This window comes from Vibrio sp. A11 (genome assembly GCF_013048705.1).
Classification (GTDB): Bacteria; Pseudomonadota; Gammaproteobacteria; order Enterobacterales; family Vibrionaceae; genus Vibrio; species Vibrio metschnikovii.
This window is the reverse complement of record NZ_VHSI01000007.1, coordinates 1-115,343: the sequence shown is the minus strand read 5'-3', so window position 1 is coordinate 115,343 and position 115,343 is coordinate 1. Positions and strand designations below refer to the sequence as shown.

97 protein-coding genes, 2 tRNA genes and 1 pseudogene (1 of these 100 running past the window's edge) are annotated in these 115,343 nt (G+C 43.9%); 49 read left to right on the top strand and 51 right to left on the bottom strand.

The genetic code is table 11. The features are described from left to right. The 4 genes from FKQ60_RS09290 to FKQ60_RS09275 form a co-directional block, all read left to right on the top strand. Nucleotides 1–1,637 carry the 3' portion of a DUF1566 domain-containing protein gene (locus FKQ60_RS09290; protein ID WP_170906344.1) on the top strand. It extends 364 nt beyond the left edge of the window, so the window shows 1,637 of its 2,001 coding nt (coding positions 365–2,001); the start codon falls outside the window, past its left edge; it ends in the stop codon at nt 1,635–1,637. A gap of 149 nt (nt 1,638–1,786) precedes the next feature. Next, nucleotides 1,787–4,357 (top strand): Ig-like domain-containing protein, encoded by a 2,571-nt coding sequence (locus tag FKQ60_RS09285; RefSeq protein WP_249374285.1) that lies wholly within the window; start codon nt 1,787–1,789, stop codon nt 4,355–4,357. Nucleotides 4,358–4,512: 155 nt separating this feature from the next. Then, a complete protein-coding gene (locus FKQ60_RS09280; RefSeq protein ID WP_170906342.1) occupies nt 4,513–5,121 on the top strand; it encodes a response regulator transcription factor in 609 nt (202 codons plus the stop codon). Next, entirely contained in the window at nt 5,118–8,705 is a 3,588-nt protein-coding gene (locus tag FKQ60_RS09275; RefSeq protein ID WP_170906341.1) for an ATP-binding protein, read from the top strand. The genes FKQ60_RS09280 and FKQ60_RS09275 overlap by 4 nt, the downstream gene beginning before the upstream one ends. Before the next feature lie 63 nt (nt 8,706–8,768). Here the strand turns inward: FKQ60_RS09275 and gdhA are convergent, their stop codons facing one another. Together gdhA and FKQ60_RS09265 are read right to left on the bottom strand one after the other, a co-directional pair. Then, nucleotides 8,769–10,121, bottom strand: coding sequence for an NADP-specific glutamate dehydrogenase (gene gdhA / locus FKQ60_RS09270; protein WP_170906340.1), 1,353 nt, complete (start codon nt 10,119–10,121; stop codon nt 8,769–8,771). A gap of 295 nt (nt 10,122–10,416) precedes the next feature. Next, the gene (locus FKQ60_RS09265) at nt 10,417–10,878 is read right to left on the bottom strand and encodes a Dps family protein (RefSeq protein ID WP_004396773.1); all 462 of its coding nucleotides are present in this window, start codon (nt 10,876–10,878) and stop codon (nt 10,417–10,419) included. 649 nt (nt 10,879–11,527) lie between these two features. On the opposite strand from FKQ60_RS09265, the gene katG reads away from it, so the two are divergent. Next, the gene (katG, locus tag FKQ60_RS09260) at nt 11,528–13,702 is read left to right on the top strand and encodes a catalase/peroxidase HPI (protein ID WP_154170782.1); all 2,175 of its coding nucleotides are present in this window, start codon (nt 11,528–11,530) and stop codon (nt 13,700–13,702) included. A gap of 86 nt (nt 13,703–13,788) precedes the next feature. Here katG and FKQ60_RS09255 read toward each other — a convergent pair whose 3' ends face one another. Together FKQ60_RS09255 and FKQ60_RS09250 are read right to left on the bottom strand one after the other, a co-directional pair. Then, on the bottom strand, nt 13,789–14,424 hold the full coding sequence (locus FKQ60_RS09255; RefSeq protein WP_154170781.1) for a DsbA family protein: 636 nt from the start codon (nt 14,422–14,424) through the stop codon (nt 13,789–13,791). After that, entirely contained in the window at nt 14,418–15,281 is an 864-nt protein-coding gene (locus FKQ60_RS09250) for an MBL fold metallo-hydrolase (protein WP_154170780.1), read from the bottom strand. The genes FKQ60_RS09255 and FKQ60_RS09250 overlap by 7 nt, the downstream gene beginning before the upstream one ends. A gap of 125 nt (nt 15,282–15,406) precedes the next feature. Here FKQ60_RS09250 and FKQ60_RS09245 point away from each other — a divergent pair, with 125 nt between their 5' ends. Further along, complete coding sequence (locus tag FKQ60_RS09245; RefSeq protein ID WP_154170779.1) at nt 15,407–16,309, top strand: LysR family transcriptional regulator; 903 nt, start codon at nt 15,407–15,409, stop codon at nt 16,307–16,309. A 109-nt stretch (nt 16,310–16,418) separates the two neighbouring features. Here FKQ60_RS09245 and FKQ60_RS09240 read toward each other — a convergent pair whose 3' ends face one another. From FKQ60_RS09240 to FKQ60_RS09220, 5 genes are all read right to left on the bottom strand, one after another. Beyond that, entirely contained in the window at nt 16,419–16,559 is a 141-nt protein-coding gene (locus tag FKQ60_RS09240) for a hypothetical protein (protein WP_004396768.1), read from the bottom strand. A gap of 139 nt (nt 16,560–16,698) precedes the next feature. Further along, on the bottom strand, nt 16,699–18,147 hold the full coding sequence (gnd, locus tag FKQ60_RS09235) for a decarboxylating NADP(+)-dependent phosphogluconate dehydrogenase (protein WP_154170778.1): 1,449 nt from the start codon (nt 18,145–18,147) through the stop codon (nt 16,699–16,701). Nucleotides 18,148–18,160: 13 nt separating this feature from the next. After that, nucleotides 18,161–18,877: a 6-phosphogluconolactonase gene (pgl, locus tag FKQ60_RS09230; protein ID WP_170906339.1), complete on the bottom strand. Its 717-nt coding sequence runs from the start codon at nt 18,875–18,877 to the stop codon at nt 18,161–18,163. Beyond that, a complete protein-coding gene (zwf, locus tag FKQ60_RS09225) occupies nt 18,874–20,376 on the bottom strand; it encodes a glucose-6-phosphate dehydrogenase (protein WP_170906338.1) in 1,503 nt (500 codons plus the stop codon). Before zwf ends, pgl begins: the two co-directional genes overlap by 4 nt. Before the next feature lie 234 nt (nt 20,377–20,610). After that, entirely contained in the window at nt 20,611–23,490 is a 2,880-nt protein-coding gene (locus FKQ60_RS09220) for an HD domain-containing phosphohydrolase (RefSeq protein WP_170906337.1), read from the bottom strand. A gap of 209 nt (nt 23,491–23,699) precedes the next feature. On the opposite strand from FKQ60_RS09220, the gene FKQ60_RS09215 reads away from it, so the two are divergent. Continuing rightward, complete coding sequence (locus FKQ60_RS09215) at nt 23,700–24,449, top strand: phosphatase (RefSeq protein ID WP_170906336.1); 750 nt, start codon at nt 23,700–23,702, stop codon at nt 24,447–24,449. Between the two features lie 163 nt (nt 24,450–24,612). Then, nucleotides 24,613–24,984 (top strand): cytochrome b562, encoded by a 372-nt coding sequence (locus FKQ60_RS09210; RefSeq protein WP_212752414.1) that lies wholly within the window; start codon nt 24,613–24,615, stop codon nt 24,982–24,984. A 50-nt stretch (nt 24,985–25,034) separates the two neighbouring features. On the opposite strand, the gene FKQ60_RS09205 is transcribed toward FKQ60_RS09210, so the two are convergent. The 3 genes and pseudogenes from FKQ60_RS09205 to FKQ60_RS09195 all read right to left on the bottom strand — a co-directional run. Next, complete coding sequence (locus FKQ60_RS09205) at nt 25,035–25,970, bottom strand: LysR family transcriptional regulator (RefSeq protein WP_170906335.1); 936 nt, start codon at nt 25,968–25,970, stop codon at nt 25,035–25,037. A 387-nt stretch (nt 25,971–26,357) separates the two neighbouring features. After that, the gene (locus tag FKQ60_RS09200; protein WP_154170773.1) at nt 26,358–26,666 is read right to left on the bottom strand and encodes a hypothetical protein; all 309 of its coding nucleotides are present in this window, start codon (nt 26,664–26,666) and stop codon (nt 26,358–26,360) included. A 223-nt stretch (nt 26,667–26,889) separates the two neighbouring features. Beyond that, nucleotides 26,890–28,557: pseudogene (locus FKQ60_RS09195) on the bottom strand (S8 family serine peptidase); the annotation flags it as partial. A gap of 561 nt (nt 28,558–29,118) precedes the next feature. On the opposite strand from FKQ60_RS09195, the gene FKQ60_RS09190 reads away from it, so the two are divergent. The 3 genes from FKQ60_RS09190 (at nt 29,119) to tdh (ending at nt 32,864) form a co-directional block, all read left to right on the top strand. Then, nucleotides 29,119–30,369 carry an SGNH/GDSL hydrolase family protein gene (locus FKQ60_RS09190; RefSeq protein ID WP_170906333.1) on the top strand — a complete coding sequence of 417 codons (1,251 nt, stop codon included), beginning with the start codon at nt 29,119–29,121 and terminating at the stop codon, nt 30,367–30,369. 267 nt (nt 30,370–30,636) lie between these two features. Next, nucleotides 30,637–31,833 carry a glycine C-acetyltransferase gene (locus tag FKQ60_RS09185; RefSeq protein ID WP_154170771.1) on the top strand — a complete coding sequence of 399 codons (1,197 nt, stop codon included), beginning with the start codon at nt 30,637–30,639 and terminating at the stop codon, nt 31,831–31,833. Next, nucleotides 31,830–32,864, top strand: a complete 1,035-nt coding sequence (gene tdh / locus FKQ60_RS09180; RefSeq protein ID WP_004396757.1) for an L-threonine 3-dehydrogenase — start codon at nt 31,830–31,832, stop codon at nt 32,862–32,864. Before FKQ60_RS09185 ends, tdh begins: the two co-directional genes overlap by 4 nt. A gap of 304 nt (nt 32,865–33,168) precedes the next feature. Here tdh and FKQ60_RS09175 read toward each other — a convergent pair whose 3' ends face one another. From FKQ60_RS09175 to FKQ60_RS09165, 3 genes are all read right to left on the bottom strand, one after another. Further along, nucleotides 33,169–33,405 (bottom strand): hypothetical protein, encoded by a 237-nt coding sequence (locus FKQ60_RS09175; RefSeq protein ID WP_004396755.1) that lies wholly within the window; start codon nt 33,403–33,405, stop codon nt 33,169–33,171. Nucleotides 33,406–33,532: 127 nt separating this feature from the next. Further along, nucleotides 33,533–35,422 carry a sigma 54-interacting transcriptional regulator gene (locus FKQ60_RS09170; RefSeq protein WP_154170770.1) on the bottom strand — a complete coding sequence of 630 codons (1,890 nt, stop codon included), beginning with the start codon at nt 35,420–35,422 and terminating at the stop codon, nt 33,533–33,535. 94 nt (nt 35,423–35,516) lie between these two features. Then, nucleotides 35,517–36,602, bottom strand: a complete 1,086-nt coding sequence (locus tag FKQ60_RS09165) for a glycerol dehydrogenase (RefSeq protein ID WP_154170769.1) — start codon at nt 36,600–36,602, stop codon at nt 35,517–35,519. A gap of 334 nt (nt 36,603–36,936) precedes the next feature. Between FKQ60_RS09165 and FKQ60_RS09160 the strand changes: the two genes are divergently transcribed. The 4 genes from FKQ60_RS09160 to FKQ60_RS09145 all read left to right on the top strand — a co-directional run bounded on the left by FKQ60_RS09160 (nt 36,937) and on the right by FKQ60_RS09145 (nt 41,428). Then, the gene (locus FKQ60_RS09160) at nt 36,937–37,935 is read left to right on the top strand and encodes a dihydroxyacetone kinase subunit DhaK (RefSeq protein ID WP_170906332.1); all 999 of its coding nucleotides are present in this window, start codon (nt 36,937–36,939) and stop codon (nt 37,933–37,935) included. 3 nt (nt 37,936–37,938) lie between these two features. Next, on the top strand, nt 37,939–38,580 hold the full coding sequence (gene dhaL, locus FKQ60_RS09155) for a dihydroxyacetone kinase subunit DhaL (RefSeq protein WP_154170766.1): 642 nt from the start codon (nt 37,939–37,941) through the stop codon (nt 38,578–38,580). Between the two features lie 373 nt (nt 38,581–38,953). After that, the gene (locus tag FKQ60_RS09150; protein ID WP_154170765.1) at nt 38,954–40,609 is read left to right on the top strand and encodes a dihydroxyacetone kinase subunit DhaK; all 1,656 of its coding nucleotides are present in this window, start codon (nt 38,954–38,956) and stop codon (nt 40,607–40,609) included. Between the two features lie 210 nt (nt 40,610–40,819). Next, complete coding sequence (locus tag FKQ60_RS09145) at nt 40,820–41,428, top strand: 2OG-Fe(II) oxygenase (protein WP_170906331.1); 609 nt, start codon at nt 40,820–40,822, stop codon at nt 41,426–41,428. Between the two features lie 104 nt (nt 41,429–41,532). On the opposite strand, the gene speG is transcribed toward FKQ60_RS09145, so the two are convergent. Further along, a complete protein-coding gene (gene speG / locus FKQ60_RS09140) occupies nt 41,533–42,060 on the bottom strand; it encodes a spermidine N1-acetyltransferase (protein WP_004396722.1) in 528 nt (175 codons plus the stop codon). Between the two features lie 99 nt (nt 42,061–42,159). Next, complete coding sequence (locus tag FKQ60_RS09135) at nt 42,160–43,578, bottom strand: PLP-dependent aminotransferase family protein (protein ID WP_154170763.1); 1,419 nt, start codon at nt 43,576–43,578, stop codon at nt 42,160–42,162. A gap of 95 nt (nt 43,579–43,673) precedes the next feature. On the opposite strand from FKQ60_RS09135, the gene FKQ60_RS09130 reads away from it, so the two are divergent. After that, complete coding sequence (locus tag FKQ60_RS09130; protein WP_004396720.1) at nt 43,674–44,576, top strand: DMT family transporter; 903 nt, start codon at nt 43,674–43,676, stop codon at nt 44,574–44,576. Between the two features lie 55 nt (nt 44,577–44,631). Here FKQ60_RS09130 and malK read toward each other — a convergent pair whose 3' ends face one another. Continuing rightward, a complete protein-coding gene (malK, locus tag FKQ60_RS09125) occupies nt 44,632–45,753 on the bottom strand; it encodes a maltose/maltodextrin ABC transporter ATP-binding protein MalK (RefSeq protein ID WP_004396719.1) in 1,122 nt (373 codons plus the stop codon). Nucleotides 45,754–46,466: 713 nt separating this feature from the next. Here malK and malE point away from each other — a divergent pair. From malE to malG, 3 genes are all read left to right on the top strand, one after another. Further along, a complete protein-coding gene (gene malE / locus FKQ60_RS09120; protein ID WP_004396718.1) occupies nt 46,467–47,648 on the top strand; it encodes a maltose/maltodextrin ABC transporter substrate-binding protein MalE in 1,182 nt (393 codons plus the stop codon). A gap of 79 nt (nt 47,649–47,727) precedes the next feature. After that, entirely contained in the window at nt 47,728–49,305 is a 1,578-nt protein-coding gene (gene malF / locus FKQ60_RS09115; protein WP_161438354.1) for a maltose ABC transporter permease MalF, read from the top strand. An 11-nt stretch (nt 49,306–49,316) separates the two neighbouring features. Then, nucleotides 49,317–50,207, top strand: a complete 891-nt coding sequence (gene malG, locus FKQ60_RS09110) for a maltose ABC transporter permease MalG (protein WP_004396716.1) — start codon at nt 49,317–49,319, stop codon at nt 50,205–50,207. A gap of 298 nt (nt 50,208–50,505) precedes the next feature. On the opposite strand, the gene FKQ60_RS09105 is transcribed toward malG, so the two are convergent. The 4 genes from FKQ60_RS09105 to FKQ60_RS09090 all read right to left on the bottom strand — a co-directional run bounded on the left by FKQ60_RS09105 (nt 50,506) and on the right by FKQ60_RS09090 (nt 52,496). Continuing rightward, nucleotides 50,506–50,757, bottom strand: a complete 252-nt coding sequence (locus tag FKQ60_RS09105) for a hypothetical protein (RefSeq protein ID WP_170906330.1) — start codon at nt 50,755–50,757, stop codon at nt 50,506–50,508. Nucleotides 50,758–51,130: 373 nt separating this feature from the next. Then, entirely contained in the window at nt 51,131–51,382 is a 252-nt protein-coding gene (locus FKQ60_RS09100) for a DUF2999 family protein (protein WP_154170759.1), read from the bottom strand. A gap of 113 nt (nt 51,383–51,495) precedes the next feature. Beyond that, nucleotides 51,496–51,744: a DUF3297 family protein gene (locus FKQ60_RS09095; protein WP_040905130.1), complete on the bottom strand. Its 249-nt coding sequence runs from the start codon at nt 51,742–51,744 to the stop codon at nt 51,496–51,498. A 257-nt stretch (nt 51,745–52,001) separates the two neighbouring features. After that, nucleotides 52,002–52,496, bottom strand: a complete 495-nt coding sequence (locus FKQ60_RS09090; RefSeq protein WP_004396713.1) for an acyl-CoA thioesterase — start codon at nt 52,494–52,496, stop codon at nt 52,002–52,004. Nucleotides 52,497–52,913: 417 nt separating this feature from the next. On the opposite strand from FKQ60_RS09090, the gene FKQ60_RS09085 reads away from it, so the two are divergent. Next, a complete protein-coding gene (locus FKQ60_RS09085; RefSeq protein WP_158145321.1) occupies nt 52,914–53,495 on the top strand; it encodes an acyl-homoserine-lactone synthase in 582 nt (193 codons plus the stop codon). Between the two features lie 2 nt (nt 53,496–53,497). Here FKQ60_RS09085 and FKQ60_RS09080 read toward each other — a convergent pair whose 3' ends face one another. The 3 genes from FKQ60_RS09080 to FKQ60_RS09070 form a co-directional block, all read right to left on the bottom strand. Continuing rightward, nucleotides 53,498–54,220, bottom strand: coding sequence for a LuxR family transcriptional regulator (locus tag FKQ60_RS09080; protein WP_154170757.1), 723 nt, complete (start codon nt 54,218–54,220; stop codon nt 53,498–53,500). Nucleotides 54,221–54,459: 239 nt separating this feature from the next. Next, nucleotides 54,460–55,224 carry a DeoR/GlpR family transcriptional regulator gene (locus FKQ60_RS09075; protein ID WP_158137219.1) on the bottom strand — a complete coding sequence of 255 codons (765 nt, stop codon included), beginning with the start codon at nt 55,222–55,224 and terminating at the stop codon, nt 54,460–54,462. 174 nt (nt 55,225–55,398) lie between these two features. Further along, nucleotides 55,399–56,301 carry a DMT family transporter gene (locus FKQ60_RS09070; RefSeq protein ID WP_158137220.1) on the bottom strand — a complete coding sequence of 301 codons (903 nt, stop codon included), beginning with the start codon at nt 56,299–56,301 and terminating at the stop codon, nt 55,399–55,401. 97 nt (nt 56,302–56,398) lie between these two features. Here FKQ60_RS09070 and FKQ60_RS09065 point away from each other — a divergent pair, with 97 nt between their 5' ends. Continuing rightward, nucleotides 56,399–57,190 carry a helix-turn-helix transcriptional regulator gene (locus FKQ60_RS09065; protein WP_004396709.1) on the top strand — a complete coding sequence of 264 codons (792 nt, stop codon included), beginning with the start codon at nt 56,399–56,401 and terminating at the stop codon, nt 57,188–57,190. Between the two features lie 124 nt (nt 57,191–57,314). Here FKQ60_RS09065 and FKQ60_RS09060 read toward each other — a convergent pair whose 3' ends face one another. Both FKQ60_RS09060 and pyrC read right to left on the bottom strand, forming a co-directional pair. After that, the gene (locus FKQ60_RS09060) at nt 57,315–58,247 is read right to left on the bottom strand and encodes a M14 family metallocarboxypeptidase (protein ID WP_158137221.1); all 933 of its coding nucleotides are present in this window, start codon (nt 58,245–58,247) and stop codon (nt 57,315–57,317) included. A gap of 74 nt (nt 58,248–58,321) precedes the next feature. Further along, a complete protein-coding gene (gene pyrC, locus FKQ60_RS09055) occupies nt 58,322–59,350 on the bottom strand; it encodes a dihydroorotase (RefSeq protein WP_004396707.1) in 1,029 nt (342 codons plus the stop codon). A 201-nt stretch (nt 59,351–59,551) separates the two neighbouring features. Here pyrC and FKQ60_RS09050 point away from each other — a divergent pair, with 201 nt between their 5' ends. Continuing rightward, entirely contained in the window at nt 59,552–61,375 is a 1,824-nt protein-coding gene (locus FKQ60_RS09050) for a hybrid-cluster NAD(P)-dependent oxidoreductase (RefSeq protein ID WP_170906329.1), read from the top strand. A 69-nt stretch (nt 61,376–61,444) separates the two neighbouring features. On the opposite strand, the gene FKQ60_RS09045 is transcribed toward FKQ60_RS09050, so the two are convergent. After that, complete coding sequence (locus tag FKQ60_RS09045; RefSeq protein WP_170906328.1) at nt 61,445–62,551, bottom strand: 1-acyl-sn-glycerol-3-phosphate acyltransferase; 1,107 nt, start codon at nt 62,549–62,551, stop codon at nt 61,445–61,447. A 178-nt stretch (nt 62,552–62,729) separates the two neighbouring features. Here FKQ60_RS09045 and FKQ60_RS09040 point away from each other — a divergent pair, with 178 nt between their 5' ends. After that, nucleotides 62,730–63,338 (top strand): AraC family transcriptional regulator, encoded by a 609-nt coding sequence (locus FKQ60_RS09040; RefSeq protein WP_170904476.1) that lies wholly within the window; start codon nt 62,730–62,732, stop codon nt 63,336–63,338. A gap of 22 nt (nt 63,339–63,360) precedes the next feature. Here FKQ60_RS09040 and FKQ60_RS09035 read toward each other — a convergent pair whose 3' ends face one another. Continuing rightward, entirely contained in the window at nt 63,361–63,960 is a 600-nt protein-coding gene (locus FKQ60_RS09035) for a hypothetical protein (protein WP_004396703.1), read from the bottom strand. A 127-nt stretch (nt 63,961–64,087) separates the two neighbouring features. Continuing rightward, the gene (locus tag FKQ60_RS09030; RefSeq protein WP_004396702.1) at nt 64,088–64,387 is read right to left on the bottom strand and encodes a YfcZ/YiiS family protein; all 300 of its coding nucleotides are present in this window, start codon (nt 64,385–64,387) and stop codon (nt 64,088–64,090) included. A 375-nt stretch (nt 64,388–64,762) separates the two neighbouring features. Between FKQ60_RS09030 and FKQ60_RS09025 the strand changes: the two genes are divergently transcribed. Continuing rightward, nucleotides 64,763–65,233 (top strand): TetR family transcriptional regulator, encoded by a 471-nt coding sequence (locus tag FKQ60_RS09025; RefSeq protein ID WP_040905120.1) that lies wholly within the window; start codon nt 64,763–64,765, stop codon nt 65,231–65,233. Here FKQ60_RS09025 and FKQ60_RS09020 read toward each other — a convergent pair. The 3 genes from FKQ60_RS09020 to FKQ60_RS09010 are packed head-to-tail and all read right to left on the bottom strand — an operon-like array spanning nt 65,230 to nt 67,900. Beyond that, nucleotides 65,230–66,009, bottom strand: coding sequence for a heme ABC transporter ATP-binding protein (locus FKQ60_RS09020; protein WP_154170751.1), 780 nt, complete (start codon nt 66,007–66,009; stop codon nt 65,230–65,232). The genes FKQ60_RS09025 and FKQ60_RS09020 overlap by 4 nt on opposite strands. After that, entirely contained in the window at nt 66,009–67,028 is a 1,020-nt protein-coding gene (locus FKQ60_RS09015; RefSeq protein WP_256593217.1) for an iron ABC transporter permease, read from the bottom strand. The genes FKQ60_RS09020 and FKQ60_RS09015 overlap by 1 nt, the downstream gene beginning before the upstream one ends. A gap of 17 nt (nt 67,029–67,045) precedes the next feature. Further along, on the bottom strand, nt 67,046–67,900 hold the full coding sequence (locus FKQ60_RS09010) for an ABC transporter substrate-binding protein (protein ID WP_040905117.1): 855 nt from the start codon (nt 67,898–67,900) through the stop codon (nt 67,046–67,048). Between the two features lie 196 nt (nt 67,901–68,096). On the opposite strand from FKQ60_RS09010, the gene hutX reads away from it, so the two are divergent. Both hutX and hutZ read left to right on the top strand, forming a co-directional pair. Continuing rightward, nucleotides 68,097–68,600 carry a heme utilization cystosolic carrier protein HutX gene (gene hutX, locus FKQ60_RS09005; protein ID WP_158137226.1) on the top strand — a complete coding sequence of 168 codons (504 nt, stop codon included), beginning with the start codon at nt 68,097–68,099 and terminating at the stop codon, nt 68,598–68,600. Between the two features lie 22 nt (nt 68,601–68,622). Then, nucleotides 68,623–69,153 (top strand): heme utilization protein HutZ, encoded by a 531-nt coding sequence (gene hutZ, locus FKQ60_RS09000; RefSeq protein ID WP_154170750.1) that lies wholly within the window; start codon nt 68,623–68,625, stop codon nt 69,151–69,153. Between the two features lie 70 nt (nt 69,154–69,223). Here hutZ and FKQ60_RS08995 read toward each other — a convergent pair whose 3' ends face one another. Beyond that, complete coding sequence (locus FKQ60_RS08995) at nt 69,224–69,799, bottom strand: mechanosensitive ion channel domain-containing protein (RefSeq protein ID WP_170906327.1); 576 nt, start codon at nt 69,797–69,799, stop codon at nt 69,224–69,226. A gap of 576 nt (nt 69,800–70,375) precedes the next feature. Here FKQ60_RS08995 and FKQ60_RS08990 point away from each other — a divergent pair. From FKQ60_RS08990 to FKQ60_RS08960, 7 genes are all read left to right on the top strand, one after another. Next, on the top strand, nt 70,376–71,200 hold the full coding sequence (locus FKQ60_RS08990; RefSeq protein ID WP_202598167.1) for a tetratricopeptide repeat protein: 825 nt from the start codon (nt 70,376–70,378) through the stop codon (nt 71,198–71,200). A 308-nt stretch (nt 71,201–71,508) separates the two neighbouring features. Next, the gene (speA, locus tag FKQ60_RS08985; RefSeq protein ID WP_170906326.1) at nt 71,509–73,419 is read left to right on the top strand and encodes an arginine decarboxylase; all 1,911 of its coding nucleotides are present in this window, start codon (nt 71,509–71,511) and stop codon (nt 73,417–73,419) included. Continuing rightward, the gene (gene speB / locus FKQ60_RS08980) at nt 73,420–74,346 is read left to right on the top strand and encodes an agmatinase (protein ID WP_154170747.1); all 927 of its coding nucleotides are present in this window, start codon (nt 73,420–73,422) and stop codon (nt 74,344–74,346) included. A 233-nt stretch (nt 74,347–74,579) separates the two neighbouring features. After that, nucleotides 74,580–75,746 (top strand): D-alanyl-D-alanine carboxypeptidase family protein, encoded by a 1,167-nt coding sequence (locus FKQ60_RS08975; RefSeq protein WP_154171212.1) that lies wholly within the window; start codon nt 74,580–74,582, stop codon nt 75,744–75,746. A gap of 552 nt (nt 75,747–76,298) precedes the next feature. After that, nucleotides 76,299–76,643: a helix-turn-helix transcriptional regulator gene (locus FKQ60_RS08970; RefSeq protein ID WP_004396691.1), complete on the top strand. Its 345-nt coding sequence runs from the start codon at nt 76,299–76,301 to the stop codon at nt 76,641–76,643. Nucleotides 76,644–76,993: 350 nt separating this feature from the next. After that, nucleotides 76,994–77,080: transfer RNA gene (locus FKQ60_RS08965), tRNA-Leu, on the top strand. Nucleotides 77,081–77,106: 26 nt separating this feature from the next. Beyond that, nucleotides 77,107–77,180 (top strand) — tRNA-Cys (locus FKQ60_RS08960). A 179-nt stretch (nt 77,181–77,359) separates the two neighbouring features. Here FKQ60_RS08960 and FKQ60_RS08955 read toward each other — a convergent pair. Beyond that, nucleotides 77,360–78,940, bottom strand: coding sequence for a BCCT family transporter (locus tag FKQ60_RS08955; RefSeq protein WP_004396690.1), 1,581 nt, complete (start codon nt 78,938–78,940; stop codon nt 77,360–77,362). 328 nt (nt 78,941–79,268) lie between these two features. Between FKQ60_RS08955 and FKQ60_RS08950 the strand changes: the two genes are divergently transcribed. Continuing rightward, entirely contained in the window at nt 79,269–79,742 is a 474-nt protein-coding gene (locus FKQ60_RS08950; protein ID WP_170906325.1) for an NYN domain-containing protein, read from the top strand. Here FKQ60_RS08950 and FKQ60_RS08945 read toward each other — a convergent pair. From FKQ60_RS08945 to trxC, 3 genes are all read right to left on the bottom strand, one after another. Next, nucleotides 79,731–79,922 (bottom strand): DUF2986 domain-containing protein, encoded by a 192-nt coding sequence (locus tag FKQ60_RS08945; protein WP_004396688.1) that lies wholly within the window; start codon nt 79,920–79,922, stop codon nt 79,731–79,733. The two genes, FKQ60_RS08950 and FKQ60_RS08945, sit on opposite strands and share 12 nt — an antisense overlap. Nucleotides 79,923–80,024: 102 nt before the next feature. Continuing rightward, complete coding sequence (locus tag FKQ60_RS08940; RefSeq protein ID WP_115152604.1) at nt 80,025–81,179, bottom strand: MFS transporter; 1,155 nt, start codon at nt 81,177–81,179, stop codon at nt 80,025–80,027. 193 nt (nt 81,180–81,372) lie between these two features. Then, nucleotides 81,373–81,807: a thioredoxin TrxC gene (trxC, locus tag FKQ60_RS08935; protein ID WP_170906324.1), complete on the bottom strand. Its 435-nt coding sequence runs from the start codon at nt 81,805–81,807 to the stop codon at nt 81,373–81,375. A gap of 186 nt (nt 81,808–81,993) precedes the next feature. On the opposite strand from trxC, the gene FKQ60_RS08930 reads away from it, so the two are divergent. Beyond that, nucleotides 81,994–83,085 carry a ketoacyl-ACP synthase III gene (locus FKQ60_RS08930; protein WP_170906323.1) on the top strand — a complete coding sequence of 364 codons (1,092 nt, stop codon included), beginning with the start codon at nt 81,994–81,996 and terminating at the stop codon, nt 83,083–83,085. Between the two features lie 91 nt (nt 83,086–83,176). Here FKQ60_RS08930 and glpC read toward each other — a convergent pair whose 3' ends face one another. The 3 genes from glpC to glpA are packed head-to-tail and all read right to left on the bottom strand — an operon-like array spanning nt 83,177 to nt 87,359. Further along, on the bottom strand, nt 83,177–84,403 hold the full coding sequence (glpC, locus tag FKQ60_RS08925) for an anaerobic glycerol-3-phosphate dehydrogenase subunit GlpC (RefSeq protein WP_170906322.1): 1,227 nt from the start codon (nt 84,401–84,403) through the stop codon (nt 83,177–83,179). Further along, entirely contained in the window at nt 84,400–85,713 is a 1,314-nt protein-coding gene (glpB, locus tag FKQ60_RS08920; protein WP_154171207.1) for a glycerol-3-phosphate dehydrogenase subunit GlpB, read from the bottom strand. Before glpB ends, glpC begins: the two co-directional genes overlap by 4 nt. Beyond that, on the bottom strand, nt 85,710–87,359 hold the full coding sequence (gene glpA, locus FKQ60_RS08915; RefSeq protein WP_158137429.1) for an anaerobic glycerol-3-phosphate dehydrogenase subunit A: 1,650 nt from the start codon (nt 87,357–87,359) through the stop codon (nt 85,710–85,712). Before glpA ends, glpB begins: the two co-directional genes overlap by 4 nt. A gap of 660 nt (nt 87,360–88,019) precedes the next feature. Between glpA and FKQ60_RS08910 the strand changes: the two genes are divergently transcribed. Together FKQ60_RS08910 and glpK are read left to right on the top strand one after the other, a co-directional pair. Continuing rightward, nucleotides 88,020–88,874: an MIP/aquaporin family protein gene (locus tag FKQ60_RS08910; RefSeq protein ID WP_004396682.1), complete on the top strand. Its 855-nt coding sequence runs from the start codon at nt 88,020–88,022 to the stop codon at nt 88,872–88,874. Between the two features lie 50 nt (nt 88,875–88,924). Next, nucleotides 88,925–90,445 carry a glycerol kinase GlpK gene (gene glpK / locus FKQ60_RS08905; protein ID WP_004396681.1) on the top strand — a complete coding sequence of 507 codons (1,521 nt, stop codon included), beginning with the start codon at nt 88,925–88,927 and terminating at the stop codon, nt 90,443–90,445. Nucleotides 90,446–90,548: 103 nt separating this feature from the next. Here the strand turns inward: glpK and FKQ60_RS08900 are convergent, their stop codons facing one another. After that, nucleotides 90,549–90,800, bottom strand: a complete 252-nt coding sequence (locus FKQ60_RS08900; RefSeq protein ID WP_170906321.1) for a YgjV family protein — start codon at nt 90,798–90,800, stop codon at nt 90,549–90,551. A 323-nt stretch (nt 90,801–91,123) separates the two neighbouring features. Further along, nucleotides 91,124–91,453 carry a DUF496 family protein gene (locus FKQ60_RS08895; RefSeq protein ID WP_004396679.1) on the bottom strand — a complete coding sequence of 110 codons (330 nt, stop codon included), beginning with the start codon at nt 91,451–91,453 and terminating at the stop codon, nt 91,124–91,126. Nucleotides 91,454–91,843: 390 nt separating this feature from the next. Here FKQ60_RS08895 and FKQ60_RS08890 point away from each other — a divergent pair, with 390 nt between their 5' ends. The 5 genes from FKQ60_RS08890 to FKQ60_RS08870 are packed head-to-tail and all read left to right on the top strand — an operon-like array spanning nt 91,844 to nt 96,737. Continuing rightward, nucleotides 91,844–92,047, top strand: a complete 204-nt coding sequence (locus tag FKQ60_RS08890) for a hypothetical protein (protein WP_040905109.1) — start codon at nt 91,844–91,846, stop codon at nt 92,045–92,047. A gap of 42 nt (nt 92,048–92,089) precedes the next feature. After that, nucleotides 92,090–92,722, top strand: a complete 633-nt coding sequence (locus tag FKQ60_RS08885; RefSeq protein WP_170906320.1) for a YceH family protein — start codon at nt 92,090–92,092, stop codon at nt 92,720–92,722. Nucleotides 92,723–92,724: 2 nt separating this feature from the next. Further along, nucleotides 92,725–93,006, top strand: coding sequence for a GIY-YIG nuclease family protein (locus tag FKQ60_RS08880; protein ID WP_158137233.1), 282 nt, complete (start codon nt 92,725–92,727; stop codon nt 93,004–93,006). Nucleotides 93,007–93,056: 50 nt separating this feature from the next. Next, nucleotides 93,057–94,148 (top strand): substrate-binding domain-containing protein, encoded by a 1,092-nt coding sequence (locus FKQ60_RS08875; RefSeq protein ID WP_170906319.1) that lies wholly within the window; start codon nt 93,057–93,059, stop codon nt 94,146–94,148. A 57-nt stretch (nt 94,149–94,205) separates the two neighbouring features. Beyond that, on the top strand, nt 94,206–96,737 hold the full coding sequence (locus FKQ60_RS08870) for a LuxQ periplasmic sensor domain-containing protein (RefSeq protein WP_170906393.1): 2,532 nt from the start codon (nt 94,206–94,208) through the stop codon (nt 96,735–96,737). A 63-nt stretch (nt 96,738–96,800) separates the two neighbouring features. On the opposite strand, the gene FKQ60_RS08865 is transcribed toward FKQ60_RS08870, so the two are convergent. Beyond that, on the bottom strand, nt 96,801–97,325 hold the full coding sequence (locus tag FKQ60_RS08865) for a hypothetical protein (RefSeq protein WP_040905104.1): 525 nt from the start codon (nt 97,323–97,325) through the stop codon (nt 96,801–96,803). A 189-nt stretch (nt 97,326–97,514) separates the two neighbouring features. Between FKQ60_RS08865 and modA the strand changes: the two genes are divergently transcribed. Genes modA through modC form a run of 3 tightly spaced genes read left to right on the top strand, consistent with a single transcriptional unit; the run spans nt 97,515 to nt 100,088 of the window. After that, nucleotides 97,515–98,297: a molybdate ABC transporter substrate-binding protein gene (gene modA / locus FKQ60_RS08860; protein ID WP_158137236.1), complete on the top strand. Its 783-nt coding sequence runs from the start codon at nt 97,515–97,517 to the stop codon at nt 98,295–98,297. Continuing rightward, nucleotides 98,278–98,976, top strand: coding sequence for a molybdate ABC transporter permease subunit (gene modB / locus FKQ60_RS08855; protein ID WP_050782752.1), 699 nt, complete (start codon nt 98,278–98,280; stop codon nt 98,974–98,976). The genes modA and modB overlap by 20 nt, the downstream gene beginning before the upstream one ends. Beyond that, nucleotides 98,976–100,088, top strand: a complete 1,113-nt coding sequence (gene modC / locus FKQ60_RS08850; protein ID WP_158137237.1) for a molybdenum ABC transporter ATP-binding protein ModC — start codon at nt 98,976–98,978, stop codon at nt 100,086–100,088. Before modB ends, modC begins: the two co-directional genes overlap by 1 nt. Nucleotides 100,089–100,148: 60 nt before the next feature. On the opposite strand, the gene FKQ60_RS08845 is transcribed toward modC, so the two are convergent. From FKQ60_RS08845 to yccS, 3 genes are all read right to left on the bottom strand, one after another. Next, complete coding sequence (locus FKQ60_RS08845; protein WP_170906318.1) at nt 100,149–101,408, bottom strand: hydroxymethylglutaryl-CoA reductase; 1,260 nt, start codon at nt 101,406–101,408, stop codon at nt 100,149–100,151. 133 nt (nt 101,409–101,541) lie between these two features. Continuing rightward, nucleotides 101,542–101,835 (bottom strand): hypothetical protein, encoded by a 294-nt coding sequence (locus FKQ60_RS08840; protein ID WP_004396670.1) that lies wholly within the window; start codon nt 101,833–101,835, stop codon nt 101,542–101,544. 92 nt (nt 101,836–101,927) lie between these two features. Next, nucleotides 101,928–104,081, bottom strand: a complete 2,154-nt coding sequence (yccS, locus tag FKQ60_RS08835) for a YccS family putative transporter (protein WP_170906317.1) — start codon at nt 104,079–104,081, stop codon at nt 101,928–101,930. A 184-nt stretch (nt 104,082–104,265) separates the two neighbouring features. On the opposite strand from yccS, the gene helD reads away from it, so the two are divergent. Both helD and pncA read left to right on the top strand, forming a co-directional pair. After that, nucleotides 104,266–106,329 (top strand): DNA helicase IV, encoded by a 2,064-nt coding sequence (gene helD, locus FKQ60_RS08830; RefSeq protein WP_158145356.1) that lies wholly within the window; start codon nt 104,266–104,268, stop codon nt 106,327–106,329. Between the two features lie 13 nt (nt 106,330–106,342). Beyond that, entirely contained in the window at nt 106,343–106,960 is a 618-nt protein-coding gene (gene pncA, locus FKQ60_RS08825) for a bifunctional nicotinamidase/pyrazinamidase (protein ID WP_004396667.1), read from the top strand. Between the two features lie 109 nt (nt 106,961–107,069). Here pncA and FKQ60_RS08820 read toward each other — a convergent pair whose 3' ends face one another. From FKQ60_RS08820 to FKQ60_RS08805, 4 genes are all read right to left on the bottom strand, one after another. After that, complete coding sequence (locus tag FKQ60_RS08820) at nt 107,070–107,525, bottom strand: methylglyoxal synthase (RefSeq protein WP_004396666.1); 456 nt, start codon at nt 107,523–107,525, stop codon at nt 107,070–107,072. A 185-nt stretch (nt 107,526–107,710) separates the two neighbouring features. After that, entirely contained in the window at nt 107,711–108,799 is a 1,089-nt protein-coding gene (locus FKQ60_RS08815) for a calcium:proton antiporter (RefSeq protein WP_004396665.1), read from the bottom strand. 300 nt (nt 108,800–109,099) lie between these two features. After that, on the bottom strand, nt 109,100–109,507 hold the full coding sequence (locus tag FKQ60_RS08810) for a hypothetical protein (protein WP_170906316.1): 408 nt from the start codon (nt 109,505–109,507) through the stop codon (nt 109,100–109,102). Nucleotides 109,508–109,706: 199 nt separating this feature from the next. After that, nucleotides 109,707–110,855 (bottom strand): iron-containing alcohol dehydrogenase, encoded by a 1,149-nt coding sequence (locus FKQ60_RS08805; protein WP_004396664.1) that lies wholly within the window; start codon nt 110,853–110,855, stop codon nt 109,707–109,709. Between the two features lie 205 nt (nt 110,856–111,060). Between FKQ60_RS08805 and FKQ60_RS08800 the strand changes: the two genes are divergently transcribed. Together FKQ60_RS08800 and FKQ60_RS08795 are read left to right on the top strand one after the other, a co-directional pair. Further along, a complete protein-coding gene (locus FKQ60_RS08800) occupies nt 111,061–111,969 on the top strand; it encodes an AraC family transcriptional regulator (RefSeq protein WP_154171199.1) in 909 nt (302 codons plus the stop codon). A 300-nt stretch (nt 111,970–112,269) separates the two neighbouring features. Next, entirely contained in the window at nt 112,270–115,146 is a 2,877-nt protein-coding gene (locus FKQ60_RS08795; RefSeq protein WP_170906315.1) for a glycosyl hydrolase family 18 protein, read from the top strand. The last annotated feature ends 197 nt before the right edge of the window (nt 115,147–115,343 follow it).

The window sequence follows — 115,343 nt, the reverse complement described above, 5'->3', positions numbered from 1 at the left end:
TACACCTTGCTAAAAGCGCATCGTTATCCGCTATAAATACTACAGGTTCGTTAAATTCTTTGAATTTTGATGCACCGAGGTTGCCTATTTATAGCTATGCTGTACAAATTCAAGATAACCCTTTATACATTGATATAAATCAACTTCATTCAGATAAAGTTAATCAAGGATTTAGTATTAGTACTGCCGCGTTATCTGGCCCATCTGGTGCGATGTTTGAATTTTTTGAAAGTGGTTTTCGTTTTGCAACAGATCAAACAACTCAACTTGGTGCCTATCGTATTTATTATGGCTTGACTAATGGTATGGAAACCTATCTAGGTCAAATAGATATCGCTGTGGGAAATAAAACGAATATGGGATTTTCTGTACAAAGCTATCGGTATAACACGTCATTAGAGGCTGACCAAACTGTGACTATTTCATTATCACAGTTATCGAGTGTGATTGATAATCCAGAAGGTGACACGCTTGAAATAGTTCAGGTTTCGACTATTAATGCGAGTGCAAGCACTGATGGTACGTCTTTAACTTTTTCTGCGTCCAGTCGAGGAGATTACAGTTTATCTTATTTGTTAACGGATAACCTCGGTGCTTTTGTAATGGGACAGGTGATGTTCTACGTTAAGGGGCCATTTGAAGATATTAAAACGCCCTTAGGAACTTTGATGGCGCCAATCACATTAGAAGATGCTTTAGAGATTGGTTTTGACTATTCTTCACCAAATGTAGACACGCAAAAAAGTGCCGAAATAGCAACGTTCACTTATGACGTTGCAGAAGCGATTTGTACCTTATATGGGGCAAAATTATTGAATAAATCACTCATTGATTCAATTTATGATTCAGCTGTTATTAGCGAAATTAAAGCAACATGGCCTATCGATAAACCATATGTCATTCAAGGGAAACAGACGGATGAGCAAGGAGTTGATATTTATACAGCGCAATCTTTTAAAACGGATATAGTAGACAGTTTGCATGTGGGAGATCATGATATTGTTCCAGAAACTAGCTATTTTACTTGTTTTAGAGAGTATCAAATACCAGTATGTGGTGGAAAAATTAATGATACGGATCCTTATAATGCATCTGGTAAATGTCTTAAAATACGTGAAGTGACTGATAATACAACGAAGTGGTATACGAGTACACCATCTGTTTCAGTTATGGATTATTTAAATTATACCTCTATTGATAAGGTTACTAATAATCCATATAAAACATATGTTCGGTCTACAGTATATTTTGAAGAATCTGAACAATCTTTTAAAAATAGTAGAGATCCTAGTAACAGTGAGTTTGCTTTGTTCTTTAATAGTAATGATTTAAATTTAAATGATTCATCTAGCCAATTAGATCATTGGTGCAGGGATCTTTCTGCTATTAATTTTTCTGGACGTTCTAATTGGCGAGCTCCAACAGTTGAAGAATTAAGAGTGCTCTTTAATTATGAAAATAGTGAAGAGTTAGGCATGTATGAACGTTTTGGTTGGCCAACCTTTTATGACTATTGGTCAAAAAGTATAGTAAATGATACATTTTATAGATTACGTTTATATGATGGTGGTTTGACTGGTTCCTTTGGTAATTCCGATGATATAAATTATGGAACTTGCGTTTCAAACTTTAAATGAAATTATTATATTTACGGTCACTCCTAAACCACTGTCTTGGGTGGTAGTGATTCCTGCTTTATTAGTATGAGCTAAAGTAAAAGGTGTTTGATTATTAAAATTGAACTTGGTTAGTTATGCTAATACGAAAATCTTTATTAGAAGGTCATATGTCTAAAAGTCAAAAAGGGTTGGTCATTTTATTTTGTTTACTTTTATTCGCTTGTAAACAAGAAGATAGTGTTTCTCCAATAACGCCACCACAACAAAAAGCGGTATCTTTGCATACTCAAGATATTACTCGAATGGTTAAACCTTATTCTCGTGCGGCGGTGATGATTGATCGCGATGTGATTGCATCCGATGTGAATGCAGCGGTGACGCTGTTAAGCGTTGAGCCGCTAACGAATCATCAAGACTGCCAAGTAACGAGTGTTAGTGATAACCAGTTTGAAATTGAAACTAATGATCCAACCACCTGTAGTTTCAAATACACAGTCAGTGCAAATCAAAGTCAAACACCAGTTACGGCAACTGGCTATTCACGTGTATTGGTGCAAGAAGAGGTATCGGTAAATACGGCAAGCTTAGCGTCTTTTACGCTACCACCAAAGTCAATTGCATTGGAAGCTCAAACTTGCTCATCCATCTCTTTGCAAGATGTCATCCCCAATGGGGCGAGCCTTCAGCCAAATATAGACGTGATTGGCTCAGGTGTGGTGAACTCCTTTGATTCCTCGATGAATACACTCAATTATTGCGTACAAGAAGCGGGTTATAACCGATTATTCTATAGTGCGTATAATAGCAATACGAGTCAATATTATATTGGTACCGTATTAGTTGGTGTGTCGGGAGAAGGCAACCAGCCGCCTGAGGTGGGGTCGTTCAGTTACTATTATGACCCAGGTAATATGATTAGAGCTGTCCCCGCTTACGAAGAGATCATCATTGATGTGAGTGATTTTATCTCTGATCCGGACGGGGATCCATTACAAATTATTGATGTGCAATCAACGAATGCATCAGTCAGCCTCCCATTTGATTCGGAAAAGCTTGATACGATAGATTTTTATAATAAAAAAATTAAATTCTTAGCTAAAGTTCCCGGTCAGTATTACATTAATTATATGATCTCTGATCATAATGGTGGATATGGTGTTGGTGTGATAAATATTCGTGTTTCCTCACCAATAAAAGACTATTACTATGATACGGGTGATGTTAGATCCAGTTTTACTCTTTCAGGTCCTCTAGTGCAATCGATAAGTGATAAATACGGTTTTAACTATCAAAGCACACAAACAATAGATGGTTTTGTTTCTGAACCACTTAATATCGCACTGTTTGATGCTAAAACAGCAGGTGCCTATTGTAAAGCTAAGGGAGGACGATTGCCTAGTGCTGAAGAAATTGAATTAATTACTCAAAAACGCTCGAATCAGTTAGCGAAATCTGCAACATGGCCTAAGAATTTAAACTATTGGCTTCAGGATGTTGGGACAGAAGAAATAAGTATCTATCAAGATAATCGCGGTAGTGTGTCTAGTGGAGAAGAAACCCAGCTTGCATCTGTAAGCTGTCTGAATCTAAATATTAGAGATTTTGAAATTCGAGATCCATTCTACATTATTACTGGAACCTATAAAGATCTAGTTGTCACTTATACTAATAGTGCTGGTGACAATACGTTCTATACTAAAGGCCTAACTTGGACAACAAGCGATCCATCAGTTTTAACTGTTAATACGATGACAGGAAGAGCAGTAGGGCGAAGTAAAGGCACAGCAACCGTTACTGTAACCAGTCGTGATGGTCAGTATACCTCTTCAAGAGTGATAGATGTCATTGATGAAATATTTATGTTTGGCATGGGTAGCTTAAATAATCAGTCTTACAGTGGATTTAATTCTGCTGTTGAAGTTGATCCTGTATCTAGACGAACAATTGCTGCAAATGCAGTGTTAAAAAGTAAGCTTAACTTTGGTCCGGAAGGTAAAGTGGGTTTGGATGCACAGTGGGTTTTTGAAACTGCACGAGATTATCAATATGCGGTGCTACGCGCTGCGTTAGATAGAGATTATCCACCAGCGATTGTTCATATAGGTTACCCTAATCGACCAGATGCGGTAACCACAAATCGATTAAGGGATTTTCTTTATGATGGCGGAGTATTGATGTACTTTTCACAAACTAACGCAGCAACTAGGGATATTATGTTTCCAGTATTTGGTGATCAAGTTAATTATGGAACTACTTCTGCCGCTGGTGGTGTTTTTCAGTTTAAGGATATCGATGATCCACTTGTTAATGGTCCTTTTGGTGACATCAGAAATAAATACTGGGGACTTGATCAATCGAGTGTTTCTTATGTTCATAACTTACCCAAAAATAGCTATGTCGCTTACAGTAATGGATTTGATGTATCAGGCAATACTCAGCCTAGAGAAGGTGATGCTGCCATTACGGCATTAAGACATAGCAAGCTAAAATTTGTATGGACTGGTGATGCTGGTTTTATTGGCTTCAGAGTTTCAGGTACTCCACCCAATGATAATAATAGAGCGTATCCATTTTATGTAAAAAACTATAAGATTAATTTTGATGATCCTGAGGCGGATTGGACGCCTGTAGATAAGCCAAATTATGGTAGAGGTACTCGTTATGATGTATCAAACTCTATCTTTTTTGCTAATGCAGTTACTTGGTTATTTGGTGCTGATCCTCATGGAGAGGATTAATTCCCCATTAATTGATCTTATTTAGAAACATAAAAAGCCCAAATCGTTGGGCTTTTTTATTGCACGTTAATCAGTAACTGCTAAACTAATAATGAACATAAAAACTTGTCATTATAAATGATAATTATTTTCCTTATTCTTTCATTAGGAGTGTTATGACAAATATTATTTTAGTTGATGATCACCCAATTGTATTGATGGCTGCAAAAGTTATATTAGAGAAAAACAATTTTACTGTTGTGGCTGAAGCTAAAAATGGTGTGGAAGCTATAAAAAAAATAAAAGAATATCAACCACATATTGTCGTTATTGATATTTCTATTCCCTTGATTGATGGGATATCTGTTATCGAACGTTGTACTGCAATGGGGATTACAACAAAGTTTTTGGTATTAACGTCACAGCCTAACTCACATTTTGTGAGTCTATGTATGCAGGCCGGTGCTTATGGTTATCTTTCAAAAGAAACAGGTTTAGAAGAACTGGTTACTGCAATGAAAGCAATTGCTGCTGGGTATAAATTTTTCCCCGACTGTGTAACTCACTTATCAACTGTACAAGATCAAAATGACTTATCTATCTTATCAGCTAGAGAAATAGTCGTGTTTAACTATCTAGTTTCGGGACTTTCTAATAACGAAATAGCAGAAAAAATGTTGATCAGCAACAAAACTGTCAGCACGTATAAAAAAAGAATTATGGATAAATTAAATGCTAAAAATATAGTTGACCTTATCTCTATAGCAAAGAGAAATAATGTATGAGATTTGTATTATCGATTCTTTCAAAATCTATTTTTATTTTCATTTTCTCTTTTAATTGTTACACATATGAAATAAGTAGTTCAGTTAATTATCAATCTTATGATTTAGATTCGATTTCAAGTTATTTTCTAAACAATTATTCAGGGTATAAACCTGAAAAGTTGAAAGTAGGTTTTGTTTTAAATGACTTTTCCCCTTATGATACTGTAAGCAGTGGTAGAAATGTTTTTTATGAGGGATTAACCGCTGATTACTTAAGAGTTATTGAATTGATAGCTGGTATTGAAGTGACTTTAATACCATATCAAAATCGAGTAGATGCTATTAATGCCATAAAAAACAGTGAAATAGATTTATTAACGACCTCTAACTTATATGAAGAATATTTTGGTCTCCAGTTAAGTCTACCTTATAAGCAAGACGTACCTTCTTTATTTACTTTAAGAGATTTATCTGAAAATGTTTTAATAAATAAAATAGGTATGGTTAATGAGTACTTGAAAAATGAAGAGATATTAAAAATATTTCCAGATTCAAAATTGGCTCTATATAAAACACCATCTGAGGTTATATCTGCTTTGATTCAAGGTGAGGTCGATTATATTATTCTTGATTTATACTCAGCCAATTATCAAATTAATCGAGAGTTTATTGGTAAAATAAAGTTTCATGATTTAATTGAAATTGATTCTAAAGGATTCGCCTTTTCAGCTAAAAAGGAAAATTATCAGTTAATAGAATTTATCGATTTTATTTTATCTAAAATAGATAGTAATTTATCTTATAGATTATCTAACTATTGGAATGGTGGTGGTATGTCTGTTCCAGAAAGAGATACATTATTATATGCAAGATCGTTAGCGAAAGAAAATTTTAAAAGCAGTACTATAAATGTTGTACTGTCTAAATATTCAGCACCTATCAGTTATTTAGATGCAAATGAAATTCCGAGAGGGATTATTATAGATGTTTTGGAGCTTTTTAGGCTTCTTAGTGGTATTGAATTTAAATATCAATTTGTTACTAATGAGCAGGAGCAATTAGATATTTTAAATTCAGGTAAAGCGGATCTTACTGTTTTACCAAAGTCTAATTTGAATGATAATAATCAAGTTTTTAATCGATTTGTTGCGAAATCAACTTTAGTTACTATTACTAAAATGGGCTTTAATGGTGATTTTGATATTGTTTTTATTCCAGAATCAGAAAGTTTGAAAAATAGTATCAATCAGTTATATCCTGATAAAAAAATTGTGATGTCAAAAAATTATTTAGAAGCTTTAACTGATTTAACAAAAACATCGAGTAAAGCCATATCAATAGCACCTCTAATAACAAGCAACTATTATTTAGATAAATATTTTAGAAATGAATTAATGATAAAAGATTTAGTAACCGAAATTAAACCAGATATTTTTAATTTTGTTATAGATAAAAATAATGAAGAGGTTATTAACATTAATTACGAATTGTTGAAATTAATTACTATTGAAGATATGAATCTTATTGCTAATCGATGGCAAAGAAATGCAGTACCTGTTTCACAAACATGGAGGGATTACCGATATACTATATATACAATGATAGTATCTGTGTTTTTTATTTTGTTAATTATTGTGTTAAGTGGTGTATTTTTATATAGGAGCTATAAGAAAACTTTACTTGTAAAAAAACAGCTTCATCAGCAATTAAACTTTATGCAAATAATAGTGGATAGTATTCCACACCCGATCTATGTGAGAAACAGTAATTTGGAATATATTCTTTATAATAAGAGCTATAGTCGATTTATAGATAAGGAAAATGTAAATCTTGTCGGAAAAAAAACTTCTAATAGCTTCATTGCTCATGAAACTAGACAAGAAATTCATAGTGATCATCTAATTTCTATTAATGAAGACTCAGCAATTTTTAAAGATAGAAAAGTTTTCAAAGATAATAAAATACTTTATTTATATCATTGGATACAGCCATTTAGACTAAAAAATGGAAATAGTGTTGACGGTGTCATTGGTGGATGGATAGATATTAGTGACCGTGCCGAACTAACTCAACAACTATTTGATGCTAAAGAGTTGGCCGATTCAGCTAATATTGCGAAAAGTCGATTTTTAGCAACGATGAGTCATGAAATTCGAACTCCGATTAATGCTATTGTTGGTTTATTAGATTTAGCCTTGAAAAAATCAAAACATCAAGAGTTTGATTTTCACTCTATTAGTATTGCTAATGAAGCTGCACAAGATTTATTAACCTTAATTGGTGATATATTAGATATTGCAAAAATTGAAGCGGGACGATTAACGTTAAAGCCTAAAAGAAATAATTTAAAGAACAGTGTTAATTCCATATATAATATATATAGTCATCTAGCTAAACAAAAAGGTATATCTTTAACTCTTCATTTTGATGATAATATTGTCGAAGATTTAACTTTCGATGAGACACGAGTAAAGCAAATACTAATTAATATTATAAGTAATGCAATAAAATTTACAGATAAAGGTGAGGTTAATGTTAGCATAACACTAATTGATAAATCAGAAGATATTCGCATTATTAAACTTGTAGTCAAAGACACTGGGATTGGCATTCCAGAATCTGAATTAGAAAATATATCTGAAGCTTTTAATCAGGCGAATAACCATCTAGGACGAGGTGGGACAGGGTTAGGTTTAATGATTGTTAAATCGATTTGTAGCTTAATGGAATCTTCGTTTAGTATTGAGAGTACAGAAAATATAGGTACAAAAATAACTATTATTACGCCATTTATGATAGCAATTGATCATAAAGACGACACATCAAAAGAAGTTAGTCATATTAATATGGAAATTAAAAGTATAGACATATTAATTGTTGATGACTATTTCCCTAATAGATTGTTACTATCTGAGCAATTGAAGTTTCTTGGTCATCAAGTTGATGGAGTTGACGGTGGGCGCAGTGCATTGGATTTAATTAAGAATAAAAATTATCAGATTATAATAACTGACTGTAATATGCCAGATATTAATGGTTATGAATTGGCAAGGAAAATAAGAGAATATGAGAATGAAAATAATAATGGTCCAGCCTATATTATAGGTTACACTGCAAATGCTCAACAAGAAGTGGTTAATGAGTGTCTTCAGTCTGGAATGAATGACTGTTTATTTAAACCAATCACAATTGATGGATTGGAAAAAGTGTTGCTCGATATTTCCATGGAAAATAATTTATATTATAGTCCAGGAAATGAAATTAATCAAAAAGATGAGTTATTAGATATTAATAAGCTTGTATCGCTCATTAATAATGAAGAAGTTGTGCTTGAGATATTAAGAGAGTTCTTAATTCAAAATGAAAAAGATATTAATATGCTAACTTCCTTTGTTTCAGATGGAAAAATAAAAGAAAGCCAGTCTTTAGCTCATAAGATGAAAAGTGGTTCTAATATAATAGGATGTATTTCGATGTCTGAAAAATGTGCAATGATTGAACAATCTCAATCTATAGAGGAAATGATATCTATAATTAATGATTTAGTTGAAATTAATAGTAGTGTAACAATTACGATCAATGAATATTTAAAAAATAGATAACAATAAGTATATTTGACTATGGTCGTAATGACGCATGAGGGGGACGACTCCCCCTCGTTTATTTTAAACCACGCCTTGCTCTATCATTGCATCGGCAACTTTACGAAAACCCGCGATATTAGCACCTAGCACTAAGTTATGCGGTTCGCCAAATTCTGCCGCCGTATCACGAGCGCTGCGGTAAATGTTTTTCATGATGACTTTGAGTTTTTCATCGACTTCATCAAAACTCCACGTTTGCATGCTCGCGTTTTGCGCCATCTCTAATTGGCTGGTTGCTACGCCGCCAGCGTTTGCGGCTTTGCCCGGGCCATAATAAATTTTAGCCGCAAGAAAGACTTCTACAGCGTCTTGAGTGGATGGCATGTTGGCTCCTTCAGAGATACCGATAATTCCATTGGCGACGAGGGCCTGTGCATCTTGTTCCGTTAGTTCATTTTGTGTCGCGCATGGGAAGACTAACTGAGCTGGAAAGCGCCAGACGGCGTGCCCATCTTGTGGATAATCACTGGCTGGGATATAGCAAGCGTCAGGATGCTCAGTGAGATACTCTTCTAAGCGCACTTTACGTACTTCTTTTAATGTTTTTAAAGTGGCTAAATCAATCCCGGTTTCATGATAAATCGTCCCGTTAGAGTCTGAGCAGGTAATCGGTTTTGCGCCCAGTTCGTAGAGTTTTTCTATGGTGTAAATAGCGACGTTGCCAGCACCGGAAACTAAGCAAGTTTTACCGCTTAGCGAGAGGCCGTTATCTTCCAACATATTTTGCGCGAAATAAACGCAGCCATAACCGGTGGCTTCCTTACGCACCAAAGATCCACCCCACAATAGGCTCTTTCCAGTAAAGACACCATCGTAACGGCCAGTTAACCGTTTGTATTGACCAAACATATAACCAATTTCACGAGCACCTACACCAATATCGCCAGCGGGTACATCGCATGTCGGTCCGATATGACGATACAACTCATTAATAAACGATTGGCAAAAGCGCATGATTTCGCCGTCGGATTTGCCTTTAGGATCGAAATTGGCTCCGCCTTTACCGCCGCCAATCGGTAAACCGGTCAACGCATTTTTGAAAATTTGCTCAAAGCCTAAGAATTTAATGATGCTGGCATTGACGCTCGGATGAAAGCGTAGCCCACCTTTGTATGGGCCTAATGCCGAGTTAAATTCAACACGATAGCCTTTATTGACCTGAACCTGTCCTTGATCGTCTACCCAAGGCACTCGGAACATGATTTGGCGTTCAGGTTCAACAATTCGTTCAATAATCGCATGCTGTTTGTATTTATCGTTGGTTTCTAGAATGGGCTGTAAAGAATCTAAAATCTCTTCTACCGCCTGATAAAATTCAGCTTGTGCAGGACTTGTTTTTTGTAATTTGACAATGGTGTTGTGAATATAAGTCACGATGTGGTCCTTGTGATGTTATCCCTTGATACTGGACGGTATTCGTTGGTCATCAGATGATGATAGCGATACCGCCTCCTCGTCATTAACAGTAACAGACTGAGCTTTGGTTATTTTTATAACTGTCACCAATGAGAAATAATGCACGGAAAGTAGTTAAAAATCTATGGAAAAACAAAGGGAAGAGGAATTTTTTGCGAGGAGGAAAATAAAAAGGGATGCGCGATTACACCCCTTTATTGATTTTTTAGACGTTTAACCTTGATAGGAAGTCAAACGAGGAGCGTTATGACGCTTATCGGTAAGTCGCGCGTAGCATCCATGCGGTTTTTTCATGGACACGCATTCGGTCAGAGACCAGTGAAGCTGTGGACTCATCGTCTGCCGCTTGAGCGAGTTTCAGTACATCACGGCAAGTGCGGATTACTTGCTCATGAGATTGAGTAAGAATATTGACCATCTCCACGCCATCAGTTAACCCTACCACTTCTTTGATTGAGCTAAGTTCAGCAAATTCTTTATAGGTTCCCGGCGCTGCTACGTCTAAAGAGCGGATACGTTCGGCGATATCATCCACTGCAACCGCGAGCTCAGTGTAGTGCTCTTCAAACATTAAATGCAGCTCACGAAATTGTGGCCCAGTAATGTTCCAATGGAAATTATGGGTTTGTAGGTACAGGGTGTACGAGTCGGCGAGTAACCGTTTTAGTCCTTGGGCAATGTTAATGCGATCAGATTCATTGATACCAATATTCATCTTTATCTCCTTTATTGACTTATACCTTTGCGACTTGAACTTACGTGGTGCTGGCTAGGTTCGCTCGCCCCAATCACATCGTTGTCTATGGGGGCTTACTCACTTAGCGTCTTTCTGTAACGCCAAATTGTTTAGGTATATAACTTTTTAGTTGAAGCTGCAGTGTTGGTTTACTTTGCTTATTTCACGCCCATGATCATCTATGTTCATAGGCTAAACTCTCTGACTACCTACCTGCAACGTCAACGGGTTTAGGTATGAGCACCGATACATACTTCACATAATGGGATAGAACTCGTGATAGATGCAATGCAGTTTGATTATGGTTAATGTTATCGAATGCTATTCGACTACTATCTACCTACCTTGCTGAATCTTCAAGTTATTTGGACGTTTACCTATCAGATTAATCGTTCGAGGCGATTAGCCGCCACTAGCGATATTGCCTATTCTATGCCTCAAGCGCTAAACGTTGAGAAGATTTTTTCTAACTCGTGAAGGTGCGCAAGTTTATTGATGGCAGAACATTCAGCTTGATCTAAAGTGTAGTAGAGCAAAAAGTAACACAATGAAAGTATAAGATTTTTAGATAGAAATCTACCCGTGAATGCGATGAATCATCGCAGCAATGTGTCGCAAGGAGAAGATAATGGAAAACAATAACACCTCGTCAGGTGGCAAGTGCCCAGTTATGCATGGTGCCGTGACATCGAATGAAATGACCAATATGGATTGGTGGCCTAAAGCGCTCAACCTTGACATTTTGCACCAACATGACACGAAAACGAACCCAATGGGTGCAGATTTTAATTACCGTGAAGAACTAAAAAAACTCGATGTTGCCGCTTTAAAAAACGACCTCAAAGCGTTAATGACCAATAGCCAAGATTGGTGGCCAGCCGACTGGGGTCATTATGGCGGTTTAATGATCCGCATGGCTTGGCACTCGGCCGGAACTTATCGTATTGCTGATGGCCGCGGCGGTGCGGGTACGGGTAACCAGCGTTTCGCTCCTCTCAACTCTTGGCCAGATAACGCCAACTTAGATAAAGCTCGCCGTTTACTGTGGCCAATCAAGCAAAAATACGGCAATAAAATCAGCTGGGCGGATTTGATGATCCTTGCCGGTAATATGGCCTATGAATCGATGGGTCTTAAGACCTTTGGTTTTGCTTTTGGGCGCGAAGATATTTGGCATCCAGAAAAAGACATTTATTGGGGTTCAGAAAAAGAGTGGTTGGCACCGAGTGGCGCTAAAAACAGCCGTTATTCGGGAGAGCGAGATCTTGAAAATCCATTAGCAGCAGTAATGATGGGCCTGATTTATGTCAACCCAGAAGGAGTCGATGGTAAGCCAGATCCACTGAAAACGGCTTATGATATGCGTGTTACTTTTGAACGCATGGCAATGAACGATGAAGAGACGGTGGCGTTAACCGCCGGTGGTCATACCGTTGGTAAATGTCATGGTAATGGCGATGCGGCGAATTTAGGCCCCGCCCCTGAAGGCGCGGAACTGGATGAGCAAGGCTTAGGCTGGATGAATCATACTAAGCGTGGCATCGGTCGTAATACGGTGACCAGTGGTATTGAAGGGGCTTGGACAACCCATCCAACCCAATGGGATAACGGCTATTTCTATTTGCTGTTTACTTATGATTGGGAATTGAAAAAGAGCCCAGCTGGCGCTTGGCAATGGGAACCGATTAATATCAAAGAAGAAGATAAGCCAGTTGATGTTGAAGATCCAAGTATTCGCTATAACCCAATCATGACTGACGCCGATATGGCGCTGAAAATGGACCCTGCTTATCGCAAGATTTCTGAGCGTTTTTATCAAGACCCAGCTTATTTCTCTGAGGTGTTTGCTCGCGCTTGGTTCAAGCTGACGCACCGTGATATGGGACCTAAAGCTCGCTATATTGGTCCTGATGTCCCTAAAGAAGAGTTGATTTGGCAAGATCCAATCCCAGCGGGACGGTGTGATTATGACGTTGATGCGGTGAAAGCGAAAATTGCCGCCAGCGGCTTAAGTATTAGTGAAATGGTCTCCACCGCTTGGGACAGTGCTCGTACTTTCCGAGGCTCCGATAAACGGGGTGGTGCGAATGGTGCGCGGATCCGTCTCGCGCCACAGAAAGATTGGCAAGGGAACGAACCACAGCGTTTGGCGAAAGTGTTAGCGGTATTAGAGAAGATTGCTGCTGAAGCAGGGATCAGTGTCGCTGATACTATCGTGCTGGCTGGTAACCTTGGGGTAGAAATGGCGGCTAAAGCGGCGGGCGTGGCTATCACCGTACCGTTTGCTCCTGGTCGTGGTGATGCAACGCTAGATCAAACGGACGTTGCTTCATTTGATGTCCTTGAGCCGGTGGCTGATGGTTTCCGCAACTGGTTGAAAAAAGATTATGTCGTCAAGCCTGAAGAGCTGCTGTTGGATCGCGCACAGTTGATGCGTTTAACCGCTCCAGAAATGACGGTACTGATCGGCGGTATGCGTGTACTGGGGACTAACTATGGCGGTACGCAGCATGGTGTATTGACCGATAACGTGGGCGTATTAAGTAACGACTTTTTCGTTAATTTAACCGACATGCGTTATACATGGAAACCGACGGGGCGTAACTCGTATGAGATTTGTGACCGCAAAACGGGTCAGGCTAAATGGACGGCAACCCGAGTCGATTTAGTCTTCGGTTCAAACTCGATTTTACGTGCTTACGCTGAGATTTATGCGCAACAAGATAACCAACAAAAGTTTGTGCATGACTTCGTTGCTGCCTGGAGCAAAGTGATGAATGCCGATCGTTTTGATCTATTATAATCATTGATTGATTTAATCTGTAAACGTCAATAGCCCCCAAATCTGGGGGCTATTTTTTTAGTAGCACTATGGCTAAGAGAATCTGGCTAGGATGAGGAAGCTACCATTGACTGCCAAAAAGCTTGCCACGCTTCAGGTTTACCATAGTAGGCACTCGGCTGTACCGAGCGCCACTGTCCATTTGCCAATTCAATCATCATCGATGGGAATCCCCGTAGTTGATACTGAGCCATCAGTTGTTTGCTATTGGCAATCGTGGCTGGTAAATCAGATTTGGCTTGCTGCATGGCGTTGTGCCATTTATCGTGCTCAATACCTAATTGGCTTGCTAACTGAGCCAATACTTCAGGTTCGGCAACGGTTAATCCTTGTTGATAATGGGCTTGCTGAATTTTTTTCAGCATCGCCAATCCTAGGCCTTGCAATTCCTCAGCGGCGATGATCGCCTGAGCGGTAAGGTAAGAATCAACGATGAGCGGCTGCTTACTGGCAATTCGTGAGCGGTACGCTTCACCAAAAACTTGTCCAGTCACCAAACTAATCTGTTGGTCTGCCTCTAATATATGCGCTCGAAACTCGGCGGCCAATTCGGAGCGTGGCAACATCCCACCCGGATGTAACTTAAGTGTGATAGTCGGCATTTCAGCCAGTGTTTCTAGTAGTGGGCTAGCACCGAAACACCAGCCACACATTGGGTCAAAAAAGTAGTGTACCTTTACCATTGCATTTCACCCATATGTACTTTCGCGCCAATCTCTAATGCCATTGGTAAACCGGCTTCAGGGTAAAGCTTAAGCATACGTTTGATTAATTGTTGGCTATCTTTACTGGTTTGTTTCGCTTTAGCAAAATCTGTTAAATAGCGCTGAGCAAAGCTAATCGCTGAGGCATCTAATGGAGTGCCGGCAATCATGTGACCAGGGATCACCACTTCTGGTTTTAAGGCTTGCATGCGCTCAAGCTGCTGTGCCCACGCTTGACGGCTCGCATCGCTTTGCGCATCGGCCATCCATAGGTGAACGTTACCGTAGACCGCCACATTGCCCAAAATGGCTTTGTTGGCTGGGATCCATAAGTAAGGGCGATGGGCTAGCTCACCTTCAGCATCGTGGATCTCAATAGTTTGTCCATCAATCGTCAGTGTTTTACCATGATAAGCGGTAGGCAATACCGGCTTCACTGGCGCGTTAGTGCCCATTTTCGGAGCCCAGAATGCTAATTTACCATCCAGCTTTTCTTCAATTGTCGCGCGAACTCCCGGAGTGGTGAGGACTTTGGCATCAGGGAATAGCTCATGCAATACTTCCGCGCCAAAATAGTAATCAGGATCCGCTTGGCTAATAAAAATCGTGGTTAGGTTTTTGCCTGAATCGATGACTTTAGCGGCAATGCGTAAGGCATCGGCTTTGGTAAAGCCAGTATCGATCACCATGGCTTCTGTTGCGCCGTAAACTAAGGTTGAGTTTACATGAAAGCTATTGCCATCGGCGTTGTAAACGTCCAGTGTTAAAGGTTGCTGCGCCGCAAATGCAGTGCTGCTGATCAGTGTAGTTGCGGTCAGTAGAGTCAGTTTTTTCATGATTATTTATCCTAAAATAGAGTATCGAAAGTGGGTTATCGGTTCGGGAGCTATCATACGAATTAGACTTGTTCGGATATATAGCTAATAATTGACATCATTGTTTCTTAATTCGAACTAATACGATGGATAAACTGACCGCGGCTCAAGTATTTCTCGACGTTGCGCTTACGCAAAGCTTCACAGCCACAGCCGATCGACTGGATATTTCGCGGCCGATGGTGACTCGGCACATTGAAACCATGGAAAGCTGGTTACAAACGCGATTACTGAATCGAACCACACGTAAGGTGTCGTTAACCACTGCTGGAGAGCAGTGTTTAGAGGCGATTAAACTCTGGGTAGAGCAAGCTCAGCAGTTAGAACATCAACTGATGGATAGTCAGTCCTTAGCGGGAAAAATTCGGATTGCGACCAGCATGTCATTTGGTTTTGCGCAGTTAATTCCGGCGGTAAAGCCGTTCCTCGCCAAGTATCCGCAAGTTGAGGTCGATATTGATGTGCAAGATAAAACGGCAGATCTGATTGCTGAGCGGATTGACTTGGCGATTCGGATTGCCGCCGATCCGGATCCCTCGCTAATTGGTCGCCCGATAGCAAAATGTGAGTCGATATTAGTGGCTGCGCCCAGTTATTTAGCTGCGCATCCGGCGATCACCCAGCCGAGCGATCTCGCTCAACACGCTTGTTTAGGATATAAAAATTTCGAGCGACATATTTGGCATCTCACGCAAGATGAGGTATTACAATCAGTGGAAGTGAGCTGCCGCTTGACCGCCAATGAGGCGACCACTTTGCTGCATGCTGCCGTGCATGGCATGGGTATCGCGTTGCAGCCAACGTATTTAACCAGTGGTGCGTTAGCAAAAGGTGAGGTGGTATCGGTTTTAGCTGACTGGCAGCCAAAAACCATGTCGATTTATGCTTTGTATCCGTCAAGGCGACATTTATCACCGGCGGTCAGGGCATTGATCGATCATTTAGCGGATTACTTTTCTAGTCATGACTGGCAGGATATTGTTTTATAGTGATATCCCCGTCCTACCTGCAACTCCAAGTGATTTGGGTATAGATAAACGTGAAGAGTAAGTAAAGAGAGGTAAGCAGAGCGAGCAATGAGCTGGCTCCGCTTATTGATTAAGCCAGTGCGCCTTGTTGTTGCGCTTGTTTTACCAATGCTTGACGTTGAGCTTCCATTGCTGATTGCACTTCACTTTCCGTATGTGCGTCTTCTTCCACTGCCTGTGGGACAAATACATAGAACTTGTTAATGGTCATCGTTGGATCTCAATGTTGATGTTGGAGTCTAAAAAATAGAGGATGTTAACTCAGTTAACATCCTCCTTGATGCTTATTTTTTAGGCGTAGATACTAAGGATGAATTTATCAGTAGTCAACCCTTTCGCTAGCCAATCGTTTAGACATCATATGTCGTGGAAGCGGTGTCACCACCAGTACCAGTCCAGTTAGTATGGAAAAACTCACCCCGTGGGCGATCAATACGCTCATAAGTGTGTGCGCCAAAGTAATCACGCTGAGCTTGCAGCAAGTTCGCTGGTAAACGAGCGGTGGTATAGCCATCGAGGAAAGTGAGTGCTGAGGTCATGCACGGCATCGGGATGCCGACTTCCATTGATTTCGCCGCGACTTTACGCCATGCGCCAAGGCAATTATCCAAAATTCCTTTGAAATAAGCATCAGAGCCTAAGAAAGCAATGTCTGGATTGGCGTCAAACGCATCACGAATATTACCGAGGAAAGCGGAACGAATAATACAGCCACCGCGCCACATCAATGCTACGTTACCGTAGTTAAGGTCCCATCCGTTTTCGTTAGAGGCTTCACGCATCAACATAAAGCCTTGCGCATAAGAGATGATCTTCGATGCCAACAAGGCTTGACGAAGCGCATCAACCCACTCTTGCTTATCACCTTCCACTGGCGTGATGGTTTTTGCAAACAGTTGTTCCGCTGCAACGCGTTGATCTTTAAGTGCGGATAAGCAGCGAGAGAATACGGACTCAGTGATGAGCGTCAGTGGAATACCCATGTCTAAGGCATTAATCCCCGTCCATTTACCCGTGCCTTTTTGACCAGCGGTATCAAGGATTTTTTCTACTAATGGTTGGCCATCTTGATCTTTATAGCCAAGAATATCGGCGGTAATTTCCACCAAATAGCTATCAAGTTCAGTTTTGTTCCACTCGGCGAAGACTTTTTGCATCTCGTCGTGGTTCATACCCAAGCCATCTTTCATAAACTGGTAAGCTTCAGTGATGAGCTGCATATCACCGTATTCGATACCGTTATGAACCATTTTCACGAAGTGACCAGCGCCATCGTTGCCTACCCAATCACAACAAGGTTCACCGGCTTCAGTTTTGGCTGAAATACCTTGGAAAATCGGTTTGACCGCTTCCCAAGCTTCTGGTGCGCCACCGGGCATAATGGATGGGCCAAAGCGCGCGCCTTCTTCACCACCCGATACGCCAGTACCAATGAAGTGAATGCCTTTTTCGCGTAGCGCGGCCACACGGCGGTTGGTGTCTGGGAAGTTGGTATTACCACCGTCGATAATGATGTCACCTTTATCGAGTAAAGGAACTAATTGATCGATAAATGCATCCACCACATCTCCAGCACGGACCATCAGCATGACTTTGCGAGGCGTGGCGAGCTTATCGACTAAGTCTTGTAGTGAGTAAGCACCGACAATCTTGGTGCCTTTGGCTGGGCCTTGTAAAAACTCATCCACTTTCGCGGTGGTACGGTTATAAGCCACCACGTTAAAGCCGTGATCGTTCATATTGAGAATTAGGTTTTGGCCCATTACTGCTAGGCCGATTACACCAATATCACCTTTCATTTATTTCTCTCCTTTACGCAATCTTTTTCGCTGCGTCTAAATCTAAAAACCACTCGGTTTCACCCGTTGTCGACTGAATTTTTGCTGCTGGATAAGGTAACTCTTCCGCAGGAGTCGTGTGAATTTCATGGACGATATCTGCTTTGCCTGCGCCAAGCACAAGATAGCTGATCCGTTTCGCCGCTTGTAAAACTTTGGCGGTTTTTGATACTCGTAACTGACCTGATTGAGGTTGAGTTGCCACCACCGATAAATGTGGGTCATGATAATCCGTCACGTCAGGGAACAGTGACGCCGTATGACCGTCGGCACCGACGCCAAGTAATATCCAATCGAAGACGGGAGTACCGTTCTCGCTGGTGATGCATTGCAGCATTTCAGCGGCAAAGCGCTCAGCTTCGGTGTGTGGATCTGCTTCACCGCGAATACGATGAATATTTTGTGCAGGGATCGCCACTTGGCTAAACAGTAACGCATTGGCTTCGCCATAGTTGCTTTCTGGGTCATCCGCTGCAACGCAGCGTTCGTCACCCCACCAAAAATGCAGGTTTTGCCAATTAATCGCTTCAGCGTAGGGCGCACTTGCGAGTCGTTGAAAGAGCATTTTTGGCGTGCTACCGCCAGAAAGGGAGATATGTACCGGTTGGTTCTGCTGGCTATAACGCAGCATCTCATCCGCCAGCGTATCCACCACCTGCTGTGGTGTTTGAAAAATTTTATGATTGATCATAGTTCGCAGTAATCCGTGTCAGTGAGATTCTTACAAGGGAAACGCCATGCGCGGCCATCTCGCGCCAGTAATTGATCGGCTTCCATCGGTCCCCAGGTGCCGCAGGCATAACCAAACAATGCTTGTGGATCTTGCTTGAAATCGAGGATTGGTTGCACAAACTTCCAGCACGCTTCCACCGCATCGGTGCGAGCAAATAAGGTCGCATCACCATTGAGCGCATCCAGTAAAAGGCGCTCATAAGCGGTGAGCATTTTGGTTTCGGCCAGTGAGGTGTAATGAAAGTTCATCGACACTTCTTTGGCTTTAAATCCAGCGCCGGGTTCTTTCAAGCCAAAGCTCATTTGAATGCCTTCATCAGGCTGAATACGGATGATCAGCTTATTGTCAGGCGCATTTTGGCCAAACACTGGATGGGGGGTACGTTTGAAGTGAATAACCACTTCGGTCACGCGGGTTGGCAGGCGTTTGCCAGAGCGCACATAAAACGGAACCCCATTCCAACGCCAGTTGTTGATGAACATTTTCAGCGCAACATAAGTTTCAGTGCGCGAATCATCGGCAACGCCCGGCTCGTCTCGATAACTGGGGAGGAACTGGCCACGAATGTCTGATTCTGTATATTGACCCAGTACGAGGTTATTGCGTAAATCCGCCTCTGAAAGAGGTTGTAAGCTTTGTAAAACCTTGTTTACTTCATTACGGATAGAGTTGGCATTGATTTCTGCAGGTGGTTCCATACTGACCATCGCCAACACTTGCAGCAAATGGTTTTGGAACATATCACGCACGGCGCCAGAGCCATCGTAATAGCCACCACGCTCTTCAACCCCTAAAAATTCCGCGCCAGTGATTTCGACGTAATCAATAAAATTACGGTTCCAAAGGGGTTCAAACATGCCATTGGCAAAACGGAATACCAGCAGGTTTTGCACCGTTTCTTTACCCAAATAATGGTCAATGCGATAAATCTGGTGTTCGGCAAAGTGACGATGAATTTCAATATCGAGCGCTTGAGCTGACTGCAAATCGTAACCAAAGGGTTTTTCGATGATCAAGCGCTTCCAGCCGTCTTGTTCGTCATTTAAGCCATGAGCCGCGAGGCAGGCAGGAATGACGCCATATAAACTCGGTGGGGTGGCGAGATAGAATAAGGTATTGCGTTGCTGTTGTTGATACTGCTCGGCGAGCTCAGTCAAACGCGTTGAGAGTTTGGCATAATCGTCCATATCGGACGTATCAAGTGCTTGATAGTGAAGATGTTCACAAAAGGCATCAAGAATAGCTGGCTCGGTTTGCTCTAATTCACGCAGTGAGCGTTTTAATTTTTCACGATAAGAATCGTCACTGTACTCTGTACGACTGACACCTAAAATAGTAAAGGATTCAGGTAGTTGCTTACTTGCATATAAATGATACAGAGCAGGCACTAACTTTCGATAAGTTAGGTCGCCCGATGCACCAAAAATTACGATGCAACTGTTTTCAGGTATTACCATCATCTTTCCCTTAAAAACGAGGTACTTAGCATGCGCCAACCCTAGCAGCGCAATACCAAAATAAAAAGTAGGTTTTGACTATTGTTGGTATCGTCAAAACCGATATACCTGACCACTTGAGGCGATACGTCCAAGTCGTGAGGTATGGCTTAATCACGCTGGCTAGCGTGATTAAGCGAGGAGGGTATTGTCTACGACAATTTGACACACATCAACTATTGATAGCGCAATCGATTAAATATTAACGCTATCTCGTAAATAGGTTTTTACGGTCGTGATGTAGGATGAGGGGTCAAAGCTAGCTAATTCTATGTTGGTTAGAAACTGTTGTGCATAATCGAGATACACGTGTTGTTCTAAAAAGAGCAGATAGAGTTTAGGATCAATATGCCCACTGGTGGCCATCGTCGTCATGATTTGCATGGCTTCTTCCAGACTCTTGCCTTTTTTATAGGGACGATCGCTAGAGGTCAGCGCTTCAAACACATCAGCAATCGCCATGATCCGCGCAGGAATCGACAGTTGCTGTTCGTTTAATCCTCGTGGATAGCCTTTACCGTCCATACGTTCATGGTGACCACCTGCAATGTCAGGCACTTGCTTGAGGTGCTCAGGATAGGGAAGCCGTTTTAGCATCACAATGGTTTGTACAATGTGATCGTTAATCATAAACCGCTCTTCTTCGGTTAAGGTGCCGCGGCGCACTCTGAGGTTATACAGCTCACCTCGGTTATAGCGCAGCGGTTTGGGCTTAAGCACAAAGCCTTCTTGTTCTATTGTGGCTAGCGGATCGCTATCCCACTGGATCTGGTGAACGATTTTATCGGCGAGCACGTTTTCCATCACCGGTAAATCGGGCTTGTTGGTGTGGCGCTGTGCTTCTAACCAAGAAATACCAATCTGATCGTCTAAGGTACGCTTCCATTGCCGTTGAGCAATCTGTTCAAGACGGGCGATATCTTGATCCGTCATTGATTCACTACCGATGTTGCACTGTGCGACAAAGGCAAAATCATCATCAAGGGCTTGCTGTTGCTCAGAGAGCGTTTTTTTAAGTAAATCAGGGTCGCCTCCGGTAGCGAGCCCTTGCCAGTAATCGGCTTCAGCCTGAACTTTAAGCAGTTCAAAGCGCATGCGTACTTCATGAATTCGATCATAAATGGTTTCCAGTTTGGTGGCTTTATCGACCACGAATTCTGGAGTGGTGACTTTACCGCAATCGTGCATCCAAGCGGCGAGCATTAATTCTTCCCACTGCTCGGCTGATAAGGTGAAATCAGGGAAATAGCGCTTATCTTTAGTGGCAGCTTTAGCGAGCATTTTGGTTAATTCAGGCACTCGTTGGCAGTGACCGCCGGTATAGGGCGATTTAGTATCAATCGCCGAAGCGATCAAAGTGATAAACGCATTAAGCATCTGCTTTTGTTGCTGCATTTTATCAATATTATCTTTGGCAATTTCAGCAAAACTGAGCACTTCACGCAGGAAGGCATGTTTATCCGCTTGAGCTTTAGTGATGGCTCGTTCGTAACCTAAATTCAACACACCAATCAATTGGCGTGATTTATTGAGCAGCGGGAAGAGATAAATGTCGCTGTTATAGAGCTGCTCTTTCAGTGGGAACAACACATTGTCGTTGCGATTCAAATGTACCGTTTGTCCTTGGCGAAGTTCAGCCAATAACCAAGGTGTATTTTGCACCAGTGAATTAATGTCAATTTTAAACGGAATGATCGCATGATTGGCCGCCGTGGTGAAATGCTGCTGCTCGTGGTTGTAGGTATAGAGCAAAATCGTTTCAGCTTTGGTGATCAAATAGCTTTGATGAGTAATCGTTTTTGCAAATACCTCAAAGTCTTGGTTAGAGGCGGTATCACGCAGCAAGCGCAGTAAATCATGTAAGGTATGTTCCATTAATTCGATGGATTTCGTTAAATCCGCTACTTCTTTAATGATGCTTTTCGGATAGCGAGTTTTTTGGAAATCAAAACGAGAGATATTATCGGTTTGGACAACTAAGTTACTGAGGGGACGAGCAAGACGCTGAGCAACAAACCAAACGATAATGAAACCTAAGCCGAGCATCATAAAAGCGGCCCCAATTTGTCGATTACGCATACTGAGCAATGCGGCAAGAAGTTCCTTTTGGGGGGTTGCTTGAGCTAACGATAATTGAACGTGTGGACTTAATGCAATAGGGATTAAGGTAACCGACCAGGTTTGCCCATTAAAAGCCACATCGCTAAAGATCGCTTGTTGGGTAACACGTTGTGCTACACCGGCAAAGACACTGGTGGATAATTTTTGATGGGTGATCAACGCATCATCGGTTAATGATAATGGACTATTATGTTCGGCTAAAAGACGAAACTGTTGATCAAATAAGGCTAATTGAGTGTTAGCCGAGTAAGCAATCGTCGCCAATTGTTGAGATAAGCTATCAAGAGTGAAGTCTGCGCCGACTACAGTGCTGTTATCCCTTGAACGACGTGAAAGAGTCACTCCAAAAGTTTGTAGAAAGTGGAAAAAATAGGGGTCCGTTAAACGAATCTGACCATCCTCATGGGCATTTTGATACCAAGGACGCTCACGCGGATCAAAGGTATTGTTACCATGTTCACGGCGATCAATGGTCTGAAAATCGTTATCTAAGAAAATAACCGTATCTTGCCCATTGGTTCTAGTTTGATTAATGAATAGCGTAGCCTGATCAGGTGCTTGAAAGCGTAATCGAGTTTGTGGGTTGAAGAGTGGACGAATCATGGTGAAATCACCCTTGTGATTACCAAAATAGAGGGCGACAAGATTATCATTGCGTTCAAACACTAAACGTAGTGAAGCTAAAAAATGAGAATTTTCCGTTGGTAGTTGCTCCATTTCAATAAAATGACTTAATGCCATAAAATCGAGAGTGGTTAAAATAGGAGTAATACTTTGTTGAAAGGCAACTTCAACCTTTGTGCTATTTTCATGGCTGATATTATCCGCGATATTACCCATCAGTTGACGTGAATGGTAATAACTGATGGAAATAAGAGTGATACCAATCAAGCTCACTAACACCATAAATAGTGTGCTGATTTGTATGCTGAGAGAGAAATAACGCTTCACCATGACGATGCCCTAAGCTATGCAATGGAGTAAGTATTGTTCACGTCGATTGACTTGCCAAGGTGGCTGATCGATTGTGTGAATCTAACCTGACTTTATTGAGTAGGAATTGGATAGAACAATAGATTCGTAGCGAACTCGTATGGCAGCCGATTGGTAAGCCGAGGGGAGGACTGGTAAACTGTAAGCTCACTAAATAAAGGGAGTTGATTATGAAACTTGCCGTCGATACTCATACCCATACCTACGCCAGTGGTCACGCTTATAGTACCTTGATTGAAAATGCCAAAGCGGCTCAGGAGAAAGGGCTGCCGATGTTTTGTACCACTGACCATGCCCATTCGATGCCGGGCGCTCCCCATTACTGGTTTTTTTCCAACCAACGTATTTTGCCGCGATTTCTTCATGATGTGGCGATATTACGTGGGGTTGAGGCGAATATACTTAATCTTCAAGGAGAGATCGATCTCCATCCTTCTGTTGATCAAAATCTCGATTGGGTGATCGCCAGCTTTCATGAGCCCGTATTTAAACCCAGAGATAAAGCAACCCATACCCAAGCGTTAATCAATACCATCAAAAGTGGTCGAGTGGATGCGCTCGGCCATTTGGGGAATCCGAATTTTGATTTTGATTTCGCAGCGGTCGTCGCTTGTGCTGCTGAGCATCATGTGGCGATAGAAATTAATAACAGTACCCTAAAAGGCCACAGTCGAGTGGGCAGTGTTGATCGTTGCTATCAGATAGCCGAAGAAGCCAAAAAGCACGGAGCATGGTTAACTACGGGCAGTGACGCCCATTTTTGTCATGATGTTGGTAACCTGACATTAGCCAGTGAGTTGTTAGACAGCTTAGCGATGGATAGCGCTAAAGTGATTACTCATACTCCTGTACAGTTTTTGGATTTTTTAGCATTAAGAGGAAGAGCCAGAATTAGCGAATATCAGGATTATTATCGTTAATGATGTGTTGGGATAAGTCGTATCGATCCATGAGTGGTTTTCGACTTTTGGAGACGTCACTTTTTTCAAGCATTGACTATAATGGTGCAGTAGAAGTCTTGGATAGCAAATAGCAAATAGCAAATAGCAAATAACTAATACGATAATAACAAGGAAGCCAGTGATGCAAAAAAGGATCATTAAATCGAGTGTGTGGTTAACAATCGGATTACTGTTGAGTAGTCAAGTATGGGCTACCGATGTTGACTTACGACAGGTGATGCGTCAAATGAGAGCTGAATTTTCTCAGGCAGCGAGCGCGCAAACCGTGCAAGAAATGCAAGTGCCAGTGACTAAGTTAACGGAGTTAGTAAATAAAGCCCAACAAGGTCAATATCCTCCTCGTCGACATGATGTTTATCAAGAAGGATTCACTAAGCTAATAGCGGTGTTGGATCGGTTGAGTGATGAACTTGACAGCGGTCAGTTAGCTCAAGCTAAGCTCACCTTGAGAGAAGTTGATCAATTACGTATGGAATACCATCGAAGACGCTAACGATTTACCTTTTGTTATCATCAAGCCCAAGCTCATTGCTTGGGCTTGATTTATTCGGGCATCGGCATGGTTAATTTGGGTTTTAAATGGGCTAAGACAAAGTCGATGAAAACTCTTAAGCGCGCTGGCATGTATTTAGTCTGAGCATATTGCATGGCAATCGCTCCGTGGTAGTTACTTTTTATCGTCCAGTTTTGCAGCAGTTGCACCACTTTTCCCTCGGCGATGGCATCTTGAACTACAAAATCGTGAAAGATACCAATCCCTAAGCCACTTTTTACCGCATTTAAGCGGATTTGGGATTGATTGACTGCGTATCGACCGGTGACAGCAACGGTATGAAATTCATCCTCTTTAAGAAAATCCCAAATATGATCGCGTTCGGTTTCAGCTAAATAGAGACAGTCGTGCTTGATGAGTTCAGTGGGATGAGCGGGTACTCCACGTTGCTGAAGATAATCTGGGCTAGCGCATAGCACCAAATTTGTTTTACAGAGTTCACGCATCACTAAATTTTCATCGGGTTTATCGGTCAGCTTAAAGGCGACGTCAATATTATGTCGAAATAAATCGATTTCACCATCGGCGGCGCGTAGTTTTAATTGGATATAAGGATATTGCTTAAGAAAAGGCAGTACAAAAGGCTGCAGCACCGAATGCAGAAAAGCTTCAGGGGCGGCGACGGTCAGTGAACCGGATGGCTCACTATGATCAGCATCAGATAAGTCAACGGCTTGTTGAGCCGCGTTAATCATCACTAAGCATTGGTCGTAAACCCGTTGCCCGGCTTGAGTGATCATTAATTTTCGCGTGGTACGCTCAAACAGTTTGACATTGAGAGCCAGCTCTAAGCGAGTGATCAGTTTACTGAGCGCTGAGGGAGTGACCCCAAGCTTATGAGCAGCAGCAGTAAAACTGCCTTCGTTGACGACCAGTATAAACGTCGCAAGATCAGGAAGTAGACTGATAAGTTTGGTGTTAAGCATAGTGCCTGTGCTTATCTAATTAAGTGTTAATAATATTAACCTCAACTCCCAACTTAGGAAGGAGGATTGGTTTTGCTTACCGCTTTTAACAACAGTACTTTTAACAATAGTGATCGGTTCATTTTTTCTCGTGGCAACACAGAGACGAAATCATCGGCAATATGGTTGTTTACTTTACAGAGTGCAATGCGGTTATTTTGAAAAAGCGCATCATTTTGGCAGATTAATAACCAAATCGTCGCTATGTATCATTATTAATATTTACTTTTGTGACTTGTGCCAGAGATTTTGTAGGGAGAATGCAGTGTGGGATATATGCCATTGATTAATTAGTCATTATTTATATGAAAGGTGATGTAATCCCCTCCCTCAATAACCCGCTAATCATTAAAAAAGGGAGCGAATAGGAACGGGTTCCGTATATTCAATCGATGGACTATCGTTGAGTAATTCGACAATCGATGATTCACCTTCGATGACGAGCACCTGTTGGTCATCGAAGCTATCAATTAAGGTCAGTTCCAAACTTTTTAGTAATTCGAGCGCCACGGCTTTTTTATCGGTATGGTATTTGACATAAAAACGTGACGTAGATTGATTTTGTTCGATGGTGCTATCCTCCGCAAGAAAATTGGTCTGAGTGGCAGTGGGGAGTGGTGATAAGCTGGTTATTATCAATAGTAAGGATGCTAACATAATGGCCTCTCTTCCTTAATCAATATCCTCTGCCTCTTTAAAGCTGCAGCGGTGTTGGTTTCTCTTTGTTCACCCTGCCTGCGACTTTTAGAGGTTTGGATAGGGTGTCGTCTTATCATCGTTTATGTTTTGAAAATAACGATCCCCAAGATAACATGGACAGTAAATCAAGGGGATCGCGCCGTTTGACGACCTGACATTTTAAGCCTAACGAGAGGAATTAACCTCGCGGACCATTACACCCCGCATCCAAATAGTTTTTCGCTGCGAGTGCATTCACTAACCCGTAGCCAGTGCGATTATCTCGACCCGGGACATCCAAATCCAGAGCGGTTTGAGTTAATGCTTGGCGGATTTGTTTTGCAGAGCACTGTGGATGATAACTCCACACTAAGCCTGCAACGCCTGAAACGTGCGGTGTTGCCATCGAAGTTCCATTATAGTACTGATAATCTTCACCGGTACGAGTGGATACGGTAATGTCTTGCCCGACTAAAGCCGCCAATTCTTGCCCTAAGTTACGATTAACACTGACAGACAATAACGGATGAGTGTCGTATTGATCGAGAACAAACGGGTTTTGGAGGCCAGGACGTTGCTGATTACTGTAGACAATCGCTGCTAACGCGCCAGCATTGTTACAGGCTGCAACAGCATTAATTTCTGGACGAACGGATGGCGTTTCATTAGCGATTCGTTCAGTGAGACAAATTTTGCCACGCATATCGCCACATTGATAGCGACCAGAGCTCGTATCACATAACGCTAAAGGTGCGGTGTATTGCCCCGCAATCGGTGCCGATTCAAAACCAAAGCCATTATTATTTAAGCGATTATGTGGCACGACACCACGGCGAAAATAATCACGATCTTCAGTGATTATTGTTGATAAAACCCCTTCACCTACACTGACGGTAGAGAGTACGGCAACTCCAGGCGCAGCGATTTCTACTTGGTTAGTGGCTTGAGAGAACGAAGCATGATCGTAATTGCTGTCGACGGCAGCGACAGACATCACTGAATCATAAGAGGCAGGATAACTGTGTGCGGTATTACCAGAGTTACCCGCAGCGGCAATCATTAATACGCCTTGTTCATACAATGCATTCATTGCATTTTGTTCGGTGCGGCTTGATTGACTACCCCCTAAGCTCATGTTGACAATTTTTGCCCCATTATCCGCACAGGTTTGAATCGCTCGCACGAGCGTCGATGAATAGCCCCAACCAGATTCATTGAATACTTTGACAATATGTAGGTTAACATTTTGATTTGGTAGTAAGCCTTTTACACCTTCGTTGTTGGCGATGGCGGCAATCGTACCCGCGACATGGGTGCCATGGGCATTGCTGCTACCCGGAATGTACCATTGCCCAGTTCCACGATCGTTCGTCCCTGTGACTCGGTTACCGCTCAAATCGTTATGGGCGAGGTCGTAACCAGAATCAATGATACAGATGGTTTGATTATCAGCTTGACTATCCTCTAACTGATCGGCTTTAACGGCAAAGTAACCCCAAGGTGTGGTTTCGCTCATTAAAAAACGCGGTGGGTCGATTTCTACATACTCGACATCGGGGCGTGAACGGAGGGCTTCAACGCGCTCTTCTGCAAGTTTCGCGCTGTATAAAGCATCATGACCAATAGGTTCAATATCACTGGCTTGTATCTGTGATAATAGAGCTTGCTGACCAATTCGTGGGCCCCAGAATGGGTTATTGGCCATCGAGAATGGCTGTTCATCTTGTTTAAATTTGACAATGTAACGAGTAGGAATACTCGCTTCATCAAATGCCAGCGTTGGGTGAGCCATCGCGGAAGTCGCACTACCGGCGACAATCGCTATTGTACCTAGTTTAACGTAACGTTTTAATTGGTTTTTTTTTATCATTTGCCCTGTCCTTTTTGAGCGATATTTTTGCAGGTTGATCATCCGATATTACCCAGTTGACTTGCAGCTACTGCGCTATTTGGTTCACTCACTCCAATCGTGTTGTTACTGATACTCATGGATAATCATGGATTTGTCAGCAACGTCAAGTCGGTTGGTCAGATCGTATAATCAACCGCGAACATTTCATATTTTAATCATGTCACTGCGCGAGATTTCATAATCAAGACTAATGACTTGATCACGTATAGCGCAAAATAATTAAACAGAAAAGAAAACAATTATAATTAGTATTTTTATTGAAATAAGATCACAAAATAAACGAATTAAGTTAATAGGTTCTGATTAACCCACTGATATTTATGTGGTTATTTTGTTTTTTCTTATCAGGATGATATCGGTATGAAAATAAATGACGATAGGAGAATCGCGAATTTGACCTTAGTGCCACAATTTTTATCAGTCACTACTTATTGTCATATAACTCAGGTTAATATGTTTTGATTCACTAATCAGATAATGATGTACCAATTATCTACCGTATACATATGGGGTATAAATATGAATATATTAACGTTTCTTTTAAGTGTAACTTTACCTATTGGTACATCGGTTATGCCTACTTTTGCTATTCCTGAAGCTGCGCAGTCAAATTATTCAGTGGCTCCTACAGGTAGACAAACTTATACCTATGTGCGTTGCTGGTATCGCACGAGTTATAGTCGTAATGATCCTGCAACCGATTGGCAGTGGGCGACAAATAATGACGGCAGTTATTTTACCTTGGAAGGTTACTGGTGGAGCTCGGTCGGGTTAAAAAATATGTTTTATACTCAGACCTCACAAAATACCATTCGTCAGCGCTGCGAACACACTTTAAGCATTAACCATGATAATGCGGATATTACCTTTTATGCGGCGGATAATCGTTTATCTTTAAATCATACGATTTGGTCGAATGATCCTGTGATGCAGGCTAATCAAATCAACAAGATTGTCGCGTTTGGTGATAGCTTATCGGATACGGGCAATATTTTTAATGCCGCTCAGTGGCGTTTTCCGAATCCAAATAGTTGGTTTTTAGGGCATTTTTCTAATGGGTTGGTATGGACAGAGTACCTTGCTCAGTCTAAAAACATGCCGGTCTATAACTGGGCGGTTGGTGGTGCAGCTGGGGCTAATCAGTACGTGGCTTTAACCGGTGTCACTGGGCAAGTAGATTCTTATTTACAGTACATGGGTAAAGCACAAAATTACCGTCCAGAAAATACCTTATATACTTTGGTCTTTGGTTTGAATGATTTTATGAATTATAACCGCGATGTTGCTGAGGTTGAGGCAGACTTTACGACAGCGTTACAACGTTTAACGCAATCGGGGGCGCAAAATATTTTAATGATGACGCTACCAGATGTGACTAAAGCACCGCAGTTTACCTATTCGACACCGGCGGAAATTGATTTAATTCGCGGTAAAATTACCGCATTGAATACCATTTTAAAGCAGCTAACCGCGCAATATATCGTACAAGGTTACGCGATTCATCTCTTTGATACTCATGCATTATTTGATTCAATGGTCGCTGAACCTGAAAAGCATGGTTTTACCAATGCCAGTGAACCCTGCTTGAATCTCACCCGTTCTTCTGCAGCAGATTATTTATATCGTCACCCGCTCACCAATACCTGTGCTCGTGATGGTTCAGATAAATTTGTATTTTGGGATGTCACCCATCCAACCACGGCGACTCATCGCTATATTTCACAAACGTTGTTAGCTCCTGGTAATGGACTGCAATATTTTAACTTTTAACCTCTTGCGTGTTTTTTAGTCATCGAGTCAGCCTGAAGATGCTTTGTGTCTTCAGGCTTTTTTATTCTTATGGCGTTCGTCGAGCGGTATCGCTTGCTCTTATGCGATGGTTGAGTACATTGGTCGCTAGTTATTAGTCAATGAAGTCTATTTGTGAATTAAGTTCATGAATGCTTTTCCGCAAAGCGAGATAATCCCATTCATAGGCTTCTATTACACTGACTATCTAATCTGCTGGAGATAACGGCAACCAATAAGGAAAATGCAATGTCTTGTGATTTTTATCAACAAATACGCCAACAGCTGGATGATGTTAAAACCGAAGGCCTCTATAAATCTGAACGCGTGATCACCTCACAGCAACAAGCGGCGGTTTCTATCTCAACCGGTCAAGAAGTACTTAACTTTTGTGCCAATAACTATCTTGGTTTGGCGAACCATCCGGCTTTGATTGAAGCGGGCCAGCAAGGCATGGCGACCCATGGTTTCGGGATGGCTTCGGTACGTTTTATCTGTGGTACGCAAGATATCCATAAGCAGCTTGAAGAGAAGCTATCAGCCTTTTTGGGTAAAGAAGACACCATTCTTTATACCTCGTGTTTTGATGCGAATACTGGGTTATTTGAAACGTTACTTGATAAAGAAGACGCCATCATCTCTGACGCGCTCAATCACGCTTCGATCATTGATGGCGTTCGTTTATGTAAAGCGATGCGTTTTCGTTATAGCAATAACAACATGCAAGAGTTGGAGCAGCAGCTGATTGCCGCTGATCAAGCGGGCGCACGCCATAAACTGATTGTCACAGATGGCGTTTTCTCTATGGATGGCGTAGTGGCGAACTTGCCAGCGATTTGTGATTTAGCGGACAAGTATCATGCTTTGGTGATGGTGGATGACTCCCATGCGGTGGGCTTTATGGGCGCAAATGGCCGCGGTACGCATGAATATCATAACGTTATCGACAGAATTGATATTATTACCGGAACGCTAGGCAAAGCCATGGGCGGCGCTTCTGGTGGTTATACTTCCGGTAAGAAAGAAGTGATTGATTGGCTGCGCCAGCGTTCGCGTCCTTATCTGTTCTCAAACTCGGTTGCACCAGCAATTGTCGCCGCCTCTCTGCGAGTTTTAGATCTATTAGCTGAGAGTGGTGAGCTGCGCGATAAATTGTGGAGCAACGCAGCGCATTTTCGTACTCGTATGGAAGCGGCAGGTTTTACCATGGGCGGCGCTGATCATGCGATCATCCCGATTATGCTGGGTGATGCGAAAGTGGCCGCTGAGTTTGCTGAGCGTGCATTAGTGAAGGGCATTTACGTGGTTGGTTTTTCATTCCCGGTGGTACCAAAAGGTCAGGCGCGGATCCGCACGCAAATGTCAGCGGCTCATAGTCGCGAGCAGCTCGACAGAGCGATTGACGTCTTTATTCAAGTCGGCCAAGAGATGGGGCTTATCAAATGAAAATTAAAGCATTAGCAAAGCTAAAACCCGAGCAAGGCATCTGGATGACCGAAGTCGATATGCCAGAGCTGGGTCATAATGACTTACTGATTAAAATCAAAAAGACTGCTATTTGTGGCACTGATGTGCATATTTACAACTGGGATGAATGGTCGCAAAAAACCATCCCTGTGCCGATGGTGGTGGGTCATGAATACGTCGGTGAAGTGGTTGGCATTGGTCAAGAAGTTCGCGGTTTTGAGATAGGGGATCGCGTTTCTGGTGAAGGGCATATTACGTGTGGTCACTGCCGTAATTGCCGTGGTGGCCGTACTCACCTTTGCCGCAATACCATTGGCGTAGGGGTGAACCGCACTGGTTCATTCTCAGAGTATTTAGTGATACCAGCGTTTAACGCGTTTAAGATCCCCGATGGTATTTCTGATGATCTTGCGTCTATCTTTGACCCGTTTGGTAATGCGGTGCACACGGCTTTGTCGTTTGATTTAGTGGGAGAAGACGTACTCATTACTGGTGCGGGTCCAATCGGTATTATGGCGGCGGCGGTGGCGAAACACGTTGGCGCTCGTCATGTGGTGATCACCGATGTGAACGAATACCGCCTAGATTTAGCGCGCAAAATGGGTGTAACGCGAGCGGTTAACGTGGCTGAGCAAAAGCTTGAAGATGTGATGAACGAACTCGGCATGACGGAAGGCTTCGATGTTGGCCTTGAAATGTCTGGAGTGCCAAGTGCGTTTAGCTCAATGCTGCAAACCATGAATCATGGTGGACGTGTGGCATTGCTGGGCATTCCACCTTCATCGATGGCGATTGATTGGAATCAAGTGATTTTTAAAGGCTTAGTCATCAAAGGCATTTACGGTCGTGAAATGTTCGAAACGTGGTACAAGATGGCGAGTCTTATTCAATCGGGCTTAGATTTAACCCCAATCATCACTCACCATTTCAAGGTCGATGATTTCCAACAGGGTTTCGATGCCATGCGCAGCGGGGCTTCCGGCAAAGTGATTCTTGATTGGCAAGCGTAAATTTTCTTGGGTAATTTTATCCCGTATCAACTAAAAAGGAGCTGATTGAGCTCCTTTTTTTATGTCGTCATTGAAGCATATCTTTCTATCTATAGTTAGCAAGTACGGTCTCGATATGACCTTGCAGTCGAAATAGCGCCATTTTAGGTGCAATCTGCGTTGCAAAATGAAACTGTTGCATATCGCCTGGTTGATTATTACACTGCTTTGCTTTTTATTAAAGCCGTAGCTTATGTCTTTAATGGTTGTTGCTCAGTTAAAAGACATAAGCCGCTTTGGTTTGTTATTAGCAGTGACGAATGAATTAACAAGCGATCTGATTATCCAGCACTTCGAACTGACTTTTATCCCATTCGGTGAGATTATCGGTGACTTTGCCAATCAATGGCAGTAAACGCCCGGCGTCTCTTTCTTTGAAAGGGTGATTGGTGATCACCGCAAACCCTGCGATGCAGCATTTGCCCCCTTTGGCTTGAATGAATTGAGCAAGTGTTCGCACGGCTTCTTCGCTGTAAGATTCAATTTTATAGAGATGGCCCATAATGCTTTCCTCTAAACGTGGTATTCAGCATGATGACGAGTGAGCGCTGAGTTATTTTTATTAAGCATATTTGGTGCCAGTTTACATTGATTGGATAGGATTGATGTCAGGTCTATCTGATCGTTAGCTAAGAAGATTCAATAATCGCGGTTTCATCAATGTCGTATTTGCGGATCTTACGCCATAAGGTTGTCCGGCCAACGCCCAATGCTTTAGCGGTTTGTTGCAAGTGACCCTGATGATGTTTTAACGCATGAATAATGGCATTTTTTTCCATTAATTCGAGGCTTTGAATGGGTTGCGCTTGGTCGGTGCGTTGACGAATTCTATCGGGCAGATCGCCAAGGCGGATAACGCGATGAGCCGAACTGAGCAGAACTTTGTCCATCACACTCAATAGCTCACTGCGATTACCGGGCCAGCTATAATCCAACAGCCTTTGCAAAGCGTCAGCGGCAAGCGTGTAGTTGGCTCGGTCGACAATATGCGAGATAAGGCTACGAGTATAATCAAGCGCTTCACGCTGCGGAGGAATACACACCTCAATCCCTTGCATGGCGTAACACAATTGACGGCTAAACAACCCTGATTCGACTAACTTGTCTAAATCAGCACTGCTGGTGCTGATCACCCGCACATTAACGGGAATCACTTGCTGACTATGTAAACGAGTGAGAAACCCGGTTTTTAAAATCGCTAATAAGCTCGCTTGTAAGGTAGGCGGTAGATACTCGACATGTTCTACAATCAGTGTGCCATTGTAGGCCAATTCAAATTTCGATGGCTGACTTTGCTGATCATCACCCAATAGCGCTTGCGCCAATTGTTCGGGTTGTAAGGCCGCACAATCAATAATCATCAGTGGAGCGAGACGTTGTTGGCTCTTATGGTGAATGGCTAACGCGAGCGAGAGTTTACCGACGCCATCTTCGCCTTGCAGTAATACTGGCACTGAGACTTTTGCCGCTTTTTCAATCCGCTGCTGACATGGGTGGCCTTCTAATAACCACAGGTTTTCGCCCGGTTGCCAATAGTCGCCGCCAATAAAGTGACGTTCATGAGGCTGGGTGAGTGGTTCGCTAGGATGAAACAGCGCCATCACTTCACCGCTACTGAGTGGTTTAAGTGAGAGGATCACTTTCAGCAATTGATGCTGACAATCGACCATGACTTCGACTTTTTCCAGTTTGGTTCTCTCTGCTAAGGCTTGCTCAACCACGGGCGGAAAATGAAATAACGCTTCAATGTGTAGGCCAATATGACTTTCATCTAAGCCCAACCACTGCCGAGCACAGTGATTAATGTATTGCACGTATCCTGACGCTTGCCAAGTGACCACGCCTTGCTCTATTCCTTCTAACAGTACATCACGCTGGGTCAGTAGCGTATTGGCTTGAGTGAGGCGCTGCTCTGAGCTGAGTAGCGTTTCAATTTCCCGAGCGGCACTTTCGATTAATGCATCGATCATCATGGTGTGTTGTTGGGTTTCCCCAATTAACGTCAAGCTTGCCAGTAACTCGCCCATGGGATCGAAAATAGGCACCGCCGAGAAAAACCAAGGATGCAGTGCTTTACTCAGATGTTCGGCTCCGCTTGATAACTGCGCTTGATGAGTGACCAAACAGCGCTCGATGGCATGATTGCCGATCCGTTTATCTGTCCAATCTGCTCCGACGCATAAACCTAGGTTTGATAGCGCTTGGCTAATTGTTGCCGCCCCTTGCAGGTGTAAGGTGATCCCTTGTGCATTGGTTATGCAAAATAACCAGGCGGGTGCGCGTAGCTTTTCGGTAATCGCATCTAAGACTCGCTGAGTAAAACAGAGTAGATTTTGTTGTGACTGCAGAGTCTCATTCAGTGTTGAGCCTCTTAAGTTTTTGGGTGGTTGCCAAGCTTTCGCTTGGCAAAATTGGCTAGCTTGCTGCCACTGTTGATAGAGTTCGGTTTGCTGGCCTTTAGTAGGTAACCAGCCAGTATCGACAAAAATTTTCCATTGTTTATAGGTATCGGCAACCATAAATACATCTGCGGGTAGGGAGGCTGGGGATATCGTAACAAGAAGCTCACCAAAAAACGAATCCCCCAAACAAGATGGGGGATAAAGAGTATCGTTAGGCGGTGGTTAAGGCATGGGTGGTGAGTATCGCCGCATAGACTTGGTCTGCACTCACTGGGAATGGCATGTTATGAATGGTTTCGCCTTCGGCGCAGGCCATTTCTGATACCGCCATGATTTGTGGTAGGTCGATGGTGGTCACGCCCATTTCATGCAAGTTGGTCGGTAAACCCACTTGACGGCAGAAAGCCAACACTTCGGCAAACTCTTCTTTAGGTGCATTCTCTAATACCAATTGAACTAAGGTACTAAACGCGACTTTTTCACCATGATAGAGGTGATGACACTCTTCCAGTACGGTTAAACCGTTATGAATCGCGTGTGCGGCCGCCAGCCCGCAGCTCTCAAAACCGATGCCACTTAAATAGGTATTGGCTTCAATGATGTTTTCCATCGCTGGAGTCACCAGACCTTGTTTCCCCGCCATCATCGCGCTGTAGCCATCTTCCATTAGTGTTTGATAACAGGTTTGAGCAATCGCAAAAGCGGCTTTAGTGGCGAGGCCTCCAGCCATGGTAGCCTTACCAGAAGCAATCGCTGCCCGCGCTTCAAAGTAAGTGGCGAGCGCGTCGCCCATTCCTGCAACCAATAAACGTACCGGAGCTTTGGCAATAATTTCACTATCGACCAACACCATATTCGGATTAGCGGGGAAAAATAGGTATTCGCTGAATTCGCCTTGTTCGGTGTAGATCACCGCCAGTGAGCTAGTCGGTGCGTCGGTAGAGGCAAGGGTCGGGATGATCACCACAGGTAAACCTAAGTAGTAAGCGACACTTTTCGCCGTATCAAGCGCCTTGCCACCACCGATGCCCATAATCACTTGCGCCTGATCCTCTTTGGCGATCTGAACTAAGCGTTCAATTTCATTGCGGCTACATTGACCATGAAAAGGCGATAGGGTGAGATGCATGTCGAGGCCAGCAAACTGAGTGGCTAGGCTATCTTCAACCAGCGGTAGAACCATCGGGTCGGTGATCGCGAAAGCCCGTTGACCAAAGCCCGTAACATGACGAGCTACTTGATGAATAGCGCCTTTGCCTTGAATGTATTTGCTGGGTGAGATTAAGATTTTTTCCACGTTATTGATCCTTATTATTTGCATGAACCATTTTTATAATGAGCCTGACGGTGAGAAGAGATGCCGTGCTCGGTTGGCTCTAGTAGTAAGAGCTTTGACTTGACTTAGCAATCAATTTTGTTAACCCGATGACGAATCGAATCCTTGTTTCACATTTCATTGCTTTTCGCCGCCTCTCGTTAAACAAGGAAAGACACAGTTCACAAATTTAACTCGATTGGTTCATCATGAAACGCTGGGGTAGCTCTGAGAGTTTCATAATGAAACCATTGGCTGATAAATTGCTTAATTTAGCGCTCGTGGTAGAGTTTTGGGCTAAAAATAGCCTGGAGCGATGTCTGTGTATAATGTGTTTGATGGCCACTTTTTGAGCTATTCTCCTTCCCCTGTTGCGGTGATTAGCGGTGGTGGTCAAGGCCACGAGCCTCTGCACAGTGAATTTGTTGGTCGAGGGATGCTGGCCGCTGCATGCATTGGTGAGCACTTTACTGCGCCATCGGCACTGCAAATTACCGACCATGTGAACGCGCATTTTTCATCGTCAGTACCGATTTTGTTTTTAGTGAAAAATCACACCGGTGATGTGCTGAATTTTCAAATGGCTACCGAGTGGTTAACCGAGCAAGGTTATTGGGTCGATTTTTGTCTGGTTGATGATGATTGTGCCCCTTTGCCAGACCACTGCTCGATGGGGGGCAAAGGACTGGCGGGGATTGTCTTACTACAAAAACTGCTGGGTGCTTACAGTTTACAATTGGCCGGTTCGGGATTGTCTGGTCAACAACAACTGAGCGTTTTGGTGGAGCAGGCCCGGCAATGGACAGCACAATGTCATACCATCAGCGTAGGTTTTGTAGGGGCTCAAGCTCCCGAGCCAGATCAAGTGCTTGAACAGATCAAAGTTGGGGTAGGTCTGCACAATGAACAAGGGATTATGCAGTTAACCTCAGGGACATTTTCCGAGGTGTTGCAACATTTGCAGCAGCAGCTAGCGAATGCGCCACTACGACCTCGATTACAAATCCAATGGTCGAGTACAACCCATGACTGGCAGCAGCAATTTATCACCGCACCCTTGGTGGCCCATCCACGGTATTTATTGTTAGTGAATGGTTTGAGTGGGCAAAATCAGCAGCAGTTGGGCCACCTCTGCCAATGGGTCAGTCAGCAATTAGCCCAGTGTGAGATGACCATCGTCGACTCGATTGCACAAGCGGTATGCCGTGGCGCGCATCCTAATGCTTTTTCTGTTACTTTATTCGCCCTTGATGATCGGGCTTTATCTTGCTGGCAAGCTCCAGTGGATACTGCCTATTGGCAATGGGGGAAATAAACCATGCTTAGCCAAGCGATGGTCTATCACTGGTTACAGTTGCTCAGCCAAAATTTACTCCAACACAGTGAATACCTTAATCAGTTGGATGCCGAAATTGGTGATGCCGATCATGGTGTGAATATTCAACGTGGCTGCACGTTACTGGTCAGTAAGCTGCCGAGTTTAGCGGACATGAGTATTGCCCATTTATTGCAAAATTTAGGGTTTGTGTTTCTTTCCGGCGTTGGAGGAGCGAGTGGGCCTTTGTATTACACCTTGTTTCAGCGCGCGGCGCACAGCGTGGAAGGTAAAACCGCGCTCAGTGTCGATGATCTCTATCGAGCATTATTGAATGGCCAGCAAGGGATAAAAACGCGCGGCTATGTACAGTACCAAGATAAAACCTTATATGACATTTGGTATGTCGCGACACAAACCTTAGAGCGTTGTGTGGTTAATCAACAGACCATGGCGCAAAGCCTAATTGAATTGGAGGATGCTTGCCAACAAGCGGCTCGTGATTCGATTGCTCTGCCCGCTAAGCGCGGTAGAGCGGCCTACTTAGGTGAGCAAAGCTGTGGGTATTTGGACCCTGGGATTGAATCAAGCCGAGTGATGATCGCCAGTTTACACCAAGCATTTGCACATCTCTCAACTGCGTAGTTCGTTTTCTTCACCCTTCTTCTCTTGATCTTGTATTGTAATAAAGCAGCACCAGTATCGGCTGCTTTACCTTTCTATTGACACTCCCCACAGTAACGCAGCGATTGGTGCGACTTTTTTCGTTATCGTGAAAGCGACAAAGCTCAGTCTTTCTGGTGATTCATCAACGTTTAGGGACCATTCTTTGGTTCTTTTCACGGCATATTGTCTAAGCTCACAATCTAATTCGAGGGACGCTTAGCGGCGTTTCATTATGAACCAATCGTCGAATTAATGACGTTTCATTCTGCAACGTGAGATTTTTTTTGCTGTTCGCCATCCTCATACGCACAATCAAGGCTGTTGATTTACTTTCAATCCAAGGAATAACGTGATGACTCAATTTTTTATTAATAATAAAGAGCAATTAGTAAATGAAGCGATTGAAGGGGCCGTGTTAACCAGCCCTTGGCAAAACCTAGAACAACTGGACATCGACCCACACATTCGCATCGTGGTTCGCCGTGATTGGGATAAAAGCAAAGTGGCGATTATTTCTGGTGGTGGTTCAGGCCATGAACCGGCTCACGTTGGCTTTGTGGGTAAGAATATGCTGACTGCTGCGGTGTGTGGCGATGTGTTTGCTTCGCCCAGTGTTGATGCGGTGTTCAATGCCATTGTTCAAGTCACCGGTGACGCGGGCTGTTTGTTGATTGTTAAAAACTACACCGGCGACCGGTTAAACTTTGGTTTAGCGGCAGAAAAAGCCAAGCGTCTCGGTTATCAAGTTGAAATGGTGATGGTCAGTGATGACATTGCCTTGCCCGATAATAAGCAGCCTCGTGGTGTGGCGGGTACTTTATTTGTGCATAAAGTCGCGGGCTATGCGGCGGAGCAAGGTCAATCGCTGGTGATGGTTGCCGAAGCGGCGCAAGTGGCGATTCAACGCACCGCCAGTATTGGCGTGGCACTCTCCAGTTGCCATTTGCCGGGTGAAACGCACAGCGAACGAGTCGCTCCGGGTCATGCTGAGCTAGGGTTGGGCATTCACGGTGAGCCCGGAGTTTCGGTTTTAGCAACCCAAAATAGCCGTGAGATTTTGGCCATCATGATTGAAAAGCTGCTGAGCGCTTATCCGTTAACGGCTGATGATAAAGTCGCGTTGCTACTCAATAACTTGGGTGGTGTATCTAATCTTGAAATGAGTTTGTTAACGCGCGATCTGTGTCATTCTTCTCTTGCGCCCTCAATCCAATACTTAGTGGGGCCAGCGCCCTTGATGACGGCGTTGGACATGAAAGGCTTCTCTCTCTCGTTATTGCATTTGAACCCGCAACTGGAAACGGCATTACTGGCCCCAACCGAAGTCAGCAGTTGGCCAACGCCATTAGCGGTCAATGATGTGGCACGCCGCGTTGTCGAAAAGCAAGCCGATCAATTGCACTATCAAGCCTCCGAGCATGCTGAGCATCAAATGATCGTTAACTGTATTTGCCAGACCTTGATTGCTAATGAAAGTGAGCTTAACCGTCTTGATAGCCTCGTTGGTGATGGCGATACCGGCTCTACCTTTGCTGCTGGTGCACGACAAGTCTATCGTGAGAGTCAAGCGAATCAATTGCCATTCGCGCAAGTCGATAAGTTATTAGGTGTGGTGGGCGAGCGTCTTGCGACCGTGATGGGCGGTTCAAGTGGCGTGTTACTGTCAATTTTCTTTACCGCGGCGGGTCAGCAGATGAGTGAAGGGCAACCACTGGCGAGCGCATTAGTGGCAGGACTAAATAAAATGAAACAGTACGGCGGTGCTGAGTTGGGTGACAGAACGATGATCGATGCGCTGCAGCCTGCACTGGAAGCGTTAGTGGCTGGGCAAAGCCTAACCGAAGCGGCAAGCGCCGCCGAGCAAGGCAGCGCTTCCACCGCGTTAATGAACAAAGCCAATGCTGGGCGCTCGTCTTATTTAGCCAGCGACAGTTTAAGCGGTGTTAAAGACCCCGGAGCGGTTGCGGTCGAAAGCGTCTTTGCAGCGCTTACCAAGCTGAATCGCTAAGCTTTAGCGATTAACGATTTTTTATCTTAGCCACCGGTTTTCCGGTGGCTTTTTTATTATCGAAGCAACTCAATATTCCTCGCATCCTCTTGTGTTACGCCTATTATTGACAACGATAACGATTATTATCCTTATGGATTAACATCGTGATTTGTACGGCTAACCGAGTCTGGTTATAACCCATGGTTCATTAACTAAGTAGTGAACATCATGGGATTAGAGAAGTTGCTGGACGCGATAGCGGAGCAAGGCTGGTATGTGTGGGATGATTTTTTAACGCCCGATCAAGTCAGCCGTTTACGATCTTGCGCCCCAGAAAGTTGGCAGCGAGCGCGTATCGGCCGGCAAGAGGAAGCCCAGCGTATAAGCCAGATCCGCAGTGATAAGATTCAATGGCTGAGAGAATCGATGGGGCAGCCAATACAAGATTATTTGGAGCGGATGGAGCAGATTCGCCAGCAAGTGAATCAAGACTTCTTTTTAGGATTATTTGAATACGAAGCGCATTTTGCGAAATACGAAGCCGGTGATTTCTATAAAAAACATCTCGATGCGTTTCGCGGTAATGAAAATCGCAAGTTAACCACCGTATTTTACATGAACCCCAATTGGTGCGCCGCCGATGGCGGAGAGCTAAAACTTTATGATTTGAACGATCAGCTGATTGAGACGATTGCGCCTATCTCAGGTCGTTTAGTGGTGTTTTTATCGGAGAAATTCCCTCATGAAGTGCTGCCGACCCAAGCGGAGCGGATCAGCATTGCGGGTTGGTTTCGAACCAACGGGGTGACCGAAAACCGTTTGGATATTGCTCGTTAGCAATAAGCACGAAGCGACGGATGCGCTTCGTGCAATGATTACCTAAGTCTATCTACGCTCATCAAGAGTCATACTATGGTGCAAGGTAAGTACAGGTTGGACGTTTATTCTGGATAGGTTTTTTTTAAATAGTCGCTTTGCAGAATGTACATCCGTTTGACGTCTCGGTAACGACCATTAATGAAAAACTCTTGTACTAAATGCCCTTCTTCAATAAACCCGCATTTTTCATATAGATGAATCGCTTTATCGTTTTCAATCGATACATGCAGATAAATTTTGTGTAAATTGAGAATGGTGAAAGAGTAATCCAGCGCACGATGAATTAAGGTGCGAGCAAACCCTTTGCCTTGATGCTCTGGGGTAATGATGATTTGAAATTCAGCACTGCGGTGGATGTAGTTAATTTCGATCAGCTCGACTAAGCCAATCAGATCTTTTTGCTGATTCTCAACCACGAAACGCCGTTCGGCGTTGTCATGAATGTGTTTGTTGTACAACTCTTCCAGTTCATCAAACGATTCATACGGCTCTTCAAACCAGTAAGACATAATGTTGCGGTTATTATTCAAATTATGAATAAAGCGCAAGTCGCCGCGCTCTAAAGCTCTAAGAGATAGCTGGTGTTTCATGGATAATCCTTATTATTCTTTTATTGTATTTAACTGTACATCATAGTGGTTAATGGGGGCGGATCTCTGCGAACTAAGATGATTTGCTTCGGTTTATCTTTATTTTAGTTGAGCCGTGATCATCTGCGCGAGAAGATTTAAGCTGGGTTGCCATTTTTTTTCATCATTCAAATTTGCCACGCTAAAGCGAATACAGTGAGTGAATTGATGTTGGGTCGCAAATAGATGCCCTGGCAAGAAGCTGATTTTTTTTGGTAGACATTGTTGGTAGAGCTCGTAAGTATCGATATGAGACGGTAGTGTTAGCCAGTTTAAAAAGGAACCTTCTGGATGACTGAGGTGGTATTGTCCCTGTAATCCTTGTTGGCCATTGAATGCTTGGTTCAACATGGTGGTAAACTTTTGCTGGCGATATTGATATAGGCGGCGCATTTTAGCAAGATGAGTTTTGTATTGACCGGAAGAGAGAAACTCAGCCACTGCTGATTGTATTAAATTTAGGCTGCCCATGTTCTCACTGAGTAAAATCTTATCTATTTTTTCCATGTATTGTCCAGCAATTATCCAGCCAATTCGAAGTCGAGAATCTAACGTTTTAGACAGCGAATTAATATAAATAACTCTATCGTGGTTATCCAAGCTTTTTAAGCTGGGGATTGGGTCGTTAAATCCTAAATAACCAAAGACATCATCTTCAATGATTGGCAGTGAGGATGTTTTTTCTAGCAGTATTTTACGGTGTAGCAATGGCATCAATGCCCCTGTTGGATTAGTAAAATTAGGCGTAAGCAATAACGCTTTGATTGGCCAGCGCTGTAAAGCATCAACCAGTGCATCTAGATCAATCCCAGTTATTGTGTGGCTGGGTATTTCCACCACTCTTAACCCTAAAGACTCGATTAACAATAAGGTACCAAAATAACAAGGCGACTCGACGGCCACGATGTCTCCCACTTGAGTGAGCGCTCGAAAAGCTAAGCTGATGGCTTGTTGTGCTCCATGAGTAATGGCAATGTCTCGACTCTGGGCAAAGATACCGCTCTCTTGCGAAAGCTTTGCTAGCTGTTTTACGAGTTGGTTATTCCCCGGTGGCAGTTGATAGTGACTGGGAATATGCGTTTGTTTACGACTGTGACGTCCGATATGTGCATACAAACTACGAATGGCACTAGAGTCGATATTCGGGTGTGCGGAACCTGCTGACATCTCATAGTGTTTGATTGGATTGGCCAGAATGTCTTTCGACATTGACAACAAATCGACTTGGCGAGGTGTTTGCTCACTGATTTCTAACGATGACGGTGGTGGCGAAACACAGTAACCACTTCTTGGCTGAGCGTACACCCATCCTTGAGCTTCTAACACTTGATAGGCTCGAATGACGGTATTTTTGCTCACCGATAGGGCAAGGGCTAATTCACGAATGGATGGTAGTTTTTCGTGTGAATTAAACAAACGTTGCTCAATGGCATGGCGTAAATACGCTTCAACTTGTTTATATTTGCAAATTTTGACCATTCTGTACCCGTTGAAATAATGGAAACTGTGCCTTTTTGTTTTTCTGTACCTAATTAAAGTAGCGTAATTGTTATCCTCATGGCGAGAGATTTTCTATGTTCATTAAAATGATCCCTTTTCTGTTTGTCATATTATGGTCTTCAGGCTTCGTGGGTGCTCGTTATGGGCTGACTTATGCTGAACCTATGACATTGCTCAGCTTGCGTATGCTGTTAACGGTACTTTTATTCGGAGGTTTGCTGGCTCTTTTTAAACGGCAATCTATCCCAAAAGGGAAAGCACTATGGCACGCAAGTGTTGCTGGTTTACTGATTCATGGGTTGTATTTGGGCGGAACTTATCAGGCGATTTATTGGGGGATGCCGGCAGGGTTAACCTCATTGTTGGTCGGTACTCAACCTGTGATGACTGTTTTGCTGTTGGTTATCATGACGCCACAACGTTTTACTGTTAGTCAATGGATTGGGCTGGGGATAGGATTTGTCGGTATCAGCTTGGTTTTGCTTGGTAACCTTGAGTGGCAATCAGAAGAGAAGCAATGGGCAGCGGTAGGAATGTGTCTTCTCTCTTTGTTTGGCATCACCGTTGGCACTTTGTACCAGAAAAGATTTTGTCAACAGAGTGATCTATTGGGGGGAACCTTGGTGCAATACATGGCGGCTTCCATACTATTTATTCCTCTTGCGCTTAAGGTTGAAAGTATGAGTATTCAATGGACGACGACGTTTGTGTTGACCATGGTTTGGTTAGTCGTTGTTTTATCATGTGTTGCCGTTTTACTTTTGCTGTACATGGTCGAGCATGGTGCTTCATCCAATGTGGCCTCTATTTTTTATTTGGTTCCGCCGACGACGGCGATTCAGGCATGGTTTGCGTTTGATGAATCATTGGATGGATTGGGGATATTAGGTTTTATATTAACCGCGTTAGCGGTGTACTTTGTCGTCAAAAAGCCGAAGCTATGGGGACGAAAACGAAGCTTAATATTGGAAAATTAAGTTACTTTGAATACCGCAGACAACGGTTTCAGACCGTTGTCTGCAAGGACGAGACTTAACGCTCAATCACAACGCCTTTTTCTTGATGTAAGCGTTGACATGCACGGCCGTCACTGTGGAATAAATGGCAGCGATGAGCGGGCAAACCAATGGTGAGCGTATCCCCGACTTCGATATCGAGCGTGTCTGGCTGGCGGTAGATGATGTCAGAGTCTGAGCCTTTCACATTCATATACACTTGGGTTTCATTGCCGAGTTTTTCAACAATCATCACTTTGCCATCGATGGGCGCATCGCCATCTTCTGGTAAGAGTAAGTGCTCAGGACGTACACCGAGTGACATACGAGCACCGGCGGTGACGGTGGTACCATCAACAGGGATCCAGAAAGAGAAACCGTTAGACAGTTTGACTTTTACGCGCTCTTTCTCTGCTTCTTCAATCGTGACACTCATAAAGTTCATTTTTGGCGAGCCAATGAATCCAGCGACAAAGCGGTTTTTCGGGTAGTGATAGAGCTCAAGCGGTTTACCGACTTGCGAAACAAAACCAGCATCGAGAACGACGATTTTATCGGCCATGGTCATCGCTTCGACCTGGTCATGGGTTACGTAGATCATCGTGCAACCGAGTTTGCGCTGTAGCTTGGTAATTTCAGAGCGCATTTGTACACGCAACGCTGCATCTAGGTTAGACAGTGGTTCATCGAGTAAGAACACATCGGGTTGAGAAACTAGGGTCCGCCCAATCGCGACCCGCTGACGTTGACCGCCAGACAGTGCTTTAGGTTGACGGTCTAATAGATGGCTTAGTTGCAGGATATCAGCCACTTTTTCTACTCGTTGGCTAATGTCCGCTTTACTGGCTTTGGCTAGTTTGAGGCCAAACGACATGTTGTCGTATAAATTGAGATGCGGATAAAGGGCATACGATTGAAATACCATGCCGACGCCACGTTTTGACGGTTCGACATCGTTCATGCGTTGATCGCCGATGTAAAGGTCACCAGAGGTGATCTCCTCAAGGCCAGCAATACAGCGTAATAAGGTGGATTTGCCACAACCTGATGGACCTACGAAAACGACAAATTCGCCTTCTGGGATTTCTAAATCAACATTTTTAGAAATCAATACATCACCATAAGCTTTACATACATTTTTTAACGTGACACTCGCCATGTAGCTCGTCCTCGATCAAGATTTTTTAATGATTACTGCCTATCATTATATGAATTATCTTGCAGGCAATAACAGTAGGAATACATTAAGGTGAATCATTTTTCATGGTGAATGCCGATGATTCTGCAGCGATGCTGCGTTACCTCTCATTTCATCAGTAAGAAAAGAAAGGGTGATGCCTACAACGTCACTGACTTGTAGAAAACATCACCCATCAAAGCCAAGAATCAGTTTGCTTCCCCCGCCATGCTCGAACGTCTCCCCCGTACAATAATTACCACGAACGCTCAAGTGATGACAGCAAACCCATTCGGCAATGCAAGCCAGCACTGCAATAGATACTGGAAAGGGTTCTTACCATCCACTCTTGGATGTGCTTAGTTTCCTTGATGATGTGGTTGCTCACATCCTCCCGTTGCTTTTTTTTATAGGGGGAGTAGCCAAGGATGAGGCGGAGGAGGGGATAAAACCATCATATAGATCCAGTTCAAATTATTGATTGTCATGAAGTTGAACTTCATCACAGTCAACGCTTTTTTTGTGACTATGATCGCTAACCTGTGACGATGTAGATCACGAAACTAGGCCATAATGGCTAGGGCGTAGGGAGTAGGAGGATGAGTCACCCCCGTTTTTTGCTGATGATAGATGGCGAAATACGGCAAAACCTCAATCGGTGTTCGCCCTACAACACAAATAACAAGGATATGAAGATGAAAAATGCCCTAAGCACTGTCGCGCTAAGCACTTTGGTTGCGCTTGGCTCATTTGGTGCAAATGCTGCTATTCAAGAAGGACAACTCACAATCTGGATCAACGGTGATAAAGGTTATAACGGCCTAGCTGAAGTTGGTAAGAAATTTGAAGCCGACACGGGGATTAAAGTTACCGTTGCTCACCCTGATGGTTTGCAAGACCGTTTCCCGCAAACGGCAGCAACGGGTGATGGTCCTGATATTGTGTTTTGGGCGCATGACCGATTTGGTGGTTATGCCGAAGCGGGTTTATTAGCAGAAATCAAACCTTCACAACGCATTAAAGACGGTATTGTTGATTTTGCATGGGATGCCGTTCGCTATGATGGCAAACTGATTGGTTACCCCATTGCGGTTGAATCTCTCTCGCTGATTTATAACAAAGATTTAGTTCCTAACCCGCCAAAAAACTGGGAAGAAGTGGCTGAGCTTGATGCAAAACTCAAGAAGCAAGGTAAATCTGCGATTATGTGGAACTTAAAAGAACCTTACTTCACTTGGCCACTGATGGCTGCTGATGGTGGCTATGCCTTTAAATACACTGGCGGCGGTTACGATATTAAAGACGCTGGCATTGCCAATAAAGGCGTTAAAGATGCGATGAACTTTGTAAAAGGTTTGGTCGATAAAGGCGTCATCTCTGCCGATATGGATTATTCGGTGTCGGAAGCGGCCTTTAACCAAGGTAATACCGCGATGACCATTAATGGTCCTTGGTCTTGGAATAACATTGAGCGTTCAGGCATCAATTATGGTGTGACCACGCTACCAAGATTTAATGGTCAAGCCTCAAAACCATTTGTTGGCGTATTAACCGCTGGGATCAGCACCGCTTCACCTAACCGTGATCTTGCCGTGGAGTTTTTGGAAAACTACCTGCTGACCAACGAAGGTTTACGTATGGTGGATAACGATAAACCATTGGGTGCTGTTGCGTTGAACTCTTTCCAAAGTGAACTCGATTCTGATGCTCGTATCGCAGCAACGATGGATAACGCACTGAACGGTGAAGTGATGCCAAACATCCCACAGATGAACGCTTTCTGGGGAGCGGCGAAGAGCGCTATCATCAATATCGTTGATGGACGTCAAACCGTTGATGCCGCTTTGGCGGATGCAGAAAGACAAATGACGCGATAATTTTATTCGATAGTACTTTTTGAGGAGAGGGTAACCTCTCCTTATTTTCTCAGTTTTCATTTCGCTAGCAGGTTGTTATATGCAGTCAATTCAAGGTACAGAGGCGATATCAGTTTCAGCCAAAATACGATCAATCAGCAAAGGCTCAATCCTTAAATGGGCCGTTTTAAGCGCAGTAGGTATCGTGAATGGCTATACAACGATTTTAATGTATTCTCGCGGTGAGCTGGCATTCGCTATGCTTACTCTGGTTCTTACTGTTTTAGCTTTGTATATTTTTGGTAGTAAGAAGACCTACGCTCATCGTTATATTTATCCAGGGGTAGCAGGGATGATCCTGTTTATCCTTTTTCCTCTTGCTTATACCGTCAATTTAGCATTTACCAACTACAGCGCTAAAAATCAGCTCTCCTTTGAGCGAGCGCAGACGGTGTTATTAAATCGTACTTATCAAAGTGGCGATAGCTATCCTTTTACACTGCACAAGGCGGATGATGGCTATCGTATCGCTGTGCAAGACGGTGATGAGTGGTATATTACTGAAAGTTTCCCTCTGACAGGTTCTGTCCCTGCTGATTTGTATCTTGCTCCGCTTGATAGCCCACTGGGTGAGCCTGAACCGGTACGCACCATTGTTGGCTATCGCAGTACCTTATCGGGGATTGATTTGCACTTCCCATCAGGCATTGATATTCGGATGAGTGGCTTACGCCAATTTGCCGGTGTAGTCCCTCTTTACACGGTGCAAGAAGATGGTAAGACGCTATTCAATAATCGAACCGGTGAATGGTTACGTCCGAACATGGAGATCGGCTTTTATCAGGTGATAGACGAACAAGGTGAGTTTGTCGGTCCGACAGTGTCTCCCGGATTTATCGTGTCAATTGGTACGCATAACTTTGAGCGAGTATGGAAAGATGATGGTATTAAAGAGCCATTCATCAGCATCTTTATCTGGACGATTGTCTTCTCGGTTTTATCCGTCGCTTTTACTTTGGTGATTGGTTTGATATTGGCGAGCTTGGTACAGTGGGAGTCGTTAAAAGGTCGTGCGGTGTATCGGGTGCTGTTAATCTTGCCTTATGCTGTCCCTGCGTTTATTTCTATCCTGATTTTTAAAGGGTTATTTAACCAAAGTTTTGGTGAAATAAACATGATGCTACAAGCCATTTTTGGCATAAGCCCAGCTTGGTTCTCGGATCCTTTCTTGGCGAAAACCATGGTGTTGATTGTTAACACTTGGTTGGGTTTCCCTTACATGATGATTTTATGTATGGGTCTACTAAAAGCGATTCCCGATGATCTTTATGAAGCTTCGGCGATTGATGGTGCAAACTTCATACACAATTTTACTCGCATTACTTTGCCTTTGATGATTAAGCCATTAACCCCATTACTGATCGCGAGCTTTGCTTTCAACTTTAATAACTTTGTGATGATTCAGTTATTAACTCAGGGTGGCCCTAACATGATTGGCACATCGGAACCTGCTGGTTATACCGATCTGCTGGTGAGCTATACCTATCGTATCGCGTTTGAAGGTGCGGGCGGTCAAGACTTTGGTCTGGCTAGTGCGATTGCGACCTTAATCTTCTTGTTAGTGGGAGCGTTAGCGCTGTTCAACTTACGTTTTGCCAAAGTATCAGAAACTAAATAGGAGCGAAGAATATGGCTATGGTTCAAGGAAAGTCGCTCAAATATCGAGTTTGGGCCTCACACATCGCGTTATGGGCATTTTTATCACTGATTATTTTCCCATTATTGATGGTTATTGCTATCTCATTTCGTGAAGGTAACTTTGCGACGGGCAGCCTTATCCCCGATCGGCCGTCACTTGAGCACTGGAAATTGGCATTAGGTATGACGGTTACGCACGCCGACGGCACGGTGATCCCGCCGCCTTTCCCAGTGCTGACTTGGTTGTGGAACTCGGTTAAAGTTGGGGTAATCAGCTCGGTGTTTATTGTGGCTCTGTCGACAACATCGGCTTATGCGTTTGCGCGGATGCGTTTTAAGGGCAAAGAAACCATCTTAAAAGCGATGATGATTTTTCAAATGTTTCCTGCGGTATTGGCTTTGGTCGCCATTTACGCGTTGTTTGATAAATTAGGTCAATACATTCCTTTCTTAGGGCTTAACACGCATGGTGGTTTAATCTTTGCTTATTTAGGCGGTATTGCACTGCATGTTTGGACGATTAAAGGTTACTTTGAAAGTATCGATAGTTCGTTAGAAGAGGCCGCGGCCCTTGATGGTGCGACACCTTGGCAAGCGTTTAGATTGGTTTTACTGCCATTGTCGGTGCCAATTTTAGCCGTGGTGTTTATTTTATCTTTCATCATGGTAGTTGGTGAAGTTCCGATAGCATCTTTATTACTATCTGATGTAAACTCTTATACGTTGGCTGTTGGAATGCAACAATACCTTTATCCGCAAAACTATTTGTGGGGTAATTTCGCTGCGGCGGCGGTATTGTCAGCATTACCTATTACTGCGGTCTTTTTAATTGCACAGCGCTGGCTCGTTGGAGGCCTAACCGCTGGCGGTGTGAAAGGATAACAATAATAAGGGCGACCATCAGGTCGCCCATTTTGTATCGACTCAACACTTTTGGTTTGGCCGCCGATCAGTTGAGTTCGATATGAGTTCTGGCGTTACGCATAGCTGGCTGTTAGCTCTATTCCTTACTAGCTTCATGACTAACAGTTTTTGTAACCGAAACCTGAGTTTAACTCAGGTTTTTTTATGCCTGACGTTTGCCGAGTTCGCTACGGTTGAAGATGATAAACAATAAGCAGAGAACAAACAGCAGAATGCCATTTGGATGCGAGGCAGATCGAAGATTTTGTATCGCGGGTTACAGCTCTCGAGTCGAGGGAGCGCAGCTCATGTACTGCAAAAGGACATATAAGCTTTCTTGCTTTAGAGCCACCTTTCGAAACAGATCGGCAAAGGTGTCATCGCCGCCAAAGCAGGCTTTGATGTAATGGTTAATCTCATCGGCAGAGTAGCCTTCGACATATAACGAACGAACCCATTGATATTCAACGGTTTTTGCATCGAGTAGGGTCGATTCACTGAGCGTAATTTTATCGAGTGTTAAGGACATGGTTTTTCTCGTTGTTATTATTTAACCTCAATCGGGGATAAGAGTATGTTCATCCCACGGGGTAGAACACGGACTCTGCCCAGTTTGGCCGCTTTATGATTGCATGAGATTGGCGTCAGTTGTGCGGGTATTATCGGTGCTACAGACCAATTAAAGCAAAGCGAGATGACGTTTCAATGACAGGAGATGTTGTTATCCCCTTCGTACTTGAAGCTGTAGCGGTGTTGGCTGGGTTCGTTCACCCCAATCGCATCGTTTGTCTATGCTCATGGGGATTGACTCAGTTGCCGCTTACCTGCAACTCAAAGTTTTTGGGTATAGAGAGGCAATAGGACCTTGTTTAAGGTTGAACGAGAAAAAGACGATGAAGCGCTTAGTTACGAAGCTTGGTTTGCGCTTCTTCGACTTTTGAAAAATCTAAGCCAAGCTCTTCGACGGCTTGTTTAATTAACGCTGGATTTTGCATTACTTGAGCGAGCAACAGTTGCAATTTATCTTGAGGTAACCCCAGTTGGCTGATGGTGGTCATTGCCGCGAGCGGGTTTTGTGTCAGTGCTTGAAACACGTCATTGATTTGTTGGTCGCTGATCGCGTGCTCTTTTAAGAGGGCTATAATTGGATTCATAAGATTGCCTTTATTTTCTTCTCTGGTTTATCCATGCATATTAGGCCCATTGATCCCGATTCGAATTCATCGGGATCAATGTTGCCTTTCTTAACGCATAAATAGCGGGAGTATTATACGTAATACGCTTCTACTGTACCTTTGAGTTGAATCAGCATTGGATTACCGTAACGATCTTTCGCTTTAGGAGAAGGAATTTTAATCCAGCCTTCACTGATACAGTATTCTTCTACATCACCGCGTTCTTTGCCGTTAAAGCGAATGCCAATCGCATGATCAAAGCATTCTGCGACAAAGAAAGGGCTACGAGAATTACTGGCTAGACGATCGGGTAAGGCTGGTTTTGCGGTTGTGTCATTCATCATATGTGACCTGAAGTTACGAAAAAGTGCGCTATTGTAGACAGTGCGAGCGGAGTGTTCAAGCCACGTTTATCTCCCCTCTATTTGCAGCTGCCGTGGTGCGTAATGATCGATAACTCGGCAGTATTCCTCCGTCCCAATCAGATGATTATCGATGCTGATAGATGAATGCCCACCATCTACCTACAACACTAAGGTGCTTGGGCATACGACAACGCATGAAGTATTAGCTATCTTTTTTACCATTAGAGTCAAGCTTAGGTTTTGGGTTTGAGGTATTTGACGTGAGCTTCCATCTCTTCGCCAATTTCGGTACGCATGTTCATTAAACGTATCGCCGACTCACGTAAAGCGATGTCTTCAGCTGAGGTGGGTTGCCATTCTGGTACTGGGGTCGGTTTACCTTGTTCGTCGACGGCGACCATAATCACAATGCAATGTGTTGTGAGGCGATTGTTTAGTGCGGTCGGCTCGCTGGCTTGCACATCGATCGCGACATGCATAGAGGTTTTGCCTGTGTAGATGACTTTAGCGTTGACTTCGACCAAGTTGCCCACATGGATTGGGGCAACAAAACGAATGCCACCGGCATAAGCGGTAATACAATATTTACCACTCCAGCCAGCAGCGCACGCATAAGCGGCAAGGTCGATCCATTTCATGACCGCGCCTCCGTGAACTTTACCGCCAAAGTTAACATCGCCAGGTTCTGCTAAAAAGCGTAGGGTTATCTCTCGTTTGCCAAAACTCATGTATACATTCCTTAATGTGACTATCGCTATCTCGATAAGATTACTATAGATCAAGCAAAGCGTATCTTAACGTCATTTGGCTTTGTGAAGTTGTCGTTATGCAGATAAGGTAAATAGTTGATGCTCTAAGCGTTGTGATGCGCGTTTGGTTGCAATTCCATTCAGTGGAGTATCAATGGATCAACGGATGCATCTCTCGGGTGTAATAAAAAACCCCTCTAAAAAGAGGGGCTTTTACACGGTACGAATTAAATTTTTTGAAGTATGTACCTAATCAATTTGCCAACTGATTGTTAGTAATTCAGCTGATTTGATCATAGAGCATCAAGGTGAGTGATGTAACTGTTCGATCGAACAGGTTTCTTGTGCGTCAAGTTTGTATAGCGTGATTTCTCCATTAACCAAAGGAGAAGTCTCATGGCCATTTCTATTTACAGTCATTCATTCACGACATTACCTGAGCAAGACTATGCTGCATTATTAGGCTTACGTTATAAGGTTTTTTATCAGCGTCTTAATTGGCAGTTAAAAACCGCAGGGGGCTTAGAAAGCGATGAGTATGATATACCCCAAGCGCATTACTTATATGCCAAGGGAGAACAGGGACAGGTCGTGGGCTGTTGGCGAATTTTACCGACGACCTCGGATTATATGTTAAAAAACACTTTCCCAGAGTTACTTGGGGCGATGACTGCACCGCGAGATTCGCAGGTGTATGAATTGAGTCGTTTTGCGGTGGATAAAGATTTTTCAGCACTGGCTGGCGGGGTGAGTAACGTGACGATGAAGATGTTTCAATCGCTTTATCATCATGCGCAACAGCAGCGTATTACGCGTTATGTAACCGTAACGTCGGTTGGTGTCGAAAAACTCATTCAACGCTTAGGGATCCCTTGTGAAAGGTTAGGCAATCAACAAGTGCATGTACTCGGGTCAACACGATCTGTGGCGTTATCTATCCCAATGAATGAGCGGTACCGAGAGAGTGTCGGCGCTTAACATTATAAATAAGGGTTAATATAACCGCCTAAAATCGCTTTGGTAATCGCTTGGTAGCGATTCGTCGCACCAAGCTTTTTACAAGCGTTAGAGAGATGAAATTTCACCGTTCGCTCTGAGGTATTAATAATTTGCGCAATTTCCCAAGCGCTTTTTCCCTCCGCTGCCCAACTTAAACATTGTCCTTCACGACAGGTTAACTCTGCTCTGGGCTTTGCCTCACGGTGGCAGCGGACAATATTGTCTATGTTTTGTGCCAATAAGGGGACAAGCAGTTGCGAGGCCTGAATAGCCGGAAGATTAAGGTCGTAATGACGTGTGTCTGAGGTCGCGAAACTGAGCATCCCGAATTCGCCTCTTAATCCGTGCACTGGAATCGAGAATCCCTCTTTTAAGCCATTAAGGCGAGCTTCTTCAAAAATGATCTGGCTATCTTGATGATGTGCGCGAATCTCCGACCAGCGGATCGGTAAAAAGTTAGTCATGCTGTAGCGAACAATCGGGTCAATCAACATAAATTGGGATTCGTCGTACTGTTGACGCCAAGCGAGAGGGTAATTATCGGCGATGAGGGTGTCGTTACTGGTTAATGTCGTCTGTAAAGAAAGGCCAAATAAAAAGTATTCGTGCTCAATGAGATGATTCATCTTAGCCAACGTAGATTGCAGAGCTTGAAAACTATCAATAAAAGGATTTTCTTGGATCAGGCGCAGAATTTTTTGCATAAATGACCATTGACAACAAAGGCGCTAACTGAACTGATAATATACTTAAATAGAGATAATGTCCGCAATTATCCTTATGGTGTTATCCCTTTGTTACTGCGGTAGAGTTAATATTCGATTATCCTAATGGCATCGTTTATCTGTGCATATCGCCATGGTGAGAGCCTATTTTGACTCTCACTCATTTTTCACTGATCCGCCATTCCCAGCTGTTGGCGATAACCGGACTGTTTAACCCCTTAGAGCGTAACTTGGATAGTCACTTCGTGTTCTTTGGCAAAATGTTCAATTTCCTTTGGCGGCGCTTGATCGGTGATGATCAGATCAATATCGGCGAGTGTGCCTAATTTGACCATAGCGTTACGTCCAAACTTGCTGTGATCAACGCCTAAATAGACGCAACGACTGTTTTCGATGATCGCGCGTTTGACTCGTACTTCATGATAATCGAAATCGAGCAACGAACCATCGTAGTCGATACCACTGATCCCCAGAATACCGAAATCGAGCCGAAATTGAGAGATAAAGTCGAGAGTGGCTTCTCCGGTCACACCACCGTCTTTATTTCGCACTTCACCGCCTGCCAGAATAATATTGAAATCAGGCTTGCTCATCAAAATGGTCGCCACATTAATGTTGTTGGTGACAACGCGTAAGTGGTGGTGCTCTAACATCAAGGCGCGAGCAATCGCTTCTGGCGTGGTACCAATATCAATAAACAGCGTTGCACCATCAGGGATATGTTTGACTAAAGCCGCGGCGATTTTTTCTTTTTCCGCTTGCGAGGTTATCTGACGAGTATGATAGGAGGAGTTTTCCGAACTGGTGGCGATGGTGGCTCCGCCATGATTACGACGGAGTTGGTTAGCATCGGCTAATTCATTAAGATCGCGACGAATGGTTTGCGGGCTCACATTAAATCGTTCGACCAGTTCTTCCGTACTTACAAACCCTTGAGTTTGCACCAGTTCAATGATTTCTTGATGACGTTTAACCGCTTTCACAGGCCTATCCTTATACGTTGAAGTGCGCTAAGTGTACGGTTTAATGGACTAAATTCAATCAACGAGAGCAAATTATTCATGTTTTTGGTTCGTTTTAAGCTTCGTTTCACACAAAACGAACATGATTATTGGTTCCATCGACCAACGTTCGTTGAGCAAGCCGTTGGCTGTGATTTATGGTGTTGAGGCTTTTTCTATCGGTTCTAACGTCGAACGACGTCGAATGCGCACTTGGGATAAAATGACTCCGCTAATGACCATTAAACCGCCGATGAAGTGATACTGATGAATGTATTCCCCCAACAAGGTGGCAGCTAATGTCACTGCGACCACTGGCAATAAATTCATAAACATCGCCGATGAATCGGCACCAATGGCATCAATCGATTTTACCCACATCCATGGCGCAAGCAGTGAGGCGGCAATACCAGCGTAAGCGATGAGTGGCAATGACCCTTCGGTAGGCAGAAGTTGTTCGCTGGTCAACCATAATGGAATCAGCATGAATACGGCTAATACGCCTTGTAAGTAGATGATCGTCCAGCTACTTAGTGGCATCTTCCAGCGTTTGAGCAGTACGCAATACAAAGCATACACCAGCGCCGCCAAGACCATTAAACCGTCTCCGGGAGTGATCGATTGATGAAGGAAAAATAACACATCGCCTTGACCGAGCATTAATGCAAGACCGATCAATGACAGCAGACCTCCAGTAATACTCAAGCCAGAAATGCGTTTATTGAGCAAGGGTACGCTAATAAACACACTCAATAGCGGCACCAATGAGGTGATGAGTGACATATTTGAAGCGCTGGTGGTTAATCCCGCGTAATAGCCTAAAGATTGATTCAACACCATGCCCAGTAATGCTAGGCCAGCGAGCTTGGGCAAATAGGGTTGAATGATGTGACGCTGCCGAATAACGGTTGGTAAACAAAAAGGACTTAAGATCAGCATCGCGAGCAACCAGCGATAAAAGCTCATTGCGCTTGGCTCTATGGTACTGGCGGCCATCTTATTGATAATGGTGTTGCCACCCCAAATCAGCACGGTAAACAAAGGAAGAAAATAAATCATCGCTGCCTCAGAGTCGGTTATTGTTGGCTATAGTTTGACAGGTCTCTATGATTATATATATCTTTAAAAAGACACTTTGAGCGATAGGAAGACAAGTTTGAATCAACGCAGCAGAAACCTTCATCCCTCCCTGTCTATTGAGCAGGCTCCATCAGCAGTATTCATGAATTTTGAGGCTTTTCTTTCTAATACGGAGACTCGAGAGCATAGCCATGCTTGGGGGCAAGTGCAGTTAATTTCCGGAGGTATTCTTGAGATGGAGGCAGAAGAGGTACGTTTTTTGGCTCCGCCCCATCTGGCTATTTGGGTACCCGCAGGGATCCGCCATAAAAGTTATAACCGACGTCCGTTAGCGTACTGTTCGTTAAATATTGCGACTGAAATGACCGAAGGTTTCCCACAAAAAACCAGTCTAATTAAAGTCACCCCGATTGTTTCGGCGATCATTGATGACTTTCGTCAGCGCTCAGTGAGTGTCGCAACCCGTCGTGAAGATCAGCGTTTAGTACAAGTGTTACTCGATCAATTAGCCACGCAGGAGACGCAGCACCATTTCCTGCCTTCTAGTCATCACAAATATTTGTCGCCGATACTCAAAGCGATTGAAGAAAATCCAACCGATGAAACAACACTTTCGCAATGGGCACAGCGTATCCATACTACCGAGCGAACGTTAGCCCGTTATTGTCAGGCAGAATTAGGCATGAGTTTTACCGAATGGCGATTGCGAGTGCGTTATTTGCATTCGATGGAGTTATTGCGTCATGGACAATCGGTCAAAGAAGTAGCATTAACCTTGGGCTACAATCAGGCCAGTCCGTTTATTAGTATGTTTAAAAAATACTCCGGACAAACGCCGGAGCAGTATAAGAACCGATTGCTGTCTTAAGCTTATCAAGCCAGTATCCGCTTCCGACTTGAAGTGGCAGCAGTGTTGGCTACGTTCGTTCACCCCAATCACATGATTTGCCTATGCTCATGGGGATTCACTCACTTGCCGCTTACCTGCAACTTCAAGTCGTTTGGGTATAAATAGTTTTTGGGTATAAATAGTTTAAAGCGCCCACGATCGCTGCCACTTGAGCCGCATTACAGTCGTCACTATTGACCCGTGGACTGTCTGGGTACACTTCGGTGGTTGAGCAGTACTGGCTATTTGTGACTGAAGCGCATAAGCCGAGTTCTTTTACTGGGTAAACAATCACCCCTTCTTGGATAACCGGTGAGCCAATAATCTCACCTTGTTGATCGGCGGGTGCGATGTGAGTGACTTGGCGTACCGACTCAATAATTGCAGCTTGAAAATCCAACTGCGGATTCTCGCTGTCTCCTACCGTATAAAAGCCATCAGGAATATGCCCCGGCTGATAATCGACACCGTCGCGCGCCGCTAATGCGGGGCGAAATTCGTTTTCATCACTGTCGGTGGTTTCGTGCAGGTCAATATGGGCAAGTATCGCCGGTAGTTTGTCGACCAGCGCCATCAGGGAAGCCGACTCTTCTGCTGGACTGTTTGGATAAAAACAACGATTAGGATCTAACGCATTGGGGTTCCAGCGTTGAATCGTTTCGTACCCCCAAGGACTGACGCAAGGAACTACGACAATATTCATCTGTTCCGCGTAGCGGTAAGCCTGTTCGGTTAAAAATTGCAGAGCACCAAAAACACCACTGGTTTCATAACCATGTACTCCGCCAGTGACTAAAAGGGTTGGTTTATCCGCATGCCAAGGCTGAGTTTTAACACACAGCAGCGGATATCGCTCAGGGTCGTAAGACAGTGCGCCGTATTGCTCAACACAAAATTGCTCCGATAAAGCATTAATCGCCTCCACCACCGCTTGATAAGGGCGCTGAATCTTAGTTTGTGCACGCCAAGCCTGACGTTCTTGTTCGGTCCATGGTTGACCGCGTGTGCCAATGGGGTAACGATAAGCAGTAGTCATGACTTTCCCTAATGAGAGTTAGAAAAGTCATGAGCTTAAGCGTTATAAGCGGGTACTGCAATTGGTGTCTCGGTTTATTTCACCGTCCAGTGAATAGATTCACCAGCTCGTATTGGAACGACCATGTTGTTGCCAAACGGCATCGTATTAGGCACGGACCAAGCTTGCTTAGTTAACGTCACAGTATCCGTATTACGGGGTAAGCCATAAAAATCAGGCCCATTATGACTGGCAAATGCGGCAAGGTTTTCAAGCTTAGCTTGTTTCTCAAACACTTCGGCATACAGCTCAAGGGCAGCGTGCGCGGTGTATGATCCTGCGCAGCCACACGCGGACTCTTTTTGGCCTTGTGCATGGGGCGCGGAATCAGTGCCTAAAAAGAATTTTTTATTGCCAGAGGTGGCCGCGGCAACTAGGGCGTCTTGGTGGGTTGCTCGTTTGAGTATTGGTAAACAGTAGAAATGTGGACGAATGCCGCCGACTAACATGTGGTTACGATTGAACAGTAAATGATGTGCGGTGATCGTCGCGGCGACATTCTCCCCAGCTTGTTTGACAAAGGCGACGGCTTCTGCGGTCGTGATGTGTTCTAAGACAATTTTTAAGTTTGGGAAGTCGTTGACGATAGGCGCTAATACGGTCTCTAAAAAGGTCTTTTCGCGATCAAAGATATCGACATCCTGTGTCGTTACTTCGCCATGCACCAATAACAGTAATCCTTCTTGCTGCATCGCTTGTAGAACTGGGTAGATTTTTTTCGGGTCAGTGACACCAGAGTCAGAGTTGGTAGTCGCACCGGCTGGGTAAAGTTTCGCCGCTACAATCGCACCGGATGCTTTGGCTTTACGGATTTCATCAGGCGAAGTATTGTCGGTGAGATACAGAGTCATTAAGGGTTGAAAGTGAGCGCGAGGTTTAGCCGCTAAGATGCGTTCACGATAGGCAAGAGCCATATCAGTCGTGGTGACTGGTGGGACGGTGTTGGGCATGATCAGTGCACGTCCGTTATAGCGGCTAATGTCTCGAACCGTATCTTGTAAAACATCACCATCGCGTAGATGAACATGCCAGTCGTCGGGACGAGTCAGGGTAAAGGTTGTCATGAATTGCTCCCACCATGGAAAAGTTGAATGATTGGAGCCTAAACCATGTTCACGTACTTATGACGCAAACGCTTCCGTTTAGGCGACAGGATGATAGAGGAAAAGTGGTTTAATATCATCTTTTTCTTTGTTTTCGGCTTTTTATTTCCCTCGCTTTTCCGTTAGGCTTAGCGTCAATAAAAATACCAATAAGGAATCACCATGTCGGCTGTGCAGCTTTCACAAATTAGTATTTATCCCGTCAAATCGACGGCAGGTTTATCGCTGTCTACGGCTTGGGTTGAAAAACAAGGGTTGATGTTTGATCGCCGTTTCATGGTTGCTTTGGCGGATGGCAGTATGGTAACGGCGCGAAAGTACCCAGCTATGGTGGCGATTCGCTCAGCATTAACCGCCGATGGATTGATTTTTACTGCGCCAGGTCGTGTGCCCTTAACGCTGCGTTATAGTACGTTTAAACGCCAAGTGGCGCAGGCTCAAGTCTGGGATGATAATTTTACCGCTTATACCACCACCGACGAAGCGGATGATTGGTTCAGTGCTGCGTTGGGTCAGCGGGTTGAATTACTCTTTACAGGTGAGCAGTCCAATCGAGTACGCGAGAAAGTCGGCAGCAATGTCAGCTTTGCTGATGGTTATCCCCTGTTATTAATTAGCCAAGCGTCGTTGGATGAGTTGAACCGCCGTAGCCCAGAGCGACATAGCATGACGCAATTTCGAACCAACTTGGTCGTTTCTGGCGGTGAGCCTTTCATCGAAGATAGCTGGAAGCGGATCAGAATTGGTCAGGTTGAATTTGAACTGGTCAAACCCTGTGAACGCTGTATTTTGACTACGGTTGATATGAGTACGGGGCAGTTTCGCCCCAGTACGGAACCGTTAAGAACCTTAGCTCAATTTCGCGCCAATCAACGCGGCGGCGTGTTTTTCGGTCAAAACTTGATTGCCAAAAATGAAGGAATGATCTCGGTTAATGATCCGATCGAAGTCTTGGAATACAAAGAAAAAGAGCACTACCTTGACCAAGGACAGCGCCACTATCAAATGCGTTGCGTTGAACGCGAGACTATCGCCAATAATTTTGTGACTTTTTGGTTAGAGCCACAACGCAGTGATTTCCCCGAGTATTTCCCCGGCCAACATTTACCGATTGAAGTGATTATTGACGGTAAAGTGCATCATCGTCGCTATACGCTTTCTTCAAGCCCTTCTCGGCCGGGGCGTTTAGCGATTTCCGTTAAGGCGATCGATGGTGGGCAAGTGTCTCATTGGTTATTGGAACATCTTCAGGTGGGGGAGAGTTTAGTCGCCCAATCTGTTGAGGGAAATTTTCATTTGCGCGATGAGCATTTATCTCAGCCGCTATTATTCTTGTCTGCGGGCAGTGGCATTACGCCGATGTTATCGATGCTGCGTTATTTAGCGGACCACCAAATGATGCAAGATATTGTATTTTATCACCAATGCCGTAGTGAAGCCGATATTCCCGCTCGTGATGAGCTAGACGCTTTACGCTCTGCTCATTCGGGCTTAACGCTGATGATCAGTTTGACTCAGCCTTCTATCGATTGGCCTGCTTTAAAAGGACGACTATCCTTATCTCATCTCAAAAAAATAGAGAATGTGATACAGAGGCAGGTTTTTGTCTGTGGGCCAGATGGATTTATGCAAAAAGCGAAAAACCTGTTGCTGAAGCTAGGTGTTCCAGAAACGGCTTATCACCAGGAGGTCTTTACGGTGACACCATCGGTTAATCGAGCGTATCAGCCCCTCACCATCACACTCGATGGAAAGGCGTTTCAAGGCGATAACCAGACCACGTTGCTTGAGCAAGCCGAGCGAGCGGGTTTAAAAGTGGCCAACAGTTGTCGAGCGGGTTTTTGTGGCGCTTGTAAAGTGACGGTGCAATCGGGTCGTGTTGAACAACCGGAGACATTGGCTTTGCCCGATCATGAACGCCATCTTGGTAAAGTATTGGCGTGTTGCAGTGTTCCTGAAACCGATATTGAAGTAATAAGCTCATAAATCGGCGACAGGCCAAAAGAAAAAGCCACTCCTGAAATGTCAGGAGTGGCTCAATTAAGTGGGCAACAATTAAGCTTTATTGCGTACAGGATTGGCGTAACTGTCGAGCAAATAACGTTGAGCATCAACAGGGAGTTGAGCTAACTTCGCTTCCAGTTGCACTTTATGCTCATCCTGTATCTCCTCGTGGTCGACATTCGCCGCCAAGTAGTTGATTGGATAGAGACGATAATTAGCGTGAATTTGGCGATCAATTTCATCGGCTAAGGCTTCTGGAGTAGCAAAAGGTTCGCTAATTACGTCACCAAAGGCAACATGGATTCGTCCTTTTTCGCCAACAATCCCTTGAATAATGCTTTCAATATCTTCAAATTCGGCTTTTTGGTATTGGCCGTGAGTCGCTTTTTCATACAGTTCGCGTGCTTTGGCGATGTCGCAAGGGTCATTTTCGTAAGCAATCGATACCGGTACAATATTAAGTGATTGCATATATTCAGCAAAATCAACTTTTTGTTTACGTCCTTCGACATGAAACATTTTTAAAATCGCCGCATCAGTAAAATCGTTCCCATCTTTGGCTCGTCCTTCTTTCTGAGCGATCCAGATCGAGTTACCCGTCTCCAGCGAGTGCTTAATGTAGCCTGATAGCGTACCGAGCATCTTCATCATTTCGCGCGGTCCTTTAGCAGAACGTTGCACGATAAAGCTTTTATTCAGACGCATTAATTCCGTGGCACAGGGTTTCTTCAATAAGTTATCGCCAATCGCAATGCGTACCGTTCGATGGCCGCTTTTATGCAGACCATAATTAACTAACGCAGGATCCATGGCGATATCGCGATGATTAGAGATAAAAAGGTAAGAGCGATTTTTATCTAATTGATCAAGCCCACTATAAGTAACGCCATTGGTGGTATGTTCCAAGGTTTGATCGAGATATTTCTTTACCTCTAGCTGAATGGCTTCAACCGAAGTCAGTTTGGCCCACTTAAATTTCAAATAGATTTTTACGATAGGGCTCAATAGTGGTCTGAGCCAAGCAGGTTGGTGAGCAAAACGGTGCTGCAAAATCGCCGAGATAAATTCTTCATCATTGATTAAACGGTCAAGCGCCGCAGGAATTTCATCGTCATTATAAGGACGTATATCTAAATAAGGATCGTTGGTTGAGGTCATAGTATTGTACATCAAATAAAAAGCTCGCCTATTCTACGCATACTCTGAGTGACTCGCAGCTATCATAAGCACATAATTTACAAGGTCAGACCAGAATCAGTCTGATAAGGTTCAGTTCAGTTGGCTTTTTTATCAAGAAGCGTTACTCTTAGCGCCCTTAAAATGCATGAGGCCAACCATGAACTACGCGATTCAATCTGAAACTTGTACTTTTCCTTATTTGCAAGTGACGGCGCGAAAACGAACGAGTAAGCATAGCTTAATCCAAGTGAATCACGGTTTAGTCTTATTTCGACTTGGCAAACATGAATACGCCATAGAAGCCCACCAAGCATTATGGATCCCCATCGATTGCTTGTGTGCATTAACTTTTTTTCCGAATACTCAAATCACACGAGTGGATTTTTCAGTGCGCTTGCGCTGTCCGTTTCCTTCGCAGGCTGGAACGATTAAACACAATGACTTGAGCAGCAGTATTTTACAACGCTTACAACAGCCTGTCTCTACAACTCCAGTGTATCCTCATTTATTGCAAGTGCTGAAGTATGAAGTACAAAACTTTGAACCCAAACTCAAACTCACCGGTTTAAGCCAAGTATTGAGTCAATGGACGCCAGACAGCCATCTTGGGATCAGTAAAGAGTATCATTTGGCATTATTGGTGCGTGAGGCACGAAAGCGCCGTCTATCAGGGGTAAAAGAAGCGCTAATTATTGAGACTCTATTTGCCAGTCAAGTTGAACAGTATCAACAACTGTGTCAATTGATTTTAGGTGAGCAACCTTAATTCATTTCAGCCAAGCTAATCCTTATCGGGCGACGGCTCCGCCTAAGGTAAGATTGGTCGGCCATTGTTGAATCTGATTCCCTCCTAAAAAGATGTTGCCATTGACCGTCATGGTGTCTGGAAAACGGGTGATCTGGGAGCCGCCAATATACAGATCACCTTGAACGACCAAGCCTTCTGGAAGTTCGGTTAGCGGGGTTCTGACGACGCTTAGATCTCCCTTAACGACCAACCTTGGCGGTAGCTGCTCAAGCGGGGTATCGGTCAAATTGATGTACCCTCCGACATTAACGCCAGCAGGCCAACGGGTGATTTGTGAGCCGAGTAGATTCGCATAACCACGAATAAAGGTTCCACGAGGGATACGTTGCAGTTGGCTATTGCTTGCTTCCAAACTGCCTTCTACACGAAGTTGAGGGGGTAGACGTTTAATCGAGGTTTGCGCAATATTAAGGTTGCCTTTGACTTCAAGGCCATTAGGCAATTCAGTATAAGGTTTATTGCGTAAATTGAGGTTGCCATAATTATCTAAATGGTTGAGTATTTTATAATAATCAAGAGGGATGGCGAGCAAAGGCAGTGCGCATAGTAAGCTCAATACACCCAGTAACCAGCGCCGCATGGCTGACATCCTTGTGTTGGTGACCACGGTAAAAGTATCGGTCTAATGCTGCGGATTTTCAATGAATGGTTGTCTCTTTGTATTGCTGCGGGTATCAGGCGAGCGAGTGATCGCTCACCTGAGCACTTTAGCGGAATAATGAACGCGACTTGAGCTCAAAAATCAACTTTTCCGCACTGACTTCAAATTTGAATTGAGCATGCAGTTTATTGGCTTCTTGAGTAGGAAGAATTTGATATTCAACGTTGGCACACACTTGTTGAGCGAGTTGTAGGTATTTATCAAACTCTTGTTGAAGTAAATCTTGTTCGGTCGCAAAAATGGTGACTTCGGCAACTTCGTCACCTTCTTTAATGATAAATCCCATTTCTCCGGCAACACCACAGGCTTCACATACTTCATCTTCTACGTAGCATTGATTGGTCATCTCATTATCCTCTTATAAAAACTAAGGCTATTTTAGCCTGCTATGATGTCGCTTACCACTTAATATCCGCTTTCTATCGGATTGGTTCATGTTGATATCAGTTGAAGTGGAATCTCGATCAATCAATGATTCATACTATGATTGAGTAGTCAGTGCAGCGTAGATGAACGATGAGTACGTGGCAATATCTTGTGATATGCGTCAAGAATTTGTGAGAATGAGTGACAGTTTTTTGTCATAATGCTACCGGTTTCATTGCCTTCACTAGGACTTTGTAAGATGATCCCGACGGTTTGCTGACTATTTAACCTCGCAAGAACAACAGTCTTTGAACTATCTAGCCGAATAATCACCCTTTGATGAAGAGCATGAGCCATGCCAAAACGTAGTAAAGAAGATACTGAAATTACGATTCAAAGAATTATGGATGCCGTTATCGATCAACTGCTCAGGTTGGGCTACGACAAAATGTCTTACACCACATTAAGTCAGCAGACTGGGGTCTCGAGAACGGGTATTAGTCATCACTTCCCTAAGAAAACCGATTTTGCGTTAGCGTTAGAAAGCAAAATTTTTCACCAATTCACGGAACATTTAGAGCTAGAACAAGGATTGAATGAATTTGCAGAAAGCTGGTTGAAGGCGCTACGCACGACTCCGGCTTTTATGGCAACACTGCGTTTATTGTTTCAACATGTGGTCATGGCTGAGCGTGCCGAGTTTTTTTCAGCGCAAATGATGACTCGGCTTTATAAACTGGTTGACGACAAATGGGGACCACAAAGTCGCCAACAATTAGAGTGGTTGATTGGTAAATCGATCATTGCGATGAGTGAGCTTGATTAAACCGGGTAGACCATTGGGAAATCTAACGTCGGGTGAGGGGCGACCATCGAATGATGGTCATAGACCTGCTTGATCATCTCGGCGCTCAGAGCTTGCCACGGTGGAGCATCACAGACAATGTGTCCTTGATGAAGAATCACCATCCGATCGGCGTATTGCGCCGCTAAGTTCAAATCATGTAAGACAATCACGACGGCGCATTGTTCTTCACGAGCTAACTGACGAGCGATAAGCAAGGTATTATGTTGGTGCGCCAAGTCTAATGCCGACGTGGGTTCATCAAGCATTAAGACTTTTTGCTCACCGGATTGATGCAGTTGGGTGAGCACTCTTGCTAAATGTAAACGCTGTTTTTCTCCGCCTGAGAGTTCAGGATAGAGCCTATTAGCTAACGGTAAAACATCGGTCTTTTGCATATAATAACGCGCTAATTGCCGAGTTTGTCGATGGCCAATATCAAGCGGGATCGCACCAAGTTCGACCACTTCTTGAGCCGTAAATGGAAAGTTTAATGAGCTACTTTGCGGTAAAATACCGACATGTTTTGCTAAGGTCTTTGCTGACCAGTTTTCGCGAGGTTGGCCGAAGAAACGAATGCGAGAGTGGGTGTCAATCTCGCCACTTAACGCTTTCAATAAGGTACTTTTCCCCGCACCATTAGGACCAAGTAAAGCAGTGACTTCGCCATGATGGAGTTCAATATTGATATCTTTTAATATCGATTTTGAATGAAAACAGACCGTTAAGTGATGCGCTTGAATCGCTGGAGTAAGCATTAAAACAGTTTCCCTTTTTGTTTAAACAGTAAATAGAGAAAAAAGGGAGCACCGACGAGCGCTGTGACAATCCCGATCGGTAATTCACTTGGTGCAACGGCAACTCGGGCAAACATATCGGCGCAAGTCAGCAGTAATGCACCAAGGAGAGCGGAGACGGGTAATAAATATCGATGATCAGGGCCAACGAGCATCCGCCCTAAATGGGGCACGACCAAGCCGACAAAACCAATCATCCCAGCCACGCTGACCGTGATACCAACGCCTGCGGCGCAAAGTATGATCAGCGCTCGCTTGAGTTGCTGAGTGCCAATACCTAGGTGGCGAGCTTCCGATTCACCCAGCAAAAGCGCATTCAGTGCCATCGCTCGACGATGAAAGCAATAAGCTAATATTCCCAGTGCGAATAGACACAAATAGATTTGTGGCCAATTAGCACCAGCAAATGAACCCATCGACCATAGGGTTAGATCACGCAGCATTTGATCGTCAGCCAGAAAATTTAAATAGCCAATCCCTGCCCCAGAAAGCGCACTGATCGCTACGCCAGCCAATAGCATGATGGTCACTGAAGTTCCTAATTGACTGGTGCCTAGTCGATAAACCAGTAACGTTGTTAATACTCCGCCGATAAAAGCACACAAGGGGAGCGTGAACATGTTCATCCATGTGGCATTCAATTCAAAAGAGGCGAGTAATACAATGGCGAGCGCTGCGCCTAATGATGCACCTGCAGATACCCCAATGATCCCTGGTTCAGCGAGAGGGTTACGAAACAAGCCCTGCATAACAACCCCGCAGAGCGCTAATATTGCGCCAACCAATAAACACAGGAGAGTGCGTGGGAGACGAATTTGGTGAATAACCAGATTAATATGAGTCGCAATATCATCAGAGCGAAATAGTAAGCTATATAGGCTATCTCGAAAACTGATCGACATAGGTCCAACGGTAATGGAAGCTAAACTTAATATTCCCAAACTTAGCGCTAAGGCAATAAGTAATAGATGAATAGGCACATGACGTAACACGGCTATTATCCCTTTGGATAGAGCAGCGCTTGCAAACGCAGTGCTTCTTGAATGGTTTTTAGGCCGACGCCGCCGACGAGTGCATGACCATCAATGGTAATGATGCGTTGATGGATACCCGCAGGTGTCGCTTTTAACATCGGCAGTGCTTCTAGAATCGCCTCTGCTCCGCCGAGCTGATCATAGCTACGGCCACTGACCAAAATAACGTCTGGCTGCATGGTGATCAGCGCTTCCATCGATAAGGGTTTATAGGCTGAAATCATCTCGGCAGCAGGATTACGAGCGCCAGCTAAAGTGATCAGCGTATCAGGAATGGTATTTGAGCCCGCGACGTTGGCTGCTCGCCCTTCATGGAGCAGTAAAAATAGCACCTTGAGTGGCGATTGATCAGGCTGTCCCTCTTTAAGTTGCTCTAATGTCCCATTCACTTGATGTTTTAATGTTTTCGCTACCGATTGGCGGTCAATTAACTGGGCGATTTGATCGATACGTTCAAGCAAACCTTGCGGATGAGGATCACTGTTGATGATATTGACTTTGACACCTGCAGAGCGTAGCTGGCGTAGGGTACTTTCTGGTCCCATTTCCTCTGAGCCAATTAATTGGGTTGGATTCAACGCTAACAAGCCTTCTGCCGAGAGCTGTCGATGATAACCCACTTGAGGTAATTCACGCGTGCGCGGTTCATTGCTGGTTACATCAACCGCAATGAGCTGATCTTGTCCACCTAACGCAAAGATAAGTTCAGTAACACTGCTCCCTGCACTGATCACACGCTCCGCTGCCGATAAATGATGAGCGCACAAGAGGAATAAAACACTGGCAAGTCGCCGAATAAAAGGTATGGACAATTTCATAATGCTGCTCATTAACTAAATGGGCCACGTTATACCCAGCCTACATGAAGCTGCCGCGGTATTGGCTATTTCTGGTTTCAAGAGCGCAAATTATTACTCATAATACAAACAATATCAATTATCAATTGCATTATCGTTTGTGTCTAATTATTCTTAGCCGCGTTGAGGTACTCACGTAATTGTATTGGATAACAAAATGGAACAATTATCACACCAAGTGGCGCAGTTATTAAATGATGAGCCCGCATTACTCCCAGCACAGATTGCTGAACGTTTAAGCGTGAGTGAATTTGCTGTCGTGTCTGCTTTTCCTAACGAAATGGTTACCCTGCTCTCGGGTGATCATGCGCAGATGGTATTAACGGAGATTGCTGATTGGGGGACAAACGTGACCACTATCGTGCAGTCATTTGGCTCTATTTTTGAAATCAAAGCCCCGTTACCGAAGGGTAAAATGGCGCGTGGTTACTACAACTTGTTGGGGCAACCAGGCCAACTTCATGGCCACTTAAAATTAGAGTTGATTGATCACGTTGCTTTGGTCAGTAAACCTTTTATGGGGCGAGAGAGCCACTATTTTGGTTTTTTCACTCAGCAGGGGGATTCTATTTTTAAGATTTATTTAGGCCGCGATGACAAGCGAGAGCTTATCGCTCAGCAGGTCGATCGTTTTCAAACGATGCAACAACAATTTAAATAATTGCCTGGTAAGGAGAACGTCAATGGAACAGCAAGTTAAACAAGAAAGACTACAAGGCCGTTTAGAGCCAGAAATTAAAGAGTTTCGTCAACAGCGCACGACATTACAGCTCGCGACGGTTGATGCACAAGGTAAACCAAATGTAAGTTATGCTCCCTTTGTACAAAATCAAGCAGGCTACTTTATTCTGATTTCTCATATTGCGCGTCATGCGCGTAATTTAGCGGTCAACCCTCAAGTATCGATCATGATGATTGAAGATGAATCGACGGCTAAGCAGCTGTTTGCCCGCAAGCGGTTAACGTTTGATGCCCAAGCGAGCATGATTGAACGTCACTCGCCGCTATGGCAACAGGTGATTGAACAAATGCAACAGCGATTTGGTGACATTATTGATAACCTCAGTCAACTTGAAGACTTCTCACTATTTTGCTTAAAGCCAGAGCATGGATTGTTTGTGAAAGGTTTTGGACAAGCGTATCAAGTGTCAGGGGATGATCTGGTTGATTTTGTTCATCTTGAAGAGGGGCATCGTCAAATCGCGAACGCGTAGTCGTTCGGAGATACACGGTTTGGACATCAAAGGCTGATTATTCAGCCTTTGATCAGGGTAGCGGTGAACATCAATCAATACTTCGATGTGCTAGCTTTGGTAATTGTTTTTTTTGTGTTTTTCTGGCACTTTTTTCGGGAGCTTTGGCGAGAACCACAACTGGACGAACAATAAATAAATTATTCGGGTAGAGAACTCGATTACCGTCTAAGGTTTCGAGTACGACATTAAATAGCGTCATATCTACCAATCGTCCTTCGATAAAGTTACCCCCATCGATGATTTTTACCCAAGATCCGATTCGGCAGTGATTTTGGATAAACAGCACTAAGAAGGAGGTAATATTACTGAGTAAAGACCAGCTTGCGAATAAAGCCACCCCGATCAAAGCAAACAACGAAGAGCCGATCACCAATAGCCCACGTAATTCGATCCCCCAGATCATCATGACCCCTAAGAGAATCATCACAAAAAGCGAGGTTTTGAGGAGCCATTTAACCCGCTGTAATCGGTCACTATCTTCCCGTTGCCCAACGGTTTTATCCAATACCCGCAAACTCAAAAAAACCAGTTTAGGATAGAGCAGTAAGATGAGCACAGAGAGTGCCCATTGGTAGTTATCTTGTAATAAAGAAAGCACTTGCATAATACAGTTATCCTCTTCCTACTTGAAACGCAGCGATGCTGGCTAGGTTCGTTGCTCTCCAATCGTATGGTTTATCTATCTTTATAGGGATGATGAGAGTCATGCTCGACTCTTATCTGTCGCTTACCTGCAATGGTAAGTGATGTGAGATGAATCCATTAAATGGCAGTGAAAATAACTGAAATACACGGAATTTCAATCGAATTCTTTTCGTGGAGGTAGGATAGAGAAAGTATGGATAGAGTTCGAAACAATTTTTATGCTGCTTGTTAAGCGTTTTGATGATTTTTTGACTTAAATTTGTTAATATTAACGCTTAATTATAAAAAATAGGCCCGTTTTTTGGTTGCTGATGCTTTGAATTGAAATATTTTCCATTGGCATCTCCAAGTCATATAAGGTGAGTGGTGGATGAACAGGGTGTGTATTTCCATGATTCTGATGATCATGTGATAAGTCGAAATCATGCCGTTAATATCGACACCACTGCAAGCTAAATCAATCGCTAAACGAAACGTGGCAGTAAAACAGTAAGGAGCGTAGTACGTGCGACACATTTACCGAATAATCTTTGCCATGGTGATGCTGATAGGGTCAGTCGCTTGGGCACAGGAAGATCGTGAGCCGCCATATTCAGAATCGCCACTTTTGGATAGGCCATTAGTCGAACGTTACATCCTCGATGAATTGAGAGCATTACGTCAGGATCAACAAGATTTAGAACGTCGCTTAACCATTCAAATTACCGACCGTGAATTGTCCGTCGCCGATCGGTCACTGAGTTATTCTAATGTTACCGTGACTTACTTTTTCTATGTCATTGCTGGTGTGGCTTCTTTAGTGGCTTTAATTGGTTGGCAATCGCTGCGTGAAGTAAAACATAATACTCGGGAGATGGCCGATAAAAGCATTAATAAAATCGCTCAAGAATATGAACGTAAGTTTGTCGCTTTAGAGCAAGATTTAAAGCGAAAAAGCCGGATTATCACTGACAATAACCGTGAAATTGAAGTGATTAATGAGATCCATAATTTATGGCTGAGATCGCAAAGTGTGCAGACGGCAGAACAGCGAATTGAAGTGTATGACGAAATCCTCAAAATTCGTCCTGGCGATCTCGAAGCGTTAACCTATAAAGCTGATGCCGTTATGGAAATGCAAGAATATCACTGGGCGATGAGTTTATGTAACCGAGTGTTAGAACTCGATGACGATAACGGGCCTGCGTTGTATCAGCGCGCGTGTGCTTATGCTCGTTTAGGCGCAGATGAACAAGCGTTGGAAGATATTCAACGGGCGATAGAGATAAGCCCTTCAATGCGCGATTTAATTCTTGAAGAGCCCGATTTTGAATCGCTGTACAGTAACAAAAACTTCAATGCGTTAATCAACCACAATTAAGATTGTCCTTTGGTACTTAAAGCCGCGATAGCGATTTGGATAATTTTGGCGATTTAACAACCAAATGGCTCAGGCTTCTCTAATCGATGAAAGGCGTTCATTGACTGTCTATGGAGCGATGGAATACGGAGGTTTTTATGATTTTTGCTCATTGGTGCTAGCCATAACTAAAGCTTGTCTTAACGACAAATTATTATCATTAGACACACCCTCTCTTTTCACCGATAAAGCGCGTGACATTTAGGGTGTCAGGTGTGATGGCATGATGTGGCTGTCACTACATTCTCTCTGTTTTTGTGAGATATCAAGTGGAAAAATCATCCAAATTAGATCGTGTTCGTGCGGACTACAATGTTCATTATTGGAGCCAAGGTTTTTATGGCATTGATGACCATGGTGAAGTGACCGTGTCACCAAGAAAGGATAATGCTCATCCGACCGCATTGAGCTCGATAGTCAAACAACTTGAAGCTCGTAATCTTAATCTTCCGGTATTGGTTCGTTTCCCACAGATTCTGCACCAACGTGTGCACAATATTTGTGACGCTTTTAATCAAGCGATTGAAGAGTGTGATTACCCTAATAAATATTTGTTGGTCTATCCGATTAAAGTGAACCAACAAAAAGAAGTAGTGGACGAAATATTAGCCAGTCAAGCTGAACTCGAAACTAAGCAATTGGGCCTTGAAGCAGGCAGTAAACCCGAGTTGCTCGCCGTGCTAGCGATGGCGCAACAAGCCAGTTCAGTGATCGTTTGTAATGGTTATAAAGATCGCGAATACATTCGTTTAGCGTTAATCGGTGAAAAACTAGGTCACAAAGTTTTCATCGTCTTGGAGAAGCTGTCAGAACTTGACCTGATCCTAAAAGAAGCCAAAAGTCTTGGCGTGAAACCTCGTCTAGGGCTCCGTATTCGTTTAGCGTCGCAAGGGGCGGGTAAATGGCAATCCAGTGGCGGTGAAAAATCCAAATTTGGTTTAGCGGCTTCACAAGTGTTAACAGTGGTCGAGCGTCTGCGAGCTGAAAATCAACTTGAAGCTTTGCAACTGGTGCACTTCCATTTAGGTTCACAAATGGCCAACATTCGTGACGTACGTAATGGGGTCAATGAAGCTGCTCGTTTTTATTGTGAGCTCAGAGAGCTTGGTGCGCAGATCGATTATTTTGATGTCGGCGGCGGTTTAGCGATTGATTATGACGGTACGCGAAGCCAATCATCGAACTCGATGAACTATGGTTTACAAGAATACGCACGCAACATTGTCAATGTTGTTGCTGATATGTGTAATCTGTATGAGCAACCGAAACCGATTATTATTTCTGAATCCGGTCGCTCAATCACCGCTCACCACGCGGTGTTGATTACCAATGTTATTGGTATAGAAGCGTATATGCCTGAGCAGATCAGCGAGCCAGAAACGGATGCGCCGGTGCTGATGCAAAATATGTGGCGCAGTTGGGAAACCTTACGAGAAGGTACCGATGCACGTGCATTAATTGAAATTTATAATGATACGCAAAGTGATTTATCAGAAGCGCATACTCTGTTTGCTTCGGGCGTGATCAACTTACAACACCGTGCATGGATTGAGCAGCTTTCACTGCGTATTTACTATGAATTACGTTTGAAAATGAGCACTAAGAATCGTTTCCATCGCCCCATTCTTGATGAGCTGCAAGAAAGATTAGCGGACAAATTCTTTGTTAACTTCTCTTTATTTCAATCATTACCGGATGCATGGGGTATTGATCAAGTGTTCCCTGTGCTTCCTTTGTCCGATTTACAAAATGTTGAAGATCGCCGTGCCGTCATGCTAGACATCACCTGTGATTCAGACGGTGCGATTGAGCAGTACGTTGAGGGGCAAGGGATTGAAACGACTCTTCCGGTGCCGGCTTGGTCAAAGGATAAACCGTATTTAATGGGCTTTTTCTTAGTGGGTGCTTATCAGGAGATTTTGGGTGATATGCACAATCTGTTTGGTGATACCCACAGTGTGGTGGTCAATATTACTGACAGCGGAGACGCAGAAATTACCTCGATCAATGAAGGCGATACCGTAGAAGACATGATGCGCTATGTGCATATTGATGTTGATGCGATTCGTGCTAATTACCGTCAATTGGTCAGCCAACGTGTGGCGGCCGCAGAGCAAGAGATTGTTTTAGCAGAGCTAGAGCAAGGCTTGAGTGGTTATACTTATTTAGAGGATTTTTAAATGAATGATTTGTTTACGAAAACTGATTATTCACTCTACTCCAATGCGATGACCTTTGTCCGTCGTCCGTATGTGAGAAACCCGATTGATAGCGATGCCGATGTGGTCGTACTGGGTGTGCCGTTAGATATGGCGACTTCAGGTCGTTCTGGCGCTCGTATGGGGCCAGATGCGATTCGTCGTGCTTCAGTGAATCTTGCTTGGGAAGGAAAAAAATTCCCATGGGATTTCAACTTATTTGCCCAGACGAAAGTGATTGACGCTGGTGATTTAGTGTTCGATTGCGGCGATGCGGAAGATTTTACCTATCGTCTTGAAGCGGCGGCGGGTGAAATCATCAAAAATGGTAAAACCTTGTTGGCTCTCGGGGGCGATCACTTTGTGACCTTACCGATTTTGCGTGCTCATGCTAAGCAGTTCGGTGAAATGGCGCTGATTCATTTTGATGCACACACGGATACTTATGCTAATGGCAGTGCTTATGATCATGGGACGATGTTTTATCATGCGCCGAAAGAGGGATTGATTTCCCCTAAACATTCGGTGCAAATTGGTATTCGTACTGAGTATAAGCAAGAAGGGCATGGCTTTAATGTTATCAACGCGATGCAAGCCAACGATATGTCGGTGGAAGAGATTGTGCAGCAAATTCGCACTATCATTGCAGACAAACCGGTATATTTAACCTTTGATATCGATTGCCTCGATCCAGCGTTTGCTCCAGGTACTGGTACACCGGTGTGCGGTGGACTTAATACCGATAAAATTTTGAAAATTATTCGCGCGTTGAAAGGTATCAACTTAGTCGGGATGGATGTGGTTGAAGTCGCTCCTGCCTACGATCAAAGTGAAATGACCGCGCTAGCTGGTGCCACCATCGCACTAGAATTGCTGTACGTTTGGTCAGCCAATCAAAATAAAGCCTAAATTTTTTGGCTGCATCTACTTTCAAACCGAGTCATCAGGCTCGGTTTTTTGTTAACTAACGCACACATTCTCAGTGATAAAGGCGAATTGTTGGCACTTTTCGCTTTTCCAGTGGTTAAGTATGGGAAGGCTTGTTACGTTCATTTACACTACTGTAAGAGTGAGTAAAGAAAAACAGGGTAATCTAGTCAGTTAGTTATACTATTTTTCTCTTTGATTTTGGGATGCGAGTTATGAAAAATATCAAGTCTATTGTCGTTTCTGCGACGTGCTTGTCTTTTATTCCCCTGGTAAGTAATGCAACACCGATTGTGGTACCCAATCCTCCGCAGCTTTCTGCGAAAGGTTATGTCTTGATGGATTACCATACGGGTACGGTTTTAGTTGAACACAATGCTCATAATAAATTGAATCCAGCGAGTTTAACGAAACTGATGACGTCATACGTTGCCGGACAAGAAATGAAGCGGGGTAACATTAGCCCTGATGATCAAGTGGTAATTAGCCAAAGAGCATGGGCGAGAAACTTTCCCGATTCCTCAAAAATGTTTATTGAGGTAGGCACGAAAGTCAATATGATGGATTTGTATCGCGGCTTGATTGTTCAATCTGGTAATGATGCGAGTGTGGCTATCGCAGAACATGTGGCTGGTTCTGAAAATGCGTTTGTTGATTTAATGAATTCTTGGGCTGCAACGCTTGGGCTAACGAATACGGCGTTTACCAATCCGCATGGATTAGACAGTTCAGGTCTATACAGTACGCCTTATGATATCGCTAAGCTGGCGCAAGCGATTATTCGTGATCTACCAGAAATTTACCCGCTCTATAGTGAAACGTCGTTTACTTATAACGGCATCACTCAATACAACCGTAACGGTTTATTACGTGATCGGAGCATGAATGTCGATGGTATGAAGACAGGGTTTACTAGCGGGGCTGGTTTTAGTCTAACCACCTCGGCGACCAATGGTAACATGCGTTTGATCTCTGTCGTTATGGGTTCCAATAGCGCTAAAGGCCGAGAAGCCGATAGTAAGCAGTTGCTAAGCTATGGCTTCCGTTTCTTTGAAACCATAGCGCCTCATCAAGCTGGAGAGCCGATTGAGCAGGCGAGAGTGTGGATGGGCAAAAAAGATCAGTTACCTGTTGGGGTCGCTGAGACAACCTATTTAACTGTGGTTAAAGGTGAGTTACCTAAGCTCAGTGGCTTGATCGAAATGAATAAGGATTTACAAGCCCCGATCCAAAAAGGTGATATTGTTGGTAAAGTGATTTATCAAGTCGATGATCGCAAGGTCGGTGAAGCTTCCTTGGTGGCTTTAGAAAGCGTTGAGCAAGGCGGTTGGTTTAAACGAACCTTAGATAGAATCAAACGTTTATTCGCAAGCTGGTTTTAAAATCCCTTTATCATAAATGACACAGCAGAGAAATTTTTTCTCTGCTGTGTCTCTTTTCTATGTATGGTGATGCAAAGGAGGTTATCGATATCTCTCTAGGGTCTGTTTATCTTTCGAGCTGATTTTTGCAGCAGTTTGTGGCTTCTTTATACAAGGCAGAGGCTTTGATATGTAGTTACTCTACCTGAGAAGCCGATAACGCCGTAGAAAGGAGCCACAAACGCTGCCCGAAGGGTTCGGCTAAAAGTGTTTTACTCTTTGTTGAGAGGTATTTTGCCTAGAATAACTAGGCTACAAACATCTCGCCGCGATTAAAACACTTTTATCTCGAACAAAATTTAACCGCGAAAGATAAACAGACCCTAGTGCTCGCTCATCCTATTTATCGCTTGATCAATGTATTTAATGAGCTAGCTATCGCCAGCGGTCGAGTGATATTAAAAATTAAGTTAAATAAATTTAAACAGACCTTAACTTCCCACTGACATCATCACGGAGCCTTTTTGTCATCCTGTGCAATGATTACCTGTTGCACTCGTTAAAGGATAAATAATGGAGTTTAGCGCTGAAGACCGCCAAGCCTTATACAACGTATGGATGTCACAAAAAGCCAAAATGCATTTAACTCAGATGCAGATGGCGAAACGACTCAACTTAACCCAAGTAGAGTTTTCTCAACTTCTGCGCGGTGATAGTCCTTTGTCGATGACTTTTATTAGCCAGTTTTGTCGACATTTGCATATTGAACCCCATATGGTGATACCAAGTTTAAAAACGGCGGCTGCTTATAATCAGCAAGCGATCAGTTTAACCAGTCGTGTGATCATTGATGGTGATATTCAGCATGTGTCAATAGAAGGTAATCAAGTGATTATTGAATATGTTCATTATGCTTAATGGTTGTAAAGGATAAGGTCCGGTAGTCTAAAAATTAAAAAAATTCTGATGGGCTAATACATTGAGGCTGCAATGCTGAGGGGTGAGATGATGTGGTTGGCCCCATCATCATCAAGTAATGCAGAAATCTTACTTTTATTTTAAAGCATCAATCTAGAGAATAAAGCCTACTCGGTGTTTGAACTTTGTTCGGTTCGGTTGTCTATTATACTGCCTGGTTCATTTATTGATCACTTGATTGATAAATCACATTTTTTTATTGACCTTGCTGAGGAATACGGTAAAGTACGCCTCGTTCTCAGGGCAAAGCCCGAAAGAGCAGATGGTGTTGCCATACCGCAATTTGCGTTGCCCTGGTGGTGAAATTGGTAGACACAAGGGATTTAAAATCCCTCGACTTTCGAGTCGTGCCGGTTCAAGTCCGGCCCGGGGCACCATCAGCCAAAATAGAAACTGATACAAAGGCGCGTTGGCAGAGTGGCCATGCAGCGGATTGCAAATCCGTGAACCTCGGTTCGACTCCGGGACGCGCCTCCATATTTTTAAGTAACCAGCCTAGATGCTGGTTTTTTTGTCTCCGTTGTTTCTAATTTTTCATTTATATCGCCGCGATATTGATCTCTCTATTTAACTTAATGATATTGAGTGCGGATATTCCAATTAGAAAAAAGCCAGCCCATTAATCGTGGCTGGCTTTTTTATTTTGATCAGATGGATTAAGAGTAAAGTGCTTGCTCGGTTCTTAATCCTTTGATTAAGCTTACACACATCAGTAGCAATACAAAGCTAAAAGGCAGAGCTGTGGCGACGACGCCGGATTGCAGCGCTTGTAGCGCCTCTGAACCCCCAACCCAAAGTAGTACGGCAGCAATTGAACCACCAACCGTTGCCCAGAATATACGTTGTAATACCGGAGCATCTACTTTTCCTCCTGCGGTAATACTATCGATGACCAGAGAACCAGAATCGGCTGAAGTAATGAAAAAGATCAGGATCAGTACGATCGAGATCAGCGATAAGGCGTTACCGAGCGGTAATTGCTCGTAGACATGGAATAATGTTAACGAAATATCGGTTAATCCATGTGTGCCTAGCTCTCCGATTTGGTTAGAGACCTGCTCTAAAGCGATCCCACCAAACACTGACATCCAAACGATGATCAGTAAGGTTGGAATAAATACCACCGCAAGAATAAATTCACGCACCGTCCTGCCTCGTGATACCCGCGCAATAAACATGCCGACAAAAGGTGACCATGATATCCACCAAGCCCAGTAGAAGACCGTCCAACCATGCATCCAGATTTCATCATCACGACCATGGGGATTACTTAGGGGAAGAATGTTTTTTACGTAAGCCATGAAGGTCGCAGGAATCGATTGTAGCGTGGTATTAAAGCTAACACTGATAATAAAAATCAATAAAGCGAGAGCAAAAGCCATATTGATATTACTCAATACTTTAACGCCGCCGTTGATACCACGTACCACCGAGATGATGGCAATCAAGGTCACAAAGACAATCACGGCAAATTGCATCCCGATCCCACCTTGGGTACCAAACACGTAGTTAATACCACTTGTGGCTTGCTGAGCGCCTAAGCCTAATGAAGTCGCTAAACCAAATAAAGTGGCTAATACGGCCATAATATCAATAATATGACCGAGCCAGCCCCATGCACGGTCACCAAAAATAGGATAAAACACGGAACGAATGGAGAGTGGGAGGCCTTTATTAAAAGAGAAAAAACCTAATGCTAAGGCGACAATCGCATAAATCGCCCATCCGTGAATCCCCCAGTGAAATAGCGTTGCACCCATCGCAAGAGATTTTGCTTCTGGTGTATAAGCCTCGACATTAAAGGGCGTTCCCCACCAATTGGTATAATAAGCGGTTGGCTCAGCGACACTCCAAAATAATAAACCGATGCCCATGCCTGCAGCAAAAAGCATCGATAGCCACGATATTCTGGAATGATCAGGGGTTGCGTCTCGTCCACCAAGGCGAATTTTACCTAAAGGGGAGATCATTAATCCCATAGCAAAGAGCAGGAAGAAATTGGTTATCCACATGAAATAGGCATCAAAATGTTGAATAATGCCATTTTTAAGTGTGTCGAGTGCAGATTTGGCTATCTCCGGACCGACCCAGATGATGGAGATAAGAAACAGTAGAATGAATCCGGCACTAATACCGAAGACAGGATTATGAACATCAAATCCCCATTTTTGTACATTGTCTCTACCGACATGGTAATCGGTCGTTTCAATGCTGTATTTGTTAAAAGCGTTTTGCATACGATGACTCAACAAGTGCTTCGCATTCGTCACTCGTCTACGTGTAGACAAGTGATGAATACGTCAAAAGGTAAATAAATGATTAGAGTACAAATCATTTTTCGATGCAGATAATAGCGACAATTTTGTTTTAAAGTCAAATTTATAAATTTTTATGCTGTTTAAAATACTAAAATAGTTGCTTATTTTATGTGAGTGAACATTGTTCGCTGTGGTAAAGTTTGCATCATCGGTGGACGAAGTGCGATTGTTGATAGTCCGCTCTCGTATTTCCGAAAACGCCAAGTCATTGGGGCTATGTTGAATTTGATAAAATAAGCAGGATGAGATGGAAAAAATTGCCATTTTGGTTGATGTACAAAACGTTTATTACACCTGTCGAGAGCGATACGGGCGTCACTTTAATTATAACCAGTTCTGGCAACAAGTGACTCAAGGCCGTCACGTATTTAAAGCGAACGCTTATGCGATTTCCAGTAAAGAGCCTCAACAACGGCAATTTCATCATATTTTACGCGGTGTAGGTTTTGAAGTGATGCTAAAGCCTTTTATTCAACGTAGTGATGGCAGTGCGAAAGGAGATTGGGATGTGGGAATTGCGCTTGATGCCTATGAGCTAGCTCAGCAAGTCGATACGGTCGTTTTAGTGTCTGGTGATGGCGATTTTGAACCTTTAGTAGAACGTATTCAGCAGCGCTTTCAGGTTAAGGTTGAGGTTTATGGTGTACCAAGACTGACGGCACAAAGTTTAATTGATGTCGCCAGTCAATTTGTTCCGATAGAGCAAGCTTTATTGCTGTAATCCGTTATCCGCCTGCTGTTCAGCATCGGTAGTTACGGTTTCTAAAGCGGCTTGTTCTGCTTCTAATTTGGCGCGCTCCGCTTTAGAAATATAACGAGGTTTATTGGTGCCATGTAGCTTGGCGTTTTTCTTTTTAAGATGCTTTTGTAGTGTTTGATTAATTTTCTTTTTACGGTTCATGCTTCTGTGCTCGATGACGATCAATTTAGGGCCAAGTGGCCCTAAAGCCGCGCAGCATACTGGTTTTTAAGGGCGAACTCAATCAAGTTTATTGCGTGTTGTTTATTCTCCAGCTACCCATTGACGTTTGGTTTTCACGCTGGCCAGCAGCATGTACAAACAAGTGATCAATAACGTCACAAAAAGATAACCAAGTAAGCTTTGATTGGTGTAGATAAACCAATCAGCGATAACGGGCCCTAATACAGAGCCGATACTGTAGCTAAACAGCATCACTTGAGTGGCTGAGACAATGTAATGGGCATCTAATTTATCGCAGCCTAAATTAATCGCAATCGGGTAGAGAGCAAACGTTGCCATACCGAGCACAAACAAACTGATCGCGAGAAGCGTAACGCTACTGTCTAATAATGGTAATACCGCCGCAGAAGCGCCTAATAAACAAAAGAAAGCCATTAATAAGGTTCTGCCAAGATGCTTAGATAGCCAAGGAACAATCGGTTGTACGACCATCGCGCCCAGAATAATTAATGCCATTAAGCTGCCGATTTCTGAGTGACTAATGCCACGTTGTGTCAACTCTATTGGCATCAGTCCATAAATAGCGCCCAATATCAGCCCTGAAACTAAACAGCCAATGATGGCAGCATGACTTAATTTGGTCATTTGTTTCCAAGACAGACTTTGTCCTGCTTCGGTAGACGGTTGATCAGATTGACCAAAGATTAAAATCACCGTTGCGAAGCATAATAAGGAGCCAATCGCAATAAATGGGATTAAGCCATTAACGCCTAAGTATCCAATCCCTAATTGTCCCATCGCTGTACCGCCATAGAGCGATACCATGTAAATACCTAATCGTTTTGCGCGGCCACTTTCATTACCATGCAGTAACCACGACTCAACTACAACGAATACCCCCGCAACGGCAATACCAGCGATAAAACGTGCACCAAGCCAAGTTAGACTATTGGCAAAAACGGGCAAAATCACGATAGACGTTAATAGCACTAATAGACAGCCAATAAAAGTATTGCGATGCCCGAAGCGATTGACTAACTGCTCCATAAACAGCGCGCCGAGCAATAAACCGGCATAAAACACACTGGCTAGCCAACTGGCTAAAGAGAGTTCCAACCCATAATGTGGCAGCATGAGTGGGATGACACTCATCAAATATCCTGAAGCGACGGCATACAGTGTGAGCGCAATAACCGGTACTGAAATACGATGAACGGGAGAAGTAATCATGTCCATAGTTATCGCCTCGAATTAAGAATAGGACTGGGTTTCGCGGCGAATATGGGACTTAAAAATAGAAAGGTAAAACGAAAAATAATGCTCATGACGATAAAATAAATTTATCAAGTCATAAGCTATGATTAAGCGTAGTAAAGTTGGCATAATCGGCGGTGAAATGCCAACTTTAAATGTTATTTTACGGGATAATTTATTTGGTTAATGCTTGGTTTAGCCATTGTTCAAACTGACTTTTTGGTAACGCACCATTGAGAACATCGACTCTTTTGCCTTGTTTAAAGACCATCAGGGTGGGAATGCTACGAATCTGATATTTTCCTGCCAACGCCTGTTGAGCTTCAGTGTCGATTTTTATAAATCTCACTTGCCCTTGACGTTCGACGGCTACGTCATGAAAAATGGGGGCAAAACCGACACAAGGATTACACCAAGGAGTCCAAAAGTCGATGACGACCGGTTGTTCACTGGCTAATAGCGCTTCTAGATTATCCGCTGTACCTTCAATCGGAGCCCCATCAAGCAGTGCGGCTTGGCATTTTCCACAGCGCGGGCTTTCAGAAACTCGGGCTGTTGGGATACGATTAAGCCCATGGCAAGCTGGGCAGCGAGTGGTGAACGTTGACATGGTTTCCTCTTTTAGTTTTGTTGCTTTGCCGATCAGCGCTTAACGTGATTAGGCAAATCAGCGTATACTAGTCGTTTTGTTAGGTGAATGCGCTTAACATCGCCAATAATAAATGAATGCCTATCTCCTTGCTATTTGATCAATCTTACCAGTAGCAAGAGCATAACAACGAAAAGCAGGATTATAATGACTCAATATTATGCTGAAATTACCGGTTGGGGTAAATGTTTGCCACCGGCCACGCTCTCAAATGATGATTTAAGCACCTTTTTAGAGACTAATGATGAGTGGATCCGCACTCGCACTGGGATTGAATCTCGCCGCATTAGCCACGTGAATACCTCAGAGTTAGCTACCGTAGCGGCTCAACACGCGATTGCTTGTGCCGGGATTGACGCTCAAGAGATTGACTTGATTATTGTTGCCACTTGTTCGCCCGATTCTCTCATTCCTAATATCGCTTCAAAAATCCAGCAGAACTTAGCAATAGATAGCGCAGCCGCTTTTGATCTTAATGCCGCTTGTACCGGGTTTATCTACAGTTTAGAAACCGCCACTCGCTTGATGCAGGCTGGCCGTTATCAACATGCTTTAGTGATTGGCGCAGAAAGACTGTCTTTTTATATTGACTGGACCAAACGCGATACCGCCGTTTTATTTGGTGATGGTGCCGGTGCGGTAGTGTTGAGTCGTACAGAGCAACCGGTTGGGTTACAAGAAGCCAAAATTGGTTGTGATGCTCAAGGGCGTGATATTTTGGCGGTGCCGAAGTTTGGTAGCTCAATGGATCGCTTTGCTGCCGACAATGGTTATTGGGTATTTGATTTCGTTGGTAAAGAAATCTTTAAAAGAGCCGTTAAAGGCATGGGCGCGGCGGCGGCGCAAGTGTTAACCACCAGTGGTTTAGCTCAGCAAGACGTGGATGTGGTCATCCCACACCAAGCCAATATCCGTATCATTCAAACGTTATGTGATTTATCGGGTATTAGCCAAGATAAAGCGTTTATTAATATTCAGAAATACGGCAATACGTCGGCGGCAACGGTGCCGATTGCCCTGTGTGAAGCATTGGAACAAGGTAAGATTCAACCCAATAATAACGTGTTACTCGCCGCGTTTGGTGCAGGATTAACTTGGGGCGCTGGCCATATTAAATGGGGCTCACGGGTAACGCCTCTGGGCAGTAGTGATGCACAATTACCATCCTGTGAGCAAAGCGCACTGCAATTGCTAGAAAAAGCGATTGAACATTGTCAGCAGCGGCCACTATCTCAATAGCCGCTGAGCAGCAACGGTAAATCTGTTCGGTGTCCGTGGATTAGCGTCATCGTTGATAGCCAGCGTCAATGGATACGCTGGCTATCGTGTTTTAGGCTAACGCCATTGCCAGCAGTGTGATCGGGTGAATGCTTTCGGCGGTGGTGTTTTCTTCTATCTGCCATTTACAGGTTTCACAGTCGGTCACCGCGAAATCTGCCTTGGCGGTGTTGATCGACTCAAATAGGTGTGAGCCGATCTTCATTGACACATCGTAGTTTTCCGCTTTAAAGCCATAAGTGCCCGCTAAACCACAACACTCACTGTCTAAAACCACCAGCTCTAAACCTGGGATCATTTTCAGAAGTTCAATAGTAAAAATAACATTACCACTGCGCTCCAAATGACAAGGAGTGTGATAAACCACTTTGAGGTCAACGGGCTTCATCTTCGGCGCATTGCCACTCATAAACTCTTTGAGTAGAAAACGCGTGACATACTCAATGCTTGCCACCACTTGGCTATTATCAACGCCTAACACATGCGGATACTCTTGTTGCAGAGTAAAAGAGCAGGTCGATGAGGTTGAGAGTACCTTAGTCTGTCTCTCCAAGACGGCCGTTTCTAAGCTTTTGACATTCAGTAGAGCATTACTGCGCGCTTTATCGTGAAAGCCATTGGCAATCAAAGGTACGCCGCAGCATTTTTCTTTATCCAACAAGCTGACGCCGATGTTCATCGCGTTCATTACCCGAACAAAGTCTTTCCCTAACTGAGGATGATTGTAATTGACATAGCAACCATGAAAGTAACTGACTTGGCGGTTATAGCTGGCTTGCTGCTGTTTTTGTTGTTTGAACCAACGGCGAAAGGTGCCATGAGAATATTTCGGTAGGGCTTTGTGATCATGCACACCGATGGTTTTGTGCATGATTTTTTTGACCAGAGGTAGCGAGGTGGCAAAATTGACGACTGGTGCAAAAGGCGTAGCGAGGGAGCCAAATAAATCGGTATGACTGAGCACATAATCACGCATTAACTTCGGATTGAATGGCTTTTTACCATACTTGCCTCGTGCCACGGCAATCAGGTCGCCAATCCGCACGCCAGAAGGGCAAGCGGTTTCACAGCGCTTACAGTTAGTGCACAGTTTTAGTAAGTCATCGTAGTATTCCGCGCTTTTGATCCGCAAACGCTCGCCATCTGGGCCGCATTGTTTTGGCCCAGGGTACAGTGGATTCGCTTTAGCAACGGGGCAGTACACGGTACACACGGTACATTTGATACATTGATCAAATGAGGTGTTTTTCGGTGCATTGGCAATAAAGGAATGATTCATACCAGAGCCTCCTGAGTTGAAGCTTGCGCTTGCCATTGAGCGATAATTTGTGACGTAGCATGATAAGCAGTTGCAATCGCGACGCCACCACCACAACCTTCAAACACCGGATCATAACCTGCGAGCATAGAGCCGCAGCAATAGAGGTTATGGATAGTCTCACCTTGACGGCTAGGGTTTAATGAGGCGGTCGTTGTGACGCCAAATGTCATAAAAGGGTGAGAGCACTTAGCAAAAAAGTCATGATTACGCCATTGTGCCCGCTCTTGAGCACTTTCAACGTCGAGTTGGAAAATAGGCTCACTGATCCCCTGATGATTAGCGGCTAAGCCCTGACTAAAATAACTTCCTGTCGCCATGAGAAAATGATCAGCATAAAGCGCCATATCGGTCAGGTTTTTGGTGTATATCGCGTTCAATCGATGGTGATTAAACTCGCCTTTGGTGACTTTATCGCCTTTTAAATGTATACCACCAAGGGATAAGAAAGCACGACTGAGCGACTCCTCAATCCGGATCCCCATCAAAGAAGGTGGCATGGTCGGAACTTCATGCAAGGACAATCCAGTAGTGGCGTGTAATTTATCGAGTAGGTGCAATCCGTCACCGTTACCCATGATCGCTGGGAGAATTACCAAATCATCACCGGTGGCTACTTGCGTTAATTGATCACAAAACGCTTGCCATGCCGAAGGTTTTTTAAGCAACCTTGCAATATCAATTGAGCGCAGTTCATGAGGATTATGGCGCAGTTCAGCAAAACCAGGAATCGAGATCGAAACAATGGTACTGGCAATGGTCGAAAATTCAGGTAAATAACGTAAGTTATCTTGTAGCATCGGCGGTTGAAAATCGCGGTAACCTTCGATGGACACCAACACAAGCCGTTTAAAATCGCACTGTTTTTTATGTTGATATACATAAGGCTGCGAAAGCCAAGTCGCTTTAAGCGTTCCCATTGAGGTGATCCGCTGATGATTACTGTGATCGGCTTGATGACTTAATGGCATCCCATGTTGCTGAAGAGTATGTTGAAACCACAGTAATCCTTGCTGGCTGATCGCTGCTCCAACCTTACTGTAAGGATGTTCCGGAGCTTGTTGAGCGAGCTGTTGGATTGCTTGAAAAGGAAACTCAACGGCGCTACCGCAGGGTAGTTTACCTAAGACATCAATCGAACCTGATGAAAAATGCAGCGCGCTTTGTCCTTGGCTGATCAGTGCGGTTTTTAAGCCTGCTTGTAAGCAGCGGATCCCTGCACTATAACCTGCAATCCCAGCGCCGATAATGATCACGTCATACTTCATCATAGCGTTTCCTCCTGGCTCGATTGAATAGAAGGATGAGGAAGATCGCTGGCACCCAATAATCCTTCATAGATCCAATAACTAAATTCTGCCTCGCGCAGTGCATCTCCCCAGAAAATCGGTTTAATGCCTTTCCAGCGCTCTTCTAAAAATTCCACCAACAGTTGGCTTGATTGTTGACCAGAGACACCGCCATAGTCTTGAAATAAACTAGCGGCTCGGTAACTGCATAATTCACCTTGGCATGGCCCCATGCCAAGGCGTGTGCGGCGGCGTAAATCGACGAGATTATTAACATCTAACTGCTTAATCGCGTATTCAATCTCACCCGCGGTGACCATTTCGCATTCACAGATGATGGCTTGGCTTTTACTGTCTGCCGATAAAAACTGCTCAGCTCGCTCACCGTGACGATAAAGCGCCGATTCATAGACGGGTTTTGCTAAGCTGGCGGTTTTTTTGACCGGCTTTTCGGCTTGATTTGAACCAGGAAGAGGGCGGGTATGGGTAGAGCATGCCACCGTATTGCCCAATTTTTTGGCAACCATATCGGTGGCCCATTCGGCCATTAATCGATAGGTCATCAATTTGCCGCCAGTAATGGTGGTTAGCCCTTTCAGGCCATCGCGTTCTTGGTGGTCTAACAATACAATCCCGCGGCTGATATTGCGTCCACTACCATCATCATCGACCGCCACTAACGGTCTTACCCCTGCGTAGGCACGTAATACCCGAGTGTTGGCCATGATCGGAGCCAATTTCGCTCCTTCAGAGAGCAAAATATCTACTTCTTTCTCGCTGACGTGTAGATTGTCAATCTGGTCGTAGTCAATGTGTTCGGAGGTCGTGCCAATCAAAGAAATGGTATCACCGGGGACTAAAATATCGGCATCGGAAGGTTTACGACAGCGATTAATCACTAGGTTATTGATGCGATAGTCGAGAATGAGTAGCGATCCTTTGGCTGGGAACATCTTGATATTCAGATCAGCATACTCACAGATATTTTGTCCCCAAATTCCAGCCGCATTGATCACTTGCTTAGCAACAATATTAAATTGACGATGAGTACTGAGCTGCAGGCAGTGAACGCCGAGTACAGTATCACCTTGGCGAATAAGACCAGTAACTATGGTGCGGTTAAGGATCTGTGCACCATGCTCTTTGGCATCAAGTACATTAGCGGCACATAATCGAAAAGGGTCTAAGGTACCATCGGGAACTTGTACGGCGCCAATTAAAGCAGGGTTAACATTCGGTTCAAGACGCAGCGCCTCTTTAGCGCTGAGTTGTTTGGTGGCAATGCCCGCCGAGTGGCAAGCATTAATAAAGGTTTCTTGAAACGTAATATCATCTTCGGGCAGTGTGATGAACAGGCCTTCCGTTGCTTCCACACAGTGCTTAGCAATCTGTTTTAAAATTAGGTTCTCTTGGATACACTCTTTAGCAGATTCATGATCAGTGACGGCGTAACGAGCGCCAGAATGGAGTAGGCCGTGGTTTCTTCCGGTTGTACCTGAGGCGATATCGTCTTTTTCAACCAGAATGCATCGAATACCACGCAAAGCGCAATCACGCATAATCCCGGTTCCCGTCGCTCCGCCACCGATGATCACCACATCGGTTTCGATGGTTTGCTTCGTTGTCATGCTCATGACCCCTGCCTTAATTCTATTTACAATAAACTTACCATTAGTGTGCCATTTTAAGTTGAATATGTTCGATAGATTGCTCACAAAAGTTCGAACGAAAGATTTTTGGTGAGTGGTTATCGTCATGTTGCTTATAGATAGCAAATGGATAAACAAAATAGATGGGATTAGATGATTTTTATTTACTTATTGTTCACATGAGTTTTCGGCAGGCAAGCAAAGCAATATAACGAATGTAAACGCAAATTTTTGAATACGAGCGAATAAAAAGTGCCATTGTTCTTGATGTTAACTGTCGCTCTCTGCTCTACTATTCATCAGTTTTGAGCTTTTATTTTGATATATCGCCGACGTTTATATTAATTTTTTTCGGATATTTAGTTGTAAATATGTTGTTCATCGTTCTTATGATATTCATCTCACCACGTGAGCGATGGTCGCTAAGAACGACGATTTCTAACCATAATGGCGAGGTTTTCTGAGATCAAAATATGGCTCTAATTAACAAAAATTACTCTTATTGATTACAAAATTGTGTTCGAACGCTCATTTGTGAGGTTTTTTCATTTTCGAAGTGATCTTTTTGTGCGAGATTTTGCCCCGTATCACCCTGTGACGGTGTGCAATAACGGTGTAAACGGAAAAGGACACTTACTTATGGCTCGAACAAAACAACAGACTCTTTTAGGAGAGTGTATCGCAGAGTTTATCGGCACAGGATTGCTGATATTTTTTGGCGTAGGCTGTGTCGCTGCGCTAGTACTGACTGGAGCTCAATTTGGTCAGTGGGAAATTAGTATTATCTGGGGACTTGGGGTCGCCATTGCTATTTATTGTACCGCAGGTGTTTCTGGTGCACACATTAATCCAGCGGTAACCATCGCTTTAGCTGCGTTTCATGGTTTTGATAAAGCGAAAGTGTTGCCCTACATTATCGCACAACTGCTCGGTGCATTCTGCTCTGCGGCGCTCGTTTACGGCTTGTACAGCAACCTTTTTGTCGATTATGAAATCGCCCACAATTTTGTCCGTAGCAGTGAAGCTGGTTTAGCCACCGCAGGGATTTTCTCGACCTATTCTCATCCTTCTCTTTCTTTTCTAGGAGCGATATCGGTTGAATTTGTGATCACCGCCGTGCTGATGTTTGTCATTCTCGCACTCGGTGATGAGAATAATGGTGCGCATCGCAACGCGATGAACCCGCTATTAATTGGTATTTTGATTGCGGTGATTGGTGGCTCGCTTGGCCCACTAACTGGCTTTGCAATGAACCCAGCTCGTGATTTTGGACCTAAATTATTTGCTTATTTTGCTGGTTGGGATTATGCCCTAACGGGTGCGAAAGAGATCCCATACTTTATTGTGCCGATTATTGCGCCGATTGCTGGAGCTTGTTTTGGTGCTTGGGCTTACCCTAAATTTATTGCCGCTTATCTACCAACAGAAGGGACGGGTTGCACCATACCTAATCAATGCGATGTAGTCGAAGATAACGAACAAGCACATGTTTAACGTGCATAATTTATTAACCCATTTATTAGAACGTGAATAAGGAATAGACCATGACTGAGCAAAAATATGTGGTTGCATTGGATCAAGGTACAACCAGCTCAAGGGCAGTCGTGCTTGACCATGATGCCAATATCGTCAGTGTTTCTCAGCGTGAATTTACTCAGATTTATCCACAAGCGGGCTGGGTAGAGCATGACCCAATGGAAATTTACGCAACCCAAAGCTCGACATTGATCGAGGTGCTTGGTAAATCAGGCATCCGTAGTGATGAAATTGCTGCCATTGGTATTACTAACCAGCGTGAAACGACGATTGTTTGGAACAAAGAAACGGGCAAACCAGTTTACAATGCGATTGTGTGGCAATGTCGCCGCACCGCTGAAATTTGTGAGCAACTAAAATTGCGTGAAGGGTTGGAAGCGTATGTGCGTGAGAACACCGGCTTATTGCTTGACCCTTACTTTTCAGGCACCAAGGTCAAATGGATTTTAGATAATGTCCCAGGGGCTCGTGAAGACGCACAAGCGGGTAAACTCCTGTTTGGTACCGTAGATACATGGTTAGTCTGGAAGATGACTCAAGGCCGTGTTCACGTCACAGATTACACCAATGCTTCTCGGACTATGCTGTTTAATATCAACAACTTACACTGGGATGAGAAGATTCTTAAAGAGTTTGATATTCCATTAAGCATGATGCCAGAAGTGAAATCTTCTTCAGAAGTGTACGGCCAAACCAACATCGGTGGTAAAGGCGGAACCCGTATCCCTATCGCGGGGATTGCCGGCGATCAACAGGCGGCGCTTTACGGCCAAATGTGTGTCGAAGCGGGACAAGCAAAAAACACCTATGGTACGGGCTGCTTTTTGTTGATGAATACTGGCAAAGAAAAAGTGACTTCAAAAAATGGTCTTTTGACGACGTTAGCCTGTGGACCGAAAGGTGAACCAAGTTATGCGCTCGAAGGCGCAGTATTCATGGGGGGCGCATCGATTCAGTGGTTACGCGATGAACTAAAATTAATTTCCGACGCTCACGATTCAGAATACTTTGCCACTAAAGTCGATACTGCTAATGGCGTTTATGTGGTTCCTGCCTTTACTGGGCTAGGTGCGCCATACTGGGATGCTTATGCTCGCGGTACTATTGTCGGTTTAACGCGTGGTGTGAATTCGAACCATATCATTCGTGCGACATTAGAAAGTATTGCTTATCAGACCCGAGATGTTTTGGATGCGATGCAAGCAGATTCAGGGATTAAGCTAGCGGCACTGCGCGTTGATGGCGGAGCTGTCGCCAATAACTTCTTAATGCAGTTCCAATCTGATGTGTTGGATACTGAAGTTCATCGTCCAAAAGTGACCGAGGTGACGGCGTTGGGTGCGGCTTATTTAGCCGGTATCGCGGTTGGTTTCTGGGATAGTTTGGATGAGCTGAAAAATAAAGCAGAAATTGATCGCTCCTTTATGCCACATCACGATGAAGAAAAACGTCAACGTCGTTATAAAGGTTGGAAACGTGCGGTGAAGTGCGCTCAATCATGGGCGGCTGAGCATCACGAAGAGGATTAAATCGATATTGCTGATGGATAAACTAGCCTAAAACTAGTGAAGATAAACCACGCGTCCAGAGTCTGTTATTTTTCGACGCGTGGTTTTTTATTGGTTACAGAGTTTAAGCGGCGTTCTGTACGCCGTCACTCTTTTTTGCTTGTTGCATCCGAGCTAAAAAGTAGACATTAACACAAGCGATGAAGGCGTTGGTTGCGACCACTGGCCAAGCATCGATCATCAGTCCATAGCCGACAAATAAGCTACAACCAATAAAGTTAAGTACGCGAAGTTTTACGATGTCTTTCATCGTTAGGGAAATAGCCACCATGATAGAGGCTGCATAGCCCATAATATCAACCATATTCATATCCATTATTTGTGTGATCCTCTTGCCGTTGGCCCAAGCCGGGTCAGTCGCGCTACGCTGATTTTCACGATGAAAAATGAACAACGCTTTACCGATAATGGCTGGATTAATTTAACTAACTCAAACTATAGCAATGGTGAATGTGTGATAACACCCTCAAAAATAGCTTCGGAGAGGGTTAGCGATTACGCAAACGATTAATGCTAATAATAGTTTTGTTATTACATATTTTGTTGATTATTGAATTGATGACAAAAGAAAGTCCGCTTGATAGCGGACTTGCATCGCGGCGAATAAATCTCATGTTTATTCAGCTTGCTCATATAAAATCAATTACTTTTTTTAGCGCCACCTTGAGTCATGAGCTTATCTTGTTCCGTTAACTCACGGATTCGGCGGCTAATATCACGACGCTCTTTAGAAATTTCAGCACTTTTAATGATGTGATCATCGACGCGATCTTCGTAGTCAGACTTCATGTTTTTCACAATCTCAATGATCTCTTCTTGAGTCATATCCGGTTTGATGTAATCGACTAAGTTTTCAAGTAAATCGACACGTTTACGGTTATCGCGAACCTTTTTCTCGTTATCGAGTAGTTCACGCTTTAGTTTGTTCTTACGACGAGCCAAGCTCACAATTTCAAATACGCTATTCATAGATCCCTTTCCTATAATGAGTGCCACTATCTACCCAAGTGATATCAAGACGCTAAATTCAGCGTGGTACGAATGCGTTGCCTCTTGAGGTAACGTGGGCAGAGAAATTAAAACACATTGCAAAGGCGCATAACAGACCTAAGATCAAACCTCCCTCGGTATTGACTAAGAAATCACCAATAAATGGCCAGGGTGTAGATTTTATTGTATAGGGGCTTGTATTGTTTGCTTGAAATACGTTATACCCTTCCTACTTAAAGCGGTAACCAGCGGTATTTGCTCGGTTTCATGGATTCTCTCAGCGTATGGGGATAGAGTACGCCTATTGCTCTCGCTGGTCTCCGTTATTGAGTTACTTATCTTTGCCTTAACGTATAACAGGACAATACTTTGCCACTCAGTTTTTCAGACATTGTCATTCCTAAACCACCTGCGTCACACCATGAAAGCAAAGCACATCAACAGCTTCGCCAAGCTTATCTTCATGAAAGAGAACAGTTATTAGCCAGTGAGATTGAGTTAAACCGCTCGAAGGTGATCGTGATTGATGAGCAAGGAAGAGTCATACGATTGAGTTTGATGCTTGAACACTAATTGACTGTACAAGGTACAGATTCTAACTAGAAGGAAATTAACATGCATAGCGAACTGTCTGCTTTAGAAGCACGAGTCATTGGTTGTCTGATCGAAAAAGAGATCACGACGCCAGAATATTATCCGTTAACACTGAACAGTTTGGTGACCGCTTGTAATCAAAAAAGTAATCGCGATCCCGTGTTGAATTTGTCTGAGGCACAGGTGCAAGATACGGTTGAAGCGCTGATTGCCCGTCGCCTTGTCAGTGATGAAAGTAGTTTTAATCGTCGTACACCTAAATATCAGCATCGTTTTTGTAATACAGAGTTTGGCGATTTAAAACTCAATAGCCAAGAATTAGCGGTTATCTGTTGTTTGCTGTTGCGTGGTCCACAAACACCGGGGGAATTACGCACTCGTACCAACCGTTTGTGCCATTTTAATGATGTGAAAGAAACCGAAAGTATTTTAGAACAGTTACTAGAACGCGGTTTAGTGGTTAAGTTAGCTCGCGAACCCGGGAAACGAGAATCGCGTTATCACCATTTATTTTGTGGTGAAGTCGATACGCACAGTGTCGCTACGAGCACAGAGACGGAGTTACCATTATCACGTATTGATGAACTGGAGCAACAAGTGGCGATATTACGTCATGAAGTGGCTGAATTACGTGCGTTGATCGCCAATCATTAAGTATGTCAGCTCCCATTCAACACTCAGATTGGTGGGTCTATTTGATCCGAACATCGAAAAATGCACTATATTGTGGGATAACAACCGACATCAATCGACGTTTTATCCAGCATCAGCAGGGATGTGGCGCTAAAGCTTTGCGTGGTAAAGGCCCGCTCAGCTTAGTGTGGCAGCACCATGTTGGACCGAGTAAAAGCCAAGCTTTACAATTAGAACATCGGATCAAATGCCTGAGTAAAGCGCAAAAAGAGCGTTTAGTTATGGGGGGATTTGATCTTTCCTGATCGCTGAGTTGCAGATAACCGAAACCGAGCCATAAGGAATAACAAGTGGGATGAAAATAAGACTGCTGATCGTGTTACTGAGTTGGTTTCCTATGGCCGTGTTCGCTAATCCCTCACAACTGCTGAGTGATTACTGGTCCTATCAAGCGTTTTTAGAGGCACATCCCGAGCAACAGACATTAACCGATTTATTGGCGAAAAGTGTCCAGACTCGAGCCGAACCCCTACCTCTAGCTCAAACTCGCCCAGTCACGATTTCAGTCATCTATCCCGGTCAGCAAGTGTCGGACTATTGGTCTCGTAATATTAAAGCGTTTGAAGCTCGTATGCATGAGCTTGACATTACATATCAATTACACCAAGTTTTTACTCGACCTAGCTTAGATGCCCGTCAGCAAAGTATCTCCTTAATGGAAGCGATGCAAAATAAAACCGATTATCTGATTTTTACCTTAGATACCATGCGCCATCGAAAATTTATTGATCATCTACTGCATACTTCTGAGACAAAAGTTATTTTACAAAATATCACCACGCCCATTCGTGATTGGCAAGGTCGTCAGCCTTTATTGTATGTTGGGTTTGACCATGAAATTGGCGCTCAGCATTTGGCTGAGTTTTACCAACGCAAGCTGCCACAAGGCGCAGATTATGGGGTGTTATATTTTTCAGAAGGGTACATCAGTGAAGCGCGTGGAGACAGTTTTATCCATAATGTCAAACACCGTTTTCATTTAGCCTCTTCTTACTACACCACCGCCACGATGGAGAGCGGCTATCAAGCGACGCTCGATATCGTTAGTAATAATCCTCAAATTACCTTTCTCTATGCTTGTTCGACCGATATTGCGCTTGGAGCAGCACAAGCCTTGCGAGAACTTGAACGTGAAGATATCTATCTCAATGGCTGGGGGGGAGGTTCGGCAGAGCTTGAGGCATTGCAAGATGGCCGATTAGCGGTCACCGTCATGCGTATGAATGACGATACTGGCATTGCGATGGCAGAAGCCATCAAACGAGATCTGGCTGGTTTGCCAGTGCCACTGGTTTACTCTGGTGAATTTGAACTGGTGACTCAAAATACCACCACTGAACACATTGAACGACTCAAACAACGTGCGTTTCGATATTCTGATCGCTAATCATGACGGGAGATAATTGCAGTGCCAAGACCCATCGTGGCTGATAAAAAAAGGCATATGGCCACCCTGATTAGCCGAGCCATCGTGATGGCATTGAGCGTGTTAACGCTCGGTATTTTATTTCATACTTATCAAGTTAGTAGCCGATTAATTACGCAAGAAGTGATACGGACCACCAATCAAACGGCGAATTTGATCCAGAATATATTTAATTCTCGTCTGACTATTTTAAAAATTCATCAAGACAGCAGTGCGAAAAATGCCACTTTAGTTCATGCCTTACATGGCCACTTAACTAATGAGCTTGAACAGTATTTTCTCAGTGTTGATCGCAGTGATATCAGCCATATGGCGGACTTTCGGTTTATCGCTAATGTTACTCAGCCGATCTGGGATGATGGTAATGCCCAGTTTTATGGTTTAACTGACAACACGTTTATCCATATCATTGAACAAGTCGCGTTTAGCCATGATTGGCACTTAATCACTACGCGATCTTTAATTGGCGATGTGTATCTTTTGGTTCGCCGTACGCCGATTATTGATACCGTGAGTGGTGAATCCCTAGGTTTTTTATACATCAGTGTGGTGCTGAACAATAATGTTACCTTAGTGGAGAACTTACGTGAGCGCAGTGACTCACAGCAACTGGTACTTGCTGCGGGAGGTGATGTTTTAGCCTCGACATTGATAGGGGCAGAAGCTTATCAAGTGGATGAGGTGGTCAAAGAAGGCGAAGAAGGTTACGACATCCATGGCAAGTATGTGGTTAGTCGCACGCCATTAACTTTAGCCGGAGCGCCAACCGTTCTCACGGTATACGCTGTGCAGAGTAACCAAAATGCGCTCGCTCTACGTAATAATTACTTATTTTGGATGTTTGCTGTCGTTGCGGCGATCGCTTTCGTTTTCATTATTGTTCGTTGGTGGCTACAACGTAAAATTGAAAACGAAATGACGCGCTTAATGTCTTATACCCATCAAGTGGTTGAGCTACGTGAAGGTGCCTATTTCCCTGGTTCTCAAATTGTTGAGTTTGATCACTTTGGGCGCACGTTAGAAAGCACCTTTCATCAACTGGCCGAACAAGAAAAACAGTTTGAGGATCTCTTTAATTTTTCGTTATCGCCGACGCTATTGTGGACGGCCCAGGGCGGTTTGATTCGTATGAATCCGTCGGCTGAGGCTTATTTCTTGAGTCATTATTCTCAACAGCATTCTCTTTTTGCCCGCGTTAAGCCTCAGTTGATTATCGCGGTTCAGCAAGCGGCACAAGGTAATATTGTCAAAGCGCTCAAAACAGAGTTCGATGGTAAAACCATTCTATGGGAATTATCACCGATCATATTGGATGAGCGGATTGTTTCGATCATTACTCAAGGACAAGATATCACGTCGATGGTGGAAGCGGAGCAGCAAAGTCGCCTTGCTCGTGAACAAGCGGAAGAGTCCGCTCGATTACGGGCTGATTTTCTTGCCAAAATGAGCCATGAATTACGGACGCCGTTAAACGGTATTTTAGGCGCTTCTCAATTATTAAAACAAAATTCGCTGACTCAGGAGCAGCAAGAGTTAGTCAATGTATTGTGCAGCAGCGGTGAGCATCTGCTCGCTGTTTTGAATGATATCCTTGATTTTTCAAAAATTGAGCAGGGAAAATTTCTGATCCAAAATAGTGATTTCCCAGTCGTAGCTATGGTTTCAGCGATTCGGCGTATCTATAACCCTTTATGCAAAGAGAAGGGACTTGAGTTGATGATTGAGTGCGCGATTGAACCGGAAATTCGCTTACACAGCGATCAAATACGCTTAAATCAGATTTTATTCAATTTACTCAGTAATGCCGTTAAGTTTACTCATCAGGGGTCGATTTGCATTAAATTAGCGCTTATTCAACAAGACGGCATCGATAAGTTAATGATTAGCATAGAAGATACGGGGATCGGGATTGCGGCGACGGATTTACAGCGTATTTTTGACCCTTTTGTACAAGCAGAATCGACCACGACTCGGGAATACGGAGGCAGTGGTTTAGGCTTATCGATAGTCAGCAGTTTAGTTGAATTATTGCATGGTAAGATCACGGTAAAATCAGAGGTTGGTTATGGTACGCGCTTTGATTTGCTGTTTCCTATTCGTATTGTCGTGAATGAGGAATTGAGCGACGCCGAACAGACTAATACGGATCGCTATCAATTATTTACTCAGCCTATACGCGCATTATTGGTAGAGGATAACCGTACGAATGCTTTTATTTTACAAGCATTTTGTCAGAAATATTCAATACAGGTCGATTGGGTGAGTGATGGTTTACAAGCCATTGAGCGGGTAAAGGAACAAGATTACGATCTGATTTTTATGGACAATCAGTTACCGTATTTGGGGGGCATTGATACCGCACGAATCATTCGGCATGAGATGAAACTGTCGTTACCGATCTATGCCTGTACGGCCGATGGCTTGCTAGAGACACAACAAGCCTTCATTGAGGCCGGAGCGGAATACGTATTAGTGAAGCCGCTCAAAGAAGAGATGTTTTATCAAGCGCTGTGCTTTTTTAAACAACAACGTGCTAATTCAGAGCGCTGATAGTTTTGGAATGATCAGCGCTCAAGTCGATCTTATGCAGGGGAGATTTGTTGTGCTAACCCATTAAAAATGGAAGCGAACCCCCATACCAATTTGCGGTCCCCAAATACCAGCATTGCGGACTTCAGCCGTTAATGCCATTTGTTGGGTTGAGTGGAAGCGGATGCCCGCGATAAATATCGAGTTATCTTCATTACGGCCAATACGCAGATGCCCTTCTAAGGTTTCAGTTAACCAAACACGGGTACCGACGTTGAGCTCGATCATCATATCGTTTTTATTGCCTTCTTCACGACTGCCTCGTGTGCTGTGGACGAGCATTTGTCCATAGATATCGGCAAAAGGATTAATTGGACCATTGAACCCCATTCCGACGGCGGCATCCCAATCGCCCTCAAAACGCGAATCGACTCGGCCAATGAGGTGCGAATTTTCGGTAAAATAGGTATTAAACTCTCCCCCGAATGACTCGGGGTTTAATGCCGTTCTGATTTCAAAAAAGTTGTAGTTAAAATTGTTGGCGAAAGCAGCATGAGAGGTCAGTGTTGCCAACAATAAAAGAAGGCTGCTAGAGAGTCTTGTGAGCATGAAATATTCATCCTAAGAAGAAGAAAGCGTAAAGATACAATAATCGTATGCGAATTACAGGCCATTTCAGTAAATTAATCAATCTTCTATTCAGACTTTGCTGGTAAAATAGGCGCAAAATGAGCGGTTAACCAAAGTTCGAACTTTGCTTAACCCGTTTTGGTCGCCATTTAGGGAAGCGATATCACTATGTTCAAAGGTTTAAAATGTGCGTTTTCATTATTGCTATTGTCATTCAGTCCATCATTGTTTGCTCAAGAGACGCTTCATTTGTATGCCGCTTCATCGATGACCAACGCCGTCAACGAATTGATTAAGCACTATCAGGCGAGCCATACCACAAGGGTCGTGCCGGTCTTTGGTGGATCTTCTTCTTTGGCCCGACAAATTGAGCGCGGTGCGCCTGCGGATCTGTTTTTGGCAGCGAGCGATGACTGGGCACGGTATCTGATCGATAAGCAAGATATCGGTCCTGAGCATGTAACTTTAATTGCAGGTAACCGTGTGGTGTTGATCCAGCCTGCTACGGCTTCCTCTGCACCATTTGATGTCGCTGACTCGCAGCAATGGCTACAGCGATTAGCTAAAAGTCGTTTGGCGGTTGGTAATACGGAGGCCGTACCTATTGGTATTTATGCTCAGCAGGTACTGGACGCACTGGATGTTTGGGATGACGTTCGACCTCATTTGGCTCCGACCAATAATGCCCGTTCAGCACTGGCTCTCGTGGAGCGTGGTGAGGTCGCATTAGGTATGGTTTATCAAACGGATGCTCAATCGACCGATAAAGTCACGACCTTAACCGTGTTTGATGACAGCTTACACGATACGATTCATTATCCTTTGCTAAGACTGAGTGATAAATCCAGTAATCAAACTTTTATTGATTACGTCACGTCACCGGTTGGAAAATCGATATTGGCTCGTTACGGTTTTACGACAGACATGGAGCATGAACAGTTTGCTCAGTGATTATGAATGGCTTGCTCTGCAACTCAGTCTGAAAGTCGCTACTTATACCATTATTTGGTTGTTACCGATTGGTATTATCCTTGCTTGGGTATTGGCGAGAAAAACTTTCATTGGTAAAGGTCTCCTCGACAGTCTTATTCACCTCCCGTTGGTACTACCCCCGATTGTGGTGGGCTATCTATTGTTAATTACTATGGGCAAACAAGGCGTCATTGGTCGCTGGTTAGAGACATGGCTCGGTGTGTCTTTTAGCTTTAGCTGGCGTGGAGCCGTACTCGCTTGTTTTGTGATTTCTTTACCTTTAATGGTCAGAGCGATTCGTTTGAGTATTGAAATGGTTGATCCTCGGCTTGAGCAAGCCGCGCGCACATTAGGGGCGTCGCCGCTGAAAGTTTTTTTTACTATCACCTTACCGCTGACTTTACCTGGGATTATTACCGGCACTATGCTCTCTTTTGCGCGCAGTCTCGGTGAGTTTGGTGCGACGATCAGTTTTGTCTCGAACATTCCGGGAGAAACACAAACCCTACCATTAGCGATGTTCAATTTTCTTGAGACTCCTGGCTCAGAAATGGAAGCGGCGCGTTTGTGTATTATTTCGATTGTGATTGCCTTGGTGTCGCTGTTTTTTTCTGAATGGTTGAATCGGCGTATGCGTCGTCGATTGGGGATGAAGTAATGACTGACATCCATCTAAAAGTGAAAAAGCAGCTTGGTTGTATGCAGATTGATGTCGATTTGCGCTTACCCAGCCGTGGTGTCAGTGCCATCTTTGGTCGTTCAGGTGCTGGAAAAACGACGTTAATTAACTTGTTTAGTGGGTTAGAACAACCAGATTCAGGTTATATAAAAACAGCGAATCGAGTGTTATTTGATTCTGAGCAAGGGATTAATATTCCTATTGAGGGGCGTCGAATTGGCTATGTTTTTCAAGAGGCGAGACTTTTTCCTCATTATCGGGTGCGTGGTAACCTGAATTATGGTGTATCGGTGGCTGACGATGACTATTTTACGTCGATAGTGAGTTTGTTAGGTTTAAATGCGTTATTGGAACGTTATCCGCATGATTTATCGGGGGGTGAAAAACAGCGAGTCGCGATGGGGCGGGCTTTATTATCCAAACCAGACTTATTGTTGATGGATGAGCCTCTGGCTTCGTTAGATTTACCTCGCAAGAGAGAAGTCATGCCTTTTTTAGAGCGCCTTGGTCAGCAGATCAACATTCCCATCTTGTATGTGACTCACAGCATGAGTGAGATTTTGCGTTTAGCGGATCACCTAGTGTTATTAGATCAAGGACGAGAACTGATATCGGGACCGATTGAGCAGGTATGGTCCTCCTCGTTGATGCGTCCATGGCAATCGTTTAGTGAACAAAGTACTTTGTTATTGGGCAAGGTTACTCATCATCGTCTCGATTATGGGCTGAGCTATGTCTCTTTGAGTCAGGATGTTGGTTTATGGGTACAGCAAATTGAAGATGCGGTAGAGGGGCAGAGAGTTCGTTTGCAAATCCGTGCTACTGATGTGTCAGTGACGCGACAGTTTCCTCAAGCGACCTCAATTCGCAATATTTTACCAGTCAGAATCACACGTATCGAGCATCTCCAGCAAGGAGAAGGACGCAAAAGTGTTGCTTTGCAATTAACGATCGGCGATGACTGTTGGCTATGGTCAACCATCACCGAATGGGCGTTACAAGAGCTAGGTTTACACGTTGGTATGCAGGTTTATGCCCAGATTAAAGGGGTGAGTGTTACCCAGCGAGATATTGTGGTAACTCATCCCTAGGTGACGCTGAGTTCAAGCTGCGTTAGGAAAGGGAAGGGTAACCTTCCCTTTATGGATGGATCAGCGCGCAAGTTTATGGTGGGCTCTTGAAAAATGCCCTGCGCTGAAAGCCCCAGCAATCGATAGCTCTCCTGCTAAACATAAACCTGCCACCACTTCGGCTAAGGCTCGTGCGTTACCGCTTCCCGTTAGCCCAAGTAGTGCTAAGCACGCTTTTTGGCTAGGCAGTGAGGTGCCACCACCGACGGTGCCGACCATCAAGTTCGGTAACGTAACACAAGCGTACAATCCGCCTTGTGAATTGAGCTCCATCCGCGTTATTCCCACGGCAGATTCCGCCACACAAGCCGGGTCTTGACCACAAGCAATAGAGAAAGCGGTGAGAGCATTTGCATAATGTGCATTGATGCCAACGCTACCGCTCAGTACTCCTCCAATCGTAGTCATTTCGGCAAATTTCACCATCGTTTCAGGAGTGGTATGCAGGTATTTTTTGATCAGTTCCGCGGAGAGATGCACTTCCGCGGTGACTTTTTTACCGCGTACATGACGTAAAACATGGCTATTGGCTTTTTTATCACCCGATAAATTGCCATCCAAAAAAGCATGTCGCGGCTTAATAGGAGAATGATGGACGATAAATTCAAAGACAGCGTTAGTGGCGATGGTCACCATATTTTGCCCGCAGGCATCGCCGGTTAGGTAATCAAACACCAGATAAACGTGGTTACCTTCCATGGTGACGTTAATATCATGCAGTTGACCGTGGGCGGTCGTTGCCTGAGCAAGCTGTTTAAAATGCTCATACTGTGTGGTTACCCAAGCGATAAATTGCCCGGCTTGCGCAAGATGATCAAAAGCAAAGACTGGAGTACGCGTAACGCCTTCATTTAATAGCATCACGCTGGCTCCGCCAGCGGCGGTGATCAATTTACATCCTCGATGATAAGAAGCGACCAAGGCTGCTTCAGTCGTCGCTAAAGGGATCAAAAAGTCGTCGTTCGCATGCAGTCCATTGACTCGTAGCGGACCGGCCATGCCAACAGGGACTTTTACGGTGCCGATAAAATATTCAATATTTTTACTGTAATGAGTGAGATCACGCTGAGTCTGGTCGTCCCATAATTGTGCCTGTGCTTCAGGTTGGTTAAGGGCTTGCCAACGTTTTTCTACATGGTGTGGGGTCATTTTTGAGCTTGCGATCAGCGTCTTGCTCGCTGGCTCAAAATGCGGTGCTAAGGCATCTTGTAATGAATCAGCAGATGAAAGCGCAGAGAAAGCGTGACTTTCTCCGCACGATGGCAGAGTAAATTTGGGCATAGAGATCACAATTAAAATTTTTCGAGCATTGTACTGAGCGAATCAGCAAACTCAATAACTAGTCATCGGTGCTGACAATTTATGGTAGTCAATGGCATCAGTTGATGATGACTGATTATCGCTGAGCGAGGGATTATACACGAACATCCAGTAAGCTACCGATCATCTCTTGTTCACGTTGAATGACGCTTGCTCCAACACGATTGTATTGTTGAGCTTGGTTGAGATTCATTAATGCGTTAACCGTATCAGGCTTTTTGCTTGGGGGAGTGGGTTTCTCTTCAAGAGAATTGCGCTGCAAAGCAGGGTCTTGCGATGCGCGAGAAGTGTGGATTTGAGCCTGTTGAATTTCATGCGCCGCTTCGCCAGCCATTTTTGATGACTGCTGAAGAATAGGATAACCAGAAGAGACGGCAGAGACAGACATAATACTTCCTCGCTGTTTTTTTAAGCATACTCTGGTCCGTCTTGGAGTGCAACTTTATCCCATCGCGGGTGAGTCGTGGTTGCTATTCACTATCAATGCACTCGGACGGCAAATTTACTCGCCAGAGAATGCAGTTCTGGAAACATTCGATAAATAAGATATAGCTGCTGTAGCACCATACGTGCAGAGCTATCATCCTCTTCTCTCCATTCAGAAAGCCGTTTCTCCAAGCCAATATTGTCGATATCGCTGGTATCACACTGTTCACAATGGGTAAATAATTGCTGATACAACACTTCAAGATGTTGATGAATAACTCGATGGGCATCGAGCACTAATTGATGGATGTTTTCATCATCGATTCGAGTGCGGTGTGCGCCGAGCGCTGATATATAACTCAGTAATGCATGATTGAGGGTTAAAAAACGAAAGCTTTCATCGGTTGCCGATCGATACTTTCCCGGTTCTGCGAGCATATTACTGACCGCGGCAGCAAGCGCAGCATCGTGATTATGGGCATCACGTCGTGCAATCCGATAACTCAGACTGTCCTTTTTACCGATACGATATTGACCAATGATTTGCGCTAAATATTGTTTATTGGCTTGTACGGCTTCGGCCATGACCTTATGTAGCCGTTTTGACTGCCAGTCTGGAAAAATAAACACCACCGCGGCAACAGCAAGAGCACAGCCAATCAGAGTGTCAGCTAAACGTGGTAGTACCACTGCGTAACCAGCACCGAGCTGGTTGAAACAAAACAGCACTAATAAGGTAATAAATCCGGTCGCGTAACCGTAGTTATTGAGACGAAAAGCGAAAAACATCACGCCGGAAATCACAATAAATGCTAACTGGCTCTCTTGTGAGGGAAAAAGTGTTAGGAGAGGAACGCCAATCAATAACCCCGCGAGGGTGCCAATAATACGGGAAACCAGCTTTTGCCGTGTTGCCGCGTAGTTAGGCTGACAAACAAATAAGGTGGTTAATAATATCCAGTATCCACGGTCTAAATCCAATCCTTGTAAAATCCCATAGCCAGCGGTGAGAGCGATAGACATACGAACGGCATGACGAAACAGTAATGAGTCGCGATGAAAGTTGGCTTGAATTCGTTGCCACATGGCCTTTATAGAGTGTGCTTCCGTATCATGTAAGACATCATCTTCGGTCTTTTGCACATCGGGATTACTGACGTTACTGAGCTGTTTTTCAACCGTAGCAAGATTATTAAACAAATAGCTGAGCTGAGCTAATAATTGCTTCCACTCTAACTGTTGTTGCTCTTGTAAGTATGTCAAAGAGAGCTGTAATTCGTCTAAAGCGATGATCGAATCGCTACGGTGCTGATAGCGTTGGCCGAGCTGAATAGAGAGAGCGATATCGTGGCAGGCTTGCGCTTGAGCTTGCAACAGATGCTTAAAACGAAACAGTACATCACTACGTGCAAAAGACTCTGCGAGCTCTTGGTAGCGATAATGGGTCGAACTGGCTCTTTCATGGATATCTTGCGCCACAAAGTACAGACCAAGGAAACGGTCACTGGCACCATCCACATGCCCTCGTTTTGAGCGGGCAAGCAAGGTCGCTTTGCATTGGTTCAGCGCGTTAACGGTTGCTCCATTTAAATTGGCTTCATTAATTCGATGTGGCTGGGGGGCTAAATTGGAGACAGGATAAAATAACTCGGCTTTAGCCTCAAAATAGTGGCCGAGTTGAACAAATACGTTGGCTAAACTTTGTTGGACAGGTTGCATTGGCCAAAATGCGTGCCACAGCATTGACAGAAGGTAATACCATGCGCTGCCCGTCAGTAATAGTAACGGTTGGAACCAAAGGTTCGTACTTTGGTCGGCACCGAGCATGGCGTAAATGGCGATCAATAAAGAGCCGAAGGCAATACTGGCGTAACGAGTACCGATGGCACCCAGCATGATAAAAGTGAAGGTTGAAATAAAGAGTCCAATCGCAAATAGCCACGGTGTATCAAATAAAATTTCGATAGAGAAGGCGGCTATCGCAAAACAAATAAAGGTCAGGACGATCGATTTTAAGCGGCCAGTAAATTTATCGTCTTGCTCTGCTAAGGCTGCGGCAATGACCCCAAGGATTAGGGGGGTTATCCAAGTGTTAACTTGATAGTGCCAAGCGGGAATGACAACACCTAAGAGCGTGATCAGGATCAGTAGGCAGTAATTAATGGTTTTGTTTGCCCAATAAAGGCGAAGTAAATGAAGTCGCTGCACAGTGAGATTCGATGTCAAACCTTAAAACACACAGTTTAGCAGAACTTTACGCTAACATTCTGATCAAGAATAACAAAAGTATCATTCTGTCTTAGTGAGTTGTTGATTATTGACATTAATTTTTCATTGCTATTGATGATTGAGTTATGATGTAGGTCGATAAAATCGAGAGGAATCGCCGAAAATGCAGCTAAGTGCAACCCAAACTGCACAATTTTTTATTGCTAATGAATATCACCATGTTGGCTTAGAAAATCAGCGTTTGGTGCTTTCTTCGTTGCACAGTGAAGAGCGGATTCCTTTTACCGTCTGGAACGGACAAGTGAAGGTGCGACGCGGGATTTTGTGGGCGGAGTTACGATTTTTTGCTCATCCAGAGCAAGATACGCAACGCGTTTGGGTTGTACAAGGTTTGCCTTGGCCACAAGCTCGACAGTTTGCGCATCATATTGTCAACGTCTATCAACAATGGCTTGATCAGCAATGTCAGCAATTGAGATTACATTTACCTCAATGGCAGCAAAAACTGCACCATTTACAACATTTACCGGCTTTTTTACCGCATTCACCGCTAGAGGAATGGATCAATCACGTTTTTGCTGATCTAACCGCGATGAACATGAGTTTAGAAGAAGCCATCAAACATTTACCTCATGCGATGGAGCCATTAGTACCTTGGTTACTGACTCCCGATCAAGCCTTACAAGCCCGCAATCAAGCTTGGTTAGACATTGAGCGTCAAAATTGGACGGTTCTTTTTTCACAACTTGAATCCTCTCCGCTTAATGTATCTCAGCAGCAAGCGGTGTTGATCAATGATGATCATAACTTGGTGCTTGCTGGTGCGGGTTCAGGTAAAACCAGTGTGCTCACGGCTCGAGTGGCTTATTTGTTACAGAGCCACTTAGCGCAAGCGGATGAACTATTGTTGGTGGCTTTTGGCAAAGACGCCGCGAATGAAATGGATCAGCGTTTAAAAAGTAAGATTGGTCTTGCCGCCGATAAGATTCGTGTTAACACCTTTCATCAACTAGGGTTGTCGATCATTAACCAAGTGGAAAATCAATCCGTCGTGATTTCGCCGTTGGCATTGGATGATAAACTGAAAAAAGCATGGTGTACGGACTGGTTAAAGCGCCACTGGATGACACCTACCAACTTTAAGCGTTGGCAGAAACATTTGGCGCAGTGGCCGATTGCTTATCTAGTCGGTGATGATGAGCTAGGCAGCCACGTTGAAAACCCTAAATTGATCGCATGGTTGGAAAAGCAACTCGATCAACTCGCCCAATTGGGCACGACGAAAAAAGCGATTCAGCAACACATCATTGATCATGTTGATTATCCTCGCTTGAACAGTGAACTTGCTTTATGTTGGCCTTGCTACCAAGCATGGCAGCAAATGCTGAAAGATGAGCAGCAGATCGATTTTAATATCATGATCAGCCAAGCAACGGATTATGTACGCAAAGGCAAATTTTCTGTGCCTTGGAAATTCATCATGATTGATGAATATCAAGATATTTCACCTGCTCGTTTGGCGTTGATACAAGCGTTGTGTGAACAGGGGCCTAATCATCCTAATTTATTTGCGGTCGGGGATGATTGGCAGTCGATTTATCAATTTGCGGGGTCGGATGTTCACTTAACCACGGAATTTGCAGCGCGTTTTCCGCAATCGACCATTCATCATCTTGATACGACTTATCGTTTTAACGATCAAATCGGTTTGGTTGCCAATCAGTTTGTGCAGAAAAATCCTCATCAGTTACCCAAGACGCTAAATAGTTTTAAGTCGCAGAAGCAGCGAGCGGTTGTCCTGTGTGCCAGTAATCAAATTGAAAAAATACTCGATAAACTTAATCGTCAGGCTAAAGTGCCGAAACAGGTGTTGTTATTAGGTCGTAACCATTATCATCAACCAGAGCATCTGGCAGAATGGCAACGGCGATATGCCTCACTGCAAATTGAGTTTATGACCTGTCATGCGAGTAAAGGCAAAGAGGCCGATTTTGTTATTATCTTAGCGGTTAATGAAGGGCAGTTTCCCGCGCGAGTGAAAGCCCGTCATTTAGATAGCGCCTTGACCCAATCTAAAGTGGATTTTCCATTTGCAGAAGAGCGCCGTCTATTTTATGTCGCCATGACCCGAGCCAAAGAGAAAGTCTGGATAACTTACAGCGGTAATGGCTCTTGTTTTATCCAAGAGTTGCTCACCGAGGGATATCCAGTCAGTAAATCGATATGAATAAAGGAATAGTATGTATAAGGCTTTGATTTTAGTAGATGTGCAAAATGATTTTGCGTCCGATGGTGCTTTGCCTGTCCCTGAAGGGCAGAGTGTCGTCCCAGTGATTAACTTATTAATGCCTCATTTTGATCATGTGATTGCCACTAAAGATTGGCATCCTGCAGGGCATGCGAGCTTTGCTTCTACTCAAGGTAAAACACCCGGAGAAGTTATCATGCTCTCTGGCATTGAACAGATATTATGGCCGGATCATTGTGTACAAAATACCGCCGGATCGGAGTTTATCGCAGGCCTTAATCTCGATGCTATCGAACATATTATCTACAAAGGGACTCATCTTGATATCGATAGCTACAGTGGTTTTTTTGATAACCAACGTCGCCATGCAACAGGATTAGCCGAGTATTTACAGCAACATGCGATCAGCGATGTGTACATTGCCGGACTGGCTACAGATTACTGCGTGAAATTTACTGCGTTGGATGCTGTGTCATTAGGATTTAAAACTTGGGTCATTAAAGATGCTTGTCGAGGCGTTAATCTATCACAAGGTGATATTGATAACGCTTGGCAAGCGATGGAAGAGGCCGGTTGCAGAGTGATTTTATCGCAGCAGGCGATGGTCTGAGTCGGTATTGAGGCGTGATAACACGCCTCTTCTCTTACGGCCATCATTCATCGATCATACGAAAGTATTTAAAGATCCATCGTCGCTTATCGATATGGAGTGAGGTGCATTACGTTCTATCAGCAAGATAGGCCTGATAATCAGGGATTTCAATCTCGACTTCTTGCTCCATGAGTATGGAATTAAAAAGAAATTTTGCTGTGGCGCGGTTAGTGGCGACAGGAATATTCCACACACTCGCAATGCGCAATAAAGCTTTAACGTCTGGATCATGCGGTACAGAGTTAAGCGGATCCCAAAAGAAAATCAAGGCATCAATTTTCCCCTCGGCAATTTTAGCGCCTAATTGCTGATCGCCGCCCATTGGCCCGCTAATCATGCTGGTAATCGCTAATCCGGTTTCTTTATTGAGCATATGCCCAGTCGTGCCCGTTGCGTACAGTTCATGTTTTTCAAGCTTAGACTGGTTTTCAACCACCCAACGTAGTAGCTCACCTTTGTAGTTATCATGAGCGACTAAAGCGACGTGCTTTTTCGCCGCCATGATCCGCGTTGTTTTTTTCATTATGCTTCTTTCCTAATCGGTAGAGGGTCAGAGTTAAATAACCAAAACTATACGCTTATTCAATGACTTTACGATAAAAACTCGAACTGACGCTTACTATGTGTACTCTTTAACCGGTTTTATTCAGCTTTGATCTCAACTCCTCCAGCAATACGGCCGTAGGCCGATGATGGAGGAGGAAAGCGTTAGTCGAAAATCAGTACAATATAGATAAAGAACAAAAATAAGTGAGTGACTCCATTAAGGATATTTGTTTTTCCATGTCTGAAGCTAATACTTGCGACCATTAAACTTGCGATCAACAGAATCATTTGTGCGGGCTCTAAACCTAATATAATCGGTTCCCCAATCATATTAGAGATAACAATGACCGCTGGTACGGTAAGTGATATCGTTGCCAATATCGATCCAAAGAATAAATTCATGGCTCTTTGTAACTGATTATTCAAAGAAGCTTTGATCGCCCCCACACCTTCAGGAGCGAGTACTAACAATGCCACGACTAGCCCACCTAATGCAGCCGGTGCTCCTAAGTGTCCAATACTTGCATCAATAGGTATAGCAATACTCTTGGCAAGAAAAATAACCACAATCAAATAGCCAAATAATAATAAAAAGTGATAAGTATTGCTGCCTAGAATACTATGATGTTCATCGGTATGATCGTTATCTTCATCGATAAAGAAGTAACTATGGCTTTTTGTTTGAACATACAAAAATATGCCATAAAGAATAATAGAGATAACCACCAAAGCCGAAGCAAGGATGAAGGACATTTCACCAAACTCATTCTTACTGGTAAAATTGGGTAGTATTAAACATAAAATAGTTAAGGGAACAATAGCCACTAAATAAGAATTAATGCCTTGAATATTATATTTTTGTATATGATATTTATGGCCCCCAATCAGTAATGCTATACCGACTAAGCCGTTTAGTATCGACATGATGACAGCAAACATGGTGTCTCTAGCTAATACGGGGTTCGAGTCTCCAGTAAGCATCACCGATGAAATCATGATCACTTCTAAGGAAATCACTGATAGCGTTAATATCAAAGTTCCTAACGGGTCGCCAAGATTAATTGCTAATGCATCAGAGTGTTTTACAACACCAAAGATAGACAACATAACAATAATAAATAGAAAACCAGCGGCAGACCAATACAAAACGCTACTGCTAGAACCTAATAAAAGATCATTACCGATCGTTTTGAAAAACAGGACGGTCAATAATCCTATAAATAATACCCATTCATTACGGATGAATTTCATTGTACACTCCTCATGTAGGGTTATAAGTTGAGATGATATTATTGATAACAGGTATATGAGGTGCAGGCCAAGCAGTAAAACTACTCATAATAAAAATGAGTATTAATAAAGAAAGAATAAGTTTATGTTTAAGTTTCATCGTATATAGCTCGTTATTAGTTAAAAATATTTAAGTGGTTAGAAAGATAAACCATTGTCTTACTGATAGTTAGTTGATTAGGTATAGAAATACATACCGTCTATCAAAGAAGATCAGTTTTTAGCAATATGGTGTTTATGAAAGACTAAACCAGTCTTAAATTAGTAATGACGAGAATGGGTAAACTTGTATTGTAAGTTGTTATTGTTACAGCCATAAATACAGGTTGATGAACGGTGTGTATAATAAGACCAATCAATATTGTGGTTGAACAATGGGCGATAGCCAATCGATAGAATAGCAATAGGCAATAAGACAATTTCAGCGAGTAAGTAGTAGATAGGCATCAGCCCCAATGAGGCGTATTCATCTTCGCTATTTAATCGGTAATGGTTTAAATGGGGGATAGCGTGATGAGGTTGCACGGCTTCTTTATTGTCGTTGACGTTACTCGACGTCTGAGTGGCAGCGCTTGTATCATCTTGAACAACAGTAGGATGAGCGTTACTCAATGAAAGTGTCGGATGATTTTGTGAGTACACTGTCGCCTGAGCAAAAAACAAGCTCATCAACAATACTAATATCAGTATGTTAAGGCGATGAATGGTCACGATGGTCTACTATTCAGATGAAAAGCTGTGCAAATAGTAGAAGAGATTCAATTTACCGTCAATAAAAAATGATGGCGGTCACAAATTTAAAAATCTTATTATTTAGGCTTAAAAATAAGGTGGGGAAAGAGCAGCACCGCAGTGCTGCTCAAATTGATTAAATAAAGGCTTGCGTAAGAATATCGCGCGATTGCTCAAGGGTGATCGCTTGATGTTCACCCAAAGCCACCATTCCATGCGCTTCCAGTTGTTCAATCACCTTATCGACAGCTTGCTCTGCGGTCATATCGGGCGCAGAGAATTGAGTATCGACATTCAACTGATGATAAAACGCTTCAATCGCATCAATAGTCCGTAAGGCTAAATCTTCACTCGGCGCTAAGTTAAATACGCGTTGCCCCATTTGTTCCAGCTTAGCTTTCTTCGCCGCTAATTGGTTGCGCAATAGTGCTGGTTGGACAATGGCCAGTGAGCGAGCATGATCAACCTGCCATAATGCAGTCAGTTCATGGCCAATCATGTGTGTCGCCCAATCTTGGGGAACACCACTGCCAATTAATCCATTCAGTGCTTGGTTTGCCGTCCACATCAAATTCGCACGCCAAGCGTCGTTATCTCTTTGCGCAAAATCTTTGCCTAACACCAAGAGATTTTTCAATAGGGCTTCAGCGTAGCCATCTTGGACCATCGCTTGGGTTGGATAGGTGAGATACTGTTCGCAAATATGCACCCAAGCATCGACTAAACCATTAACGAGTTGACGCTCCGGTAGTGTTTTCATGACGTCGGGGTCCATCACGGCAAATTTAGGTTGCACGTATGGTGATAAGAACGAGAGTTTATCTTGAGTTGCTGCTTTGGTGATCACCGCACCAGAATTTGATTCAGAGCCAGTGGCTGGCAAGGTGAGAATCGCACCAATTGGTGTTGCATCGGTGACATGATGTTTACCTAACATGATATCCCAACCATCGCCTGAGTATTTAGCGGCGGCTGCGACGTATTTTGAACCGTCAATCACTGAACCACCACCAACGGCAAGAATAAAATCAATCGCTTGCTGTTTAACGATAGCAACGGCTTTATCAAGGGTTTCTTTGGTTGGGTTTGGCTCGACACCGGAAAATTCCAGCCAAGTATGTTCTTGCAGAGCATCGACCACTTGCTGATAAACGCCATTGTGTTTAATTGAGCCACCACCGTAGATGACCAGAACCTTATGCTGACGTGGAATCGCTTGGGTAATTGCCGCGATCTGCTGCTGACCGAAATAAATTTGAGTCGGATTGACATAGGTAAATTGCATTACTCGTACCTCTTATTAGGAATATGACCACCGTTTGGCCTTTATTAAAGACGCAGTATTCGCTGCTATGGGCTTCGTTTTTGGCGGAGTCAAGAGTTGGGTTGATACATTGCAAGATGCATAATAGTAGAATAATTGTGGTAGCAATAGAGTGATTCCTGTAAATTTATTGCCTATTTCTACAATAAACGATGGTGTGAACAGAATGGTCAATCAAACGGAAGAAAAGCCAGATCTGGCGCAATTGATGCAAAACTATGTTGATAAATATGCGCTACATCACCTTGAGGGCTGCACTGATACTGCGATCCCTGGAGTGTGGTTTTATCGCAGCAGTCAAGGTAACTCGCGTCAGCCGTTTATCTATCAGTCTGGGATTGTCATTTTGGGTCAAGGGCAGAAACGCATTCATTTAGGCGCTAACGCCGTTGATTACGGACCGAATGATTATCTGGTGGTCGGTGTGCCGATGCCACTTGAATGTGAAGCGGTAGCTAAACAGAATCAACCATTATTAGGGTTAACCATTGATATTGATCATTCACTATTGCTCAAGCAGGTTGCCGCCTTAGAGGAAAACGGTTTTAAACCGCCAGTTGATGCGAATAATCCTTGTGGCCTGAAATCGGTACAGATGAATCATACCATGCTTAATAGCTGTAAAAGGCTGATGAATGCTTTAATTGATGGATTAGAGGCGGAGTTATTAGGCGGATCTTTGCTTGAAGAGATGGCTTTTCGAGCTTTGACCAGCTCAGAGGGACACGTGCTGTTTGAACTGGCTCATCACGAAGGACACTATGCCCGAATAGCGAAAGCGTTGAGTAAAGTGCATCGTGATTATGCCACATCTTTAACAGTTAATACGTTAGCCGAAGAAGCGAACATGAGTGTCTCGGCTTTTCATCAAGCCTTTCGTGGCGTCACCATGGAATCACCCTTGCAGTATCTTAAAAAAGTCCGTTTAAATAAAGCCAAAGAGTTAATTCAAATCGAGGGTAAGCGGGTTAATGATGCTGCGCGGCTGGTTGGCTATAGCAGTCCTTCACAATTTAGCCGAGAGTATAAACGCCATTTTAATCACACTCCTCGAGGTGCTCTAGCGAAAATTTAATCATCGCCATTGTGAGCTTATTGTTTATCGATTTGCTACGCAGTATTGAATCGTCGTCATTGCCTATCATGCACCAACCTTGAAAGATAGCCTTTCTTCAATAAGTTAGCTCTTGATGCAAAATAAGTATGTAAACCTTGCTGGCTTTAAGCGGTCATTTGCGAGTGATTCTTAACTTTGACACTTTATTAGGTGCTAAATAAGTGGGCTGTTCTACAGTTATTTCACGAAAGATTTAAAGCATGCAGAGTAAGGACTGTTTGCTTTAATATTTGGAAACAATAACTTAAGGAAAAAGACATGCACTTAAAGCAAGTAAAAGTACCCAAAGGGGTATTTACACTCAGCACACTTTCTGTCTCCTGTTTACTGGCGTTAAACAGCTATGCCGCCGTGAACTGTGATGGATTGGAAGATTGGCAGTCTGGTGCGGTATACACTAGTGGTGCTCAAGTTCAACATGATCATGTGGCCTATCAAGCGAAATATTGGACACAAAATAATAACCCAGCCCAATTCTCCGGTGATTATGCGCCGTGGCAATTACTTGGTAGCTGTGATACTGGCAACGCTGGTGAAGATGGTGATACGGGTAGCGATGATAATCAGCCGCCAACGGTTGAAATAACGCTGTCAACTAACACGGCTGAGTTGGGTGATACGGTAAGAGTTTCTGCGGACGCCGACGATAGCGATGGTCAAGTGGCTAAGGTAGAATTTTTTATCTCCGGCCAACGCATTGCAACGATATCACAAGCGCCATATATTTTTGATTACGAAGTCACCCGTTCTGGAAATTTAGCCATCCAAGCTAAAGTGACGGATGATAAAGGTGCGCTATCCAGCTCTTCGATATTAACATTAACCGTCGCCCATGCGCCTATTGCCAATACGTGTCGTCCTGACGGTTTGTATCAAACTGAAGGCGTTAATGTTCCTTATTGTACTGTCTACGACGAGCAAGGACGTGAAATCATGGCGGGTGGCCAACCAAGGCGTGTGATTGGTTATTTCACCAGTTGGCGAGCGGGAGATGATCCTCAAACCTCCTATTTAGTGAAAGATATTCCTTGGCAAAACCTGACCCACATTAATTACGCGTTTGTCAGTATTGGCTCTGATGGCAAGGTCAACATCGGTAATGTTGATGACCCCAACAACCCTGCGGTTGGAAAAGAATGGGATGGGGTTGATATTGATCCGACACTGGGCTTTAAAGGTCACTTTGGCGCGTTAGCAACCTATAAAGAACGTTATGATGTCAAAACCTTGATCTCGATTGGCGGATGGGCGGAAACGGGTGGTCATTTTGCCGATAATGGTGAGCGAATCGCCGATGGTGGTTTCTACACTATGACGACCAATGCTGATGGTTCTATTAATCATCAGGCGATTTCTACTTTTGTTGATTCCGCAATAGAGATGATGCGTCAATACCGTTTTGATGGTTTAGACATTGATTATGAATACCCAACCTCGATGTCTGGTGCCGGTAATCCCGATGATAAAGCCTTCGCTGAATCACGTCGTCCTTATCTCATGCGCTCTTACCATGAGTTAATGCGGGTGCTGCGTGAGCGATTAGACATCGCTAGTGAGCAAGATGGTATTCACTATATGTTGACTATCGCCGCCCCTTCATCTGCCTACTTACTACGTGGTATGGAAACCATGGAAGTGGCGAAGTATCTCGATTATGTCAACATCATGACTTATGACTTACATGGTGCTTGGAATGATCATGTTGGACATAATGCGGCTCTTTACGACACGGGTAAAGACTCTGAACTTGCTCAATGGGGCGTTTATACGACAGCACAATATGGTGGCATCGGCTATCTGAACACCGATTGGGCTTTCCATTATTTCCGTGGCTCAATGCCAGCGGGACGGATTAATATTGGTGTGCCTTACTATACGCGAGGATGGCAAGGGGTGACGGGAGGTGAAAATGGCCTTTGGGGACGAGCACCGTTACCGAATCAAAATGAGTGTCCAGCGGGTACTGGAGAAGGAGAAAAGAATAACTGTGGCTACGGCGCTCTCGGCTTGGATAACATGTGGCATGATTTGGATGCCAATGGTAATGAAATGGGCGCAGGTTCTAACCCAATGTGGCATGCCAAAAACCTCGAAAAAGGCATTTGGGGATCCTATTTGGCCGCTTATGGATTGCATCCTGAAAGTACACCGTGGGTAGGCCAATACCAGCGTCATTTTGATAGTGTTGCGATTGCCCCTTGGTTATGGAACGCGGAAAAACGAGTCTTCCTTTCTACCGAAGATAAACAATCGATTGATATTAAAGCGGACTACGTTATTGATAAAGAAATCGGCGGTATTATGTTCTGGGAATTAGCCGGAGACTATAACTGCTACGTACTCGATGCCAATGGTCAGCGTGGACAAATTGATTGGACAGAGCAAGCTTGTGCTAGCGGTAATGGTGAGTACCACATGGGTAATACCATGACCAAAGCCATGTATGAAAAGTTCAAATCCGCTTCCCCTTATGGTAATCGATTGGCAACTGGCGCAATCCCTGACCAAGTGGTGGATATTCGAGTCACCATCGATGGCTTTAAAGTCGGCGATCAAAACTATCCGATTAACCCTCGTTTGACCTTTACTAACCATACTGGGGTTGACCTTCCTGGAGGAACGCAGTTCCAGTTTGATATCCCTGTTTCTACACCGGATAACGCGAAAGATCAATCTGGTGCTGGCTTAGCCGTTATTGCTTCAGGCCATACGCGAAGTAATAATATTGGAGGGTTCGATGGGACGATGCATCGTGTCGCCTTCTCATTACCAGCATGGAAAGCATTACCGGCGGGAGAGAGCTATGAACTGGATATGGTGTATTACTTACCGATTTCTGGGCCAGCGAACTACAGCGTTAACATTAATGGCAGAGAGTACGCTTTTAAGGCTGAGCAGCCAGACTTACCGTTGGCCGACCTTTCTGATGGTAATGGCGGTGGTAATGGTGAAGATCCGGGCAATGGCGGTGGCACCCCTGGAGACGTTGTGCAATGGCAACCCGGTGTTAGCCAAGTCGCTAATGGCACGACAGTGACGTATAACGGAAAGTGTTTTATTGCTAAAAATAACCCAGGACCTTGGGAATCACCGACTCAAACCAATTGGTTTTGGGATGAAGTGGCTTGCCCATAAGGATTAGCATGACTCCTTAACGGTAACAAGACCGCCGATACATGGCGGTCTTTTCTATGCTTAACGATTCAACCTGAGATCTGGTTAAGCCAGAACTAAGCAATTACTCTCTAACAGCTCAAACTCTTGAGCTGTTAGATCTAGACTGGGCTTTTTATCCCTCAAGCAGTACGCGATTAATCCGCCCAACAGATTCA

Excerpts from the sequence above, each read along its gene's own strand:
- FKQ60_RS08970 (WP_004396691.1), top strand. The coding sequence starts at position 76,299 with ATGGAGTTTAGCGCTGAAGACCGCCAAGCCTTATACAACGTATGGATG.
- hutZ (WP_154170750.1), top strand. The coding sequence starts at position 68,623 with ATGGAACAGCAAGTTAAACAAGAAAGACTACAAGGCCGTTTAGAGCCA.
- FKQ60_RS08875 (WP_170906319.1), top strand. The coding sequence starts at position 93,057 with ATGAAAATAAGACTGCTGATCGTGTTACTGAGTTGGTTTCCTATGGCC.
- FKQ60_RS09050 (WP_170906329.1), top strand. The coding sequence starts at position 59,552 with ATGTCGGCTGTGCAGCTTTCACAAATTAGTATTTATCCCGTCAAATCG.
- FKQ60_RS08940 (WP_115152604.1), bottom strand. The coding sequence starts at position 81,179 with ATGGACATGATTACTTCTCCCGTTCATCGTATTTCAGTACCGGTTATT.
- glpA (WP_158137429.1), bottom strand. The coding sequence starts at position 87,359 with ATGACAACGAAGCAAACCATCGAAACCGATGTGGTGATCATCGGTGGC.
- FKQ60_RS08990 (WP_202598167.1), top strand. The coding sequence starts at position 70,376 with ATGGTGATGCTGATAGGGTCAGTCGCTTGGGCACAGGAAGATCGTGAG.
- helD (WP_158145356.1), top strand. The coding sequence starts at position 104,266 with ATGCAGCTAAGTGCAACCCAAACTGCACAATTTTTTATTGCTAATGAA.
- FKQ60_RS09285 (WP_249374285.1), top strand. The coding sequence starts at position 1,787 with ATGTCTAAAAGTCAAAAAGGGTTGGTCATTTTATTTTGTTTACTTTTA.
- FKQ60_RS09130 (WP_004396720.1), top strand. The coding sequence starts at position 43,674 with ATGTTCATTAAAATGATCCCTTTTCTGTTTGTCATATTATGGTCTTCA.
- katG (WP_154170782.1), top strand. The coding sequence starts at position 11,528 with ATGGAAAACAATAACACCTCGTCAGGTGGCAAGTGCCCAGTTATGCAT.
- FKQ60_RS09145 (WP_170906331.1), top strand. The coding sequence starts at position 40,820 with ATGGGATTAGAGAAGTTGCTGGACGCGATAGCGGAGCAAGGCTGGTAT.
- FKQ60_RS09170 (WP_154170770.1), bottom strand. The coding sequence starts at position 35,422 with ATGGTTGCCGATACCTATAAACAATGGAAAATTTTTGTCGATACTGGC.
- FKQ60_RS09060 (WP_158137221.1), bottom strand. The coding sequence starts at position 58,247 with ATGACTACTGCTTATCGTTACCCCATTGGCACACGCGGTCAACCATGG.
- FKQ60_RS09175 (WP_004396755.1), bottom strand. The coding sequence starts at position 33,405 with ATGGGCCATCTCTATAAAATTGAATCTTACAGCGAAGAAGCCGTGCGA.
- FKQ60_RS09020 (WP_154170751.1), bottom strand. The coding sequence starts at position 66,009 with ATGCTTACTCCAGCGATTCAAGCGCATCACTTAACGGTCTGTTTTCAT.
- FKQ60_RS09035 (WP_004396703.1), bottom strand. The coding sequence starts at position 63,960 with ATGCGGCGCTGGTTACTGGGTGTATTGAGCTTACTATGCGCACTGCCT.
- pgl (WP_170906339.1), bottom strand. The coding sequence starts at position 18,877 with ATGATCAATCATAAAATTTTTCAAACACCACAGCAGGTGGTGGATACG.
- FKQ60_RS09150 (WP_154170765.1), top strand. The coding sequence starts at position 38,954 with ATGACTCAATTTTTTATTAATAATAAAGAGCAATTAGTAAATGAAGCG.
- FKQ60_RS08845 (WP_170906318.1), bottom strand. The coding sequence starts at position 101,408 with ATGCCCAAATTTACTCTGCCATCGTGCGGAGAAAGTCACGCTTTCTCT.
- FKQ60_RS08995 (WP_170906327.1), bottom strand. The coding sequence starts at position 69,799 with ATGCAAGTGCTTTCTTTATTACAAGATAACTACCAATGGGCACTCTCT.
- FKQ60_RS09280 (WP_170906342.1), top strand. The coding sequence starts at position 4,513 with ATGACAAATATTATTTTAGTTGATGATCACCCAATTGTATTGATGGCT.
- FKQ60_RS08795 (WP_170906315.1), top strand. The coding sequence starts at position 112,270 with ATGCACTTAAAGCAAGTAAAAGTACCCAAAGGGGTATTTACACTCAGC.
- FKQ60_RS09095 (WP_040905130.1), bottom strand. The coding sequence starts at position 51,744 with ATGAATGACACAACCGCAAAACCAGCCTTACCCGATCGTCTAGCCAGT.
- FKQ60_RS09275 (WP_170906341.1), top strand. The coding sequence starts at position 5,118 with ATGAGATTTGTATTATCGATTCTTTCAAAATCTATTTTTATTTTCATT.
- glpK (WP_004396681.1), top strand. The coding sequence starts at position 88,925 with ATGACTGAGCAAAAATATGTGGTTGCATTGGATCAAGGTACAACCAGC.
- FKQ60_RS08930 (WP_170906323.1), top strand. The coding sequence starts at position 81,994 with ATGACTCAATATTATGCTGAAATTACCGGTTGGGGTAAATGTTTGCCA.
- FKQ60_RS09205 (WP_170906335.1), bottom strand. The coding sequence starts at position 25,970 with ATGCTTAACACCAAACTTATCAGTCTACTTCCTGATCTTGCGACGTTT.
- FKQ60_RS08975 (WP_154171212.1), top strand. The coding sequence starts at position 74,580 with ATGAAAAATATCAAGTCTATTGTCGTTTCTGCGACGTGCTTGTCTTTT.
- FKQ60_RS09025 (WP_040905120.1), top strand. The coding sequence starts at position 64,763 with ATGCCAAAACGTAGTAAAGAAGATACTGAAATTACGATTCAAAGAATT.
- malF (WP_161438354.1), top strand. The coding sequence starts at position 47,728 with ATGCAGTCAATTCAAGGTACAGAGGCGATATCAGTTTCAGCCAAAATA.
- pncA (WP_004396667.1), top strand. The coding sequence starts at position 106,343 with ATGTATAAGGCTTTGATTTTAGTAGATGTGCAAAATGATTTTGCGTCC.
- glpB (WP_154171207.1), bottom strand. The coding sequence starts at position 85,713 with ATGATGAAGTATGACGTGATCATTATCGGCGCTGGGATTGCAGGTTAT.
- FKQ60_RS08910 (WP_004396682.1), top strand. The coding sequence starts at position 88,020 with ATGGCTCGAACAAAACAACAGACTCTTTTAGGAGAGTGTATCGCAGAG.
- tdh (WP_004396757.1), top strand. The coding sequence starts at position 31,830 with ATGAAAATTAAAGCATTAGCAAAGCTAAAACCCGAGCAAGGCATCTGG.
- speG (WP_004396722.1), bottom strand. The coding sequence starts at position 42,060 with ATGAAACACCAGCTATCTCTTAGAGCTTTAGAGCGCGGCGACTTGCGC.
- modC (WP_158137237.1), top strand. The coding sequence starts at position 98,976 with ATGACTGACATCCATCTAAAAGTGAAAAAGCAGCTTGGTTGTATGCAG.
- FKQ60_RS09030 (WP_004396702.1), bottom strand. The coding sequence starts at position 64,387 with ATGACCAATCAATGCTACGTAGAAGATGAAGTATGTGAAGCCTGTGGT.
- FKQ60_RS08800 (WP_154171199.1), top strand. The coding sequence starts at position 111,061 with ATGGTCAATCAAACGGAAGAAAAGCCAGATCTGGCGCAATTGATGCAA.
- FKQ60_RS09070 (WP_158137220.1), bottom strand. The coding sequence starts at position 56,301 with ATGATTTATTTTCTTCCTTTGTTTACCGTGCTGATTTGGGGTGGCAAC.
- FKQ60_RS09010 (WP_040905117.1), bottom strand. The coding sequence starts at position 67,900 with ATGAAATTGTCCATACCTTTTATTCGGCGACTTGCCAGTGTTTTATTC.
- zwf (WP_170906338.1), bottom strand. The coding sequence starts at position 20,376 with ATGGTAATACCTGAAAACAGTTGCATCGTAATTTTTGGTGCATCGGGC.
- FKQ60_RS09045 (WP_170906328.1), bottom strand. The coding sequence starts at position 62,551 with ATGACCTCAACCAACGATCCTTATTTAGATATACGTCCTTATAATGAC.
- FKQ60_RS09135 (WP_154170763.1), bottom strand. The coding sequence starts at position 43,578 with ATGGTCAAAATTTGCAAATATAAACAAGTTGAAGCGTATTTACGCCAT.
- FKQ60_RS08900 (WP_170906321.1), bottom strand. The coding sequence starts at position 90,800 with ATGGATATGAATATGGTTGATATTATGGGCTATGCAGCCTCTATCATG.
- FKQ60_RS09200 (WP_154170773.1), bottom strand. The coding sequence starts at position 26,666 with ATGTTAGCATCCTTACTATTGATAATAACCAGCTTATCACCACTCCCC.
- FKQ60_RS08880 (WP_158137233.1), top strand. The coding sequence starts at position 92,725 with ATGTCAGCTCCCATTCAACACTCAGATTGGTGGGTCTATTTGATCCGA.
- FKQ60_RS09105 (WP_170906330.1), bottom strand. The coding sequence starts at position 50,757 with ATGTCCTTAACACTCGATAAAATTACGCTCAGTGAATCGACCCTACTC.
- FKQ60_RS09215 (WP_170906336.1), top strand. The coding sequence starts at position 23,700 with ATGAAACTTGCCGTCGATACTCATACCCATACCTACGCCAGTGGTCAC.
- FKQ60_RS09245 (WP_154170779.1), top strand. The coding sequence starts at position 15,407 with ATGGATAAACTGACCGCGGCTCAAGTATTTCTCGACGTTGCGCTTACG.
- modB (WP_050782752.1), top strand. The coding sequence starts at position 98,278 with ATGAACAGTTTGCTCAGTGATTATGAATGGCTTGCTCTGCAACTCAGT.
- FKQ60_RS08950 (WP_170906325.1), top strand. The coding sequence starts at position 79,269 with ATGGAAAAAATTGCCATTTTGGTTGATGTACAAAACGTTTATTACACC.
- FKQ60_RS09190 (WP_170906333.1), top strand. The coding sequence starts at position 29,119 with ATGAATATATTAACGTTTCTTTTAAGTGTAACTTTACCTATTGGTACA.
- FKQ60_RS08870 (WP_170906393.1), top strand. The coding sequence starts at position 94,206 with ATGGCCACCCTGATTAGCCGAGCCATCGTGATGGCATTGAGCGTGTTA.
- FKQ60_RS09250 (WP_154170780.1), bottom strand. The coding sequence starts at position 15,281 with ATGAAAAAACTGACTCTACTGACCGCAACTACACTGATCAGCAGCACT.
- pyrC (WP_004396707.1), bottom strand. The coding sequence starts at position 59,350 with ATGACAACCTTTACCCTGACTCGTCCCGACGACTGGCATGTTCATCTA.
- malG (WP_004396716.1), top strand. The coding sequence starts at position 49,317 with ATGGCTATGGTTCAAGGAAAGTCGCTCAAATATCGAGTTTGGGCCTCA.
- FKQ60_RS09265 (WP_004396773.1), bottom strand. The coding sequence starts at position 10,878 with ATGAATATTGGTATCAATGAATCTGATCGCATTAACATTGCCCAAGGA.
- glpC (WP_170906322.1), bottom strand. The coding sequence starts at position 84,403 with ATGAATCATTCCTTTATTGCCAATGCACCGAAAAACACCTCATTTGAT.
- FKQ60_RS08815 (WP_004396665.1), bottom strand. The coding sequence starts at position 108,799 with ATGAAATTCATCCGTAATGAATGGGTATTATTTATAGGATTATTGACC.
- FKQ60_RS08955 (WP_004396690.1), bottom strand. The coding sequence starts at position 78,940 with ATGCAAAACGCTTTTAACAAATACAGCATTGAAACGACCGATTACCAT.
- FKQ60_RS08945 (WP_004396688.1), bottom strand. The coding sequence starts at position 79,922 with ATGAACCGTAAAAAGAAAATTAATCAAACACTACAAAAGCATCTTAAA.
- malE (WP_004396718.1), top strand. The coding sequence starts at position 46,467 with ATGAAAAATGCCCTAAGCACTGTCGCGCTAAGCACTTTGGTTGCGCTT.
- FKQ60_RS09080 (WP_154170757.1), bottom strand. The coding sequence starts at position 54,220 with ATGCAAAAAATTCTGCGCCTGATCCAAGAAAATCCTTTTATTGATAGT.
- FKQ60_RS09160 (WP_170906332.1), top strand. The coding sequence starts at position 36,937 with ATGTCTGTGTATAATGTGTTTGATGGCCACTTTTTGAGCTATTCTCCT.
- FKQ60_RS09185 (WP_154170771.1), top strand. The coding sequence starts at position 30,637 with ATGTCTTGTGATTTTTATCAACAAATACGCCAACAGCTGGATGATGTT.
- gnd (WP_154170778.1), bottom strand. The coding sequence starts at position 18,147 with ATGAAAGGTGATATTGGTGTAATCGGCCTAGCAGTAATGGGCCAAAAC.
- hutX (WP_158137226.1), top strand. The coding sequence starts at position 68,097 with ATGGAACAATTATCACACCAAGTGGCGCAGTTATTAAATGATGAGCCC.
- FKQ60_RS08865 (WP_040905104.1), bottom strand. The coding sequence starts at position 97,325 with ATGCTCACAAGACTCTCTAGCAGCCTTCTTTTATTGTTGGCAACACTG.
- FKQ60_RS09255 (WP_154170781.1), bottom strand. The coding sequence starts at position 14,424 with ATGGTAAAGGTACACTACTTTTTTGACCCAATGTGTGGCTGGTGTTTC.
- FKQ60_RS09210 (WP_212752414.1), top strand. The coding sequence starts at position 24,613 with ATGCAAAAAAGGATCATTAAATCGAGTGTGTGGTTAACAATCGGATTA.
- malK (WP_004396719.1), bottom strand. The coding sequence starts at position 45,753 with ATGGCGAGTGTCACGTTAAAAAATGTATGTAAAGCTTATGGTGATGTA.
- FKQ60_RS09090 (WP_004396713.1), bottom strand. The coding sequence starts at position 52,496 with ATGAGTTTTGGCAAACGAGAGATAACCCTACGCTTTTTAGCAGAACCT.
- FKQ60_RS09100 (WP_154170759.1), bottom strand. The coding sequence starts at position 51,382 with ATGAATCCAATTATAGCCCTCTTAAAAGAGCACGCGATCAGCGACCAA.
- FKQ60_RS08840 (WP_004396670.1), bottom strand. The coding sequence starts at position 101,835 with ATGTCTGTCTCTGCCGTCTCTTCTGGTTATCCTATTCTTCAGCAGTCA.
- FKQ60_RS08895 (WP_004396679.1), bottom strand. The coding sequence starts at position 91,453 with ATGAATAGCGTATTTGAAATTGTGAGCTTGGCTCGTCGTAAGAACAAA.
- FKQ60_RS09240 (WP_004396768.1), bottom strand. The coding sequence starts at position 16,559 with ATGACCATTAACAAGTTCTATGTATTTGTCCCACAGGCAGTGGAAGAA.
- dhaL (WP_154170766.1), top strand. The coding sequence starts at position 37,939 with ATGCTTAGCCAAGCGATGGTCTATCACTGGTTACAGTTGCTCAGCCAA.
- FKQ60_RS08805 (WP_004396664.1), bottom strand. The coding sequence starts at position 110,855 with ATGCAATTTACCTATGTCAATCCGACTCAAATTTATTTCGGTCAGCAG.
- speB (WP_154170747.1), top strand. The coding sequence starts at position 73,420 with ATGAATGATTTGTTTACGAAAACTGATTATTCACTCTACTCCAATGCG.
- FKQ60_RS08885 (WP_170906320.1), top strand. The coding sequence starts at position 92,090 with ATGCATAGCGAACTGTCTGCTTTAGAAGCACGAGTCATTGGTTGTCTG.
- FKQ60_RS09040 (WP_170904476.1), top strand. The coding sequence starts at position 62,730 with ATGAACTACGCGATTCAATCTGAAACTTGTACTTTTCCTTATTTGCAA.
- FKQ60_RS09220 (WP_170906337.1), bottom strand. The coding sequence starts at position 23,490 with ATGGTGAAGCGTTATTTCTCTCTCAGCATACAAATCAGCACACTATTT.
- FKQ60_RS08810 (WP_170906316.1), bottom strand. The coding sequence starts at position 109,507 with ATGAGCTTGTTTTTTGCTCAGGCGACAGTGTACTCACAAAATCATCCG.
- FKQ60_RS08820 (WP_004396666.1), bottom strand. The coding sequence starts at position 107,525 with ATGAAAAAAACAACGCGGATCATGGCGGCGAAAAAGCACGTCGCTTTA.
- modA (WP_158137236.1), top strand. The coding sequence starts at position 97,515 with ATGTTCAAAGGTTTAAAATGTGCGTTTTCATTATTGCTATTGTCATTC.
- trxC (WP_170906324.1), bottom strand. The coding sequence starts at position 81,807 with ATGTCAACGTTCACCACTCGCTGCCCAGCTTGCCATGGGCTTAATCGT.
- FKQ60_RS09085 (WP_158145321.1), top strand. The coding sequence starts at position 52,914 with ATGGCCATTTCTATTTACAGTCATTCATTCACGACATTACCTGAGCAA.